We start from the raw sequence: 107791 nt of genomic DNA, 5'->3' as shown, positions 1-107791 counted from the left end.
GCCGAAGTGGATGTTGCTGTCGGTGGCGGGATCAGGAGACAGCACAGGGAAGACGATCTCTTGGTGCTCATCACCAGGAATCGGTCCCACCAGCAGGATGTTGGGCTGGTCGTCGCTGTACTGGGTGAAGTAGACGCCTTCTGTTTCTTCCTTGATCTCGTCGGTCCAGCGGTCCTGAGGAGCCAGGGTGAAGCCATCAGGAAGCATCACAACGGCGCCCACCTGCAGGCCCACATCGCTGCCGTCCGCACCGATTTCCTGCAGGCCCTTTTCGTAAGGAACCTTGACGCTGGCGGTGAAGACGCTGTCGGGGAGGACCGATTGAGGAACTTCAGCCTGGGTCAGCTTTTTGGCCAGGTGGCAGTTGGCGCAAACAATCTTGCCGGTAGCTTCCCTGGGGCTGTCGTAGTTCTGTTGAGCCCAGAAGGGATATGCCCAGCTGGCAGCCGGAGCGATCAGCAGAGCCAGTCCGATGACCAGCGATCCAAGGAAAAGCGAGAGGTGACGACGCATGGGACGGTGAGGGGGATGCAGGCGTAGGGAAGGAAGAAATCAGGCCCACCAGGGCTTATCACCAGTTCGGAAGTCGGTCTCGGTCCACTGGCTCACGAACACGTTGTCGTTCTCCACGCTGACGTTCGCCAGGGCCAGGGAGAGAGGGGCAGGGCCACGGACCACTTTGCCGGTGGCGTCGTACTGACTGCCATGACAGGGGCACATGAACTTGTTGGCGCCGCTGTTCCAGGGAACAACGCAACCGAGGTGGGTGCAGATGGCGTTGATGCCGTAGCTGCCGATGGCGTCTTCGCCTTCAACGATCAAATAGGTGGGATCGCCTTTGAGGCCCTGCACCAGGCTGCGATCGCCCTCGGGGTGGCTGGAGAGCCAGCCGCTGGCTGTGATCGGGTTGCCCAGCTCATCCTTGGCGCTGGTGCCACCGCCACTGCCAGCGGCCTTGGGGGGGATGAAGTAATTCGCCACCGGGTAGAGGGCTCCCAGGGCCACACCGGTGACAGAGCCGAACGTCAGCAGATTCATGAACTGCCGACGACCCATTCCGGGCACATCGCTCGAGGAGAGTTGGGTCATGGCGGACGTTCATCCAGCTCGGATTGGCGACCATTATGGATGCTTAAGTGCCTGTCAAGCTTTGCAACGACAGGCGTCTACCTGCCCCTGCCGCCCCTGCTTCTGTGCTTGATATCGCCAACGCCGTGCCCGAGCCGCCGCTCAGTGTTGACGAGGTGATGGCCTGTCTACGCCAGCGCTGGCGGGCGACTTACGACCTTCAGCTGGTGGTTCGACGCCGTCGTTTGTACCTCCAGGTGATGTGGGCCTATCTCGAGCAACAGTCGTTCCCGATGGACCTTGAGGCCTATCGGCAGCATCTCGGTGAGGTGCTGGATGTTGTGAATCGTCTTGGTTTGGCGGGTGAGGTGCGCCAATGGCTCGGTTCCACCCGTGACAAACCCCGTCTTGGTAAGGCGTTGAGTCTTCCGCTGGAGGCGACAGGGCCGGAGGCGGAAACGCTGATCAAGGAGTTTCTGGTCTGAGGGATTCGGTCAGGGCCACCAGGCCGACGCCGATCAGGAACAGTGCCGTGATCGCTCCAGCCAGCAGCAGCATCGTGATCGGATCGGTGGATGGCGTAAGCACAGCTCCAGCCAGGGCTGAACCCAGCACAACCCAGCGCCAGGCCCCAAGCATCGGCCGCCAGCGCACCAGCCCCAGGGCCCCGAGGAGCAGTTGCAGAACAGGGAGCTGAAACGCCAGCCCGGTGGCCAGCATCAGCAGCAGAACAAAATCCAGATAACGCTCGATCGACCAGAGCGGCTCCACCACATCGGCGCCGTAGCTCACCAGAAAACGAAGGGCGGCTGGCACCAGGGCCCACCAGGCAAAGGCCAGGCCCGCCATGAACAGAACCGCGGAGCCGGCGACGGCAGGGGCGATCAGGCGTCGTTCGCGGATCGTCAGGCCCGGCAGCACAAAGGCCAGGATCTGAAACAGCACATAGGGCAGGGCCAGGGTGAGGCCGGCGTAGCCGGCCACCTTCAGCGAGACGAATAAAAACTCTCCCGGTGCCAGTTGAAGGAAATGAATTCCGCTTGCTGGCGCTTCCAGCAGTCGCACCAGAGGTTTAACCCCCAGCAGGCAGGTCAGCGCTGCAACAACAACGGCCAGCAAGCTGCGCAGAACCCGTTGACGCAGTTCCTCCAGGTGATCCACCAGAGGCATCTCCACCTCATTCGGCAGATCTGCATCGCCAGGTGCCCTCCCAATGCGAATGGGCGGTGGTGGCTGCAGAGCTGGGGGACCTTCGGGGCGCTCAGACACGGACGCAGGGCGGGCGGCGCAACAGGTCAGCCCGAATGTGGGCTCAGGCTAGGGGCAAGCAGCCGCTCTTCCGCGCCCTGGGGATCCCCCCAGCGGATTTCAGCTTGTCCATGGCGCACGGTGCCCGGGCCGGCACCGGGAATGCGCTGCAGCTGATCGGTGGGCACCATCACCACCGCCACCCGCGTGTTGCCCCGCGCGCGGCTGAAATAGGCCGCCAGATCCGTTGCCATCGCCAGGTCGGATTCCTCGGCCAGCCCGTTGGAGCTCTTCAACACCACGTGACTGCCTGGGCATTCCTGGGCGTGAAACCAGAGGTCACCACTGCGGGCCTGGCGCAGCGAGATCCAGTCGTTCTGGCGGTGATTCCGCCCCACCTGCACCTTGAGACCTCCGGGAGTGTTCAGTTCCAGCGGCTTGGGCTGGTCCCGTTGACGCTGCTGTCGCGTGCTGCGACGGCGTTCCTTGGGCTGTAACAGCTCATCAAGTTCCTCCCGCAGATCATTCAGGGCGGCGAGGCGCGCCGGGCCGTCCTGCCAGGTGGCGCCCAGTTGATCTTCGATGAAGGTTTCGCTCGCGTTGATCAGCTCAAGCCGTTGCTGATGGTGCTCCAGCCGCTGCTCAAGGATCGGGCGCGATCTCCGCAGTTTTTTGGCCCTGCGATAGAGCGACTGGGCTTCATCGACCTGGTCGCGGCTTGGGTTTCCGAGGCAGAGGAGAGCATCCGCCTGGCGTTGAAGAGCCTCGTGCCCTTCGGTGGCCTTCAGGCGCTGGTGTTGGTCCTGCTGGGCTGCCTGTTCTTTGCTGCGCCAACGCTCCAGGCGTTGACGCAGATCTTGGCTGACCCGTGCCAGGGCCCGTTGCTCTTGGGATTGCTGGTGCAGGGATCCCAGGGTGAGCGCCAGAGCGGGCTGTGGATGCACTTCACCCTGGGGAGACCCCCAGACCCGGTAACGACCGTCGTTCTCCACCACCAGGGCGAACTGCTCACGCTCGAGCTGGTCCAACCAGAGGGACCAGCGTTCAAACAGGTGGCACCAGTGGCGTGCATCCAGGCTGTCCACCGGGGTGTTCAGATGGTCGCCGGCGAGCTGTAGAGCAAGGGCTGGGCTGATCCCCTGATAGGTCTGCTGCAGGGCCTTGCGCAGGGCGATCGGAACGAGAGAGAGCCGCTCCTTCCAGCGTTCAAAGCCCTCCGTTGGATCCGGTGCCAACCCCTGCAGCATCGGGGGTGGGCTATAGGAATCACCTGTGGAGAGAGGGCGCACGCGGGACTGATGGTCCCGGACCTGTCGCCCCAGGGCAATGATCCGGCGCTGCTCATCCAGCAGCAGCAGGTTGCTGTGCCGTCCCATCAGCTCCAGCACGAGCACCCGCTGGATCGGTTCCCCAGGGCGTTGGGCAAACCGGAATTCCACCACCCGTTCAAAACCGCTCTGGTGGAGCTCCACCAGAGCCAGCTGGCGGAGGCTGTGTTGCAACTGTTGGGCGAAGGTGCTGCCGCTGCCGCTGCGCGGGGGAGGGTTGACCTCCACCAGCCGAGGGGCCTCGGCTTGCCAGCTCAGTTCCAGCCACACCATCCCCTTGAGGCTGCGGCATCCCAGTTGAATCGTTGCCGGGTCCGGTTGTTGGGCCTTCTCGAAGCGGCTGGGCACCAGCTTTGGGCGCAGATCCCAGAGCACCGCGCGCAGCGTGGTGAGATCCATTGGCTGCAGGCTGGTGGAGGCGATCACCTGGAGCACCGGGTGGGGCGTTGGGGCTTCCTACTCTGCTGACCCACGCAGACGCCGCGATGTCCACCAGTGGAAAGCTCACCTTGATCACCGGCCCCAGTGGAGTCGGCAAGGGAACGCTGGTGAACCAGCTGCTGGAACGGCACCCCCAGATCTGGCTGTCGGTGTCGGCCACCACCCGTTCTCCGCGCCAGGGTGAGCAGGACGGCATCAACTACTTCTTCCACAGCCGTGCGGGGTTTGAGGCCTTGGTGGAGCAGGGAGGTTTTCTCGAGTGGGCGGAATTCGCGGGGAATTGCTATGGCACCCCCCGAGGTCCTGTGGAAGAACAGATGGCGGCGGGGCGCCCCGTGCTTCTGGAGATTGAGTTGGAAGGTGCCCGCCAGGTGCGTCGCAGTTTTCCGGACGGTTTTCAGATTTTTCTGGCTCCCCCCAGCTTTGAAGAATTGGAGCGCCGGATCCGTGGGCGCGGAACCGATGCGGAGGATGCCATTCAGCGCCGCTTGACTCGCGCTCGAGAGGAGCTCGAAGCCCAACAGGAATTTGATGCTGTTGTGATCAATGACGATCTCGAAGCAGCGTTGAACCAGGTGGAGACGCTGATGGGGCTGGGATAACGCGGAGCTGCTTTTTCAACGCTGATCGTCGCAACCCTGACTTTCGCAATGGGGGCAGGCACAAAAAAAGGGAACCCGAAGGTTCCCTTGCCTCTAGAAAATCAACCCAGATTCACATCGGGTGGAAGAGAAGATCGGGGAAGAAGCGGTTCCACTCGATCAGGATTCCTGCGGTGGCGGTGAACCAAATGGCTGCAACCACTGGAGCTGCGGTCAGAAACTTGTTCATTGTTGAGGGAGCAATGGTTGAAGTCGTTTGAATCAGCGTGGTGAAACAGTCACCTTGCTGTCGTCTTCGAGCAGCTTGCCGCTGGTGAATTCACCGAAGGCAGCCAGAGGCCAGGTGGCAGCAGCCAGAAGGCTCTTGATGGCGATGCTGCGATCGATGAAGATTTCGTACTGGGCAGCATTCTTGCCACGAGTTGCTTTCAGGTACTCACGACCGGCCCAGCCAATGCAGCCGGCGACGTACAGGAACATGATTCCGGGATACACAAAATCACCGGCGTGGCTCCAGCGGCCATCGACGATCAGGTGAGGAAGGCCATCCTCACCACAGGAGGCCTGGCTGTACATCTCGAAGCGAGCTTTGGCCTGAGGCGTGGTGGCAGCGGCAGCACGCTGCTGGAAGCGGGCGCTTTCTGAGCAGGGGGTGAGGCCAGCCACATCCGCCTTGGCGACGGGGGCGAAGCCGAACACCAGGAGTGCTGAAAGCACGACGGCGAAGAGACGACGCATCGGAACAATTCCTCTGAACGGTGCCCCGAAAGGGCAAGATGTCACAAGTCGGACAGTAGGGGAGGCGCATCGCTTCGATGCATGTAGTGCTTGCCCTCGAAACAAGTTGTGACGAGTCCGCTGCAGCGGTCCTGCGCCGTCACGCGGATGGGCGAATTGACGTTCTGGCGTCGCGGATTGCATCTCAGGTTGAAGAGCATGCCCGTTGGGGTGGTGTTGTGCCTGAAATCGCTTCGCGCCGCCACGTTGAGGCCCTGCCGGGGTTGGTGGAGGCCGTTGTTGACGAGGCGGGTGTCGCTCTGGGGCAGCTGGATGCCATCGCGGCCACGATCACTCCAGGTCTGGCCGGGGCTCTGATGGTGGCCTCGGTGACGGGCCGCACCCTTGCTGCTCTGCATCAGCGCCCCTTTCTCGGTGTTCATCACCTGGAGGGCCATCTGGCTTCGGTGATGCTTGGAGATGCCCCACCGAAGGCTCCTTATCTGGTGTTGCTTGTGAGCGGGGGCCACACGGAGCTGATCCTGGTGGCTGACGACGGCGGGATGACGCGGCTCGGCCGAAGCCATGACGATGCCGCTGGAGAAGCTTTCGACAAGGTGGCCCGCCTGCTTGGTCTGGGATACCCCGGAGGCCCTGCCATCCAGGCTGTAGCCGAAACGGGTGATGCAACGCGCTTTCGCCTGCCCAAGGGGCGGATTTCATTGCCGGGCGGCGGTTTTCACCCCTACGACTTTTCCTTCAGTGGTCTGAAGACCGCCATGCTCCGCACTGTGGAAACTTTGCGGCAAAACCCTGATCCGCTGCCTCTTGCCGACCTGGCGGCCAGTTTTGAACAGGTGGTGGCCGATGTTTTGGTGCAGCGCAGTCTTCGCTGTGCTGAAGACCATGGTGTTCAGCAACTGGTGATGGTTGGGGGCGTCGCAGCGAACCGTCGCTTGCGCCAGAGCATGCTCCAACAGGGGAAGCAGCGGGGCATAGCGGTCTCCATCGCTCCCCTGGCCTTCTGCACCGACAACGCCGCCATGATCGGAGCTGCGGCCCTGCTGCGTCTGGGCCAGAACACGGAATGCACGTCTCTTGAATCCGGGGTTGCAGCTCGCTGGCCCTTGGATCAGGCCAATGCGCTTTACACACCAGACCCACCTTTTTAGGAAGCCTTTAGGCTTGAAGGGCGCTGCTCGGTCTCTGCGTGGTGGACCAACCGGAAACCAGGTCAGATGCTCCGGAACCCGTGGAGGCTGATGAGCTGAACGCCTGGAAGCGTGGCTTCACTCCACAGGCCGAAATCTGGAACGGCCGTTTGGCGATGATCGGCCTCTCCGCAGGGATCGCTGTTGTTCTTTTGGTGCGTGTGTTCAGCGGTGGCTGATCAGCTTCGGCCCCGCAGGGCCTGAGCCAGTTCGTTGGGTTTGAGGCTGACGGCAACCGCTTGATCACCGTCAATGCGACCCGACTCCACCAGGGCCAGCAGCGATTGATTGGTGGTCACCATCCCATCGAATCCGCTGCGCTCCATGATCTCCTCCACCTCATCGAGAGCCCCCCGCTGGATGTAGTCCTTGCAGGCGTCGGTGTTGATCAGGATGTCGTGAAACGCAGCCCGTTTTGCATCTGTTGTCTTGATCAATCCCTGGGCGATCACCCCCAGCAGCGATTCGGACAACGAACGGCGAACACTCTCCTGCTCTTCAGGCGGATACATGCCGAGAACCCGTTCCACGGTCTTCACCGCTGAATTGGTGTGCAGCGTTCCGAACACCAGGTGGCCGGTCTGGGCCGCTTCCAGGGCCGTGGAAAGGGTTTCCTGATCCCGGATTTCGCCCACCAGAATCACATCTGGGTCTTCCCGCAGAGCAGCCCTCAGGGCGTTGTGGAATCTGAGGGTGTGCAACCCCACTTCCCGGTGCCGAATGAGGGACTTGCGGCTCTCGTGCACGAACTCGACGGGATCCTCGATCGTGAGGATGTGGCGTGCCTCGTTGCGGTTGATCCAATCGATCATGGCCGCCAGGGTTGTGCTTTTGCCGGAGCCTGTCGGACCGGTCACCAGGATCAGTCCCTTCGGACGGGCCGCGAGGCTCTCCAGCACGCTGGGGAGATTCAGCTGCTCCATGGTGAGGATCGTCTGCGGAATCAGGCGCAGCACCATCGCCGGGCCCCGCAGGGAATCCATCAGGTTGATGCGCACGCGCACGAAGGGGAAGGCATGGGAGCCGTCAAATTCCTTGTCGCGGTTGAAGCCATCGATCTGCTGTGGCGTCAGGATTTCCTGGAGCCATCCCTGAAAGACCTCGGCGCGGGTGACCGGCCAATCCGTGCCCTGCATGTCTCCCCGGGCCCGGTAGCGCGGCACTTCCCCAACCCCCAGGTGGACATCGGAATGGCCGGCATCATGGGCGATGCGCACGATCTCTTCGAGGCTTGGAGAGCCATCTGCAGCGGATCGGGGTGCCGGGTTGTGACCCTCCCGAAGTCCTTCTGGGCTACGGGATGCGGTTGGGCGCGGCGGGAAGCTGGGGGGGAAAACCGGCTGAGCCACATTGATGGCAAGGGATCTGTTTTCAGGATCGTCTCGATGCTGGAACTGGCAAGGATTTCTCACTGTTCTCTCCGGGTTAACGCCCGTAAACTCCAGCGGTCCGTCTGGATGGAATGGCTGAACAGCCCCGCGTCACGATCGTTCTGGGAACGCGTCCGGAGGCGATCAAGCTGGCTCCGGTCATCCGGACGTTCCAAGCCTGTGATGCATTGCAGACCCGTGTCGTCCTGACCGGTCAGCACCGCGAAATGGTGGGCCAGGTGATGGATCTGTTCCATCTCCAGGCGGATCAGGATCTCAATCTGATGGCACCCCGTCAGACCCTGACCCATGTCACCTGTGCTGCGCTGCAGGGGCTGCGGGAAGACTTTCAGGCTTACCCCACGCAGTTGGTTCTGGTGCAGGGCGACACCACCACGGCGTTTGCAGCTGGTTTGGCTGCGTTTTACGAGCAGATCCCGGTTGGTCATGTGGAGGCCGGCCTGCGCACTGACAATCTTCTGGATCCCTTCCCCGAAGAAGCCAACCGTCGGCTCCTTTCCCAGATCGCAACCCTTCATTTCGCGCCGACGCTCAAGGCCGAATCCAACCTGAAAGCATCCGGGGTGGTCGGGGAGATCGCCGTGACCGGCAACACCGTGATCGATGCCTTGTTGTTGATGGCGGAATCGGCCCCGGATGTTCAGTTTGATGGCCTCAACTGGGATCAACAGAGGGTGATCCTCGCCACGGTGCATCGCCGTGAAAACTGGGGTGAGCGGCTGCACGACATCGCTGCAGGAATGCTGCAGGTGCTTGAGCGCTACCCCGACACGGCGCTTCTGCTGCCGATGCACCGCAACCCGACGGTGCGTGAACCGCTGCAGTCCCTGCTTGGGAGCCATCCCCGTGTCGTTCTGACCGAACCTCTGGACTACGACCGTCTCGTTGCAGCGATGAAAGGTTGCTGCCTGTTGCTCACCGATTCCGGTGGTCTCCAGGAGGAGGCCCCTGCGCTCGGCAAACCCGTGCTGGTTCTGCGGCGAACCACAGAGCGGCCGGAGGCCGTTGATGCGGGCACCGCCCGGCTGGTGGGCACCGATCCCGATGTGATCCTGGAGGAGACCTCGCGGCTGCTTGGGGATGCCACGGCCTATCAAGAGATGTCCCGCGCCGTTAACCCCTTCGGCGATGGTCACGCCAGCGAACGCATCCTTGAACGCTGTCGGCGACAGCTCGGGGTCTGAAGCGTCCCTCAGCAGCGATGGCTGTTACCGCTGGTGGCTGCGGCGCTGCCTGGGTGCCGGCGAAGGGTGCCTCCTTTTCGTGGGTCTGAATCCCTCGAGAGCTGATGGCCAGCGTGATGATCCGACCCTGCGCCGTTTGATCGGCTTCGCCTGGCAATGGGGATATCGGGAGTTGCTGGTGCTGAATCTGTTCGCCCGGATGTCGCCGTCTCCGGCGGCGCTGCTGCGGGTGAAGGACCCCATCGGTGAGCAGAACGACGCGATCTTGAACCGCTGGTTCAACTACTGGTCCCGAACATCTGGGGTTGATCTCTGGTGTGGATGGGGGGCGAATGGGGCGCGATGGGACCGGGCTCAGCTGGTTCTTGGGACCATTCAGCGTTTGCTGCCGCACCGCCGACGCTCCGTTCCCGACTCGCCGCATCCTCTGATGCTGGGGCAGACGGCCTCGGGGCAACCGCGCCATCCGCTTTATGCCCCGCGTAACGCCTGTCTTCGCCCTCTTCTCTGGGCAGACCCGGAACCGATCCGTCATCCTGTGGGGACCGTGATGGATGTCTTTCCGCGCTGATGTCCCGTACGCCCCGCCGCTACGCCGTCCATCTCCACCTTGTGGGAGGGCAAACCGAACGGGTGTTTTTTCCGAAACTCGAGACCTTCCAGGAGTGGTACCAAGGGTTGGTCAATGCCGAGAACCAGGGCGGTTTCGTCAACGTTCCCCTCAGTGATCTGGAGGGCGAGTATCTGGTCGTACGCCCCCAAGCGGTGATCGGCGTGCGCGTGGAACCTCAGTTTTCCTCTGTCGATGACGCCTGAGCGTCTGGGCCTCCTCTGGGGCGTCACGGTTTCCTCGGGTGCTGCAGCCCGTTTTCTGGCGGCCAAGTCGGAATTTCCTGGGGTGGTGTTGCTGCTCCTGTCGGGGTTGCTGATCGGTCGCTCTGGTCTGGGTTGGGTGGAACCTCTTGATCTCGGCTCCGGGCTGGGAACCGTGGTGGGTCTTCTTGTCAGCCTGGTGCTGTTCGATGGCGGACTGAATCTGCGTCTGCCTGGAGACACGATCAAGGCCACGGTGCAGCGCATCGCAGCCCTGCGTCTGTTGATCTCCCTGGGAGGCGGTCTGTTGGCGGCCCACTGGCTTGCGGGCCTCAGCTGGTCGCTTGCGGCTGTGTTCAGTGCCATCGTGCTGGCCACGGGGCCAACGGTGGTCACACCCCTGGTGCGTCAAATACGGCTCGCACCTCCTCTGGGCGAAGTCCTGGAGGCTGAGGGACTGGTGCTTGAGCCCATCGGCGCCGTTTTAGCCCTGCTGCTGTTGGAGCTTGTCCTTGGCAACCTGCATGGCTGGCGGGAGGTGATGCTCGGCCTGTTGTATCGATTGGGCGGTGGTGTGCTGATTGGCGCGAGCGTCGGCTGGCTGCTGTCAGAGCTGTTGCGACGGCTCAAACCCGATCAGTTGAAGGGGCTCCCGCTTCAGCTCAGTCTGGGTTTGCTGTTCCTGATGTATGGCGTCAGTGAATGGCTGCTGCCGGAATCCGCCCTGCCTGCTTCGGTGGCGGCGGGAATCGTTGTCGGTCGACGTCCAGGCCCCCACACCGCTGAATTGGATGGTTTGATTCAGGAACTGGCGCAGTTGGCGATCACGATGCTGTTTCCATTGCTGGCTGCTGACGTCTCCTGGGCTGAACTCAGTCCGCTGGGTTGGGGCGGCATCCTCTGCGTGCTGTCGTTGATGCTCGTGGTGCGTCCGATCGGCGTGGGTCTAGCCACCATTGGGTTGCCCTACAAGCTTGAACAACGACTGTTTCTGGGATGGCTCGCTCCGCGAGGCATCGTCACCGCAGCGGTGGCCTCTCTCTTCGCGATTCGCTTGGAGCAGGCCGGCATCCTGGGGGCAGGACGCCTTCAGGGGTTGGTGTTCCTCACCATCCTGATGACCGTTGGTCTTCAGGGCCTCACGGCCCAGCCCTTGGCTCAGGCTCTTGGCTTGGTCAAAGCCGAGGATGACGAGCCTGACTCAGCCGAGGCAGCGGCGCAGACGCGGCAGGTCCTCACCGATTCTGGCCAGCAATGACCAGGTGGTGATCAGATCGGGGCCTTGAAGACGCCCCAGCAGAGCGGCGCGCAGTGACTTCATCACAACCCCTTTCTTCACACCGGCTGCTTTGGCGGAATCCCCCAGCCAAGCCTTGGCTTGATCAACGTCGCTGCCGTCCCAAGGGTTGTTCTCGAGCCGCTGAAGCAGGTCCGCAATGGCCGTTTTGGCTCCGTCGATCGCGAGTTGCTCGAGGGCATCATCCTGGAGCTCCGGACGATCAAAGAACGGTTCCGCCTGATCGACGCCATCTTTGAGCAGGGTGAGGGATGGTCCCAGCAAGGAGCAGAGGTCCAGGCACCAGCTCTTGTCGCTGGGGGGGGTCCAACCGCGTTCGGTCCACAGCGGCGTCAGTTCCTCCAGAAGATGGTCTGCCGTCCAGCCGTGCAGAACCTGGGCATTCAGCCAGTTGAGCTTGTCCCAGTCGAAACGCGCCCCGGCTTTGTTGACGCGGTCGAAACCAAAAACGGCTGCGGCCTCACGCAAGCTGAACCGTTCCTCCATGCCCTCCGGTACGGACCACCCCAACAAGGTCATGTAGTTGGCGATGGCGTCAGGGGTGTAGCCCATGGCGCGGAAGTCGTTGATGGAGGTCACCCCATCCCGTTTTGAGAGCTTGCGCCCCTCGGCATTGAGGATGAGAGGCGCGTGGGCAAAGGTCGGCAAGGGCAGGCCCAGCGCTTCGTAGAGGAGCAGTTGCTTGGCGGTGTTGGCAATGTGATCTTCACCGCGGATCACATGGGTGATGTCCATCGCGGCGTCATCCACCACCACAACAAGGTTGTAGAGGGGGTCGCCGATTTGATCCGCCGGGGCGCGACGGGCAATCACCATGTCTCCGCCAAGGTCTGAGCCTCGCCAGCTCATGGCGCCACGCACCAGATCATTCCAGCGAATTTCGGCAGCGTCATCGATGCGAAAGCGAATCACCGCTTCACGGCCTTCTGCCTGAAACGCGTGCTCTTGCTCGGGGGTCAGAGACCTGTGGCGGTTGTCGTAGCGCGGGGCTTGATTGGCCGCTTTCTGCGCATCGCGCATGGCCGTGAGTTCCGTTTCGCTGGCGTAGCAGCGGTAGGCCAGTCCCCGATCGAGCAGGGTCTGTATGGCATCACGGTGCTGACCCACCCGTTCGCTCTGGATGACGGGTTCCTCGTCCCAATCGATCCCGAGCCACTGCAGGCCTTCGAGAATGTTCTGGGTGTACTCGGGCTTGGACCGCTCCTTGTCGGTGTCTTCAATGCGCAGCACGAACGCGCCTTGCTCGCGTTTGGCGTAGAGCCAATTGAAAACAGCGGTTCGCGCCGTTCCAATATGGAGCGTGCCCGTCGGGCTGGGGGCCAATCGAACGCGCACCATCGTGGCTTTTGGTGGTGAGAACGGGACCGACGGGATTCGAACCCGCAACTTCCGCCGTGACAGGGCGGTGCTCTAACCGGTTGAACTACGGTCCCAGATCTGATTCAGAACTCGCGAGACGCGCTCCGAAGAATCTGATCTGTGTCGCTTGTGCGACCAGATCAGTATCAACTGTCGCCCTGCCCTCCGTCAACAACTGAGCCATGGATCAGCCTGGTTTTGTCATCCAGGCGCCGCCATAAAAAAATCCCGACGACAGAGTCGCCGGGACACGAGGGAAAACATCGGCTCAACGCCGAATGACCATCAATTCAGGGACGGAATCCTGCAGGTTCGATGAGCCGAACCTGATTGCCGCGGGCTGTGAATTCACGCCCTTGATCACTCTGAACGACCACACGGCCGCCGGACTTGACGCGTATCACTCGGGCACGGACCCAGCCGAGGGCGGCTGACTCCAACACCTTCACAACATCACCAGGTTGAAGATCCAACTCCATGCTCAGAACCGGGAAACTGCACGAGGGGGACATCGGACGCGCCGTGGAGGACTCGAACCCCCGACATCAGGTTTTGGAGACCTGCGTTCTACCAACTGAACTAACGGCGCAAGGCGATGTACCCCTCAGCCAACGTTGAAGTTGGCAACTAATTGAACGAGGTCGAAACCTCAGCGATCGAAGCGCTGCTTCACGCGGGTGGCCTTGCCCACCCGTTCCCGCAGATAGAAAAGCTTCGCCCTGCGCACTTTACCGCGCCGTTCCACCTTGATGGAAGCCACCTGGGGGCTGTGCAGCATGAACACCCGCTCAACGCCGATGCCCTGGAAAATCCGGCGCACGGTGATGGTCTGGTTAAGGCCACCATGGCGCTTGGAAATCACCACGCCTTCGTAGGGCTGAACACGCTCCTTGTTGCCCTCGCTGATGCGAACACCAACGCGCACGGTGTCGCCCACATAGATCTCAGGGAGATCATCCTTCTGCTGAGACGACTCAAAGGAGCGAATCAGAGCTTCAGGGCTCAGTTTCTTGGCAGGGGCACCGGAAGCATTGCTGGCTTTCGCCGCTGCTTCAGGTGCTGTTTCCACAGCCGTTTCGGTGTTGTCGTCGGTCACCGCTGTGTCCTTCGAATCGGCTGCCATCCCAGCTCCGCGTTGAATCGCCAAACTATGAGTGTACCTTTCGACGCCATCGCTCCATCAGTAGCCCTATGCCTGTGATCAGCATCCACAGCAGGCCGATGGCGTTGAGAAGAACGACGACCGGTTCCAGGGTGGAACCAAGCCATTCCCCCTCGTGCACGACCATTAACCAGTGAACCTGGTCTCGGCTGGCTCCGAACCAGTCCCGGGCCAGGCGGTAACTGACACCGGAGAACACCGTCACCAACAAAGGCGCCAGAACGAAGGGTGCAACGCTTCGATGCAGTTCCCGCAAGCGCGCAAGCAGCGACATGACCGGCATCAATTCGGTTGCTGTTGATAGCGTGACGGATATTGGGCTGAGCCATGAATCTCTTTGCTGATCTTCTGGCATCCACCCAGGCAGCGCAGGGGCAAGTGACGGCGACGGGCCCGCGCATTCAGAAGCGTCGCGGCGTTGAGATCAAATCAGCCCGTGAAGTGAAGATCATGCGCCAGGCCAGCCACATTGTCGCCACCGTGCTGCGGGAGGTGATGGGAATGGTGGAGCCCGGCCAGACGACGGGAGATATTGATGCCTATGCGGAAAAACGCATTCGAGAGATGGGGGCGACCCCAAGTTTCAAGGGCTATCACGGTTTTCCGGCGAGCATCTGCGCCAGCATCAACAACGAAGTGGTGCATGGCATCCCCAGTCCGAAGCGTGTGATCCGCCAGGGCGATCTGCTGAAGGTGGATACCGGCGCCTATTTCGAGGGCTACCACGGCGACAGCTGCATCACGATCTGCGTGGGAGATGCACCGCAGGAAGCACAGACTTTGAGCCGTGTTGCCAAGGAAGCCTTGATGGCTGGTCTGAGCCAGGTCAAAGCGGGCAACACCCTGTTGGATATCGCTGGAGCCGTTGAAGACCACGTCAAGACCAACGGGTTCAGTGTTGTGGAGGATTACACCGGCCACGGTGTCGGCCGGAACCTGCACGAAGAACCTTCCGTGTTCAATTTCCGCACCGACGAGCTCCCCAACGTCACCCTGCGTCCTGGCATGACCCTGGCGATTGAGCCCATCCTCAATGCCGGCAGCAAGGCCTGCCGCACCTTGCGGGATCAGTGGACTGTCGTGACTCGCGACGGCTCTCTCTCGGCACAGTGGGAGCACACCGTTCTGGTGACCAGTGATGGATGCGAGATCCTTACCGATCGGGGCGACTGAGGATCCGGCTGTAGATCCGCCGTCCAAGCTCGGTCAGAGGCATCAAGACATATGTCAGTGGGTTTGGTGTCACGATCACCAGGCGAAATCCCCAGCTCGCCTGGCGAAGCACTTGGCTTGCGACGAAATCGGCGCCCATCACCCCAATCGGATTGAGCGATGAGCGAAAGGGGCCGAGCACCAGCTTGCGCAGGATCAGGGCTTCTCGTCCGGTGGCATCAAGCACCGCACCGCGGATGCTCACCAGTTGCCCCAGCATTCGCTTGGTCAGTTCATACACGGGGCTGACGGCAGGCTGAATTTCAGCCTCTGAGGTGTTGATCCACACCTCCCTCGGATCAGCCTGCGGCGATGCTCTGCTGATGGCCTCAAATCGCTGCATCAGCCTCCAGCTGCTCAAGGTGTTGATCTCCAGCGCCTGATTGATCACTTCAGGGCTTTGGACGCCTTGAGGATTGATCCCGTGGTTCAGCACCAGAACATCGAGCTCCTCCAGATCGGCGTCCAAGCTGGCTTCGTCTCCGCAGCTCCAGCTCACCCAACGGTGTGGGCCGTCCGCTTGCTCTGGAGGTATGGATCCGTGGGTGAAACCGACGACGTGGGCGCCTGCGGAACGGAAGCAACGGGCCAGGGCTGCGCCGAGGGCTCCACGAGCGCCTGTGATGCCGATCCGTTTGCCGAGAAAGGGGGACTGGGCCATGGGGCCAGCTTGGGGCATCCTTGAAACGAGCGGAGCACGAATCAAGCACCAGCTGTGTCAGATGCCGCCCAACTGGTTCTGTTCGCTCCCTACTGCGGTGGCGTCAGTCGCGAGCAGGATCTATCCGCAGCCCTGCAAATCCTGGGGCGGGGTGCACTGCAGGGGCGGCGTCCGGTGGCCGGAAGCGATGGACACCCCTACGAACTCCGCTGGAATGGGGTCGCTGCACCGATGGAGAGGCTGGACTGTCAGCTTCGTTTTCCCGGTCATCCCGAGGGAGATTTTGATTTCGCCGTCACCACCCATCAGCTGGTGGTCTGGTTGATGGATTGTTCCCATCTGCAGCCATCGGAGCCCGATTTGCCCAATGGGTTCTGGCAGTGGTTGTTGATCGAGCGCGGAGATGCTTCTGAACAGGCCTAGATTCAGTGGTGTCAGGCATCACCTCCATGGGAACGACACTGTTGATCGGATCGTGTGAGCCGTTCAGTGGGAAGTCGGCCCTTGTTCTTGGAATTGCCCAGCAGCTCGCCCGTGCCGGACAGCAGATCAGGTTCGGAAAGCCCCTGGCCACAAGCCTGGACTGGGATCCGAACCAGGGTCCGTTGCCTCAACCACTTATCGACGACGACGTTCGCTTTGTTGGTGAAACGCTGAATCTGCCGCCTGAGCGTTTGATTCCCTCGATGCATCTGCTGTCGCCGACAACAGCTGCCCAGCGTCTTGGCCAGGGCGAGTTGGACGCTGGCCAAGGTTTCGCGGAGCTGCGCCAGCGCATTCAGGCTGATGAAGGACTCACACTCTTGGAATGTGCGGGAAGCCTCCAGGAGGGATTGCTGTACGGCCTCAGCCTTCCGCAACTGGCCACAGGTCTTGATGCCAAGGTCGTTCTGGTGCACCTCTGGCAGGACAGCCGCAGTGTGGATGCGCTGCTGGCGGCTAAGCAGACCCTGGGTGACCGTCTGGTTGGAGTGGTGCTGAACGCCGTCACTCCAGAAGAGGTCGACAGCTTGGAGCGACAGGTGGTTCCTGCCTTGCAGGGCCTGGGCTTGCAGGTGTTTGGCGTTATGCCCCGCTCTCCTTTGCTGCGCAGCGTCACCGTCGGAGAGTTGGTGCGGCGCCTCAATGCCCGGGTGATCTGTTGCCAGGAACGGCAGGAACTGCTGGTGGAAACCCTGAGCATCGGCGCGATGAATGTGAATTCCGCCATGGAGTTCTTCCGCAAACGACGCAACATGGCTGTTGTGACGGGAGCTGATCGCACCGACATCCAGTTGGCCGCCCTTGAGGCTTCAACCCAATGTTTGATTCTCACTGGGGCTGGGGAACCTCTACCTCAATTGATCAATCGCGCCGAAGAATTGGATGTGCCCTTGCTCAAGGTGGAGCACGACACCCTGGCCACGGTGGGGGTGATTGAGCAGGCCTTCGGCCATGTGCGCCTGCATGAAGCCGTGAAGGCCACCTACGCCTTCCGTCTTGTGGAGGAGCATTGCAAGCTTGATCAGCTCTTCAATGCATTGAATCTGACGGTTCAGCACGCTTGATGGTTGCTAACTTCCGATGAAATCAGGCGGCAAGTTTTCCTTGGGTCAGTCACTGGATCTGCCGGCTCTTGATCGGGTTGACACGCTTGCACAGGAACTCGCTCTGCTGCAGGACAAAAGCCAACGAAGGATCGCCATTCTCGGTAGCCGCCATGTGCCCGTTGTGGCGGTTCACCTGATCGAATTGGTGGCTCGCTCATTGGTGCAGGAAGGCCATTCTCTGATCACATCCGGATCTCAGGGGGTGAATGCAGCAGTGATTCGCGGGTGTCTTGAGGTGGATCCCTCCAAGCTCACTGTGCTTTTGCCCCAGAGCCTCGATCGGCAGGTTCCTGAAATCCGAGATCTCCTGGATCGGGTGTTGCACCTTGTAGACAAGCCTGAGCAGGACGATCTGCCCTTGCCGATGGCCAGCAGTTTGTGCAATCAAGAGATCATCAACCGCTGTGATCAGTTGATCTGTCTCGCATTTCACGACAGTGAAACCCTGCTGGCGAGTGCACGAACCGCTGAGGACATGGGGAAGGTGGTGAGCCTTCTGTATTTCGACTGATCAGCCGGCGGCGCTGATCACGGCCCGCAGTCCCTCCACGTAGCAGATGCCAACGGCCGTCACCCCCGTAGCCCAGCAGAGTCCCCTCAGGGGTGGGACGTTGCCGACATAGGCGAACAGATAAACAAATCGGATGCCTGGCCAGATCCACGCTGCTGCGATGGCCGTGGGGCTGCTGACTCCGCTAATCAGACACAACAGCATGGCTGGTGCCCCCAGGGTTAGTGCTTCCCAGCTGTTCTCCTGTGCCCACACGGCGCGCTGCCCGAAGGCGGGCAGCCGTTCAAACATCGCCCGAGGCGCCTGAAGATCCGCCATGGTGAAGTCGGCTTTGGCTCGTCCGGCCCCGGTGAGCACGATGCTCACCATGACGACGGCTCCCATCAGGCAAAGGGCCCAGGCAAACGCAGGGGTCATGACATCCAATCAATCCCCGGGACCCTAACGGGCTTGGGTGGACAGCACCCTGCTGGAGATCGACGGGTTTCTAAACTGGAGGATCGACAGGTTTGCGACATGGCCAGCACTTATTCCTTCGATGTGGTCTCTGACTTTGATCGTCAGGAGCTGGTGAACACCCTTGATCAGGTTCGTCGTGATGTTGGCAACCGTTATGACCTCAAGGATTCCGGCACCGAGATCGATCTTGAGGAAACGGAGCTGGTGATCACCACGGCCAGTGATATGACGCTTCAGGCGGTGGAGGATGTGCTGCGAACCAAAGCGACCAAACGCAATCTCTCCCTCAAGATTTTCGATTTTCAAACACCTGAAACCGTCGGAGGCAACCGGGTGAAGCAGGTGGTGAAGCTGCGTAAGGGCCTCAGTCAGGAGATTTCGAAGAAGTTGAGCAAGATGGTGCGCGATGAGCTCAAAAAGGTGACGGTGGCAATCCAGGGTGAAAGTGTGCGGATCACCGGCAAGAGCAAAGATGATCTACAAGCCGCGATTCAGCTCGTTAAGAGTAAGGAGGATGATCTTGATGTTCCTCTGCAGTTTGAGAACTATCGCTGATTAAAAGAAAGACTGGTCGGTGATCAACAACGAGTTTTGAAATTCTCCGGCAGGATTTTCAGTCTCGTCGCTCATGGTTGGCACGTTTTTTCGCTGAGGGGCGACGTTTAAGTGCTGTGGTCCCGGGCCCGTCGAGCATCGATGATCTTCGCCAGTTCCAGCACATAGCCGGCGGTGCACCAGCGCCCATGGCTGCGGGATCGGTTTTCAGCGTCCGAACGGATTTCAGCGGTCTCGGCCATCACGAGATCCAGCTCGTCCTGTGGCAGGTCATAGAGCTCCTGTAATTCCAGTTCCCGGTTGAGCAAATGGCTGCGAAACCATTTGCGGTTTTGTTCATGGGGCGGGATGTCTCGGCTCAAGGGGCATCACAGCGTGGATGTGTCATTCTCCGGCTATGCAGGTACTGAGCTGGGTCCAATTCGATCAGGCGGTGCAGCAGTTGGCTTCACGCTTTGCCGGTTCTGCGGTGACCGGCGTTTATGGGGTCCCCCGTGGGGGCCTGTGCCTTGCTGTAGCACTCAGCCATGCCATCGATCGCCCCTTGCTCTCAGCACCTGAGCCATCAGCCCTGATTGTGGATGATGTCTATGAAACCGGACGCACCTTGCAGGCGTTGAAGGCTGAGGTGCCGCAGGCGTCCTTTGCGGTTTGGGTCAGCAAGGTGCGTCCTGATTGGTGGGTGACAGCCGAGGTTGCCGCGTCGTCGGAATGGCTGGTGTTTCCTTGGGAGAACCTTGAACAGGCCCGTGCCGATGAGCAGGCGTACCGCGCCTCCCGGGGCCTGTGATGAACAACAGCACGCGCACGATTTATCTGGCCTCCCCTTATGGCTTCTCGGAGCAATGGAAGCGGCTGTTGTTGCCGGAGTTCATCGGGGCATTGGAAGCCCTGGGATTGGAGGTCTGGGAGCCCTTTGCTCGCAATGGTCAGGTGAATCTGGCGGAACCGGGATGGGCCTATCGCGTCGCGCAGCGGGATCTGCAGGATGTGCGTGATGCCGATGCGCTGTTCGCCATCGTGAATGGAACGCCTCCCGATGAGGGGGTCATGGTGGAACTTGGTGCCGCCATTGCCCTGGGTAAACCCACCTTCCTGTTTCGGGATGATTTCCGCAGGTGCACCGATTCCGAGCAGTATCCGCTCAACCTGATGGTGTTTGCCGGTCTCCCTGAGCGGGAGTGGCAGAAGTACGTCTACAGGGATGTGTCTCACATCACTGATCCCGACAAAGCCTTGGCCTGTTGGGCGCGATCCTGATGTTCGGTTGAAACGTGGTTTGTTGATGCTGCTCGCTCTTGGATGAGCGCTTCAGGGCTGTGATGGTGTTGATCAGTTGATGTTTGGTTGCCTCAGTTCAAAGGGAGCAGGAAGAAGTTGCTCGAGTTGCCTTGTGCCCACACCATCGATGCTCACCTTGGCCTTGCTTGGCAGCAGTTCTTGCATCACCTGACGGCAGGCGCCGCATGGCATCCGGGATCCAGTGGCTGCATCGCTCGTGGCATCGATGCAGCTCACGGCCAGTTCAATCGGTTGTTTGCCCTGGCTGATCGCCGTGAAAAGGGCGACCCGCTCTGCGCAGATGCTCAGGCCCTAACTGGCATTTTCCACATTGCAACCGTCGATCAAAGTGCCGTCATCACACCGCACTGCGGCCCCCACGCGGAAGTTCGAGTAGGGGCAATGGGCACGTTCGGCAGCCCGGCGCGCTTGCACCAGTAAAGACTCAGCGTTGTTCTTGGCAGGAGCCATGGGCCGTTTCCAAAAGGCTGCTCAGGGTTTTTGTCCCAGCCGATTGGGTCAGCCGGGATTGCTGGCTGAGTTCGAATCCCTTTTGAACATCAATGACTAGATCTCCGCTCACAGCGACACGACTCTCCTTGGCAGGACCGCTGGAGGCGTCGGAGTTATTGAATGTGAGCGCTCCTAAAGGGGCTTCGTAGGACCAGTGATAGGTCATGCGAGAGCCCGCGATCTGTTCAACACCGGAACTGCTGAAGCGCTCCACCAGGGGGGTGAGTCTGCTGTCGATCACCGTGCGAGGTTCAATCGCAGGGTTCTCACCCCGCTCAACTCGAAACTGTTGCTGCTTGAGTTGTCGAATGCCTGCAATTGGATGGCCAGACCACCTGGCCTCCACGGTCTGAATGGTGCAGACCAGTGGAGGTGGAGGTGGTGCTGAGGCCAGCACGGACTGATCAGGCCACAGCCGCGAAGCTTTCGCGGAAGGCGTTAATCGTCGCTTCGATGTCGGCGTCGGAGTGAGCCAGGGACGTGAAACCGGCTTCGAACGCTGATGGTGCGAGGTAGATGCCCCGCTCGAGCATGGCCCGGTGGAGTTTGCCGAAGCGTTCCGAATCCGTGCTCTTGGCTTCTTCGAAGTTGCGCACGGGGCCTTCGCAGAGGAAGAAGCCGAACATGGCGCTGACGCTGGCCGCTGTGATCGGCATGCCAGCGGATTGGGCGGCGTCCTTGATGCCCGCCACAAGCTTCTGGGTTGTGGCCGTCAGCTTCTCGTAGGTGCCGGGCTGCTTGAGCAGTTCCAGGGTCTTGATGCCGGCGGTCATCGCCAGGGGGTTTCCACTGAGGGTTCCGGCCTGATACATGGGGCCAGCCGGGGCCACCATTCCCATGATGTCGGCGCGGCCGCCGTAGGCGCCCACGGGAAGTCCGCCACCGATCACCTTGCCCATGGTCGTGAGGTCTGGGGTGACGCCGAAATGCGCTTGGGCACCGCCGTAGCTGATCCGGAAGCCGGTCATCACCTCGTCAAACACCAGCAGAGCGCCGTGCTCTTTGGTGAGTTCCCGCAAACCTTCAAGGAAGCCGGGTTCCGGTTGAATGAAGCCGGCGTTGCCGACGATCGGCTCGAGGATCACGCCCGCGATGGCGTCGGGGTTCTCGGCGAACAGGGCCTTAACGGCTTCGAGGTCGTTGTAAGGCGCCGTGAGGGTGTTGGCCGTGGTGCTGCGCGGGACACCGGGGGAGTCGGGCAGGCCGAGGGTGGCCACACCGGAACCGGCTTTCACCAGGAACATGTCCGCATGGCCGTGGTAGCAGCCCTCGAACTTGATCACCTTGTCGCGGCCGGTGTAGGCACGGATCAGGCGCAACACAGCCATGCAGGCCTCGGTGCCGCTGTTGACGAAGCGCACCATCTCAACGCTGGGTACAGCGTCGATCACCATTTCGGCCAAGGTGTTTTCCAGGGCACAAGGTGCTCCGAAGCTGGTGCCCTTCTCGATCGCTTCCTGCAGTGCTGCGATCACCTCGGGGTGGGCGTGGCCGCAGATGGCCGGTCCCCAGCTGCCGATGTAGTCGATGTACTTATTGCCATCCACGTCCCAGGCATAGGGACCCTTCACCCGATCGAACACGATCGGCTGACCGCCAACCGACTTGAACGCCCGCACAGGGGAGCTGACGCCTCCGGGCATCAGGGCCTGTGCTGCGCCGAAGATGGCCTGGGAGTGGCTGGTGTTCAACGCGGGAGCTGTCACTGGAACCGACGCCAAAGGGCTGATGCAAACCGTGCAACATCCTGACTCAGGAACGACCGGTTCCGTTTGCTGTGTTTCTTAATTGCCCACTTCCCACGCATTTTGATGCGTAGTCTTTGATCAGATCGAGATCGATGTGGCCCACGACTGGTCAGTGCTGGAGAGGGATCTGCGCCGATGTCTGCCCCCTCGGGCCATCGTGGCGAAGCGTCAGGAACTGCTTAGTTACGACTGTGACGGACTGACGCTTGAGCGCCACTGTCCGCCTCTGGCGGTGCTGCCGGAGACCACCGAACAGGTCGCTGCGGTGTTGCAGTGCTGCCATCAACATGGTGTGCCGTTTGTGGCTCGCGGAAGCGGCACCGGCCTCTCGGGGGGAGCGTTGGTGGATCAGCAGGCGCTTCTGGTGGTGACCAGTCGCATGCGTCGGGTGCTCGACCTTGATCTGGCCAATCAGCGCGTCACGGTGCAGCCCGGGGTCATCAACAGCTGGGTGACGCGCGCCGTTGCAGGAGACGGGTTCTATTACGCCCCGGATCCCTCCAGCCAGGTGGTTTGCAGCATCGGCGGCAATGTGGCGGAAAATTCGGGCGGGGTGCACTGCCTCAAATACGGCGTGACCAGCAATCACGTTCTGGGGCTTGAGGTGGTCCTGCCCGACGGAACCATCACGCAGTTGGGCAACGGGCTGGCCGAATCCTCCGAACTGGACCTACGTGGTGCGTTCATCGGCAGCGAAGGAACGCTGGGCGTCGCGACGGCCATCACCCTTCGCCTGCTTCGGGCTCCGGAGTGCGTGAACGTGCTGTTGGCGGATTTCGCCACGATGGAAGCGGCAGGGGAAGCGGTGCGATCGGTCACCGCGAGCGGCCTCCTGCCGGCGGGGATGGAAATCATGGACAACGTCACCATCAACGCCGTCAATGATTTCTTCGGCTACGACGAGTACCCCCGTGATGCAGCGGCCGTTCTGCTGATTGAGCTTGATGGGCAGGAGGCTGAGGTTCAGGCCTCTTCTGAGCGGGCCGAGGCGCTTTGTCGCGCGGCAGGAGCCCGTGGGCTGCGGCGGGCCCAAGACCCCACGGAATGCGCGGTGCTCTGGAAAGGCCGCAAATCTGCGTTTTCAGCGGTGGGAAAAATCACGCCGACTTATTACGTGCAAGACGGTGTCGTTCCCCGCAGCAGCCTTCCGTCGGTGCTTGCGGCGATTGAACGGCTCAGCCAGGAGCACGGCCTGCCGGTGGCCAATGTTTTCCATGCCGGCGATGGCAACCTTCATCCACTGATCCTGTATTCACTGGACCAGCCCAATGTGGAGCGAAGCGTAAAGGAGCTCGGTGCCGCCATCCTGCGGGTGTGTCTTGATGCCGGTGGCAGCATCAGCGGAGAGCACGGCGTCGGCGCCGACAAGCGCTGCTACCTCGACTGGATGTTCAGCCCCGACGACCTGGAAACGATGGGGCTGTTGCGGTCTGCCTTTGATCCAGACAACCGTGCCAATCCCGGCAAGGTGTTGCCCACGCCGCGCACCTGCGGTGAATCGGCCAAACGGATGGTGACGCTCCCCGCCGGCGTCGAGGTCTACTGAACAGGATCAGAAGAACGGTTCATCCCCGTCGTCGTCGGTTGGAGGCCAGTCCAGGTCGACGCTGACAGGGGCGTGGTCGCTGGGTTGTTGGTTGCCGCGCATGCCTTTGTGGATGACGCAGCTGCGGGCGAGTCCCAGCAGCTCGTCGCACAAATAGATGTGGTCGATGCGCCAACCGCGGTCCCGATCCCAGGCACCGCTCCGGTAATCCCACCAGCTCCAGTGACCGGAATCCGGTTCGAACACGCGGAACACGTCCTGAAGCCGTTCACCGAGGGCGTCACGAAGGGCCTGGCGTTCGGCATCGCTCGCCATGATTCCGCCGGTCAGGCGGTCGGGGTCAGGAAGATCGCGTGCTTCGAGGCCGATGTTGAAGTCGCCGACCATGCAGAGCGGCTCGCCGCGTTGCTCCTGAGCATCGAGATAACGCCTCAGGCAGCCGAGCCAGGCCAATTTGTAGGGGTATTTCTCCGACTTCAGGCTTGATCCATTCGGGACATAAAGGTTGAGCACGCGAACGCCATTCAGCAGTGCGCTGATCACGCGCTTCTGCGTGCCGAGCTCGTTCGCTTCCGCATCATCCGGGAGCTCCCCAACAAAGCCGCAGCGCACATCCTCCAAGGGCTCGCGGCTGATCAGGGCGACGCCGTTGTAGGCCTTTTGGCCATGGATGTGCACGTGCCAACCAGCAGATTTGAAGGCGTCCAGCGGGAACAGGGGGTCGTCCACCTTGGTTTCCTGGAGACAGAGCAGATCCGGTTGCTCGCTCTCCAGCCAGCTGAGCACCTGATCCAATCGTGTGCGGACCGAGTTCACGTTCCAGGTGGCGATCTGCACGGCTGATCCAGTGGCGTCAAAGACCCTTAGCATCAGCCAACTCCGGATTCCGTTGATGTCTCGCCGTCTTGCGGCTGTCGCTCAGGCTTTGCTGTCTTCCCTGGTGGTGACCACGATTCCGATGGGTGCAGGGGCCCAGGTTGAAGCTCCCTTTCAGAACCGCGAGGAACGCGAGATCTATGGCGACACCAATGGCAGCGGCTCAATTCTTGATGCCGCCAACCCCATGGATTTGTTGAACCAGATCCGACGGGCGACGGCCATGGACGACGCCACGCCTCCCTCCGATGCCATTGATGCTGCCCTCAAGGCCTATCAGAACCCTCCAGCGACGCCGTAGCGCTGGAGGGTTCTGATCCGGTGCTGCGGGCTGCGCTCAATCCCAGCTGTGCTGCCACAACATCGATCAAGGGATGGAGCCTCCCATTGGCATCCCGCCGTTCTCGGGCCTGCTTGAGCAGGGTTTGAACCGCCTCTGAATTGCCTTGCTCTTGCCGCAATAGGGCCAAGGCCAGCAGGGGCCTTGCATCTGTCTTGTTCTCCGTGGCCAGCTGGCCGTACAACCTCATCGCGGTCTGATCGGATCCGCTTTGTCGCAGCAGATCAGCCAAAAGCAAACCGATCTCCAAACGCTGGCCAGGCTCCAGGCCCTTGAACCGGGCCGTGAGCTCTGCTGTCACCTGATGCTGACGTCCCTGCTCTTGGTCCAGGAGCACCAGCAGTTGCAGAACCTGCAGATCATTCGGATGCAGCCGCAGCAGATGTTGGAGGCTGCGCCGGGCGGCCTCGGGCTGGCCATTGCGACGTTGCAGATCGGCTTTGAAAAAAGCGAGTTCGCGCGGCGTGGAGCGGCCAGACAGCCACGGTTGCAGCACCACCTCGGCCTCTTGCAGGCGCTCCAGTGTCACCAAGCGTTCCAGCAGCAGGCCCCGTTCTGCTTCGCTGAGTTCCTCCTGGTTCTGGAGCTGTTGCATCAGCAACTCAACCTGCAGATCTTCGGCCTGGCGAGTGCTGCGCGCTCGCGTTTCCGGGGCCATCGATGCCGCGGCGACCCAACCGACCAGTGCAGCCCCCACCATGGACGCCAGCAGCAACAGAATTCGGCGCGGGCTGGGCATCCGATCTCGAATCAGCCACTTCAGTCTGAGGAGATTGCAGTGGGCTGGCTACAGTCCTTACAAGGGCTTTTGACTCCGCCCGGTTCAGCATCAATGCGCGCCCATCCGATTCCCCCGGTCACAGAGCCGTTGCAGTACCGGGCCATCGGTCTTGTGCGCGGCACTTACGCCCCAACCGACCCCGAGCAACTCACCCGTGGCACCTTGATCGATGCCCAGGGGGTCCCCCTGGAAACCGTCGTGCTCGGTCGGGTGCTCACCCTGATGAGGCGGCATCTGCCCCTGGATCAACCTCACCTCTGGGTCGTTTATCCCAGAAGCCGTGAAAGTGATCATCTGCATCTGCAGATCGCTGGGGTCTGGGAACCCAGCACGCTTGCACCGGATCAAGCCGATGCCGCCGACACCCTGCCGGAAGGGGACGACTTCTTCTCCGTTCGAGGCGAGTTGATCTTCACAAAGCCTGAAACCGGCGAAATGGTGGTGAAGGTGCGGCAGCAGGCCCGTGCCGACGGCCACCGTCCGCTTCCCTTCAAGCTCCAGATCAAGGGAGAGCTTCCCCTCGAAAACCTGCGTCACTTCGTCAGCCTTGACCTGCGCCGCCAGGGCCAGGAACTGCACCTCGAAAATCACGACGTGATTGCTCCGATGCCGACCCGTGGCGGCAAATCCAAGGGAGGTCGTGGCCGTGCTACCTCCCGCGCTCGCAGCTGATGGCCGAGGGGGGGCAGGGCTCGACGGGGGCACTTCGGGCCGGCATTGCCGTTGCCGGCATCACTGCCCTCGGCGCTTTTGGTCCTGTCCTGGGTCTGTCTGCTGCCTGGATCGTTGTGGCGGTGGGGGGTGCACTGGTCACCCTCAGCGTTGATGCCGCCACCTGGGAAGGCATGGGCGGACACATCCTTGCCGAAGCTTTGCCGGGTGGGGAGGAGCGTCTGCATCGGATTGCGGTGCATGAGGCGGGTCATGTTCTGATCGCGGAAGCGGAGCAACTTCCGGTTCAGCAGGTGCTGGTGGGAACCCTTGCCTGTGTGCGTGCAGGACTGCGCAGCAGCGGCGCCACGGAGTTCGCCGTGCCGGATAGCGTCCGCATGCCGCTTGAGGATCTACGCCGTTGGAGCCGGGTTCTTCAGGCCGGCATCGCCGCTGAGACCGTGGTTTTCGGCAAGGCCCGTGGTGGGGCCGATGACCGCGCTTTGCTGGGACGGCTTTGGGGACTGTCGGGCCATGACGTGGCCACCGCCCAGCGGGAGCAGCGCCGCGCCCGGCGGGAGATTGAGCAGCAGTTGCGTCAGCAGCGGGAGGTGCTTGACCAGCAGGCCGTTGTTCTGTTGGAGGCGGCTCCGCGTCTGGGGCGATGAGCGCGCTTTGGATTGATGCGCCAACAGGGTTGGCAGGGGACATGCTCCTGGCCGCACTGTTCGATTTGGGTGTGGACCAGGCCGTGGTGGAGTCGCCTCTGGCGGCCCTCGGTTTGGCGGGGAGCTATCGCCTTACCCGGCAGGAGGCGCGCAGTGCTGGTCTCCGAGGGGTCCGCGTTGATGTGGAGGGTCTTGAGGATCAGCCGCCCCACCGCCATTGGTCGGGGATCCGTGATCAGATCAATGCAGCTGCTTTGGCGCCTTCGCTGAAGCAACGGGTGCTGGCCGTGTTCACCCGTCTGGCGGAAGCCGAAGCCACCGTGCATGGAACTCCGGTGGAGGCCGTTCACTTCCATGAGGTTGGAGCCATCGATGCCCTTGTGGATGTGGTGGGTGTCTGTGCGGCGATTGACGCCCTCAATCCAGCCAGGATCGTCTGTTCTCCGTTGCCTGCGGGGAGCGGAACGGTGGCAACCGCCCATGGCCTGTTGCCCGTGCCCGTTCCCGCCGTGCTTGAACTGGCACGACGTCACCGCATTCCTCTGCTTCAGGGCGGAGATCTGCCCACAGGAGAGTTGGTGACGCCCACGGGCCTCGCCCTGGTCTCGGTTCTGGCGGATCAGTTTGTCGCTCCTGAACGTTTGGTGGCTGACAAGGTTGGTGTTGGCCTCGGCCAACGCCAACTGGATCGCCCCAACCTGGTGCGCCTTGTGCTGCACACCCCAGCCGTTACTGCGGAGGCAGGTCCCCGTTGGGAGTCGTTGGTGGTGCAGGAAGCCTGGATCGATGACGCCACTCCAGAGGAGATTGCGGTGTTAGTGAATCGCTTGCGTGATGCGGGAGCGATTGATGTGGCGGTGCAGCCGTTGCTGATGAAAAAGGGCCGCAGTGGTCAGTTGCTGACGGCGCTGGTGCGGGATGGGGATGCCGACCAGCTCCGCAGCCTCTGGCTCAGTGCTGGCAGCAGCATCGGCCTGCGGGAGCGGCGCCAGGGACGCTGGGTGTTGCCGAGGCGGCAGGGTGTGCTCGAAACGCCCTGGGGCCCCGTCGCTGCCAAACAGGTGCGTCGCCCCGATGGCCGTTGCACCGTCAAAGCCGAGGCGGATGCCCTTGAGGCTCTTCAGGCCAGCACTGGGTGTTCCTTTGATGAGCTGCGGGCTGCTGTTGCAGTAGCGCCGTTCGTCAGCACGGACGATTGGGCCTAATGGGCAAGGTTCTCCGGCAACCCAAGCTCTGGATCACGCTGGCCAGCCTGATCTTCATCGCTGTGGCTCTGGCCCAGCAGGCGGGCCAACTTCGCCAGCTGAGCTTGGTGGCCAACGGTTGGTGGTGGCTGGTGCTGGGGCTGGGCCTCACCTGGCTCAGCATCCTGATCAATGGTTTGGCCTGGCGCGACCTTCTGATCTGGTTGAGACATCCTCCCCAGGGGGTTGCGGTGGTGCCGCTGTTTGTGCGGAGCAACCTGCTCAAGTACCTGCCGGGAGGGATCTGGCATCTGGTGGAGCGGGTCCGGGTGCTGCGTCCGGCGATTGGCGGCGGCCCTGCCCTGGCTGGGGTGATCCTTGATCCACTGCTGATCGTGGCGGCGTCCGTTCTTGTTGTGGTTGCTGGTGGATGGCAGCAGGGCCTTGCCCTGCTGGCTCCATGGCCCGCGCTGTTGATGATGTCCCGCTGGCGCGAGCCCCTTCTGCGTCGACTGGAGCGTTCCAAGGCAGCGCAATTGCAGTCGCTTGGCAGTGGGGCACTGGAAAGTGAGGGAAGCGGCCGCGGCGGCTATCCCTGGCGGCCCCTCAGCCTTCAGCTGCTGTTTGTGTTCTGCCGCTTTGCCGGGTTCTGGTGCAGCGTGCAGGCCTTCGGCATTCAAAGTCCGGCACCGTTCACCTGGCTTGCGGCCTTTGGTCTGGCCTACGCCGTTGGGCTGGTGGTGCCTGGTGCCCCCGGGGGGCTCGGGGTGTTTGAGGCCACCCTGCTGCTGCGTTTGGGTGCTGCCGTACCAGAGGCGCAGTTGCTCGCGGTGGTTCTCAGCTACCGACTCCTCTCCACCCTGGCTGATGTTGTTGCCAGCGGGGCCCTGGTGGCCGATCGGATGCTGGGCCAACGTTTGAAAAGCCACCGCTGACCCCTTGCTGTTGTGTTGCTGAGTCGTCGCCGGATGCTGCAGTTGGTGCTTGGCACCGGTCTTACGGCAGCGGCCCTGCCCTTGAGCGCCGCAAGGGGAGCTGTTCAACGGGTTGGGCTGATCAGCGATCTCAACAGCAGCTATGGCTCCACCCGCTACATCCCTGCAGTGGATCAAGGGCTTGATCAGCTCATTGGCCTGCAGCCGGATCTGGTGGTGTGTGCTGGCGACATGGTCGCGGGTCAGATGCGAGGCCTCACTGGTCAGCAGCTGGATGCCATGTGGCGGGGCTTTGAGACGTCGGTTCTGCAGCGGCTTCAGGCGGCGGACATTCCCCTGCTGCCAGCGATCGGGAACCATGACGGTTCACCGGGTTTCCCCGTGGATCGAGCTGCTGTGGGTCGGTTCTGGACCCCGATCCGTGAACGGATGGGATTGGCGTTTGTGGATGCCTCGCAGTTCCCGTTTCGCTACTCGGTGCTGCAGGACGGGATCTTCTGGCTGGTCTGGGATGCCAGCTCAGCCCGTGTTCCTGAGGATCAGCTGATCTGGGCACAACAGCAGTTGGCCAGCACCGAGGCACAAAAAGCTCGTGCTCGGTTTGTGGTGGGTCATCTCCCCCTGGCTGGGGTTGGTCTGGGCAAGGATCGCCCCGGTGAGGTGTTGGAGCGGGGAGGTGTACTTCAGGCCTTGATGGATGCCGCCGGCGTGCAGGCCTACATCAGTGGTCATCACCACACCTGGTTCTCCAGCCGTCGTGGCCAGCTCGATCTGATCCAGCTCGGCGCCTTGGGCAGCGGCCCCCGGCGCCTGTTGCATGGTGAAGCGCCAGCACAGCAGACCTTCACCCTGTTGGAGATCGATGGGGGCAGGGGCACCCTCCGAGAGACCACCTACGCCGTGTCCACGGGACGGCCGCTCTCTTGGTCCACACTCCCGCTCCGTCTCAATACCCGTGCTGGCTTGCTTCAGCGCAATGCTTCAGAGCGGTTGCTGCGGGGATGACGAGCCCTCACGTCTGGAGGCGTGATCCAGGGTTGGCACCAAGGCCATGGCGGCGACCAGCCCCAGAACAAGGATCATCAGGGCCGGCAACATCGCTTCGGCCAGCCGTTCATCGCCGGCGTACTGGAACACGCGCACCGAGAGCGTGTCGAAGTCAAAAGGCCGCAGGGCAAAGGTGAGGGGAAGCTCTTTCACCGTGTCCACGAACACCAGCAGCAGTCCGACGGTGATCGGTCCGCGCAAGAGAGGCAGATGCACCCGTTGGAGCACGCGCTGCCAAGGTGATCCCATCCCCGTCGCCGCCTCATCGAGGCTCGGGCTGATCCGTTCCAGGGCTGCATCCAGGCCTCCTTTCGCCACCGCCAGAAATCGATCGCTGTAGCCCCACAGCAGCAGAAGCAAGGGGGCGACCTGCCAGGGGGCGCCCGTGAGCAAAAGGGCCAGAGCCAGGACGGTGCCGGGGATGGCGTAGCCCGTTCCGGCCAGGAAGGTGAGGCTTTTCAGCCATGGGGCGCTGGACCAGCGTTTGGCGATGGCCAGCACCAGCGCTGCCGTTACCGCCAAAACAGCAGCGACCAGAGCCAGCAAAAGACTGCGGCCGCTCAGGCTGATCAGATCGTCGTTCCAGCTGGTTTGGAGCTGGTCCAAGTTGCTGGCGGCCCACAGCAGTGGGGTGCCCAGGCTCACGATCGGAGGGATCACGGCGAGCAGTTGCGCCACCCCAGCGCGGAATCCATGCAGGTGCCAAGCGGTTGCATCCCCGCCGGCGACGCCATCGCTCCAGCGCCGACTGCGCCTGCGCAGGCTGCGTTCACACACCACCAACGTCAACACGATCACTAGCGTGATCAAGGCCAAGCTGATGGCGCCTGCGGGATCGCCGTTGGACTGCCAGGTTTCCAGGATGCCCGCGGAGAGACTCGGGATGCCGAGAAGCTGCACGGCACCCAGCTCATTGACCACTTCCATGCCCATGAGAGCGACGCCGGCTCCGATCGCGGGCAGTGCAATGGGCAAGGCCACACGCCGGAAGGCTGACCAGGGACCAACCCCCAGGCTCCGGCATGCCTCCAGCTGACGCTGACCGCTGACGGAGAAACTTTCCGTGCTCAAGAGGAACACATAGGGGTAGGTCGTCAGGGCCATCACAGCAATGCCCCACCCCATGCCGTGAATGGTCCAGCTGTGGCGACTGCCCAGATCAACGAGGATCGCCGAGAGGAGATAGGCCGGCGTTGCCAGGGGAATCAGCTGGGCGATGCGCAGCCATGCCCGACCGGGAAAACGGCAGTTGCACAGCAGCCAACCGTTCGCAGTGCCAAGCAAGGTGCCCAGCGTTGCTGTTCCGAGCAGCAGCTGGATGGTGCCAACGATCTGGCGCATGCCATCGGGGCCAAGATCGCTGAAGCCGCTGTGCAAAGACGTCAGGGCCTCCCTCACCAGCGTCAACACCGGCCAGATCGCAACCAGGCCAGTGATGGAGGCGATCAGGATCAGGGCCAGCCGGGTTGGGCTTGGAACAACACTCCGGTTGGGCAGCAACTTCACTTCAGCGATGGGCCGGACACCGTTGTCGCGACGTGGTGTTGCGACATTGCCATGGAACGAGTCTGGCGATGAACGATGGGGATCTGATCGAGGGCGTGCAAACCGCACACCGGCTTCGATCATTTGTCACACTCATAAGCTCGGTCGGTTCCCAAGCTTCATCTGATCTGTGGAACAGCTGCTCCCGATGGAGCCAACGGTTGCTTTAAACGGGGTCTGGCACAGCTACGGCGACACCTCTGACGGCTGGACCCTGAAGGGGGTGGATCTTCAGGTGGCGCCAGGGGAGCTGCTGGGCCTGCTGGGCCCCTCCGGCTGTGGCAAGACCACCCTGCTCCGCTTGATTGCCGGCTTCGAACGCCCCCGGCGCGGCACGGTGCAGCTGGATCAGCGCATGGTGGCTGGAGATGGGATCTGGATGGAACCGGAACGTCGGGGCGTTGGCATGGTGTTCCAGGATTACGCCCTCTTCCCTCACCTGAACGCTTGGCAGAACGCCAGTTTCGGTTTGCCCCGGCGGAATCCCAACCGTGAGCGCGTGGCCTGGTTGTTTGCACTGCTGGGGCTGAAGGGGCTCGAGCAGCGCTACCCGCACCAGCTCTCCGGTGGCCAGCGGCAGCGGCTGGCGTTGGCACGCGCTCTGGCCCCAGCGCCCAGGGTGGTTCTGCTTGATGAGCCTTTTTCAAGCCTGGATGTGGAGGTGAGGCTCCGCCTGCGCAGTGAGCTCTCCTCCGTACTGGACGCCTGCGGTGCGAGCGGCGTGATCGTCACCCATGACCCCGGAGAAGCTCTGGCGATTTGCGATCGCGTTGCCGTCATGCGGGATGGTGTGCTGCATCAATGTGCATCGCCCCCCGAGATCGTGAGGTCACCGGCGACGCCTTTTGTTGGATCCTTTGTGCTTCAGCGCAATTTGATTCCAGTGCAGGCCCATGGCCAAGGCCAGTTGTCTTGTCTCCTGGGAGATCTGGATGCATTGGCCCCATGGGTCCAGGCGGACCGCGAAGCCTCCGGTGACTGTTGTGTGCTCGTGGATCCGCACGACATCACTGTCGTCGCCGATGCCGAAGGAGAGGCCAGCGTCCTGGGCCGTGAATTTCTGGGGGATGCATGGGAGTACCGAATCCGTGTCGCGGATGTGCTGGTGCGGGCCCACTGTCCGATCGAACAGGAGCATCCTCCCCACACCCGTTGTCGCCTCAGCTTCAGGGATGGGGCCAGAGTCACGCTGCTTCCGCTTGGCCAGGCGCTGGCATAAAAAATCCCCCGCCGCAGCGGAGGATTGGGGAAAAAGAATTGATGGTTTCAGCGTTGGTGATGACGCACCGGGATGGGCACAAGCACCGGCTGGCGTAAGCCGCCACCGCCGTTGTCATCATCGGAATCAGCCAGAAGCCACAGCAGCAGGCTGGCAAGAACAAAAACCGTTCCAAGCAGCAGTGGTTCGACCATTGAGGTTTTTCACATGTCACGCACAATAAGCACCATTCCTGGGTTCTGCTGAATCAGCTGAAACCTTTTCCTGCATCCGGTGCCACACAGGCTTGTAGTTGTTCCCGCAGTTTGTCGTGGTCGATGTCGCGGCCGATCAGCACCAATTGATTTTTGCGCTCACCGGTCCAGTCGGTGTCGTCGATGGAAAAGCGTTTGCCTGCCAGATGGAACACATGGCGGCGTTCGCTTTCGTTGAACCACAAGACTCCCTTGGCCCGAAACACCTCCTGGGGCATCTGGTTGTCGAGGAAGTTCTGGAACTTGCGCAATGCGAAGGGCCCATCACTCTTGAATGACAGGGAGGTGAATCCCTCGATGTCCTGGTGGTCACCGTGCTCATGGCTGTGGTGATGGTGTCCGTGGTCATGACCGTCCCTATGGCTGTGGTCGTGACCGTGGTCATGCCCATGGCTGTGGTCATGCTCATGGTCATGGCTGCAGTGGCCATGGTCGTGGTCGCAGTCGCTGTGATCCAGGCTCGGATCGTCGGCGGGAGAACTCACCTTGTCGGATTCGAAGAGTCCAACGCTGAGCAACAAGGCAAGAGGCACCTCCCCTTTCACCGACCGCAGGATCCGCGCATCGTTCTTGACGGCTCTGAGTTGCTGTTCGACGCTCTCAAGCCGCTCCTCTGAGACGAGGTCGCACTTGTTCAGCAGCAGGATGTCGCCATAAATCACCTGGGCCCGGCCAACTTCCGTGTCCAGAACGACGTCGTCGAAGTTTTCTGCATCGATCAAGGTGATGATCGAATCCAGGCGGGTTTGGTCCCGCAGCTCACTGCCAAGGAAGGTCATGGCCACCGGCAGGGGATCGGCCAGACCGGTGGTTTCGACGACGATGTAATCGAGCGGTTCTGGGCGTTCAATCACCCGTTCCACCGCCTCCATCAGCTCGCCGTTGATCGAGCAGCAGATGCAACCGTTGCTCAGCTCCACCATGTCTTCATCGGTGGTGACGACCAGATCGTTGTCGATCCCGATTTCACCGAACTCGTTCACCAGCACCGCGGTCTTCACCCCCTGCTGATTGCTCAGGATGTGATTCAGCAGCGTCGTTTTCCCCGCTCCGAGGAAGCCGCTGAGAATGGTGACCGGGACGCCGGGACTGGCTGGTGCGGTGGTCATGCGCAAGGGCCCACTCGACTCATGCTGGCAGCAGAGCGTCAATGGCGCTGGCCAGTTCCACATCCAGGCTGCTGAGGCCGCCGAGATCATGGGTGGTCAGGTCGATTGAAACGCGGTTGTAGACGTTGCTCCAGTTCGGATGGTGATTTTTGGATTCGGCCAGCAAGGCCACCTGTGCCATGAATCCAAAGGCCTCCACGAAGCTTTTGAACTGCAGATCGCGGTGCAGCTTGTCTCCGTTCACAACCCAATTGGGCAGGGTTGTGCTGAGTGCCGACTTCTGGGCGGCATCGAGAGGTTCAACTGGCATGGAAGCCCTGAATTACCTCTCCATCGTGGCTGGAGCCGGTTATCAGTCGCTCAGGTCATGCAATCGATCAATCATCAGATCGGTGTCGGTATCGACGCCGTCGTCGGTTTCCCAGGCGTTGGGGTTGTGGCGGGCCTGAATGGCTTGATTGATCCGTTCGCCATTGCGCAGGCTCAGCAGGGTTTGCGGCGTGGCTGAAGTGGTCTGCGTGGTGCTTTCAGGGGTGGGGCGGCTGGAGGATTCACCGAACAGGTGGCAGGCGATCGTTCTGGTGTGAGCAGCGCTGCGGTGCTCCCAGAGGTAAACGGCTTGCCAGGTGCCCAGCAGCAGTTGCCCCCTGCTGATGCTCAGGTTCAGGGTTTGGCTGGTGAGCGCGGTTCTGATGTGGGCCGGCATGTCATCAGCTCCTTCGTCGTCATGGAGATAACGGCGGTGTTCTGGAACGGCATCGGCCATCCATGCATCCAGGTCCTGCAGCACCCGTGGATCGGCGTTCTCGTTGATGGTGAGGCTGGCGCTGGTGTGCAGGCAGGTGAGATGCAGAACGCCCTGGTCCAGACCCGTGCTGCGGATCCAGGTGTTCAGCCGCCCGTCCAGTCGGGTGAATCCTCTTCCCGGGGTTGCCACTGTCATCTGATGCAGGATCTGCTGCACGCCCACCGCTCTCCAGCGTTCTTTCCTTACTTTGCGTGCTGCAGCACCGTCTGAGTCCATGGCCAGCCCATCTGCCCCCGATCTGACCCTGCTGTTTGACGGAGGTTGTCCGTTGTGTGTGCGCGAAGTTCGCTTTCTGCAGCAGCGTGACCGTCAGGCCCGGCTGGCTTTTGTCGACATTGATGCCTCTGATTACGACGCAGCGGCCCATGCCGGCATCAGTTACCGGGTGGCCATGGGCCGCATTCATGCCATCACAGTCTCCGGGGAGGTGCTGCGGGATGTGGCCGTCTTCCGTGAGGCGTATCGCCTGATTGGTCTGGGGTGGCTTTACGCACCGACCCGCTGGCCTTTGATCGGCAGCGTGGTCGATTGGGTCTATGGGATTTGGGCCGCCCGGCGGCTTCAGATCACCGGGCGCGCCGACCTTGAGACCCTCTGCCAAGGCCGCTGTGAGCTGAACTGACCCGTTCCTATCGAACGGTCTGCGGTTGTCGGTAGATCAGCTTGAGCGGCCAGAGAGCCATGGGCAGGGCGATCCCCAGGGCCAGCTGCAGCATCAATCGGCGCATCGGTCCAGAACGTCTGAACCGCTTCACCATGGCCTGCATCGCTGCTTCGATGCCACTCCAGGTGTCGTTAGGGTGATGGAAAAGGGGGCGAGATGGCTTCTGCCGCAACGGCTTGGGGGCAGCTGGGCGCCCATCTGAGAGAGACGCAGCTGCTCGGCTCGATTCAGAGCACCCTGTATTGGGACCAGAACACCCGCATGCCTTCTGCCGGGGCGTCCTGGCGAGGTGAGCAGCTCACGCTGCTGGCGACCCAGCTTCATGCTCGTCAGAGCTCTGCGGCCTATGCGGAACTGCTGGCCGCAGCGCGTCAGCATTGGAATTCCGCTGAGCGATGCCCTGAGCAGGGCCGCAATCTGGATCTGCTGGAACAGGACCTGCAGCGGCAGCAGTCCCTCGATCCAGCCCTCGTCGCCGCCTTGGCCAAGGCCAAGGCCGAGGGTTACAACCGGTGGCAGCAGGCTCGATCGGCCTCTGATTTCAGCCTCTTCGCACCGGCGCTTCAGACCCTGATTGATTTGCGTCAGGAGCAGGCCAAACAGTTGGATGAGCCGCGCTCCTGTTGGGAGACCCTGGCGCAACCCTTCGAACCGGATCTGCGTCTGGAGCGTCTCGAGGCCTTGTTTGCTCCGTTACGACAACGGTTGCCGCAATTGGTTGCTCAGGCATCCACCCGGCCACGCCCACGATCAGCGGACTGGGATCTCGAGGAGTCCAGCCAGCAAGATCTCTGTGATGAGCTGCTCGGTGCCTGGGGCCGCAATCCCGCCATCACCTGCATGGCACGTTCGCCTCACCCCTTCTCGATCACGTTGGGACCGGCCGATTACCGCATCACCACGCGTGTGGTGCCTGGCCAGCCCTTGTCGTGCTTCCTGGCTACGGCCCATGAATGGGGCCACTCCCTCTATGAACAGGGGTTGCCGGACCAGAGCCACCAATGGTTCGCCTGGCCTCTGGGACAGGCCACCTCGATGGCGGTGCATGAAAGTCAGTCGCTGTTCTGGGAGAACCGTGTTGCCCGGAGCCGTCCGTTCGCAGAGCAGTGGTGGAAGCGTTTTGCGCAGGTGGGGGCTCCCTTCAGCGGAACCCAGGACATGTGGCAGGCGATGAATCCGATGGCGCCTGGTTTGAACCGGGTGGAGGCTGATGAACTCAGCTATGGCTTGCACATCCTGATCCGCACGGATCTCGAGATTGCTCTGCTGGAGCAGGGTTTGGCGGTGAACGATCTCCCAGACGAATGGAACCGGCGCTATCAGGAACTCCTGGGGGTGCGGCCGATGAACGATGCCGAGGGATGCCTTCAAGATGTGCACTGGAGTGAAGGCCTGTTTGGCTATTTCCCCTCGTATCTGTTGGGGCACTTGATCAGTGCACAGTTGAGCGAAGCGATGGCGGAGGCCATCGGGTCTCCGGAGGAGCATGTGGAGCGCGGCGATGTCACGCCCTTGCTGGCTTGGCTGCGTGAGCACGTTCACCCGCTCGGACGCAGTGTGAATGCCGATCAACTGGTGGAAAGGGTCACCGGTCGGCCCCTGAGCACCGATGCCTTCCTCGACTATCTGGAGAACAAGCTTGATCGGCTGCAACCGGCCCCCTAGCCGCGTGCAAGTCGACGGGCTGAGGCGGCCCGTAGGATGCGCCGCGCTGTCCATCGCCGTTTATGGCCAACCTCGATCAGGCACCCAGCCGCAGCATGCCCAACCTGCTGCACGTGCTGCCGGCCTTCGCTGATGAAGCCGAACTTCGTCTCAACACGATCGTGGAGCTCAACTCCAACACGATCAACAAGTACGAGCTGATCACCGAAACCGGCCATCTCAAACTGGACCGCGTTGGGTACTCCTCGCTGGCTTACCCCTTCGCCTACGGATGCATTCCCCGCACCTGGGATGAAGATGGCGATCCCCTCGACATCGAAATCGTTGGTGTCACCGAGCCCCTGATTCCCGGTTCGATTGTGGAAGCCCGCATCATCGGCGTGATGACCTTCGACGACGGTGGTGAAGTCGACGACAAGGTGATCGCTGTGCTTGCCGACGACAAGCGCATGGATCACATCAAGAGCTGGGAAGATCTCGGTGAGCACTGGAAGAAAGAGACCACCTACTACTGGGAGCACTACAAGGATCTGAAGAAGCCTGGCACCTGCTCGGTGAACGGTTTCTTCGGCACTGAAAAGGCCGTTGAGATCATCAAGAGCTGCGAGGCTCGCTACATAGCTGAGATTGATCCCAAGTTGGTCGACTGAACGCGTTTGCGATCGATTGCTGATCATGCGGGGGATACTCCCCCGCCTTTTTCATGGCTCAGCGTCCGGCTCAGCAGCATCGAAGATCCTTCGATTGGGATGGAGCCCTCTCGTGAGACAACAGAGCTGAAGGAGGACGAAGTCGGGTCTTTGGTCTCGACCATGAGACCAAAGAGATTCTGAAGAGTTCAGCTCCAAGCCGCTACTGCTGTTTTTTCTCGCAGCAATGAATACGTTGAGACCAGTGGGTCTCGTGCGTCTCATGAAGTGGTCGTTGATGCCGGCGCTGTTGGCTGGCCTGTTAGCGGGGTCTGTTGCTCCATGTCTTGCTGCTGAACCTGTTGAGCTGGCCTTGCGGCAACCCGCTCATGCGTCGCGCATTGTGCTTGACCTCAGCAAGCGACAGATCTCCCTCATGCGGGGCGAGCAGCAGCTTGGGGCCTGGCCTGTGGCGATCGGAGATCCCAAAACCCCCACCCCAAAAGGGGAATTCGCCATCCTCAACAAGAAGGTCAATCCGATCTATGCGACCCATAAGTCGGGTCAGCGGCGGGAGCTGCGCGGACCCAGCAGCCCGATTGGTGATCGCTACATGGCTTTTCACCTCAATGGCCGCGGCGAGTTTGGGATCCATGGAACGGCGTGGCCGCACTGGGTTCAGATTCGCGCTGCCGTCAGCCTGGGCTGCGTTCGCATGCTCAACAGCCACATCCGGCAGCTGTTTGATGCTGTGGACGTGGGAACGCGTCTGGAAATTCGCAGTTGATCAGGCTTCCGGGCGGACGGTGTCGAAGATCTCTTTGAGGATCTCGCCAGCACCCTGACCTTTGAGGGTGTTGGCGAGAGCGATGCCGATGGCTTCGGCGTCGCTTGCCGCGCCACTGGCCTGGTCGCGGATCAGACGTTTGCCATCAAGGCTGGCCACCATCCCGGTGAGGATGAGTTGATCACCTTCGAAGCGGGTGTTCACGCCAATGGGAACCTGGCAGCCACCTTCCAGTTCCCGCAGGAAAGCGCGTTCGGCCAGGCAGCGCTGGGAGGTGGGGGTGTGCTCCAGCACTTTGATCGCCTCAAGCACTTCGGGCTTGCCCTCCACGCATTCAATCCCCAGGGCGCCCTGACCAACGGCGTGCAGAGAGATGTCGCCGGGGATCAGCTGGTGGATCCGATCGCCGAAGCCAAGCCGGCCCAGGCCTGCCGCAGCCAGGATCAGGCAGTCGTAATCGCCGCTATCCAATTTCTCCAGCCGGGTGATCACGTTCCCGCGAACGTCCTTGAAGATCAGGTGGGGGTAGTGGTGACGCAGCTGAGCCAGACGGCGCAGGGAACTCGTTCCCACCACAGAGCCTTCGGGAAGGGTGTCGAGTTTGTAGGCCTGGTTCTTGGTGTTCACCACCAGGGCATCGGCCGGGTCTTCCCGTTCGGTGATGCAGCCGAGCATCAGCCCCTCGGGAAGGTTGGTGGGCAGGTCTTTGAGGGAGTGGACGGCGATGTCCGCACGATCCACCAGCATCTGTGCTTCCAGTTCCTTGGTGAACAGGCCTTTGTCGCCGATCTTCGCCAAGGCGACGTCCAGGATCTTGTCGCCCTGGGTGGCCATGGCTTCCACCGTGATCTTCAGGCCGGGATGGGCCTTCTCCAGTTCCGCTTTCACCCAGTTGGTTTGCACCATGGCCAGCTGGCTGCGTCGTGAGGCGATGCGCAGTTCGGTGAGGGCCATGGAAAGGGCGAATCAGCCGCCCAGCCTACGCTTTTGGCCTTGGATTCTTTGGTTCGCATTCACGAGGTTGTGAAGCTTCGAAAGGGAAGATCTCTTTATGAAGAACACTTAACATTTGCAGGCATTGCAGCGCAGTCATGCCCGGACCCGTCGTCAATGGCGTTCGTCAGGCCGGAGCAATTGGCTCTGTTGCCCCCGACTCGCAAGAGCAGGAGCCCATGCTCCCCCTGGTGGCTGAAGGTTCCATTCGTCTGATCCTGTTGTGCAGTGGCGATGTGCTGATGGCGCGGCTGCGCCACACCACCGATCGCGATGGAGATCACGCGTATCAACTGCTGCGGCCCCGTCTGGTGCGTTCAGCCGCAGATGCCTCACACGATGCTCAGCCCAGTTGGCTGCTTCAGCCTTACCTGGAGGGGCTGACGTCGCAGCACAATCTGGTGCTGTTCAAGGGGGCGGTTGCTTCCGTGCTTGAACCGGATGCTCGCCTGCTCCAGGCCTATGCACTTGAAACTCGCCAGGAGTGTCCTTTGGAGGAAACTCCGGTGGAGCGTCTGAAGCGTGCTTTTCAGGAATTCACGGAGACTTTCGAGGCACACTCGTGAACCTGTCGCACGGTCTCTTTCTATTTATTAAAGGAAAACCCCAGTCGTGGACTGGGGTTTGATCTCTTCCGTGTGAGGAGGGCGTCTCAATTCCCTCAAGCACTCTTATAGGAGCCCTCTGCTCCATTCAGCTAGGGGGGAATGTACTTATGTATTACTCCCGTGACCGTTTGATCACGGGAGTAATGCGGGCTTACTTGATGTATTCCTTGAGCACCCCATTGCGGTTGGGGTGGCGCAATTTGCGCAGGGCCTTGGCTTCGATCTGACGGATCCGTTCACGGGTCACGTCAAAAATCTGACCAATTTCCTCGAGGGTCTTCATCCGCCCGTCGTCTAGGCCATAGCGCAGGCGCAGCACATCGCGCTCGCGGGGGCTGAGGGTGGCCAACACACCTTCCAGGTCTTCACGAAGAAGGTTCTTGGCAACGTCCTGCTCTGGATTTTCGATGTCGGCTTCGATGAAATCACCCAGGCGGGAATCCTCTTCCTTGCCGATGGGGGTCTCCAGAGAAATCGGCAGCTGGGCGCTCTTGGCGATGAAGCGAAGTTTTTCGATGGTCATCTCCATCGATTCCGCGATTTCCTCTTCCGTTGGCTTGCGGCCGAATTCCTGGGAGAGAACCTTGGTGGTCTTCTTGATCCTGGAGATCGTTTCGTAGAGGTGCACCGGCAGGCGGATGGTGCGGCTCTGGTCGGCGATGGCGCGTGTGATGGCCTGGCGAATCCACCAGGTGGCGTAGGTGGAGAACTTGTAGCCCTTTTCGTGGTCGAACTTCTCGGCTGCACGAATCAGGCCAAGGCTTCCTTCCTGAATCAGGTCTTGGAAGCTCAGGCCCCGATTCATGTACTTCTTGGCAATCGAGACCACCAGGCGCAAGTTGGATTGCACCATCTTTTCCTTGGCCCGTCGGCCCAGCATCAAGCGCCGGCGGAAGCGGATGAGCGGCATTTCCACCAAGGCCGCCCACTCTTTGTTGTCGGGTTCCCGGCCGTTGTCGCTTTCAAATTGAGCGGCCAGTTCCTCGAGATAGAGAAGATCGGCGATTTTGCGGGCCAGTTCGATCTCTTCGTCGGGACGAAGCAGGCGGATCCGACCGATTTCCTGCAGATAAACCCGGATGGAGTCTTCGGTGTAAACGCCTTTGGGGCCGATCTTGATGCTGGCCAGGGCTTTGGCCTTGGCTTCCTTCTCAGCAGCTGCGGTTTTGGCTTTCTCCTCGGCGGTTGGCTTCGCTGCCGCTGCTTTGGCTGTTGATGCCTTGGCTGTTGAAGATTTAGTCGTGGTCTTCTTGGCGGTGGCTGCTTTCTTTGTTGTGGTGGCCTTTTTCGTTGTGGTTTTGGCCTTGGTGGTTTTCGCTGCAGCCTTTTTGGTGGTTTCCGAAGCCTTGGCTTGATCTGCGGCGGCGAGCAGTTCGTCGGCCGCGGCGCTCAGGTCCTTGGCGCTCGCCTTGCTGGTTCGTCGGCGTGCGGGGGCTTTCTTGGCCTCTTTGTCGGAACTCTTGGCGACTTCCTTCACCTTGCCGTCAGCATTGGCCAGAAGAACGATGTCCGGCTTGGCAGCTTTGGTGGCAGCAGGGGTCATGGTGTAAGTCGAAGTCGGTTAGATGAGAGATGCAAGAGCGGCAGCAACGCACCAGCAGCAATGGCCGGAACCCAGAACTTCCGTTCAAACGAAAGAGAACGACGCAGCTGACGCTGAGGCGGAGTTCATGGGCTGATGGTGGTGTCCGCGAGTCGACGAAACGCTTGGACTGATTGTGTCTGTGCTGTCCGGGGTGGTCTCAGACCGGTCAAAGTGGCAAGGAACAAGGCCTTGGCTTCAGACTCTGTGTCTTCCCTCTGGATCGAGCGCAGGGTTGGCAGAAACTATCCAACCTGTCCACGTTAATGAAGTCTTCGGAAGTTTGCAAGGTCCCGTCGCATTCGCGGCGATGTGTTGAGGTCTGGCTGGAGGCTGGGCGGGAAGGACGCTCCTTCAGTTATGCCGCAGATCCCAGCATGGGATTGATGCCGGGGGATCTTGTGCGGGTGCGCCTCCGGGGTCGAGCCATGCATGGACTGGTGGTGGCGGAGCGGGAGTGGGCTGAGCAGGATCCTCAGGAGCTGCAGCCGGTGGAATCGCTCCTGCAGCGAGCTGCTGTCGATTCGGATTGGTACAGCTGGCTGGAGCGGGTGGCGGACCGTTGCCATCTCAGTGTCTTCCGCACCTTGAAGGCGGCTTTGCCATCGGGCTGGATTGGTCAGGCCGGCCAGCGTTCCCTGGCGGGCGGACGTCAAATGTGGTGGATCCAGGCCCGGGTCCCCCCTGATGCAGCGAACCCACCCACTCCTCGCCAGCGGGAGCTTCTGGGCTGGTTGGAGGGCCAGGGCGAAGGTGCTTGGCAACGGGACCTGGTGGCCAGTGGGTTTGGGGCGCAATTGCTGCCGCCGCTGATCCAGCAGGGCTACCTGGTGCGTGAGCAGCGTCGTTGTGAGGAGAAGGGTGGCTCAGCTGGTTCTGGCCCCCAGGAGCTTCCCCAGGCCTTGACCGCTGAGCAGCAGGACGTGGTGAAGGCTTACCAACAGCTTTCTCCGGGGAGAGGACTGCTGCTCTGGGGAATCACCGGCTCCGGCAAGACCGAGGTGTACCTCCAACTGGCTGCCCAGGAGCTGGAGCGGGGCCGGCACGTGCTGCTGCTCACCCCCGAGATCGGATTGATTCCCCAACTCGTTGACCGTTGCCGCAAACGCTTCGGCTCGCGCGTTGTGGAGTACCACAGTGGTTGTGGTGACGCCGAACGGGTTCGAACCTGGCGCCGCTGTCTTGCTGCCGAACAGCCGTTGGTGGTGGTGGGAACCCGCTCCGCGGTGTTCGTGCCGTTGAAGCCGCTGGGGCTGGTCGTTCTGGATGAGGAGCACGACAGCTCTTACAAGCAAGACGCCCCCATGCCCTGCTATCACGCCCGGGACCTGGCTTTGGACCGGGTTGTGATGCAACAGGCACGGCTTGTGCTGGGCAGCGCCACGCCGTCGCTCGAGAGCTGGATTCAATCGGGCTCGGATGGTGCCTTGACCTTGGTGCGCCTGACCCAGCGGATTTCCCGGCAGTCCCTACCGCCTGTGTATGTGATCGACATGCGCCATGAGCTGGCCGAAGGACACAAGCGTTTGGTCAGTCGCGCCTTGATGGATCGTCTTGCGGCGCTGCCGGAGCAGGGCGAACAGGCCGTGGTTTTGGTGCCTCGTCGGGGATACAGCCCCTTTTTGAGCTGCCGTAGTTGCGGCGAGGTGGTGATGTGCCCCCACTGCGATGTGGCGCTCACCGTTCACCGCAGCAAGGTCGGACGTCAGTGGCTGCGTTGCCACTGGTGTGACCATCGTGAAGACCTGGAGAACCATTGCAGTCACTGTGGTTCCACGGCCTTCAAGCCGTTTGGGGCCGGCACGCAGAAGGTGTTGGAACTGCTCTCTCAGGAGCTCGAAGGCCTTCGTTTGCTCCGCTTTGACCGCGATTCCACCGGCGGACGTGATGGCCATCGACGCCTGTTGGACCGTTTCGCTGCCGGAGAAGCCGACGTCTTGATCGGCACGCAGATGCTGGCCAAGGGCATGGACCTGCCGCGGGTCACCCTGGCGGCAGTGCTCGCGGCGGATGGGCTTCTGCACCGCCCCGATCTCCGCGCAGGGGAGCAGGCCCTGCAGTTGCTGTTGCAGTTGGCGGGCCGTGCCGGGCGAGGTGAGCGACCCGGGCAGGTGTTGGTGCAGACCTACACCCCAGAGCACCCGGTGATTCAACACCTGGTGGATGGTCGGTATGAAGCGTTCCTCTCCCAGGAGGTGGCGCTCCGTAAGGAAGCGGGTCTGGTGCCCTTCAGTCGCGCCTGTCTGCTGCGCCTGTCTGGAGATTCCCCCAGCAAAACAGCAACGGCGGCAGCGGTGCTGGCGGAGCGGATCCGGCCGATTTGTCAGCTCCAGAGCTGGTGGTTGTTGGGTCCCGCTCCGGCACCTGTGGCCCGGGTTGCTGGCCGAAGCCGATGGCAGCTGTTGCTGCACGGTCCGGCGGGCTCCCCGCTCCCGCTGCCTCAGGGGCAGGCCCTCTGGGATGGCTTGCCCAAGGGTGTGGCGCTCACTGTGGATCCCGATCCGCAGCAGCTTTGATCAGGAGGGCAGTTCCGGGAAGCCAAAGCCCAGCTTCCGACGCACCACCTGCAACACCATGCTGCTGATCAGCAGCATCAGGATCACCACGCACCCCAGTCCAAGCGGATTCCAGCGCCAGCCCTGCCAGCTGACTTCGGTGGTGGTGCCGGAAAGAGCCGTGCGCTCCACCTGCCCGTGGTTCAGGCTCAGATGAACGTCGAGCCCAGGGATCTCGGGCAGATCGCTGAGGTCCACCATCAGCTGCACGTGCTGCTGCACCCCCAGCAGCCAGTTGCGTTCTTCGAGCTTGAGCGTCGGTGGCGGGAGTGAGACTCCAGCCGCGCGACCAGCCACGGCAACCACGGCCGCCATTTGTTGCGCCAGCTCGTGCGATGACGCAACACGGCTGCTGATCTGTTGGCGTCCTGGGCCTGTTTGTTCGATCTTCAGCCCGGGCACTTCCCGTTGCAGGTCTCGCTCGAATTGCTCCTGCCAGGGCAGCGGGCGTTCCTGGGTGCTCCGCACGTCCCAGACGAGGGCCAGTCGATCCGGGCCGCGAAGGTCGAGATCAGCCTCGATGCGGACGCAACCACTCAGCAACAGCGTGATCCCCAGCAGAACCGCCATCACCAGCACGGCGAAACCCGCCGCCGGTGAACGCGTCGGCCCCGTGGGTGGTGGTGGCGGGGGTTCGGGACGCCGCGACCGCCGCCGCCGCATGGTGGAGGTCTGCCCGCTGCCAGAGCCATTCAGCTCCAGTTGCGGCATGCGCATCGACCAGCGTTCCGGACGATCCAGGCTTGGGGCTTCAAGAACCCCGAGCAGTTGTTTGGCCTGCTGGCGCAACTTTGGATCGCGGCAGCGACCCAGCAGCCTGCAGGTGGCGATGGCTTGCTCGTCCTGCCCCTGGCCCATCCAGGCGGTGATCATCAGGAGCCGAAGGCCCGGCCCCTCCGGGCTGTTGAGCGGATGTTGCTCCGCCAGGGGGAGAAGCAGCTCCAGGCCCTGGCCGTAGTCCCCGCGCTCCAGGGCTGCCTCCGCTTCAGAGAGGTCCAGTGCTGCGTCCTGCTCGCTCACCCCTAGCCGCGTCCCACTACCATGGTGCCGATGCCGGCGTCGGTGAAGACTTCGAGCAGGAGGGCATGGGGAACCCGGCCATCAATGATGTGGGCGGCTGACACGCCCTGGGCCAGGGCGCGGATGCAACATTCCGTTTTGGGCGTCATGCCCCCTGCGACCACGCCGTCCTCGATCAGCTGTCGCGCCTCTGAGAGACGCAGTTTGCGGATCAGCGAGTCGGGGTCATCCCGATCTTCAAGGATGCCGGGGGTGTCGGTCAGCAGGATCAGTTTTTCGGCTTCCAGGGCCGCCGCCAGCTCTCCCGCCACCGTGTCGGCATTGATGTTGTGGGCTCGCCCGTCATCGGGGGTTGCGGCAACGCTGGAAATGACGGGCACATAACCCTTCTCCAGCAGCGGTTCGAGCACATCGGGATTGACGCGGGCAACATCCCCCACCAGCCCATGGCTGCCATTCCCCCAGGGGCGTGCCTCCACAAGACTTCCGTCACTTCCGCTCAGACCAACCGCACGGGTGCCGAGCTGATTGAGGCCATTCACGATCTGCTTGTTGACGCGGCCCACCAGCACCATCTCCACCACGTCCATGGTGTCGGCGTCAGTGACGCGCAGTCCGTCGCGGAATTCGGCGGGGATTTCCAGTCGCTGAAGCCACTGGTTGATTTCGGGCCCGCCGCCATGCACCACCACAGGTTGGACGCCGACGCAGGCCAGTAGAGCCAGGTCGCGGAAGACGGCAGCCCGCAGCTCGGCATGGGCCATGGCGGCCCCGCCGTACTTGATCACGATGCGCCGACCGGCGAAGCGCTGGATGTAGGGGAGGGCTTCGCTGAGCACCGACACCCTGAGAGCGTCATCGTTGTTCTGGGTGGATTGGGCCATGGCTTAGGCCTCACCCGCTGGCAGCAGAACAACGTCCAGCCGTTGTTCATCCAGTTCCTTGAGTTCCGCTCGCATCCCCTTGGCGAAGAAACGCCCCAGCCGCTCCTGTCGCTCCTGCCAGCGTTCGAGGGGAACGGCTCCCAGCAGGAAACGCATCCGTAGGCCATAGCCGCTGTCGGAATGCAGCTCTTCGATCTCTTCCAACTGCGGTGGGGTGTCTTCATCCCAGAGTTTGAGCGCTTCCAGCGACGACTCCAGGTGGGCCTTCTGGCCGTAGCGCCAGCGCGTCACATCGCCGAGCAATTTGCCCAGTTCTGGGGCTGCAGCTTCGCGTTCCTTTTGAAACGTCTTCACCGGTGTCACCCGGATGGCGGGTGGCAGCTCCGACGATTTCAGGGCCAGCCCTCCCAACAAGATAGGGATTCCGTAGAAAATCGTGGGCAGGCTGAGGTTGGCGCTTCCGGTGGCGTAAGCGGTGGCACCGACCACGGTCAGCACGCCTCCGGCGATGGTGACGAGGCTGCCGGGGGAGAAGAAATCCTTCATGAAGGCCTTGGCTTGATCGTCATTTTGACCTCTAGGCCATCAGGATGGAGATCCACTAACCCGAGCCAGATGCCAGATCCATCGTCGACCGGCATCGATCATCTGCTCCAGCAGCTCGACCGTGATCGCAGCTGGTTGCTGCAACAGATCGATGGGGGCCGCTGGCCCGAGCTGCGGCTGGATCTTGCCGCCCTTGAACGGGAGCTCGGGCAACTGATCACCCGAGCTTCAGAGTTGCAGGACGAAGCGGGCCGTTAAGCGGCGACGACCCGCGATTGTCCTCTGATTCAGAAGGGGATGTCATCGGTGTCGGGCACGAGGGGCGCTGCATTCCAGCTGGCCGGTTCGGGCTCTTTTGCCATCTTGGTCGGTGCAGCAGCGGGGGCCTGGCGGCTGGGGGCCGGGGCTGAGGGGTTGCCGGAAGGAGCTGCACCCGTGGCTGCCGCGCCGATCGGATGAAGCCGAGCCAGGGTGAATTCAGCCCGTTTTTCCTTCATGCCATCGCCCCGGGGCATGGTGTTCATCCGCAGCCGGCCTTCGATCAGCAGCCGCTGCCCGGTCTGCACACGATTCTGCAGCTCCTGGGCCAGGTTGCCCCAGCCCACCACTTTCAATTCACCTGGTGGATCACCCTCGCGAAGGGGGTCAAAGCGCACGGCCATCTCCGCAATGGGAGTCTGGTTGTCCTGGGTGTATCGAACCGTCGGTGCGTCGATCACCTCCACTTCGAGCACGCAATGGTTCATGGCTTGAGCTGGTGTCGGCGCACATCCTGATGCAAGGCCCCGCGAATGACCAGCGTCGTGTCCTGCTGCTGGCTGGAACCGGTGATGGGCCGCGCTTGGTGAAGGAGCTCTCCCGCCGCCATTGGCGTGTGAGCGTGAGTGTGGTGACGGCGACTGCAGCGAAGGCCTACGCGGGATTGCCGGTGGAGCGCATCTCGATTGGTGCCCTGCAGGGCATTGGCGGAATCAAGGCAGCCCTGCATCAGGCCGGCCCATTCCGTTGGGTGGTGGATGCCACGCATCCCTTTGCGGCTCGAATCAGCCATGACCTGGTCACGGCCTGTGCCGATCTCGGCCAACCGCTGCTGCGTTATGAGCGTCGCCTTGAACCGCTGGGAGCGGCCTCTCTCCTGGCTGATGCCGATGCATTGGCGGCCCAACCGCTCCAGGGCCAACGCCTGCTGCTGGCCATTGGAGGCCGTCATCTTCCGGCCTTGACTGCTGCTGTGCGCCGCGCCGGAGCCATCCCCTATGGCCGTGCGCTTCCGTCCCCCGATGGATTGCGCGCCGCCTTGCGGGCAGGTCTGCCCCCGGATCACCTGGCCGTGGTGCGCCCTCTGCAAGGGGAGGTGCCGGGGGCGATCGAGCGCTCTCTGTGCCGTCGCTGGGGCATTGGCGTGGTGCTCTGCCGCCAGTCCGGTGGTGTGACGGAACAGCTCTGGCATCAACTCACCACAGATCTGGGGCTGAGATTGCTGCTGTTGCGGCGTCCCTTCCCCCCCGACGGGATGGAATGCGTCGAGGATGTCAGCAGCCTGATGGATCGGCTTGAGCGTGATTGAAGCGAGTGGGCTCGTGCTGGCCCTCACCACGGAAGAGAACGCTGAGCGCGCCCAACAGCTGGCAGAGGCCTTGCTGGAGCGCCATCTCGTGGCCTGTGTGTCCATCCACCCCGTTCAGTCGTTCTATCGCTGGGAGGGGTCGCTGCAGGCGTCCCATGAGGTCCAGCTGCTGATGAAGACCTCAGCTCAGCATGTGGACACGCTGCGCTTGGCCGTCTCCGAGCTGCACAGCTACGACACCCCCGAGTGGTTGTGCTGGCCAGTGACGGCATCACCGGCCTATGGGGCCTGGGCCATCGCTGAGCTCAGTTCAGATGCGTCTCCGCCAGCTGCTTGAGGGAGACCTGGGAGCGAGCCCCCAGTTGGGTCACAATCTGGCCGGCGCAGAGGGCTCCGAGCTCACCACAGCGCTCCAGTGACTCGCCCTGGGTGAAGCCATGCAGAAATCCCCCGGCATAGAGGTCGCCTGCTCCAGTGGTGTCCACCAGGTCTCCCAGGCCGAAGATGCCGACATCCCAGCGCTGGTCTCCACTCAGCACGACGGATCCCTGGGCACCACGGGTGATCGCAATCACTGAGCAGCAGCCGCGTACCCGCTCGAGGGCTTGGTCGAAATCGTCGGTCTCGTAGAGCGACTGAATTTCAACGTCATTGGCGAACAGCACATCGACGTGACCATTCACCAGCTCGAGAAAACTCGCTCTGTGCCGATCCACACAGAAGCCATCGGAGAGAGAAAGAGCCACTTTTCCGCCTGCTTCACGGCAGGCTTCGGCGGCGGCGATGAAGGCCCGTTTGGCGGCTGGACTGTCCCAGAGGTAGCCCTCCAGGTAAAGCACCTTGGCCTGTTTGACCATGGAGAGGTCGAGATCCTCGGGCTCCAGTTGGGTGGACGCCCCCAGGAAGGTGCACATGGTGCGCTCGGCATCAGGCGTGACGTAAATCAGGCAGCGCGCTGTTGTGGCTCCACTGGTGACTGCTGGGGTCTCAAAGCGTGCCCCAACGGCCCTGATGTCATGGCTGAAAATGCTGCCGAGCTGGTCATCCCGGACGCGGCCGATGAAACCAGCGCGTCCGCCGAGCTGCGCGATGCCCACCATCGTGTTGGCGACAGATCCACCGGAGGTCTCGAGGCCCGTTCCACTGGCCTTGTAGAGGGCTTCGGCCTGTTGTTCATCGATCAGCGCCATGCCCCCTTTCTGGAGGCCGTGTTCAGCGATGAAACCGTCGTCCGTCTGCACCAGAACATCAACGATGGCGTTGCCGATGCCAACGACATCGAGACTGCAGTCGCTGGGGAAACGGGTCTCTGATGACATCGGGGCGTGGAAAGCAGCCCCGAAGTATGAACGTCAGCGGCTCAGGCGCTCAACAGGGCTCGCTTGGGACCATGGATCGGATCTTCGACAACGATGGTCTGATCGCGGCTGGCCCCCAGGGAGACGATGGCGATCGGCACTTCCATCAGATCGGCGAGGAAGCGCAGGTAATCCATGGCTGGCTTGGGGAGATCCTCAAGGCTGCGGCATTCCTCGGTGGAGCACTGCCAGCCAGGAAGTGTTTCGAAGATGGGTTTGCACTGGGCGAAGTCATCGGCGCTGCTTGGGAAGTGCTCGATTCGCTCGCCGTTGAGTTCATAGGCCACGCAGACCTGAATTTCGTCCAGTTCGTCCAGCACATCCAGCTTGGTCACGGCCAGACAGTCCAAGCCGTTCACCTGCACGGCGTAGCGACCGATCACGCCGTCAAACCAGCCACAGCGCCTCTGGCGGCCAGTGGTGGTGCCGAATTCGCCACCCCGTTCCGTGAGCTGGTCATTCAGGCTTCCGCTCAGCTCCGTGGGGAAGGGGCCTTCACCCACGCGGGTGGTGTAGGCCTTGGCAACGCCGATGACGCGGTCAATCAGGGTTGGGCCGACGCCTGCACCGATGCAGGCCCCGCCGGAAACGGGGTTGGAGGAGGTGACGTAGGGGTAGGTGCCGTGGTCCAGATCCAGCAGCGTGCCCTGGGCACCTTCGAACAGGATGTTCTTGCGATCTCGCGCTGCCTGATGAATCGTCTGGGTGCACTCCACCACGTGGGGGGCGAGGCGCTTGCCGTATCCCAGATATTCCTGGATGACGTCTTCGGCGTTCAGGGGCTCAACGCCGTAAATGGTTTGAAGAAGTTCGTTCTTCTCCTGCAGTGGGCCTTCAAGGCGATCCCTCAGCCGCTGTTCGTCCAGCAGGTCGATCACACGGATGCCGCTGCGCTGCGATTTGTCGGCGTAGGTGGGGCCGATTCCACGGCCTGTGGTTCCGATCCGTCGTGCTCCCCGCTGCTTCTCCATGGCCTGGTCGAGCAGGCGGTGGTAGGGCATCGTCACGTGGGCCGTGGATGCCAGGCGAAGCCCTGAAATATCAATGTCGTTGGCGATGAGCATGTCCAGCTCACCGAGCATCACCTTGGGATCAACCACCGTGCCGGATCCGATCAGACAGATCGTGTCGGGATAGAGGATTCCAGAGGGAATCAGGTGCAGCTTGAGCACACGATCGTCAACAACGATCGTGTGGCCTGCATTCACACCACCCTGATAGCGGACCACCACATCGGCGGAGCGGCTCAGGAGATCGGTGATCTTTCCTTTTCCCTCGTCACCCCACTGCGCTCCGATGACGACAACGTTGGCCAAGAACACGGCGGCCCGAAGCCGCAGATCTGCACAATCTGCGAGTATCTCAGATCTCGGGTGGCCTCGTCAAAACCGAGTTGGTTTCGGGGGCTCAGCTGCCCCGGACCACTGATTTCTCAGCTTTGTTGAGTTCCTTGGCGATCCGGTCATGCAGCGCTTCCGGCAGGGGGCGATTGGCGTAGGAGGCGTAATGACCAGCCAGCGAATTCAGCGCGGTCTGCATCGTGGTGAAGGAGCTGAGTCCGTTCACACGGGGCTGGGGCCGATAACGGGACATGTAGTCGTTGATCAGGGCCCGGGCGTCGGCCTCAGCTTCGGCGTGGGTGGGATCGTCCTGAGGCAGGTCGATCACCGTCAGCAGAGTGCGGGAGACCGCCACGGTGTCTTCCACGTAGTCGCCGCTCAGACGAGCTTCAGCGTCCCCACTGCAGGCCGTCAGAAGGAGGCATAACCCGAGGCCGAGGGCTACGGCGGCCCGGCTGAGGTGGCGAAGCAGGCGTGTCAGTGCGGAGAGCATGAAACCCTTCAGTGTCATTCGACTCTAGGGGTGGAGCGCGTTGATCAGGCAGGTCACAGCCTCAGCGTGGGGAAGCTTTTGCACCTCGCGGCTGCTGCGGCACACCAGTTCAACGGTGCCCTCGCTGGCGTCGCGTCCCACCACGATCCGCCAAGGGATGCCGATCAGATCCGCGTCTTTGAACTTGACGCCGGCGCGTTCTTTGCGGTCGTCGAGGAGCACATCGACGCCAGCAGCCTGAAGCTCCACATAGAGCGCTTCCCCCAGCTGGGACTGGGTCTCGTCCTGGATGTTGGCTACAACCACGATGGCTTCAAACGGGGCGATGGCGGTTGGCCAGCAGATGCCGCTGTCGTCGTGATGCTGTTCGACAGCCGCCTGCGCCAGCCTGGAAACGCCGATGCCGTAGCAACCCATCCAGAACGGTTCGGTCTTGCCGTTCTCGTTGGTGAAGCGGCTCTCCATGGCCTCGGAATATTTTCGGCCCAACTGAAAAATGTGGCCGACTTCGATGCCTCTTTTTTCCGTCAGGCGTGATTCCGGGTTGTGTTGGCAGACGTCGCCGGCCCGTGCATTACGCAGATCCAGGCTGGTTGGCTTCTGCCCGATGGCGGTCCAGCTGGTGTTGAAACGGTGCAGATCGGGCGTGTTGGCACCACAGATGAAGCTGCCGAGTTCGCTGGCGGTTTCATCCGCCAGACGCAGGAATGTTGGCTCCCAAGTCTTGGCTCCCTTCAGAACGTCATCGGAGAGGTCCGGCCCGATCGATCCGAAGGGGAGCGGATCAATCTGCTGACGGTTGTTGTCCTCTGGTGTGATCGGGCGGCAATCGAGAACACCCTTGTTGAGGGTTCGGCTGACCGCGTTCACGACCTTGGTGGGATTGAGCTCTTGGTCACCACGGAGGCTCACCAACAGCGGTTGGAGGGTCTCATCGTCCAGGGTCGCCACGAACAGCAGAACCTTCACCACCTGGCTCGGATCCCAGCCTTTGGCGTCGCAGAGGCTTTCGATGCTGCCCAAGCCCGGGGTTGGAATCGATTCCTCCGGGCCGTCGGGAAGAGGAGATGCGGCGGATGGGATCGAAACAGCCTTCTCTTGGTTGGCGGCGTATTGGCCGTCATCGCTGATCAGGATCAGGTCTTCCCCGGCATCCGCCGTCACCATGAATTCCTGGGAGGCGGCGCCGCCTATTGCGCCGCTATCGGCATCGACAGGGACGGCATCCAGACCACAACGTTCAAAGATGCGGCGGTAGGCCTGATCCATCACGCCATAGGTCTCGCGAAGATCCGCTTCGCTGGGATGGAAGGAGTACGCGTCCTTCATGATGAATTCGCGGCCTCGCATCAGGCCAAAGCGGGGACGGATCTCGTCGCGAAATTTGGTTTGGATCTGATACAGGTTCACCGGGAGCTGCCGGTAAGACCTGAGAAGCTCGCCCGCCAGGCTGGTGATCACCTCTTCATGGGTCGGACCAAGCCCCAGTTCTCTGCCCTGGCGGTCTTCGAGGTGAAACATGATCCCCTCGCCAGCGGTGTAGCCCTGCCAACGCCCGCTTTTCTGCCAGAGCTCAGCGGGGTGCAGCTGCGGCAGCAGGGTTTCCTGGGCGCCGGCGCGGTTCATCTCCTCGCGCACCACGGCGGTGATCTTCTGGAGCACCCTCCACATCAAGGGGAGGTACGCGTAGATCCCTGATCCCACGCGACGGATATACCCGGCCCTGAGGAGCAACTGATGCGAGGTGATCTCCGCTTCGGCGGGAACATCCCGAAGCGTCACCAGCAGCAGGCGGGAGACGCGCATCAATCGCAACAAAATGGGATTTGGAAGTTATCACCGCTTTGGAGGCATGCCGATCGCGGAAGTGTCTGTTTTGCTGGAATTCCTCTGGGCGACCTGAGTCTCGGCTGCTACCGTCCAGCTCAATCCAGCCTGTCCTAGGCCCGTCTCATGTTTCCTCGGTCCGTTGAATCTGTGGCGACAAGCGTTCAACAAGCGACCGAACTTTCCATGGATCCGGCCCATGCGTCAGCTCAGGCCGAGGCCCTGGTGGGAATCGACGACGTTCAGAAATCCCTGAACCGCTCCCGCGCTTCGGTGTATCGCTACACCAACACAGACCCTCGTAACCTCAATCCTCCGTTCAACCCCCGCAAGCTGAATCCGGAGTACCGCAGCGATCAGAAAGATCCGCTGATGTTCCACCCCAATGAGGTGGCGCGCTTCGCCAAAGATGTTCTCCGCATCAAAGAAGTCACTGTTGAGGTGCTGAACTCTCCATCAACGGCGACGCAGCAAATCCTGGGATCGATCCTTGAGGAGCTTCGACTGATCCGAACCCATCTCGAGGCGAGTGGGGAATCATCCTCTGATCTGAGTGCGCGTCTCGATCAGCAGGACCGGCCTGCCGCTTAATGATCGGTGCATCCTGCTTTTTGCAGTGACAGAATTGAGTTCAACAACCTTGTGATCGAAAGAGGGAGCTTTCTTAGCCCCCCGTTTTATGGCCTCAGATGTTCCCCACCCGTCTCACGATGACGCCATTGCGTCTTCGGAGGCGGATGAGCCGTTCAGTCGTCGCGCCTCGTTGACGGCCATCAAAGGATTGCTGATTGCTGTTGTCAGTTTCAGTGCTCCCCTTGTGGCTGTGATCACAGATCGAACCTTCCCTTCTGCGCGACTGATCCCCACCGCCACGGATCGGCATGGATCTCCATCAGCTCCCCCCGTCACCTTCGCCAGGCTTGGTGAATCTCATCGTTGAGATTCCGGCAGGAAGCAGAAACAAATACGAGTACTCCGCCGAAGCCGGCGTGATGGTTCTGGATCGGGTGATGCACTCCTCAGTGCGTTACCCCTTCGACTACGGCTTCATCCCCAACACGCTGGCGGACGATGGATCTCCCCTCGATGCCATGGTGATCATGGCTGAACCCACGTTTGCTGGTTGCCTGATCAAGGCTCGCCCCATCGGCGTGTTGGATCTCCACGACCGGGATGTTTACGACGGGAAAATTCTCTGTGTTCCAGACGCAGACCCCCGTCAGGACGAGATCCGCAGCATTCGTCAGATCGCTGCGTCCCAGCTGGAGGATGTCGCGGAATTTTTCAGGACCTACCGCTCGTTGCAGGGCAGCGTCGTATCGATTGATGGATGGCGCGACCTCGATGCGGTTCAGCCGTTGCTTGATTCCTGCATCAATGCAGCCGATTGATCTCAGGGAAGAGCCCCTTGATCAGGCCGGATGCTTGTAAGTTGGTGCGCACTGAGATTTGCGGAACCCGTGCCCACCATCCGATTCGAGCAGGAAGGCCAGCAGGTTGGCTGCATCGAGGGCGCAAATCTGCGTAAGGCTGCACTTGATGCGGGCGTCAATCCCTACAAGAGTCTCAACAACCTCAACAACTGCAGTGGTGTTGGTCAGTGCGGCACCTGCGTGATGGAGGTGCTGGAAGGGCAGGCCAACCTTTCCCCCCGCAGCGATGTTGAAGAGGTCTATCTGGCCGACCGTCCTGCCAACTTCCGCCTGAGCTGCCGCACCACCGTCAATGGTGATGTCACCGTTCGCACCCGTCCTGCTGAAGGCGTGGGCCGCGGCTCCAACAGCCTCGTTGGTGCGATCAAATCCCTGTTCGGCCGCTGAGTCTTGGCCGGAACTCTCCAGGTCTACAGCTATAACCGCTGCAGCACCTGTCGAAAGGCATTGGCCTGGCTCACAGAGCGAGGTATTGCCCATGAGGTGCACGACATCACCCTGACGCCACCGTCCAAGCAGATGTTGGTGGCCGCTCACCAATCCCTTGGTGACAGGAAGCTGCTGTTCAACACCAGCGGCCAGAGCTACCGCGCCATGGGCGCGGCGGCAGTGAAGGCTCTGTCGGATGACGAGGCTCTCGAGGCCTTGGCTGCCGATGGAAAGTTGATCAAACGTCCGTTCGTTGAGGTGAATTCCTCCACGTACCTCACCGGCTTCAAGCCTGATCTTTGGGAGTCGGCCTTCCAGGGTTGAAGTTCAAGCCATCCAATTCGCTGATCAGGGCGTCCACATCGCCTTGGTCGCGGATCTGACGGAAGCTTGAGCGTTTGATCTCTTCCAGGAGGGCGACCAGCAGATCCTGGCTGCGGCTCAGGACAGGCCCCTGTTCCAGGGTGTGGGCCAGCTCCTCCCAGAGCCGATCCAAGGCCTCGGATCCAAGCGATTCCAGAACAGGGTCCCGCTGACCGATGCGGTTTCCGGCTCCCTTGGACAGGTCGAGCACGGAGGTCACCATGCTTTCTGCCAGCTGGCGGCTGAATTCCGATTCGGCGTTTTGCAGTCCAGGAAGTCGCCGCAGGGCATCCGGCACCACGTTCCGGTCCAAGCTCTCCTGCACCAGATGGCTGATCACGGCTTGCAGCTGCGGTCGCATGGCCGGGCCAATACGGGTGAGCAGAAGGGGAAGCCACAACCGCAGCAGCTCGATCAACTCCCGCTCATCGTTCAGATCACTGCTCTGGTAGCTGCAGAGTCCGCGAACCCTCTCCGGCAGCTGTGGTGATCGGATCAGTTGCTGCAGAGCATCGACCACCCTGACGGCGATCACTTCAAACAGCTCCACAGCCAACAGGGCCACCACGCCGCGGCTGATCACGGCACGAAGCGGTTCGAGTTGCAGTAGACCCGCTCCGCAAAGCCGTTCTGTGACGGGAACCACCCTGAGCCAGCGCGCAAACGGCAGCAGCAGGGGCAGGTCGATCCAGCGGCGTAACAGGGCATCGCGCCAGCGGATCGTCGGATAGCGCTGTTTCAGGCGCCAGGCACGCAGAAGAATGTCGAGCAGAAACAGCAGTTGAAATGGCGTGTCGATGCGCCAGCTCAAATCGCTGGGGCGCCCGTTTTCATCGATGCTTCGCCAGTAGTTGCTTTCCACCAGCGGCAGGATCTGCTGGCTCCAGAACTGACGCTCCTGGCTCCAGGGGGAGCGTTCCAGATGCTCGGGGCTCAAGAGGAGGTTGGCAGAGTCACGGGCTGATTCCAGGCCGGTGCGGGCGCGCAGTCGGTTCTTGAATTTTTCAAGGGCGCCGGCTTGGCCTGAACTGATGAACGGATTGCTGTCCATCAGCGCTGTGGTGCGCGCCACCTGCTGCTGCAGCAGATCGGTGCTTTCCGCCGTGCGCGGGCCGTTTTGCTGCAGGGCACGATCCAGGGCGGTGTAGGCCTTGAGGTAAGCCTCGGTGTCGCGATGGGGTTCGATGCCCTTGAGGGGATCCAGCCACGGGGTGATGTCCGGCAGCCAGGGCAGGGGAACCACCAGGGGAAGCGATGGCACCGGATAAAGATTGCGTTGCAGCCAGAAGTTGCGCAGGGGGATGTAGGTGAGGTCGATGGCGACCCAGGTGAGATTGACTGCGGCAATGACAGCAATGGCCTGGTCCCACCGGCGCCAGCTGAACAGGCCGTGTTGGGGCTTGAGGGCTTGCCAGCGTGGACGGATCATGGGGCCTGCAGGCTCCCCCTATCGTGGGTCGAAAGATTGAGCCTGCCCACATTGAACGCGGAGAGAGAACCTTCCGATGTGAAGGGCAGAGTGAGCGCGATCTGGGAGTTCTGGGCCCCTTTTCTGTTCACGGTTTCGCTGTATCTCCTGCTTCGGCAGTTCGCCTTCGAAGCCCGCTACATCCCTTCGGGATCGATGCTGCCGGGGCTTCAGGTGGGCGACAAGTTGATCGTCGAGAAGCTGTCCTACCGCTCCCGGCCTCCTCAGCGGGGGGAGATCGTTGTGTTCAATTCCCCCAGTGCCTTTGATCCCGTCTGGAAATTGGAGGGGGGGCAACCCAATCCACTGAAGTGCGGCTTCGTCACCTTCCCGGGCATCAGCTGGGTTGTGGATCGTGTGTTGTTGCAGCGTTATCCCGAATGTGAGGCCTGGATCAAACGGGTGGTGGGTGTTCCTGGTGATGTCGTGGAGGTGAACAGCCGTGGTGCCGTGAGCATCAACGGCACGGCCTTCAACGAGCCTTACGTCACCAATTTCTGCTCCGATCGCGACGGAATGATTGGCTGCAAGGGCCTCTATGCCGTGGTCCCCGAAGGCAACGTTGTTGTTCTGGGCGACAACCGCCGCAACAGCCAGGACGCCCGTCGTTGGCCAGGCGGCCCGTTTTTGCCAGACGATCAGATCATTGGCCGTGCCGTCTTCCGCTTCTGGCCCCCTTCGCGCATCGGTTCGCTCAGCAATTGAGGCCACAGGCCACAACGCGTCCCTGAAGCTCGCGGCCCAGCCAGGGAATGTTGGCGGCACGCGGTGCGCCGGGGGTGTTGCTGCTGATGGTCCAGCGTTGATTTGGATCGAACAGCAGCCAGCGCCGGCTGCCCTGCTCAAGCTGTTCAGGGGGCTGGTCGATCAGGGCCGAAGGCCCAAAGCTGAGGGCCTGCCAGAGATCTTCCGTGCTCCAGCGGCCCGGCCGCACCAGGGCATTCCACAGCGCAGCAAGCACCACATGGTGGCCGCTGAGGCCTGCGGGGCGCTGGTCGCCCGGCAACAGCATGTCCTCCGCATCCAGAGGAACAGCATGCACAGCCACGGCGGTGATCGTTCGCTGCTGAACGGCCTGGATCAACTGCTCGCGATCGTCCGGGCCACCGAGGGAGGGGCAGACGCGCCAGCCCGGATCGCTGCTGGCCAGCATGCTGCGGTCGGTGAGGAGATGCCACCAGCTCACGCTGCTCAGGGGCGGGAACTCGCAGCCTGAAAGCTGCTGCACCGCTGCTGCAGTGGAGAGGTTCATCAGCCGCAGCTGTCGTTCCGGATGGCGTTGATGCAGCAGCAGCAACTGGCTGAGGGGAATGGTCTCGCTGGTGATTGGATCCGCTGGCCACCCGGCCCGCAGCGTCTCCACGCCTTCCCGCACCAGCCCCTCTCCCTGTAGCGCGGGATCCCGGGGTGCTACGAGCACTGGGCATCCCCCCATCTCTCCGAGCAGCAGTCCCCGTTCCAGCAACGGGGTTGGAACCATGGCGTCATCATCCGCCAGTCCGATGGCACCGTGTTCGAGAAGATCGCCGTGGGGGGCGAGTTCATCCGCCTTGCCGCCGCGGCTGAAGCCTCCCCAAAGGTGCAGACGAACCGCTGCTGTTTGATCCTGCTCGAGGCTGAATCCCTGGAGCCGCTCCGGACAATCGCGCCAGCTGCTGCTGCGGGGAAGCAGACCAATCTGGCCATAGCCCCCTGCGGCGGCACAGTGGCGAAGGCTTACGGCTCTTTCTTGATCCCCACTGAAGGGGGTCTCAAGGATGGAATGGGGATCCACCAGGCAGGGGGCGACCAGTTGATCCGGTGCTGGGCTGGCCTTGATGCCCAGGCCCAGGGCCTGCTGCCGGGCCTCGTCGTCAAAGCCGACGAGAACCCCCTGGTGGATCAGGACTGCACCGAGCTGCACTGAATGTCCGGGGCCACGCAGGACGCGCACCGGATCCAGCAGCAAGGTGTCGTTCATGACGTCAGAGAGCGCCTGCTGCCGTGCGGTCAATCACGCTTCCGAAGTGGGAGGTGAGGTTAAGGCAGGTCACCACTGCAGGCTGGCCTGGATCGGCGGCGATGTCGACCACCGTGACACCACCGTTGCCTTGTTTGACGGCCCAGATGTCGGCCGGGGTCAGCCCCAACAGGTCGCAGAGGATCGTTTTGTTGACGGCGTCGTGGGCCACCACCAGCACAGTTTCCTCAGGCTTCAGCTCGCCAGCGATCTCTCCCCAGCTCCGGACGGAACGGGCCCACACGTCCTGAATGGTTTCCCCTTCAGGCATCTGCACGGTTTCCGGAGTCCGTTTCCAGGTGTCCAGCAACTCCGACCAGTCCTCTCTGATTTCGGATTCGAGCTTGCCTTCCCAGACTCCGTGTCCGATCTCCACCAGTCCGTCGATCTGGGTCAGGGGCACATCGGGATGCGCCTCGAGAATGATCTCGGCCGTTTCGGTTGGGCGCGACAGCGTGCTGCTCCAGGCCCGATCGATGGGGATGTCTTTGAGGAAATCGCGGGCGGCCGCGGCTTGACGGCGACCGTTCTCATTCAGCGGGATATCGATCTGCCCTTGGAAGCGCCCGGCTTTGTTCCAGTCGGTTTCGCCGTGTCGCACCAAAATCAGCCTGGCGTTTTTGCCCTTCTCAGGCAGCGGTTGCAGGTGTGTGGTGCTGTTCAGGCATTCGATCTGCACCTGGGGTCCGTTGTCTCCTGGCCGGATGTTGAAGACCGAAAGGGAGGTGTTGTCGACGCGTAGACGCCGGAAGCCGTGGTCGGGTTCCCCCAGCAGCACCAGCATCAGGCAGCGCAGGATGGCGTTGTGGGCCACCACCAGCACCGTGTCGTTGCCGGTGGCGGGATGGCGCTCCAACAGCGTGCTGATGAAGCCACGCGCCTGCTCCATCAGCTCAGGTAGTGGCTTGTAGCTCGAACCATCACGACGCTGGAGCTCCAGCTCCATGGGCCGCTGCTTCCAGATCTTGTAGGCCTCCGTTGAGCCTTGCATCAGCTCGTCGATGGTCTGGCCGGACCAGGGCTCAAGATCCACTTCCAGCAGTCCGTCATCAAAGACGGGATCTGGGGTCTGGCCGCCTTGGGTCTCCAGCAGGCTCGCCGTCGTCGCGGCCGCCCGCTGCAAAGGAGAGCTGTAGATGGCCTGAATGCTCACATCTTGGAGGGAGCGGCCCAGGGCCCGGGCCTGCTCATGCCCCTCCTCGCTGAGGTTCGAGAGATCATCGCGGCCCTGGATCCGCCGTTCCTTGTTGAAACTGCTGAGACCGTGGCGGACCAGAAGAAGACGAAGGGGCACGGTTCAGCGTCAGGGCGCGGCCATCGTATGGAAGCGGCCTTTCGGGGGGACAATCGTGGGCAGTTGACGCCCGCTGGTGCCCAGTTCCCCACAACCGGTTTCCCCGCGCTGGAAGGGACTTCTGGCGGCCTTGTCCCTCGTATTGGCTGGTTTCATCTGGTTGTCGGGTTTGCTGGACAGCCTCTCGCGACCTTCGGTGGCACCGGCCCTGAGCCTTCAACAGCAGGAGCTGACGCTTCTTGCTGAACCAGCGGTGCCGCACCCGTTGCGGGAGGCTCTTCTGGGGGAGTCGCCGCGGGATGCGCTGCTCAAGGCCCTGGAGGGCATCAGCCCAGAGGAGCGCAATGAGCGGCAGCAACAGATGCTCCTGTTGTTGCAGGGCCAAGGTTCCGCATCAGCGGAGCTCGATCGCCAAGGCGACGACCCATTGCTCCAGCAGCTGCATTGCGAAGCGGGCGCCTCTGACCCGACGCTCTGTATCGATGCTGCAGCCGCGGGGCAAGCGGCGTTCCGTTTGGCCGTCAGCACGGTGCTGCCCCTGGTGACAGCCCTGCTGGGTGGACTGTTGCTGCTTGGTCAGGCCTGGCGTCTGCTGCGAGGTCGGCTGATGGCCTGGCCCGATGTTCAGGGGCCGGAGCTGACCCTGGTTGATATGGCCCTGCTGGTGGCCGGTGGCTTTGTGGTGATCAGTGCCGTTGGTGTTCCGCTGCTGGCGTTTCCCTTGGTGGGTGCACTGACGGCGGGGCTGGGCAGCCCTCGTCGTGAAGCCGTGAGTGTGGTGATCAATTACGGCGTGATGGCCCTGCCGAGCCTGCTGATCCTCTGGCGACAACTGCGTTCTTTGCCCGGGGAGAGGGCACCGCTGGGGGGGTGGATGCAGTGGCGCGTGCGTCCGCTGCTTTCAGCTCTGCGGGACGCCCTGGCGGGATGGTTGATGGTGACGCCGGTGGTGATGCTCACGGGCTGGTTGCTCGTGCGCCTGGTCGGTGATCCCGGGGGCAGCAATCCGCTGTTGGAGTTGGTGCTCGGCAGCCGTGATCCGCTTGCCCTGGCCTTGCTTGCTCTCACTGCGGTTGTGCTGGCCCCGCTGTTTGAGGAAACGATTTTCCGCGGTGCCTTGCTGCCGGTGTTGGCGACCCGACTCGGTCCCCTCCCGGGGGTTCTGCTCAGTGGCCTGTTGTTTGCCATGGCCCACATCAGTGTTGGCGAGTTGGCGCCGCTCACGGTTTTGGGGGTTGGGCTTGGTTTGGTGCGGCTGCGCAGCGGACGCCTGTGGCCCTCGGTGCTGATGCATGGGCTCTGGAACGCCGTGACGTTCCTCAACCTGCTGCTGCTCTGAACCTTGCCCCGCCTTTCTGCAGGTGGTTCACTGGCCTATTCGCCTGTGATCCCGGTGGTTGCCGCTCCGGAACAGCGTGCATCGACCACAGCTTTCGAGCTGATTCAAGGGTCACTGTCCTCCGGACGCATTGCACGACGCTCGCCTCTTCTCGGGGGGCTCCATCGCCTGATGGACGGCACGCTGCTGGGGTTGATTGCGGCGGTTGCCGTTCTGGCTGGTCTCACGCTGCACTGGCAGCATCGCTGGACTGTGGCCTTCCGCCTGCTGGAGGCAACCCGAACCCAGGCGCACCGGTTGACGGAATCAACCGCTGTGCTGGAACAGCATCTGTTGCTGCGGTCTCAGCAGCCCAACCGTCTGGTGCCAACGCAGGTGGCCAATCTGGTGCATCTTGATCGCCCTGATCTGGGCGCGTTGCAAGCCTCCGCCTCCTCGCCCATGGCATCGCTCCAGGTTCTGGGGAATCAGCCCATCCGGGCGGGGTACTGATGACGCGGGTGTCAGGGCGTCGACCCATGCGTTCGCGCCGCTCCCGCGCGCGGGTCGTTCCCCTGACCCAGGTTCCCCCCAAGCGGCTCTGGATCATTTTCTGGATCCTGGCGGCAGGCTTGCTGGGGCTGGTGGGTCGCATGGCCTGGCTGCAGTTGGTGCAGGCCCCCGACCTGGAGCAGCGTGCCCGTCAGCTGCAAACCCAGCGCACCCAACCCTTGGGGCAACGCCGTCCGATCGTCGATCGCACCGGCCGTTTGGTCGCGATGGATGAAAAGCGGTTCCGGCTCTGGGCCCATCCCCGCTACTTCAACATGCCGGGAGATGCCCCCAACCTTGTCCGCCCTGCCGAAGATGTGGCGGCGGTGTTGGCCGATCCCTTGGCTCGTCCTGCGCCTGCGCTGCTGAAGGCCATGGGAACCCAGGCCTCGGGGATTAAATTGGCTGGGGAGCTGGATCCGGAAACGGCCGATCGCATCCAGGCCCTTGGAATCAGCGGCCTGGATCTGGAGGCCTATCCCCAGCGGGTGTACCCCCAGGCGTCGTTGTTCGCCAACGTGGTGGGTTTTCTCAATGCGGAGCGGCAACCTCAAGCGGGTCTTGAGCAGAGCCGTGATGGGGATCTGGCTCGCCATGAGCAAACCCGATACATCCGCCGGGGCGCTGATGGCACGCCATTGCCGGCCAACCTCGCCCCGGGAGCCTTCTATGGCGATGATTTGCGCCTGCAGCTGACGCTGGATTCCAGGCTTCAGCAGGTGGCCCTCAAAGCTCTTGCTGAGCAGGTTGCCAAGTGGAAAGCCCAGAAGGGCGCCGCAATCGTGATGGATGCCACCAATGGTGAGTTGTTGGTGCTTGCATCGACACCCACCTATGACCCCAACCGCTACTGGGATTTCCCCACGGGGCGGTTTCGTGAATGGTCCGTTCAGGATCTCTATGAACCGGGCTCAACGTTCAAGCCGATCAACCTGGCCTTGGCCCTCCAGGACGGCGCCATTCAGGCCACGGATCGGGTGAATGATGTGGGCAAGTTGATGGTGGGTGGTTGGCCGATCAACAACCACGACAAAAAAGCCCATGGTTTGGTGGATTTCGCCACCGTGCTGCAGGTGTCAAGCAACGTCGGCATGGTCCAGGCCATGCGCCGTCTCGACGACGACGCCTACTGGAACTGGATGGAGCGTCTTGGCATCAATCAGCGTCCTGACACCGACCTCCCCGGAGCGGTGGCTGGTCAGCTCAAGAGCAAGAAGCAGTTCACCAATCAGCCGATCGAGCCGGCGACGACGGCCTTTGGTCAGGGGTTTTCGCTCACACCGCTCAAGCTGGTGCAGCTCCACGGAATGCTGGCCAATGGTGGCAAGTTGATCAGTCCCCACATCACCCGTGGCTTCCGCTCGGGTGATGCCCTGGCTCCGGCGGCTGCACCCAGTGGTCAGCAGTTGCTGAACCCGGAGGTCACCCGCACGGTGCTCCAGTGGATGGAATCTGTGGTGGATCAGGGCAGTGGCAAGGGTGTGAAAACACCCGGCTACCGAATTGGTGGCAAAACAGGAACGGCGCAGAAGGCCCTCAATGGAATCTATCTCCCAGGAGCCAAGATCTGCAGCTTTGTGGCGACCTTGCCGATTGAGGATCCCCGTTATGTGGTGTTTGTGGTGGTGGATGAGCCCCAAGGCGAACACGCCTATGGCTCCACCGTGGCCGTTCCTGTCGCTAAACAGATCATTGATGCCTTGCTGGTTGTGGAGCGCATCGCCCCCTCAAAACCTGCTGAATTGAACAAGCTTTTGAACAGCTGACGCATCAAAAAGCGCGGCTACGTTACGGGTATTGAGCCGTCTTACATCATGGCCAGCCTGCTCGATCAGCTTTCACAAATGACCGTGGTCGTTGCCGACACGGGTGATCTGGAGGCGATCCGCAAGTTCACCCCTCGGGATGCCACCACCAACCCGTCGTTGATCCTGGCTGCTGCACAGATTCCGGCCTATCAGAGCCTGATTGATGAGGCTTTGCGGTCATCGCGCAAGTTGATGGGTAGTGATGCAGCGGTGGAAGACGTGGTGCGGGAAGCGCTCGATGAGATCAGTGTGATCTTCGGCAAGGAGATCCTGAAGATTGTTCCCCGTCGTGTGTCAACGGAGGTGGATGCTCGCCTGAGTTTTGACACCGACGCCACGATTGAAAAAGGGCGCAAGCTGATTCGTCTGTACAACGATGCCGGCATCAGCAACGATCGGGTTCTGATAAAAATTGCCTCCACCTGGGAAGGCATCAAAGCTGCCGAGGTGCTTGAGAAAGAGGGGATTCACTGCAACCTCACCCTCCTGTTTGGTTTCGGTCAGGCCATTGCCTGTGCCGAAGCCGGTGTCACTCTGATCTCCCCCTTCGTGGGGCGCATCCTGGATTGGTACAAGGCTGAAACCGGACGTGATTCCTTCCCCGGACCTGAGGACCCGGGTGTGATTTCGGTGACCAAGATCTTCAACTACTACAAGACCCACGGCTACGGCACGGAGGTGATGGGGGCGAGCTTCCGCAACATCGATGAGATCACGGAGTTGGCCGGTTGTGATCTGCTCACGATTTCACCGAAGTTGTTGGATCAGCTCCGTGAGACTGATGCTGTGCTGACCCAGAAATTGGATGCCACCCATCCCACCGATGGCGAAGCCAAGATCCACGTCGATCGCGCCACCTTTGATGCACTGATGCAGGACGATCGGATGGCCAGCGACAAACTCACCGAGGGCATTAAAGGCTTCAGCAAAGCCATTGAAACCCTGGAGCATCAACTGGCCCATCGTCTGGCTGAACTGGAGGGTGGATCCGCCTTCCGCCACGCCGTTTCCGAGATCTTCATGCTCAACGACATGAACGGCGATGGCTCGATCACCCGCGACGAATGGCTCGGAAGTGATGCCATTTTTGATGCGCTCGATCAGGACCACGACGGCCTGATCTCCCAGGAGGACGTGCGCCAAGGCTTTGGCGCAGCACTGACTCTGACCTCTGTCTGAGTCGCGCTGGTTCCATGCATGCCCTCGACACCATGCGTGCTTTGGCCAGCAAGGCCGAAGTGATTCATCTCAATCAGGGTGACGTGCTGTTTCGTACCGGCGAAACCGGCACCTGCATGTACGGCCTGCTGGAGGGATCGGTGCGGCTCACCTGGATCGATTCAGCAGGCCATGAGGGACATGAAGACATCCCTGTGGGTCATGTGTTCGGCGCAGGGGCCTTGGTGATGGAGGACCATCAGCGTCTGAGCACCGCCACGGCCACCAGTGATTGCCGTTTGATTGCCATGAACCGCGACAAGTTCCTGTTTGCGGTTCAGGAGACACCGATGTTCGCAGTGCAACTCCTCGCATCGATTGATGCCCGTTTGCGGGACATCAAGTTGGCCGACGGATGATCGATGGGCGGGGCGATTTTTAAAGCGAAAACGGCATAATCCCGCAAGTTTTGAGACCAGATCGGTGCAAAGCCGTCCCCTGCGTCTGGCATGCAGTTGGGGTTGTTCCATCTCAGCCTGGGGATCCTCGGCGTCCTGATCCTGGGACTGCTGAATCGTCTGTTGATTCAAGACATCCAGGTCCCAGCGGTGCTGGCGGCTGTTGCCGTTGGTGGTCAGCAGTTGATGGGCTTCACCCGTGCCTGGTTCGGCCATCGTTCCGATCGCATCCCCATCAGCCGGCTGCGGCGCACGCCCTTCATCGTCATCAGCACTGTGGCGATTGCCCTGTTGTTCGGTGTTACCTGCCAACTGGTGCAGCACTTGGCCATCAGCATGGAGGCCTCCAGAGGTGAGCTGAATGTGCTGCTGATGGGTCTGTTGATCCTGGCTTTTGTTGGGATCGGCACCGCGATTGCCGCTGGTGGCACGGCGTTTTCAGCCTTGATTGCGGATCGCACCACGGAAGCCGAACGGCCGCGGGTGTTGTCGGTGGTGTGGGGGATGCGTCTCCTGGGGGTGTTGCTGGGAAGTGTTCTGGTGAATCAGGTGTTCGGCAGCACCGCGGTGTTGGCTGGTTTGGAGCGTCTCTCGCTGGTGACGCCGCTGCTGCTGCTGCTGCTGCTGCTGCTGCTGCTGCTTGGGGTGGTGTCGGTTTTTGGCGTGGAGTGCCGCACCACGGGCTTGATGGTGCTGGCCAGGCCAGTCCCCCCTGATGTCCCCCAGCGGTTGGCTTTGCCCCAGTTGTTGTTGCAATTGCGCACCATCCCCCAGGCCGGTTGCTTCCTCGGGGTGCTGTGCCTGTTCACCTTCAGCATGTTCCTCAACGATGCGGTGCTTGAGCCCTACGGCGCCGCCGTCTTTGGCGTGAGTTTCTGTGCCACCACATCGCTGAATGTGTTGATTGCCCTGGGCTTCTTTGCTGGCCTGGGTCTGAGTGGGTTCTTGTTGATTGAGCGTGCCGGCAACATCAGAACGGCCCGGGTGGGTGCGGTGCTGGCTGCACTGGCCTTGATGCTGATGATGTGGGCTGGGGCGGAGCAGTCGATCCCCCTGTTGCGGTCTGCCGTTGGTTTGTTTGGCCTGTCGCTTGGGGTGTGCATGAATGCCTGCCTCACCTTGATGTTCAGCTTTGTGCAGCCAGGCCGCACCGGCTTTCTGCTTGGTGTTTGGGGCGCGGGCTATGCCTATTCCTGCGGTCTGGCCACCATCAGTGGAGGCGGTCTGCTCACCTTGCTCAAAGCCTGGAACGGTGGTGATTTGTTCGCTGCCCATGGCGGCGTGTTAGGCCTGCAGATGGTTTGTTTCCTCGGTGCCGCATTGATGACGCGGCGTCTGGATGTGGTGGGTTTTCGTGAAACGGTGAAAACCCGCTTTTCCGATGTCATGGAAATGGCAGTGGATTGAAGCTTGGCTGGAGCTCCGGATCCACTAGAACCAGGTTCCCTCCATTGCAGTGAATGGCAGCGCTGCAGATCGTCTGGTTCAAGCGTGATCTGCGGATCGTTGATCACCAGCCCTTGGCGGCTGCTTTGGAGAGGGGTTTGGTGCTGCCGCTGTATGTGGTGGAGCCGGAGTTGTGGCGGCAGCCCGATGCCTCCGAGCGGCAGTGGATGTTTTGCCGGGAGTCGCTGCTGGAGTTGCGCCAGGCCTTAGCGGATCGGGGCCAACCCTTGGTGGTGCGCGCTGGGGATGTTGTGCAGGTGCTGGAACGGGCCCGTCGTCAGTTCGGCATCGATGGGCTGTGGAGCCATGAGGAAACCGGCAACGGCTGGACCTATCAACGCGACAAACGCGTGGGGGCCTGGGCCCGTCGGCACGGCATCGCCTGGACGGAACTCCCGCAGTTCGGGGTGACGCGCCGGATGCGCAGCCGCAATGGCTGGGCCAAACGCTGGGAGGTTCAGATGACAGAGCCCATCACACCCGAGCCGGCCGCATTGCAATCGCTGGAGGGCATTGATCCCGGAGTGATCCCGGAGCGCCCCAGTTCAGAGCTGTTTTCGGATACGTGTCCGCAGCGTCAGATGGGAGGGCGTTCGATCGGCCTGGAGGAGTTGAACGACTTTTTGCAGCACCGCGCCCCGCGCTATCAACGGTCGATGTCGAGCCCCAACACCGCGTTCACCGGTTGTTCGCGCCTGTCGGCTTATCTCACCTGGGGTTGTCTCTCGATGCGGGAAGTGCTGCAGACCAGCCGCACCCACAGCGGCCGCGGCGTCAGCAGCTTTGAATCACGGCTGCACTGGCACTGCCATTTCATTCAGAAGCTGGAGGATCAGCCGGCGATTGAATTCAGCGATTTCCATCCGTTTATGCGGGGCATTCGCGCAGCGGACGCCGAGCGCTTGACGGCCTGGAGCGAAGGTCGCACCGGCGTTCCTTTTGTGGATGCTTGCATGCGCGCCTTGCGGGCCCATGGCTGGATCAACTTCCGCATGCGGGCGATGTTGATGTCTTTTGCTAGCTACAACCTCTGGCTGCCCTGGAGAGACAGTGGCCTGCATCTGGCCCGTCAGTTTGTGGATTACGAACCGGGGATTCACTGGAGCCAGTGCCAGATGCAATCGGGCAGCACCTCGATCAACACGATTCGGATTTACAACCCGATCAAGCAGGGCATGGACCACGACCCCCAAGGGCTGTTCATTCGTCAGTGGTGTCCTGAACTCAAGGATGTGCCCACGATTCACATCCATAAGCCCTGGATGCTGGGTGGTGGCATGCCAGCACCGATCGTTGATGTCACCGCATCAATGCAGGATGCCAAAGATCGCATCTGGGAGATTCGCCGATCGGCTGGTTTTGATCGCCATGCCGATGCGATTCAGCGCAAGCATGGCTCCCGCAAGGCGGGGTTGAAGCCAACAACGGCTCGCCGCCGCCGGCGCAAACCACAGCAGCCCGACAACGGCAGCCAGCAGCTCAGCCTCGGTCTTTAGTTGCGCTGCAGCAGCAGCCGCTTGATCACCCGTTGGGCGATGTCGCCATAGCCCATCTCCCCGGAGAGAATCTGAGCAATTCGCCGTGGTGCGGTGGGCCGCTTGATCCCCAGCTGATACCCCACACCGGGGAAGCGGTAAAAGACCTGGGCAATGCGCCGGCCCCAGGCCATCGACTCACCCCAGCGCTCCCGCATGCTGCGGCTGTAGCCCCGCAGATCCTTGCTGTCACCCTTGAGCCATTGGTTCAGATGTCGAGCCGCCTCGCAGCCACTCATCAGGGCAGGGCGTAGCCCTTCTGCCAGAAATGGGTCGCAAAGCGATGCCGCATCCCCCACCACCACAATGCCGTTGCCATCAAGACGGTGATGGCCGTTCCACACCCGCAGTTGGCCGCGCTGACGGATGCCTGCATCGGCGGCGAAACCCAGATCCGGCAAGAGCTGAGCCAGGACCTGCTCCGGGTCGGCGTCTTGCTTGCCGATGAAACTGCCCACACCGATGTTCACACCACCTGAGAGGGGAAAGGCCCAGGCGAAGCCCTGTTTCACCAGGCCGAATTCAAAGCGGGTGGTGCCATCTCTGAGTTTGCCTTGACCCTCGAGCCGCACCGACATGGTGGTGGCCATCTGGGGCTGTTTGGCTCCCAGGCCGAGCCGTTGGGGCCAAGGGGACCCCGAACCGTCGGCGATCACCACGGCACGCCCCTGCCAATGGCGTCCGTCGGTTGCCGTGACTTGCCAGACGTCTCCATGGCGCCGGATGTCATTGACTTCAACGCCCTCAAGGCGTTCAGCTCCCGCCTGAATGGCCTGGTCTGAAAGCAGTTGATCCAGCGTTTCGCGGCGCACGATCCAGAACGGTGCATCCCCTGGCAACTCGGCCACCACTGGATCCTCCAGGCACCAGCTGAAATCCACTTGCCGGATCACCTGCTCTACCGCTGGCTCCAGGGAAAACGGAAACCACTGCTGCACGGAGGCCGCCATGCCACCACCACAGGGTTTGATCCTTGGCTCGGCGTCGCGCTCCAGCGTCAGAACGTCATGGCCCGCTAATGCAAGATGAACCGCCGAAGCACCGCCAGCGGCCCCGGACCCGACGATCAGGACGTCATGGGTCCGATCTGATTCGTTGCTCACACCTTGAGGATGTCGGCTTCCTTGGTGGCCAGGTGTTGTTCCAGCTCAGCGATGAATTTGTCGAGCGTTTTCTGAATGCTGTCTTGTTCGTCGCGGCTCTGGTCTTCGGAGAACTCGCCTTCCTTTTCCTGCTTCTTGATCTTGTCGATCGCGTCGCGGCGCAGGTTGCGCAGGGCCACCTTGCCTTCTTCGGCGTACTTCGAGGCCAGCTTGCAGAATTCCTTGCGGCGTTCCTCGGTGAGGGGCGGCACGTTGATGCGGATGATCTTGCCGTCGTTGTTGGGGGTGAAGCCCAGCTCACTCATCGCGATGGCCTTCTCGATCGAGGCCAGGGCGCTGATGTCGAACGGTTGGATCTGGATGGTCTGGGAGTCTGGGGTCGACAGGGTCGCCAGCGACTTCAGCGGCGTGTCAGCGCCGTAGTACTCCACGCTGATGCGATCCAGCAGGGAGGAATTGGCCCGGCCGGTGCGGATCGTGTTGAAGTTGCGCTGGGTGGCCTCCACCGACTTGCGCATGCTGGCTTCGAGGTCCTGGGTCGACATGGTTGCTGAGGGAGGAGGCGTGCGAACTGGGTTGGCGTTGTTTAGGAGGGGTCGCCGATGCGGGACCCGATCGGTTCCCCGGCCACGGCTCTGCCGATGTTGCCAGGTTCAAACAGGTTGAAGACAACAATCGGGATGTTGTTGTCTTTGCAAAGGGCGATGGCGGTGCTGTCCATGACACCTAACTCGCCGCTGAGCACGTCCTGATAGCTCAGCTGCGCGTGCTTCACCGCGTCGGCGTGCTTGGCCGGGTCTTTGTCGTAGACCCCATCCACCTTGGTGGCTTTGAACACCACATCGGCATTGATTTCGGCAGCCCGTAGGGCAGCGGTGGTGTCGGTGGTGAAGAACGGGTTGCCGCAACCGGCGCCAAACACCACCACCCGATTTTTCTCTAGATGCCGGATCGCTTTGCGACGGATGTACGGCTCCGCCACTTCCTGCATGGCGATGGCGGTCTGTACTCGGGTGGGAACACCAGCCCTCTCGAGCCCGTCCTGGAGGGTGATGGCGTTCATCACCGTGGCCAACATGCCGACGTAGTCAGCTGTGGCTCTCTCCATGCCCGCTGCAGACCCCTTCAGCCCGCGGAAGATGTTGCCGCCGCCCACGACGATCGCCAGCTGGGTGTCATTGGCCACCACCTTGGCCACATCGGAAGCAATCGACTGAACAATGGCGGGATCGATGCCATAGCCCTGAGATCCCATCAGAGCTTCGCCGCTGAGTTTCAGCAGGACGCGTGTGTAGGTCATCTACGGTCCAGATCCTTTCGACAGTAGCAAGCACTGGCACAAGCCTCTGATCGCCGCTTGGATGGGGAAACCGCGGCTGTTTGATGCCAGAGACCGATGCCACCCAAAGCGGTGTGATGGCCCGTCTCACGCTTTCAGCCCTGGAACGGGCCAGTCAGGATCCCGACTGTTGGCGTGAACCGGTGGTGCATCGCGCATTGTTGGTGAGTGGGCTGTCGGTGCTCACCGCGGCCACCCGTCATCTTCAGGATGATCTCGAGGCGGCTGAAGCGGCCTGAGGCCGACTGGTTCAACCCTTAAAACTCGATGCCTGCCTGGGCCTTCACCCCCTGTTCGCGGAAGGGGTGGTGCACCAGGGTCATCTCCGTCACCAGATCGGCCCGCTCTACAAGCTCGGCTGGTGCACCCCTGCCGGTCAACGCAACGTGGGTGAGCTCCGGTCGTTCATTCAATCCGGCGATCACCGTATGGGCCTCGATGTAGCCCAGTTTCAAGGCCACGTTCAGTTCGTCCAGCAGCACCAATTTCACGCTGGCATCGCGCAAGTAGCCCAGGGCCGTCTGCCAGGCCGCCTCCACCAGTTGCTGATCCCGCTCTCGGTTCTGGGTTTCCCAGGTGAAGCCTTCCCCCAGGGCATGCCAGCTCACCTGATCACCGAAGGCCTGCAGTGCTCGTGCTTCGCCGGGCTCCCAGCCCCCCTTGATGAACTGAACAATCGCCACCCGCTCGCCATGGCCAAGGGTGCGCAGCACCAGCCCAAGCCCGGCGGTGGTTTTTCCCTTGCCCTGGCCGGTGAACACCAGCACCAGGCCCTTCTCCTTGTTGCGTTCCTCCACCCGTTGCTTCTGCACCTGCTGGCGCCGCTCCATCCGTTTGCGGTAACCGGCATCGTCGGTTTCTGGGGCGAGCTTGCCCCCCATGCCCAGTTCCGCGGCGGATTGATCGAGGTCGTTCGTGCTCATGGGGAGAGGGGCTGTTGGCTCTGGAGGGGTTTTTGGTTCTATCGAGGCCGAGTGGCGGTGATGCGTTGCAGAGCCCGACCCGCCAGCAGTTCCTGGCTCACGCTGCTGAACCCGAGTCGCTCCAGCTCGGTGGGGAGGTCGTCCTCCAGCATGGCGGTGGCGGTGTCGGTTTCAAACAGGGCACAAAACAGTTGCTGGGGAAGCTTCAGCCAAGGTCCGGCCGGATGGAGATCCACAAGCACCAACCAGCCGCCCGGTTCCAGCAGCCGTAGGGCACTGCGGAGCACCCGTTCCCGATCGCTGCGGGGAAATTCGTGCAGGGCCACGCTCAGCTGGATGGCGCTGAAGCTGGCATCGGCCAGGGGTGGATCTTCGGCCAGCCCTTCCACCCGCTTCAGGTTGGGGTGGCGTTGGGCGGCGAGATCCAGGGCGCGGGGGGAGACATCGAGCCCCGTCACGGCGTATCCCGCCGCCAACCAGGGGGCTGCTGCTTCGCCACTGCCGCAGCAGAGATCCAGCACCGACGCGCCGGGCTTGAGATGGGGCTGCACCGCCTCGAGCCCGAGGCCTCGCAGGCGCTCCACCCCGCCAACACTCAGCGACGACACCGCCGTGACCGTGTCGTAAATCCAGCGGTAGCGGTAGGCCAGCGGCCTCAGAAATGAGGTCATCGTTGAAGTGAAAAAAGCAGACAGGGTGTTGTCAGGCCGGTTGCCGGGCCAGGGCTGCATCCACCGCCTGCTGCTGATCACGCCGGGTGATCCAGTGGTGATAGGTGCGGGTGTGGATCGTCACCGAGTGGCCCATCATCCTGGCGGCGACGGTGTCCGGCAGGCCGACATGAATGGTGCGCACCGCCCAGGCGTGGCGCAGGTCGTAGGGGGTAATCGGCAGGTTGTAGCGGCGGAACTGCTCACTCACCCGCCGTCCCACCTGCTGCAGGGTGGTGCGCCGCAGATCGGTCTGGATGGCTGGCAGAGCGGCCGGATTCTCCGCCAGCTCCTGCAACCCGAAGTGCTCGACCCAGTCGGGGTGGAACGGCCAGCTCTGGTGTTCACCGGTTTTGGTTGTGGGCAGCACCCGCAGCACCTGATCCCCGCCCGCTGCCAGGGAGGAGCAATCGCAGAAGAACACCTCGTGGTTGCGCAGGCCGTAGGTGGCCATCAGGGCAAAGGCCAGGCGCCACTGTGGATTGGGGATGCGGCCTGCGGCCTCGAGGATCTGCGGATCGGTGGGCAGCTGGCGGAACCGGGCCCGGTGCAGGCCATAGCCGCCGGCCTCCTGGCGCCAGTCCTCCGGCAAGGGCAGCTCCAGGTGCCGGGCCAGGGCGGCCAGGGCTGTGGCGCATTGCTGCCGGCTGCGGCTGCCGTCGTCATAACTGGTCAGCGTCTGCATCAGCAGCGCTGGCTCCAGCGGCTGATCACCGCACTGACGCGCCAGTCGCCGGAGGTAGGGCAGATAGGCACTGGTCCAGGTGGTGCGACTGCTCGCCGGGGAGCGGCGTCGGCGCGGGTCGGCAAAAAAGGCTGCTTCGAAGCCTTCGATGGCGGCCTGGATTCCGATCGAACGCCCTCTGGCCGTGGCAGCAGAGGAGGAGGCCGACCAGAGCGTCCAATCAAAACTGCGCTGCTCAAGTTGCAGTTGCACCAGGGCAGCGGTGCTGAGGGCCTGATTCAGTCCGGCTGCATCGGCCATCAGCCCCAGGCTGATCCGTTGCAGGCCGTTGCGGCTCGGATCCCCGCGCAAGGGCAGAGACCCGCGCAGGTTCAGCCGCCGACCCCGCTGTTCGATGCGCAGGCCTGACCCCTGTGCCGCCAGCTGCGCATTGGCGGTCTCCAGCGCACTTTTGAGCTCCATAAATGTGTCGTTGGAACCAAGGATCGCGTCCGTGGCGGCTACGCTCAACCCCCGAAAACCGTTCTGGTTGGTATGTCTCGCGTCGGTGTCGTCCTGCTGAACCTGGGTGGCCCGGAGCGGATCCAGGACGTTGGCCCGTTTCTCTACAACCTGTTCGCCGATCCGGAGATCATTCGGCTTCCCAGTCCGGCGCTGCAGAAGCCGCTGGCTTGGTTGATCAGCACCCTGCGCAGTGGCAAGTCGCAGGAGGCCTATCGCTCCATCGGTGGCGGATCACCGCTGCGGCGTATCACCGAGCAGCAGGCCCGTGAACTCCAGAGCTTGCTGCGTCAGCGCGGCATCAATGCCACCAGTTATGTGGCCATGCGCTACTGGCATCCGTTCACCGAATCCGCTGTGGCGGACATCAAGGCCGATGGCATGGATGAGGTGGTGGTGCTCCCCCTCTACCCCCATTTCTCGATCAGCACCAGTGGATCCAGTTTCCGTGAGCTGCAGCGCCTGCGTCAGGCGGATCCGGCCTTTGAGAAGTTGCCGATTCGCTGCATCCGCAGCTGGTTTGACCACCCGGGCTATGTGAAGGCCATGGCCGAGCTGATCGCGGCAGAGGTCCGCAACAGCGACGACCCCACGAAGGCCCACGTCTTCTTCAGTGCTCACGGTGTGCCGAAGAGCTACGTCGAAGAGGCGGGCGACCCCTATCAAAAGGAGATCGAAACCTGCACAGGTTTGATCATGAAGGAGTTGGCCGTTCAGATGGGCCACGAGAACCCCTTCACCCTGGCCTACCAAAGCCGTGTGGGTCCGGTGGAGTGGCTCAAGCCCTACACCGAGGAGGCCCTTGAGGAATTGGGGCAAGCCAAGACCAACGATCTGGTGGTGGTGCCGATCAGCTTCGTCAGCGAACACATCGAGACGCTTGAGGAAATCGACATCGAATACCGGGAGTTGGCCACCGAAGCCGGTGTGGTGAATTTCCGTCGGGTGCGTGCTCTCGACACCTATGCCCCCTTCATCGAGGGATTGGCGGATCTCGTGGCCACCAGCCTGCAGGGCCCTGAGGTGAGTCTCGATGCGGCGGCGGAGCTGCCCAACAAGGTGAAGCTCTATCCCCAGGAGAAGTGGGAATGGGGGTGGAACAACAGTTCCGAGGTCTGGAACGGCCGTCTGGCCATGGTTGGTTTTTCAGCCTTTTTGCTCGAGCTGATCAGTGGTCAAGGGCCGCTGCACGCCCTCGGCCTGCTCTGACCAAGCCAGAGGAGCTGCGGGCCCTTAACCTTGGGGGTCATTGACCCGTCGCCTCTGTGACTCTCACCTCAGCGTCTTCGGCCGTCACTGGGCAGCAGGCCGGTCACGGTGGCCAGAGAATGTCTGGGGCGACAGCCCTGATGGATGCGTTGCGGCGCCATGGCGTTGACACGATTTTCGGCTACCCCGGCGGCGCGATTCTCCCGATCTACGACGCACTCCACATCGCCGAGAGCGATGGTTGGGTGAAGCACATCCTGGTGCGGCATGAGCAGGCCGGCACCCACGCGGCCGATGCCTATGCGCGTGCCACCGGCAAGGTGGGCGTTTGCTTCGGCACGTCTGGGCCGGGTGCCACCAACCTGGTGACCGGCATCGCCACCGCCCAGATGGACTCGGTGCCCATGGTGGTGATCACCGGTCAGGTGCCGCGTCCGGCGATTGGCACCGATGCATTCCAAGAGACCGACATCTTCGGCATCACCCTGCCGATCGTGAAACATTCCTGGGTGGTGCGCGATCCGGCTGATCTCGCTTCCATCGTTGCCCAGGCCTTCCTGATTGCAGCCAGTGGTCGTCCGGGCCCCGTGCTGATCGACATCCCGAAGGATGTTGGCCAGGAGATGTTCGATTACGTGCCGGTTGAGCCCGGATCAATTGTTCCCAAAGGCTTCCGCAAGCCTCAGCCCCCCCGGGATGAACCGATCCTGTCGGCGCTTGAGCTGATCGCCGAGGCGGAGCGTCCGCTGCTCTACGTGGGCGGTGGTGCGATCTCAGCTGGTGCTCACGACAGCCTGCGGGTGATCGCTGAGCGCTATCAGATCCCTGTTACCACCACCTTGATGGGGAAGGGTGCCTTCGATGAAAACGACCCTCTCTCGGTGGGCATGCTCGGCATGCACGGCACGGCCTATGCCAACTTCGCCGTCACCGAATGCGATCTGCTGATTGCTGTTGGCGCCCGTTTTGACGATCGGGTGACCGGAAAGCTCGACACCTTCGCCCCCCGGGCCCGGGTGATCCACTTTGAGATTGACCCGGCCGAAATCGGCAAGACCCGCCGCCCCGATGTGGCGGTGCTGGGTGATCTGGGCCTGAGCGTGGCGCGCCTGGTGGAGCTGAGCCTGCAGCAGCAGGTGAAACCCTGCACGACCCCTTGGTTGGCGCGCATCGCCGAGTGGAAACAGACCTATCCCCTCACCGTGCCTCCCACCGAAGGCCCCCTCTTCCCCCAGGAGGTGCTGCTGGCCGTTCGCGAGCTGGCACCGAATGCCATCGTCACCACGGACGTGGGCCAGCACCAGATGTGGGCGGCCCAGTACCTGCGCAATGGGCCCCGGGGCTGGATCAGCAGTGCCGGTCTTGGCACCATGGGCTTTGGCATGCCGGCCGCCATGGGCGCCCAGGTGGCGTGCCCCGATCGTCAGGTGGTGTGCATCGCGGGTGACGCCAGCATCCTGATGAACATTCAGGAGTTGGGAACCCTGGCGGCCTATGGCCTTCCGGTGAAGGTGGTGATCGTCAACAACCACTGGCAGGGCATGGTGCGTCAGTGGCAGGAGAGCTTCTACGAGGAGCGTTATTCCGCCTCCGACATGCTTAATGGCATGCCGGACTTCGTGGCTCTCGCCCGCTCCTTCGGTGTGGACGGCGTGCACATCCGCGAGCGGGACTCGTTGAAGCGTGATCTCGAGGCGGCGCTCAAGGCCCCCGGCCCGATGTTGATCGACATCCACGTGCGTCGTGGTGAGAACTGCTATCCGATGGTTCCCCCGGGCAAAAGCAATGCTGAAATGGTGGGCCTTCCGGCTCCCATGCCGGTTCTCAACGCCCCGACCTCTTGATTCGTCTTGTCTTAATCGGCGTTCTGCTGCTGCTTTGGGCCGTGCCGGTGCAGGCCGCAGAGGTGCTTCAGGTGCGCAGCAGTTCCCTGCTGCAGGTGGGAGATCACAACCGCACCTACACCGTTGCCCTGGCCTGTTCCGCCGTTGATGCAAGCCAGGAGGCCGAGGCCACCGCATGGCTGCGTCAGGAACTGCCGCGCCGTCGCAAGGTCAATCTGCGGCCGGTCGGCTCCAGCGAGGGGCAGCTGATGGCCCGGGTGACCCCGATCGGTGCTGAGCGTGACCTCAGCACCGGCCTGATTGCCGCGGGTTTGGCCAGTAACAGCTGTGGGGGCGATGGCTGATAACCGCATTGCCCGGGGCATTGTCTTGGTGCCCTGTCTGCTGCTGGGGGGTGCCTTTCTGGCCACAGCGGCCTGGGGGCAGGGGGCCGCAGCTGAAAACCGCACCCTGGCCATCGGCATCGGTGCTGGTTTGCTGTTGGCGGGTTGGCTGTCCCAGTTGGGTGGCGGCTCTGAGGGTGGGCCTGAATCCTCTGTGACAAAACCGGACGAGTCCGACCCCTATCCCTAATTTGCGGGGATCGGGTTGCTTCCCTCCGATCCCATGTCGAAGCCTGAGTGGCGACGTTGGCCTTGGCTGTCGTGGTGTGTTGTTGCAGCCACGCTCATCGGCTGCCAGTCGATCGTGGCCAGTGGCGTCAGCCGCCCAAGGCTGGCGGTGCTGCTGCCGATGGGGCACCGCGATGCTGAATTGCGGCACAACTTCCTCCAGGGCTTTCGTTTGGGCCAGGCTTCGGTGGAGGCCTGCGGAGAGCCCTTCCCGCAGGTTGCCTGGCATGGGACCAACTCCGGCGATGCGCCCGATCCGCAGCTGATGCCTTCGACGGAGCTCAAGCTGCTGGTGGCTCCCCCGTCTGCGGATCTGCGGGCCTTTGCCGCCTTCGCTGACGAGCGGGATCTCACCGTTCTGCTTCCCTATCAGCGTGGACAGTCGTTGGACACCCTGCGCGGGCTGGAAGGCCGTGAACGGCTCTGGCCGCTGGTTCCTTCCCGCCAGGAGGATCTCAAGGCGATGGTGGCGGCTGCGATGGAGGCCGGCTGGGGACGGGCGATGGTGGTCGAAGACCCTTCTGCCCTTGAGTCCACCAGCTCCAAGGCCTTTGTGGAGCTGTTCAAGGCCGCTGGCGGCATTGTTGAGAGCTACGAAGCACAGCCCGTCCAGCGGGTGGATCCCAGCAACAACGGGCGTCTCCAACGGTTCAAGGACGATATGGCCTGGTCTTGGGTGCCCACCGTTGTGGTGGCTGATGCTCCGAACGGTCCCCTCTCCCGAGAGCTGCGGGCCGAGCAGCAGCAGGGGCGCTTTGGCGGTGGTGCACCGCAGGCGCCGAACTGGATTTGGCTCACCGAGGCGGAAGGCCTGCAGGACGCGCCCGCGGTGCCCTGGCAACAGCTTGGGTTGCAGCACCCAGCCCGTGGGGTGGCCTGGGCTGAGTTTCAAAAGGACTTCCAGCAGTCCACCGGCAAGGCTCCATCGTTGCTCGCGGGGGCGGGCTTTGATGCAGCTCGGCTGTTGGCCTTGGCCGATGCAGCACCCTTGCCGTTGTCCGCTGACGGGGGCATCGATGCGATGGGTTGGTTGGACCCTTATCAGAAGGAGGTCGTTCCGATTTGCCAGGCCTTTGATCAGCGTCGCCGCGGGGAGCGTCTGCGTCTGAAGGCGGTGGCCAGTGATTCCCGCTTTCGTGCTGGCTTGGCACCATCGGGCCAGGCCATGGCCGGTCTGATCGAATGAGGTCTGGGGATACGACCTCGAGATGCTGCGCCTGAGTGAATTGAAGCTGCCCCTCGACCATGGGGAGGAAGCGCTGCAGGAGGCGGTGCTCAAGCGTTTGAGGATTCCGCCGGATCGTCTTCTGGGTCAGACCCTGGTGAAGCGCAGTGTTGATGCGCGACGTCGCGACCGGATTCAGCTGATTTACAGCGTGGATGTGCAGGTGAAGGGTGAAGCCGCCCTGTTACGGCGCATCGGCAACAAAGGCCGGGTGCGTCTGGCTCCAGACACCCGCTACCGGTCTGTGGGTCATGCCCCCGATGGCTTCCCCTTGGATGCGGCCGATCGGCCTGTGGTGGTGGGGGCAGGTCCCTGCGGTTATTTCGCTGCTCTGCTGTTGGCACAGATGGGGTTCCGACCGCTGTTGCTGGAACGGGGTCAGACCGTGAAGCAACGCACCGCTGACACCTTTGGCTTCTGGCGGGGCACCAGCCCCTTCAACCCGGAATCCAATGCCCAATTCGGTGAGGGCGGAGCCGGCACCTTCTCCGACGGCAAGCTCTACAGCCAGGTGAGCGATCCCGAGCACTACGGCCGCAAGGTGCTGGAGGAGCTGGTGGCCTGTGGTGCCAGCGAGGAGATCCTCACGTTGCACCGCCCCCACATCGGCACCTTCAAGCTCGCCACCGTGGTGCGTGGCCTGCGGGCACGGATTGAAGCCCTCGGCGGTGAGGTGCGTTTCAACAGTCGCGTGACACGCCTTCAGCTCAGCGACAGCAGCGCTGGGAAGCCGCATCAACTCGATGGCTTGGTGCTGGCCGATGGAACGGAGATTCCCTGCCGCCATCTGGTGCTGGCTCCCGGTCATTCCGCGCGCGACTGCTTCGAAATGCTGGAGCAGATCGGTGTGCAGCTGCAGCGCAAACCGTTTTCCGTGGGCGTGCGGATAGAGCATCCGCAGCATCTGATTGACGCAGCCCGCTGGGGAGAGGCGGCGGGCCATCCTCGTCTCGGGGCGGCCGAGTACAAGCTGGTTCACCATGCCGAGAACGGCCGCTGCGTCTACAGCTTTTGCATGTGTCCCGGAGGATTTGTGGTGGGCGCCACCTCGGAGGAAGGCCGGGTGGTGACCAATGGCATGAGCCAGCACTCCCGCAACGAGCGCAACGCCAACAGCGGTTTGGTTGTGGCTCTGGACGCCGATGATCTGGCACCGTTTGAACGCTTTCCAGGGGATCCGTTGGCGGGGATTGCTCTGCAGCGGGAGCTGGAGGAGCGCGCCTTCAGGCTGGGGGGAAACAGCTATGCCGCACCGGCGCAGCGGTTGGAGGATTTCCTGGCTGCTCGTCCCTCCACCCGTCTGGGTGGCATCGCCGCGTCGTATCAGCCGGGTGTGCATCCCGCCGATCTGGATGACCTGCTCCCTGCTGCCATCGTTGAGGCCTTGCGGGAGGCGTTGCCGGCCTTTGCCCGCAAGCTGAAGGGGTATGACCACCCCGATGCGGTGCTCACCGGTGTGGAAACCCGCACGTCATCGCCCGTGCGGATTCCCAGGGATGAAGCGTTGGAATCGCTCAATGTGAAGGGGCTGGTGCCCGCGGGTGAAGGGGCGGGCTATGCCGGCGGCATCCTCTCGGCCGGAATCGATGGCATTCGAGCTGCTGAAGCCTTGGCCATTCAGATCCTGAGGCCCAAGCCTGTTTAAGTTTCAGCTGCAGACAGGGCTTGCGCCACGATTCCGCTCCACTGAACGGCTTTCACCTGATCCCGTCGCCAGGAATGGAACAGCTCGGGCTCACTGACGGTGCACAGCGGGCAGTGGGCGATCCGTTCGCTGGGGATTCCAGCGCCCTGGAGCTGCACTCTGGCGGCGGTTCGGATGTCCAGGCGATGCCGCCCCGGTTGCTCATCCGGCAGCAGGGCCCCTGCATCGGATAGGGAAGCCTTGTTAGGGACCGCGGCGCTGACGGCCTTCACCACCTCATCGCCCACCTGGTAGCAGGGGCCGCTGACGGCCGGGCCCAGGGCAACCACCAGATCCTCCCGCCGGGCCCCCCGCTCCACCAACCGGTCCAGGGCCGTGATAAGGATTCCAGCCGCCACCCCACGCCAACCGGCATGACAGGCTGCGGCATGCCCGGTGCCGGGATCCGCCAGCAGAACTGGGGTGCAGTCGGCACCGCACACCCAGAGGCTCTGCCCCCCGCGATCACTCACCAGGCCATCGGCCTCAGGCCAGGGATCCTGACGGGCGTCGCTGGCATTCAGCACGATCCCACTATGGATCTGCTGGGGCCGGTGGACGCTGATGCCGGCGCTGACGTACCCCGCCAGTTCATCAGGACCACGGCCGTGCCAGAGCCGGGTGAAGAAGCCGTGTTCGAACCCCTGCCCATGCAGAAGATCGCTCTGGAGGTAATAGCCCCCGTAACAACCGATCCAGGTCCAGCCCTTCAACGTGTTGAAGCGGCTGTCTGGTCGATCAAACGGCCCGTCTTTCATCAGCCCTGCAATCAGGCCATGGGGATGTCCCGCAGCATCCAGAAGCCGCCGAAGGTCTGTTCTTCGGGGCTGGACTGGATGGCGATGAACTGAAGGCCGCGCACCTGCTGCTGCGAAGTGGCTAGGGCCTCGGAGATTTCAGCGGCGACGCCCGGCTCCAAGTCGCTCACCAGCCAGCGGTCATCCTGACCAGCCTCCAGCACCAGCTGGCGGTCTTCAACGATCATCCGCACGGGTTCCAGACCCCCCAACCAGCCCGCCATGGCGAGGGAGCGGCTCTGACTGAACAGGCGCAGACCCGGCACAGAGGCCTCGGGGTCGATGCCATAGGGCACCGGCAGCAGCCCGCTGAAACTCATTGGCCATTCCGATGCCTCCAGCAGGAGGCTCGCCGGCAGGGCGGCCCAGCTCCAGGCGTCTCCTTGAACTTCCTCCGGCAGGGGCACTGGAGGGGTGGGAACCGGCGCCGGCGGTGGTGCCAGTGGGCCCGCCATGAAGCCCTCCTCCTCGGGATACACCTCCCTTTCGCGCTGCTGAAGCCAGTCGAGCAGGGCGAAGGTGCGGCGGCTGGGAATCACCTCGAGGTCTTGTTCGGCTGCGGCGCGCTGCACCATGGTGCGCATCGAACTGCGCCAGCAGCGCAGGCGCACGGGCGAACCCCAGCCCCCGCTTGCGGATGCCTGCTTGGCTTCAGCCAGGGCTTGGCTCAACCAAAGCGAGTTCACCTCACCAGAGGGGCACACCTTGGCGAAGCGAAATGGCTCTGCATCGCCGGTTGCGGCGGGGGTGGAGGTGATCAGCAGTTCCCAACGTTTGCGGCCATCGGCCTCAAGGATGGGTCGGGAGTAGAAGTCGAGTTCCCAGTCTTCGGCGGCTGTCAGGGCAGCAGTGCTCATCCGGCCGATTGCTCCTGCTGTTTCAGGGTGTTCTGGGCGCGGCTGGCGCGATCGGCGGCTTCAGCCATCACTTTGTCTTTTTCGATCAGCAGCTCTCCAGGAGGCCCCTCCAGCAGGGCTGTGTTGAGGCCGATCCGTCCGCGGCCAGGGTCCAGTTCCGTGATCAGGGCCGAAACGCGGTCGCCCTGGTCGAACACCTCACGGATCGAGCGCAGGCTGCCATTGGTGATGGCTGATTGGTGCAGCAGTCCGCTGATGCCACCAAGGTCGATGAACAGGCCGTAGGGCTTCACCGCAGCAACCTGACCTTCCACCAATTGGCCCACTTCCAGATCTTGGAAGCGTTCGGCCACGGCGGCTCGTTTTTCGGACAGCACCAGCTTGCGCGTCTCCGAATTCACCTCGATGAAGGCCACCCCCAGGGTCTTGCCCACGAGCTCCTGGTGGTTTTCACCGTTTTGGAGTTGAGAGCGGGGAATGAAGCCGCGCAGCCCTTCGAGATCGCAGGTGACACCGCCGCGGTTGAAGCCATTGACGATGACTTGAACCACTTTCCCCTGTTTCTCCAGTTCCTTCACCCGGTCCCAGCTCTTGCGCAGTTCAAGGGCGCGACAGCTGATCGTGACCATCCCGTCAGCGTTCTGCTCACGGGTCACCAGAACTTCAACCTCCAGGCCCTTGGGGAAGCGCTCCCGGAAGTTGGTCACCACGCCAAGGCCCGCCTCGCTCTTGGGCATGTAGCCGGGGGCTTTGCCGCCGATATCCACGTACACGCCATCGCTTTCGATGCCGATCACCGTGCCCTTGATTACCTCACCGGTGGTGCCCACCGGAGCGTTCTCGTCCAGGGCGGCGAGGAAGGCTTCTTCATCGAAATCGAAGTCGTCCACGCTGCGCGGCTGATTGCGCTGCTCCTTCTTGGGTTGTTGATCCGGCGCGCCCATCAGGTCGGCCATGGTCATGCCTTCCATGCCGCCCATGTCGAACAGAGCGTCGTCATCCGTGCCTGGAGACGCGGTGGAGTCTTGCTGGACAGGTCGCGGCGGGGTGGCGAGACCCGCCCGTTCCTCAAGGATGCGTGCCTTTTCCGCCGCAGCCTCTGCTGCTGCCCGTGCTTCAGCCGCTTCACGAGCCAGCTTTTCCTGCTCTTCGCGGCGGTTGATCTGCATCACCTGCAGCGGTTTCGTCGCTGCCGGCTTGGGTGCCTTGGGGCGGTTGGGCTGCGGACTGCCGGCTGCGGGCATGGACCATTGGGCTTGTCGATCGCTCATTTTGACAGGCTGGGTTGGGATCAGCACCCCCGTGCCTGTGCAACGCCATGGACCAGCTCCGCAAGCGATTTGATCAGCTGACCTGGCCCGAGGCCAGCTGTGCTGCCAGCAAGCCGGGTGCCACGGTGATCTGGCCGTTCGGAGCCTGTGAGCAACACGGCCCCCAACTGCCGCTTTCGACGGACGCTGTTTTTGCTGAGGGCATCCTCGATTCCGTGTTGCGCGGGCTTGAGCCAGCTCTGCCGATTTGGCGACTGCCGTGTCAGGCCATCGGATTTTCGCCTGAGCACCAGAACTTTCCCGGCACCCTCAGCCTTTCAGCTCCTCTGCTCCTGGATCTGGTCGACCAGGTGGGCACGCAGCTGGCGGCGATGGGGGTGCAGCGCCTGGTTCTGTTCAACGCCCATGGCGGCCAGATCGGTTTGCTGCAGGTGGCAGCCCGACAGCTGCGCGCTCGCTGCCCGTCGTTGGCTGTTCTGCCCTGCTTCCTCTGGAGTGGCGTGGAGGGGCTGGCGGATCTGTTGCCTGAGCAGGAGTTGGCCCATGGACTTCATGCTGGCCAAGCCGAAACCAGCTTGATGCTGCAGATGGCCCCAGAGCTGGTTGGATCCGCCCGCCCGGTGGATGGACGTCCAGCGCCGGGATCCGCGCAGGATCCTCCAGCGGGCTGGAGTCTTGAAGGGGCGGCGCCCTGCGCTTGGCTCACCGACGACCTCAGCGCGACGGGAGTGATCGGTGATGCGCGCCAGGCCTCCGCTGATCTGGGACGTTGCCTGCAAGATCGCTTGATCAACCACTGGCAGGAGCGTTTTCAAGCCCTTCTGGCCAGTGACTGGCCACCCACTCAAAGTCTTCTCTCCCAACCGTCCAACATCACGCCCAAGTCCTGAACCTTGGACGCCTGTGTCACCAACTCTTGGGGCACTGGTTATTGTCAGTCCAACTGAAAGTGGTGGACAGCGTCCTATGACGACCCTCAATGCACCTGAAGCACCCGTGCTGGAGGGCCAGGACGCACTTCCCGATTTCACAACCGAGGCCTACAAAGACGCCTACAGCCGGATCAACGCCATCGTGATCGAGGGCGAACAGGAAGCCCACGACAACTACATTTCCCTGGGCACGCTGATCCCCGAACAGGCCGAGGAGCTCAAACGTCTGGCGCGGATGGAAATGAAGCACATGAAGGGCTTCACCTCCTGCGGACGCAACCTCGGGGTTGAAGCCGATCTTCCCTTCGCCAAGAAGTTTTTCGAACCCCTTCACGGCAATTTTCAGGCCGCTCTCAAGGAGGGCAAGGTGGTCACCTGCCTGCTGATTCAGGCTCTGCTGATCGAAGCATTCGCTATTTCGGCCTATCACATCTATATCCCTGTGGCCGATCCCTTCGCCCGCAAAATCACTGAGGGTGTGGTGAAGGACGAATACACCCACCTCAATTACGGCCAGGAATGGCTGAAGGCCAACTTCGAGGCCAGCAAGGACGAACTGTTCGAGGCGAACAAAGCCAACCTGCCCCTCATCCGCTCGATGCTGGAAGACGTGGCTGCTGATGCGGCCGTCCTTCACATGGAGAAGGAAGACCTGATCGAGGACTTCCTGATCGCTTACCAGGAAGCTTTGGGTGAAATCGGCTTCACCTCCCGAGACATCGCCCGCATGGCCGCAGCAGCGCTTGCTGTTTGACCCGTTTCAGGTCTTGATCCAACGCCGGTTTATCGACAGGCACGTTGCCGTCGATACCGGTTGCCATGGGACCATGGTTGTTCGAGGTGTTCTTTGAGACGTCAGAAGTAAGACATGTTTGGTCTGATCGGACATTCAACGAGTTTTGAGGCTGCTCGCCGCAAGGCCATGGAACTCGGGTTCGATCACATCGCCGACGGTGATCTGGATGTTTGGTGCAGTGCACCTCCGCAGCTCGTTGAGCACGTGGAAGTCACCAGTCCCGTGGGCACGACCATCGAGGGTGCCTACATCGACTCCTGCTTCGTTCCCGAGATGCTGAGCCGCTTCAAGACGGCCCGGCGCAAGGTGCTCAACGCCATGGAACTCGCCCAGAAGAAGGGCATCAACATCACTGCCCTGGGTGGCTTCACCTCGATCATTTTCGAGAATTTCAACCTGCTCCAGCACCAGACAGTGCGGAGCACCACCCTGGATTGGCAGCGGTTCACCACCGGAAACACCCACACGGCCTGGGTGATCTGCCGTCAGGTGGAGAACAACGCTCCAAGTCTCGGGATCGATCTCAGCAAAGCCAAGGTGGCCGTCGTTGGTGCCACTGGTGATATCGGCTCCGCCGTCTGCCGTTGGCTGCAGGCACGCACCGGAGTTGGTGAGCTCCTGCTGGTGGCGCGTCAGCAGCAACCGCTGCTAGATCTTCAGCAGGAACTGGGCGGTGGCCGGATTTTGTCGCTCGATGAGGCCCTGCCTGAGGCCGATGTGGTCGTCTGGGTGGCAAGCATGCCCCGCACCCTTGAGATCGATCAAGACAGCCTCAAGAAGCCCTGTCTGATGATTGATGGGGGCTACCCCAAGAACCTAGATACGAAGGTTGCCGGTGGTGGCATCCACGTTCTCAAGGGTGGAATCGTTGAGTTCTGCCGTGACATCGGCTGGTCGATGATGGCTATCGCCGAGATGGAGCGGCCGCAGCGCCAGATGTTTGCCTGCTTTGCCGAAGCCATGCTGCTCGAGTTTGAGCGCTGCCACACCAACTTCAGTTGGGGGCGCAACAACATCACCCTCGAGAAGATGGATTTCATCGGTGCGGCATCGGTGCGCCATGGGTTCAGCACCTTGAACCTTCAACCCAACCTGCAGGCCACTGCTGCCTGACCTTCGAAGAGCCAGAGCCATGCCCCGTCGCCCCCTGCTTGAGTTCGAAAAACCGCTCGTCGAGCTGGAGCAGCAGATTGAGCAGATCCGTCAGCTGGCCAGAGATTCGGAAGTCGACGTTTCGCAGCAACTGCAGCAACTGGAAAGCCTCGCGGCCCGTCGGCGTCAGGAGATCTTTCAGGGGCTGACTCCCGCTCAGAAAATTCAGGTCGCCCGTCATCCGCAGCGTCCAAGCACGCTGGATTTCATCCAGATGTTCTGCGACGACTGGGTTGAACTGCACGGCGATCGTCGCGGTAATGACGATCAGGCCTTGATCGGCGGTGTCGGCCGGGTGGGCGATCGACCCGTGATGTTGATCGGCCATCAGAAAGGCCGCGACACCAAAGAGAACGTCGCGCGCAATTTCGGGATGGCCGCTCCGGGTGGATACCGCAAAGCCATGCGGTTGATGGATCATGCCGATCGCTTCCGCTTGCCGATTCTCACGTTCATCGATACCCCCGGGGCCTATGCCGGCCTTGAGGCTGAAGAGCAGGGCCAGGGTGAAGCGATCGCCGTCAACCTGCGGGAGATGTTCCGCTTGCGTGTTCCGGTGATCGCCACCGTGATCGGTGAAGGTGGATCCGGCGGTGCCTTGGGCATCGGGGTGGCCGATCGCTTGCTGATGTTCGAGCACAGCGTCTACACGGTGGCCAGCCCTGAGGCCTGCGCCTCCATCCTCTGGCGTGATGCGGCCAAAGCGCCTGATGCGGCGGCAGCCTTGAGGATCACCGGCCGCGACTTGCTGGAGCTTGGGGTGGTGGATGAGGTGCTTGAGGAGCCCTCCGGCGGCAACAACTGGGCACCATTGGAGGCCGGAGAAAACCTGCGGGCGGCAATCGAGCGTCACCTCGACCAACTGCTGAGCCTTTCGGAACAGCAACTGCGCGAGGCCCGCTACTCCAAATTCAGAGCCATGGGACGGTTCCTCGAAAAAACGTCACAGGATGTCGACAAAGCCGCTTAAAGTGTCGCGGTTTGCTAACGGTTTTTGCCAACGGCTCTAATCACAGGTGCGAGCCGAGGCATAGGTCGCCGAACTGCTGAGCTTCTGGCTCATCAAGGATGGGATTTGCTGCTCACCGCCCGCAGCGCTGATCAACTGGAGCAGCTAAGTGCTCAGCTCAGCACCAAAGGTGTTTCTGTGGCCTCTGCCGCCATCGACCTGACGCAACCCGATGGCATCGCAGCTGCGATGGCTGGCTTGTTGCAGCAGGGTGAGACCCCTTCCGTGTTGATCAACAACGCGGGTGCGGCCTACACCGGCGATCTATTGGCCATGCCGATTGAGCGTTGGCAATGGCTGCTACAGCTGAACGTCACCAGCGTGATGCAGGTTTGTTCTGCTGTTGTTCCCGCTATGCGTGAGAACGGCGGACTGGTGATCAACATCAGCAGCCACGCCGCCCGTAATGCCTTCCCTCAATGGGGAGCGTATTGCGTCAGTAAAGCTGCCTTGGCCAGCTTCACCCGCTGCCTGGCGGAAGAGGAACGGAGCAATGGCATTCGTGCCTGCACCCTCACTCTTGGGGCCGTGGCCACACCACTGTGGGACGCGGAAACCGTACAAAGCGATTTCGATCGTCGTGCCATGCTCTCTGTCGATCAGGCGGCAGAAACACTGGCGAATCTGGCGTTGCAACCCAGCAACCAGTTGATCGAAGACCTCACCCTTATGCCGGCCGCCGGCGCCTTCTGAACGAACACCATGACCTCCACAGTCCCTTTCGTTTCCAACGGCGTCGCCAACGGCAACGGCAATGGCAGCTTGAATCCCCAGATTTCTGCGCGCATCCGTGAGCGCCTGAGGGAAGCGGGTGCTTCCTTCCTGGCGAACGACAACATCGCTGATCACCTCCAGCCGGGTGAGCTGGATCAGCTTCAGGTTGAAGTTGCAGACAAGGTTCGCGACCTGCTGCGCAGCCTGGTGATCGATATCGATAACGACCACAACACCCATGAGACGGCGGAGCGCGTCGCCAAGATGTACCTCCAGGAGGTTTTCAAGGGGCGCTACCACCAGCAGCCCAAGGTGGCCAGCTTCCCCAATGTGAAACAGCTGGATGAGATCTACACCGTTGGCCCGATCACGGTTCGTTCCGCCTGTTCACACCACCTGGTGCCGATCATGGGCAACTGCTGGATCGGGATCAAACCTGGTGCCCGGGTGATCGGTCTCTCCAAATTCACCCGCGTGGCTGACTGGGTCTTCTCCCGCCCTCACATCCAGGAAGAGGCTGTGATGATCCTTGCCGATGAAATCGAGAAGCTCTGTGAGCCTCAGGGTCTCGGCATCATCATCAAGGCGCAGCACTACTGCATGAAGTGGCGTGGGGTGAAAGAGCCCCAAACCAGCATGGTGAACTCCGTTGTGCGCGGCGATTTCCGCCACGACCCCAGCCTCAAGCAGGAGTTCTTTGAGCTGGTGCGTCAGCAGGAAGCGCTGCTCAGCACCTGATCAGCCGCGATTTAACGCTCTTTCAACTCCTCGACTTCACGGTCTCGACCTCACAGCCTCGACAAGGGCTTGCACCTTGTCGAGGTTTTTCCATCCCGGTCGTTCCTCCAGCCGACTGGAGGCATCGAGCCCCTGGGGAGTGACGCGACTGAGCAGTTCTGGAACCCACTCCGCACTCACTCCCCCTGCCAGCCACCACGGCACCGAAAGCTCGGTTTCGGCCAGCCAATCAAGGGGGATCCGGTGCCCGGTGCCGCCCAGTTGATCGGCGCTCCAGGCATCGAGCAGCAGAGCGTCCACATGGGGCGCGTACTGCTCGAGCTGCTTGAGATCGTCGGGTTCACGCACCCGCAACGCTTTCCACCACTGCTGCCTGGGGTAGCGCTGTTTCAGGTGTTGGCAGCGTTCGTCTGACTCGCTGCCGTGCAGCTGCACCACGGAGGGCTGCCCAGCACCGTTGAGCGCTTCCTCGAGAGCGGCATCGTCGGGATCGGCCACCACCCAAACGCGATGCAGCTGGGGGTGCTGATGTTCCAGCAGCTGGAACAAGGCCCTGCGCTGGGCTGGTTCCACAAAGCGTGGAGTGGCGGGAACGCCGATCACGCCAATCGCCTGCACCCCCATCTGTGCGATGGCTTGAGCCTGTTCGGGGTCGGTGATCCCACAGATCTTGAGGTTTGGAGTGGGGCGGGGATCACGCAAGGGCTGCATGGGTTGCTCTCCCTAGGATCGTGGATGACAGTCCGCAGCAGCGGCACACGACGGGATTGGCGGTGGGAGAGGGCTGGCAGGTGTTCAAGATTGGCGGAATTCCCCTGCGGCTTCAGCCCAGCTGGTTGTTTGCCGTGGCGATCTTCACCACGTTGTTTCAGTCCCGCTACGCGTCCACGGCCTCGGTAACGGCGAGTTGGGGGCTGGGATTGCTGACGACCTTGTTGCTGTTCAGCTCCGTGCTGCTGCATGAATTGGGCCATGCCCTGATGGCCCTGCGGGAAGGGGTGAAGGTGTTGAGTATCACCCTGTTTCATCTGGGCGGCATCGCGCGGGTGGAGAAGGAATGCCCCACTGCCATGGGCAATCTGCGCATTGCGGCGGCTGGCCCGATCGTAAGTTTGGTGTTGGCCTTCGGGATGCTGGCGGGGGCTGCAGCGCTGTCGGACAACCAGCCCTTGGCCACACAGTTGTTGAGCCAGGTGGGTTTGCTCAACTTGATGCTCGGCTTGTTCAATCTCTTGCCCGGGCTGCCCCTCGATGGCGGGCTGATCCTCAAGGCCTTGGTTTGGAAGCTGAGCGGTAGTCAGCAGAAAGGCGTTCAGGTGGCATCGGCGTCCGGACGGGCTTTGTCGATGCTGATGATTCTGTTGGGTGGTGTTCTGCTCTGGCAGGGCTGGGGGCTCAACGGCGTCCTGCTGATGTTGATCGGTTGGTTCGGCATGAGTGCCAACCGCAGTCAGACCCAGATGCTGCAGTTGCAGACGGTGCTGCGGGAGTTGAAGGTGGAGGCTGCGGCCGGCAAACGTTTCCGCGTGCTGGAGGCGGATCAGACCTTGCGGCGCCTCAGTCAGCTGCGGCTGACCGCCAGCGAGGCGGAGGGACCTGCCGATTGGGTGCTGGTCTGCAAGAGCGGCCGTTGGGTGGGTTGGATTAACGATCAACCCTTGAAACTGCTGCCGGTGCAGCAATGGGACCAACAGCGCCTCGAAGATCATCTGCGCCCCCTCACTGAACTGCCATCCATCGCCAGTTCGGCTCCCCTGGTGGAGGCGGTGCCGGCCCTGGAGGCGGCCTCCCAGGGACGCCTGTTGGTGATGAGTGCTGCGGGCCTTCCCTCCGGCACCCTCAACCGCATGGATGTGGGCGATGCGGTGCTGAAGCGGCTCGGGGTGACCCTTCCCCCCGCGATCCTCGATGAGGCGCGCAAGCGCAATGGATACCCCCTGGGTTTGGCGATGCTTCCCCAGATGGTGCAGTCGATGCAGGCTCAGAGCGTAGAGCCTGACGCCAGCTCGACCTCGAACTCCTGAACTTCCTCAGCCTTCAGAGGCTGCATCTGCCACGGGCAATGGCTCCAGGATTGAACCAGGCTCTGGCGCAGTCGCTGATCCAGCTCCAGCCGGTTGATCAGGGCTGGAGCCGCCGCTGGAGCCGCTTCCTCAAACACCTCCTCCCAGAGCTCAGCAGGGGGATCCAGCAGGATTTCACCGTGTTGAAGCAGGCGACCGTTCTGCCAGCGCTGGGCGCTACCGACCCGTTTGACGCCGCATGGATCCACCAGGTCGGCCACCGTTGCCGAGGCGAAACAGTTGTTGGCCTCGCCACCAGCAGGGTCCGAGCCGAAGTGCAGCGCTAGCCCGAGATCCTGAAAGCCATCGATCAACCACTGGCAGGCCTGGCGGTAAGCCTCCTGGCGTCGCCGGGGTGCATCTGGCCAGATCAAGGCATAGGTGAGACCGCCGGCATGAAGCACGGCCCGACCTCCGCTCGGGCGTCGCACCAGGCTGATGCGGCCGCGGCGGGCCAGCTCATTCCAGTGCTCAGGCCAGTGGCGTTGATGGCGTCCCAGCGAGAGCCAGGGCCCATCCCAGCGGTAAAAACGCAGAACCGGACCGTTGCTGCGCTTCAGAAGCCAGGCATCCAAAGCCATCTGGGTGTGTCCATCCGCTTGCTGGGTGGGGAGCAAACGCCCGGTTGCGGGCATGCTGGAGGGAAGCATCGATCGCGCGCCATGGTGCCCTGGTGGGATGTGCCGATCCTGATCGCCCTGGGCCTGCTGGCTGGGGGCTTGGCCGGCTTGTTGGGGATCGGCGGTGGCTTGATCTTTGCCCCGCTCCTGCTCTGGCTTGATCTCCCGCCCCATCAGGCCCTGGCCACCAGCAGTTTCGCCATTGTGCCCACGGCTTTGGCGGGCACCATCACCCATCTGCGCCAGGGCCGGCTGCCGACCCGGCCTGGACTCGCCATCGGCTTGGCGGCCTTTGGCTCGGCACTGCTGTTCGGTGGTTTGGCCGGTTTCGCAGCGGGCTGGATTCTGCTGGCGATGCAGACGCTGATGTACATCGTGCTGGCGTTCTGCGTTCGCGAACGGCCCGAGGCGGATACCAATGATGACGTTGATGACGGCAGCGCTCCGCAGTTGGCGGGTGTGGGCTGCATCGCCGGCTGGACCGCTGGGATGTTGGGCCTGGGCGGGGGGCTTGTGATGGTGCCCCTGATGAGCGGTCCGATGTCTGTGCCGATTCATCAGGCCGTGCGGCTGAGCACGGTGGCGGTGCTCTGCTCGGCCAGCGCAGCATCCCTCCAGTTCCTGCATGAAGGACGCGGAGTTCCTCTGATGGGCCTGCTGCTGGGGGCGGTGGCGGCGATCGCTGCGCAGTGGACGGCCAGCCGGCTCGATCAGTTTGATGCGGCCCTGCTGGTGCGCTGTCTGCGGGGACTCGCCATCATCCTGGCGATCGACAGCTCCAGGCGGGCCCTGCAGCTTTGGCTGAGCTGACTGGTCAGCCCAACAGGTTCCAAAATCCTGCATCCAGTTCGTAGCCCAGGGCTGCGGCCATCTGGGAGAGGTTGCCCCGCATCGGGCGTCCGAGCTCTCGCTGGCAGAGGTCGTCCAACAGCATCAATCGATGCGTCACCCAGAGCTCCAAGGCTTCCGGGTCAAAACGTAGGCCTTCGCTGCGGCTGAAACTGTGGGGCACCACCAGGGCCACATGGCGAATCAGGCTGCCCTGGTCGCGTTCAAGCAACAGCGGCAGCCAGGGGTAGCGCGCATCAGCCCGCAGGGCCCAGAGCCGAGGCTCGGGGCATTCCGGCAGTTCGCGTGGGTCATCCTGCGCCCGGGGCCAATCGAAACGAAGCTCGAGCACTGGCCCCTGGCTCAGCAGTGCATCCAGCGGCTGAGTGCTCCAGATCTCCAGCGGCCGTAGATCCAAGGCGCGGATAGCAGGGGCATCGATCAGAACCGGATCCATGGGCTGGTGTGACAGGCCTTTGCGAATGATGGCCTGCAGCCCTTCCCTCAGAGAAGAATGGGATCGTTTGATGCATGGCTCCCATGGAAACCGTTCTGTCTGCACCTGAGGTGTTCATTGCCCTCGTGGTGGCTGCCCATGCCGCTGTTCTGGCCCTGCGTCTCTCCATCAGCCTTTACGAGGCCTGATTTCAAAGGCAGCCCAGATCAACGGGCGTAGAGCTGGTCTTGGCACTGCGAACGGATTGCGTTACAAGCGGATGTTCGTGCTGATGCGGTGACCGCCAGTCAGGTTCAAAGATCAGCTCCCCGCATGGATGCAGCCAGCATGGCTGCGGCGATTCAGCGGCAGACCGACCAACAGGAACTGCAGTGCAGCCTTCTCGCCTTGGCGGCCAAGGCGGGGCTCGTTCTGTTGGGCGCTGTGAGCTTGATCCGTCTGTCCGTGGCCTATCAGGAACGCATGGATCGCCACAGTGAAATCGCGGCGGTCGTGTCGATTGAGTCGGCGAAATTGGAAACGCTGCAACAACGCTTCGATCGTCTGTTCAGCATCGGTGGAGAGAAGCGTCTGATCAGCGAGCAGGATCAGTGGATCGCCCCCAACCGTCTGCGCGTGATCTGGCGCTGAGATTCGTGACCAGCGGCGTTGGGATTGAGTGCTGACCGGCAGACTGGCAGCCTTCCTGGCCCTGTCTTGATGTCCACGCCCGGCACCGTTCTGATCACCGGCACCACCTCCGGTGTGGGCCTGAATGCCACCTGCGCCTTGGTGAAGCGGGGTTGGACGGTGATCACGGCGAACCGCAGCCCACAGCGTGCCGCGGCAGCTGCTGACGATATGGACCTCCCCAAGGAGCGTCTCAATCACGTGTTGATGAATCTGGGTGATCTCGACAGTGTGCGTCGGGCGGTGGATGCCTTGCCCGAGCGCGTGGATGCCGTGGTCTGCAATGCAGCCGTGTACAAGCCGAAACTGAAGCAGCCGGAGCGTTCGCCCCAGGGCTATGAAATCTCGATGGCCACCAACCATTTCGGCCATTTCCTGCTGGTGCAGCTGCTCTTGGGTCGGCTCAAGACCTCCACGCACCCCTCCAAGCGGGTGGTGATCCTGGGCACTGTGACGGCGAACTCCAAGGAGCTGGGGGGCAAGATTCCGATCCCTGCGCCGGCAGATCTGGGGGACCTCTCCGGCTTTGAGGCCGGGTTCAAAGACCCCGTCGCCATGGCCAGTGGTAAGGCTTTCAAGCCCGGCAAGGCTTACAAAGACAGCAAGCTCTGCAACATGATCACCACCCAGGAGCTGCATCGCCGTCTGCACGGGGACACGGGGATCACCTTCACGTCGCTCTACCCAGGCTGTGTGGCGGACACACCGTTGTTCCGCAACACCCCCAAGGCCTTCCAGACGATCTTCCCCTGGTTTCAGAAAAACATCACCGGCGGCTATGTCTCCCAGGCCCTGGCGGGGGAACGGGTGGCTGATGTGGTGGCCAATCCCGACTTCGCCGAATCCGGGGTGCACTGGAGCTGGGGCAACCGTCAGAAAAAGGATGGACAGCAGTTCAGCCAGGAACTGTCCGACAAGGCCACGGATCCAGAAACAGCCCGCCGGGTCTGGGAGCTGTCGATGAAACTCGTTGGCCTTTGAGCCGAGCTCATCACAACAAGGCCCCGGTTGCAGCGTCCGGGGCTTTGTTGATGGCTTTGTCGATCAAGTTGAGGGTCAATCGAATCCCAGCAGGTCGAAGATTTCGCGGTCTTTGAGGGATGTGGCCTCGAGCGGCTCCACCTTGTCGAGCATGTTCTGGGCCAGCCGCAGATATTCGTTCTGCACTGCTTGCACGGCCTCATCGGCATCATCCATTTCAAAGATGGTGCATTTCTTGAGTCGGGATCGCCGGATGGCATCCACATCCCTGAAGTGGGCCATGGTGCGCAGGCCGGTGCGATCGTTGAACTTGTCGATCTGATCGGTGTCTGCCGAGCGGTTCGCAACAACGCCGCCAAGCCGCACCTTGTAGTTCTTGGCTTTGGCTTGAATCGCCTGAACGATGCGATTCATCGCGAAGATCGAATCGAAATCGTTGGCGGTCACAATCAGGCAATAGTTGGCGTGCTGCAGCGGGGCGGCGAAACCACCACACACCACATCGCCGAGCACATCGAAGATCACCACATCGGTGTCTTCCAGCAGATGGTGCTCCTTGAGCAGCTTCACGGTCTGCCCGGTCACGTATCCGCCGCAGCCCGTGCCCGCCGGTGGGCCGCCGCTCTCGACGCACTGCACCCCGTTGAAGCCGGTGAAGACGAAATCCTCAGGCCTCAGCTCTTCACTGTGGAAGTCCACCTCTTCAAGGATGTCGATCACCGTCGGCACCATCTTGTGGGTGAGGGTGAAGGTGCTGTCGTGCTTGGGATCGCAGCCGATCTGAAGCACCCGCTTGCCCAGCTTCGAGAAGGCGGCTGACAGGTTCGAGGAGGTGGTGGATTTGCCGATCCCGCCTTTGCCATAGACCGCGATCACCAGGGTTTCTTCCTGGATGTTCAGTGCCGGGTCCTGGTGGACCTGCACGCTGCCTTCACCGTCCGCCGGTCGCGTCAGGGTTGTGGTCATGCAGCGACCTGTGCAAGAGAAGTCGATTTCATTCAACAGCAGCAGATGTGCAGTGGTTGGTTTTCACCAAGAAATGAAAGGTCTGGTTCTTGGTTGAGTTGCAAGAGCAGAATTTCTTTCAATTAAATAAAAAGAAATGAGTTAAAATGCTCATGCCTTGAAGTGGGCTTTTGCGTCATACAGCGTTTCGCTGCTGATCTCTCTGCAGCCCACATCGCGGGCATAGGCCTCCGTGTTGCGTCGCACCTTTCCCCTTACGAAGAAGGGGATCTTCTTCAGCTCGGCTTCCCCATCGGCCGTCCACTGCAGAGCGTCATCACCCTCCTCGGGGATGTCACTCAAGCCGGAACTGTCGGCGGCGCCGGCACCACCGGCATGGCCCAGGTGGCTCTGGTGGCCATCCACGAATTCGAAGTCGTGGCGGAACATCCCGATCAGGTGTTCCTCCAGGCCCATCATCAGCGGGTGCACCCAGTCGTCGAAGATCACGTTGGCTCCTTCCCAGCCCATCTGGGGGCTCATTCGGGCGGGAACGTCCTGCACATGCATGGGTGTGCTGATCACCGCGCAGGGAATCCCCAGCCGCTTGGCGCTGTGGCGCTCCATCTGGGTTCCCAGCACCAGTTCCGGTGCCGCTTCGGCCATGGCCGCTTCCACCGCCAGGTAGTCGTCACTGATTAGGGCCTCCAGGCCCAGAGCTTTGGCGGCGGCCCGCACGGGCCGGGCCATCTCCCGGCTGTAAGTGCCCAGCCCCACCACCGTGAAACCCAGTTCCTCGCTGCAGATCCGCGCCGCGGCGAGGGCGTGACTGCCGTCGCCAAAGATGAACACCCGCTTGCCCGTGAGGTACGTGGAGTCCACGGATTCCGAATACCAGGGCAGGCGTGAGCGCCGGTAGCCCTCATCGGGGGCGGGGGGCTCCATCCCCAGCATTTCGTGCACTTCGACGAGGAAATCGTGGGTGGCACCTACGCCAATTGGCACCGTTCGGCTGAAGGGCATGCCGAAATTGCGCTCCAGCCAGCTGCAGCTGGATTCCGCCACCTCTGGATAAAGGCAGATGTTGAGATCGGCATCGGGGATCCGCTGCAGATCCTCTACGCCTGCCCCGAGGGGCGCCACCACACCCACATCGATGCCGTGCAGGGTGAGCAGTTTCTGCACCTCCAGTACGTCGTCCCGGCAGCGAAAGCCCAGCAGGGAGGGGCCCAACAGGTTCACCCGGGGCCGGCGGCCCTGGTGTTGCCACGCCCTGGGGTCGTGTTGGCTGTTGGCGGGTGCCTGCTCCTTCAGCAGGTTGCGCACCAGTTGGTAGAAGGTTTCCGCGGCCCCCCAGTTCTCCTTTTTGCTGTAGGCCGGCAGCTCCAGACTCACCACCGGCATGGTGAGCTCCATGCCCTGAGCCAGGGCACCGGGCTGATCCTGAATCAACTCCGCGGTGCAGCTTTCCCCCACCAGCAGGGCATCGGGTCGGAAGCGATCCACCGCTTCACGCACATGCCGTTTCACCAGTTCGGCGGTGTCCCCCCCGAGATCCCGGGCCTGAAAGGTGGTGTAGGTGACGGGCGGACGCTGTCCGCGCCGCTCAATCATCGTGAACAGCAGATCGGCATAGGTGTCCCCCTGGGGGGCATGGAGCACGTAATGAACGCCGCGCATGGAGGCGGCAATGCGCATGGCCCCCACATGGGGTGGTCCTTCGTAGGTCCAGAGCGTGAGTTGCATGGGATCAGGCGTGCACGGTTGGGTCGGGGCTGCTGGGGTGGAGGCCCGGGCGAATCAGTTGCCGGCGACGCAACGGCCGCGAAAACAGTTCCGCCAGGTCGCCGGCCTGGTCGATGCCGTGGATCGGGCTGAACACCAGTTCGATCGACCATTTGGTGGCGATGCCTTCGGCCTCAAGCGGATTGGCCAGGCCCATCCCGCACACCACCAGGTCGGGCTGGCTGGCGCGAACCCGGTCCAGTTGCTGCTCCACGTGTTGCCCCTCCATCACCGGGACGTCATCGGGGAGCAAGGCCAGCTCGGCAGCCATCTGTTCGCGGTTCAGATAAGGCGTGCCCACCTCCACCAGTTCCATGCCGCATTCCCGTTGCAGAAACCGGGCCAGGGGCAGTTCCAGCTGGGATTCGGGAAGCAGGAAGATCCGCTTGCCCTCCAGCACGGCGCGATGGCGGACCAAGGCGCTCTGGGCGCGCTCCATCAACGGGTCCAGCACAGCAGCAACCCGTTCATCAGGCAGATGAAAGGCAGTAGCAGCAGCCTCCATCCAGCGGCGACTCCCCTCGGCCCCCAACGGGAAGGGGGCCGTGAGCACCGTGGCGCCGCGGTCGCTCAGCAGGCGCGCAGTTTCCGTGAGAAAGGGTTGGGTCAGCAGCACCGTGGTTCCCGCTCCCACGGCGGGCAGGTCAGTCGATTGCCGGGGCGGCAGGCTGCGAATCGTCTCGATGCCTATCCGCTGGAACAGGTGCATCTGCCGGTCTTCCACGGCATCAGCGAGGGTTCCCACCAGCAGCAACTGCCGTTCATCGCTGGCGGGGAGCAGGGGAACGAGGGCCGCCAGTGCCCCGTCTTCTCCCTGGGTGAACGTGGTTTCAATGCCGCTGCCGGAGTAGTTCACCACCCGCACCCGGCCTGTCAGTTCTTCGTTGAGCCGTTCGGCGGCCCGGGCCAAATCCAGCTTGATCACTTCGCTGGGGCAGGACCCCACCAGAAACAGCGTGCGGATTTCGGGGCGGCGTTGCAGCAGTTCCCTGCAGACCCGGTCGAGTTCGTCGTGGGCATCGGCGAGGCCAGCCAGATCCCGCTCGCTGAGAATGGCTGTGCCGAAACGGGGTTCGGCAAAAATCATCACCCCTGCGGCGCTCTGGATTAGATGGGCGCAGGTGCGTGATCCCACCACAAGAAAAAAGGCATCGGGCATGCGCCGATGCAGCCACACAATCGAGGTGAGGCCGCAGAACACTTCGCGCGGCCCCGACTCCTTCAGCAGCGTTGGCCCGGCCATTGGCCGCTCCCTTGATGATCAACCTCTCCAAGCTGCGAATAAATCCGCTGAGGAGTGGAAAGGTCGCCCAAACTCTTTGGGATCGCCCAAACCAGGCAGAGCCGGCTTGAGCTCAAAGGCGGCGACGGAATCCGTCGTAACGATCGGAGCGATCGCTCTCCTCTGCTTTGCTCAAGCGCCAGACGTTGCGGCTGACCCGGCGGGCAACGAGGCCACCGCGTTCCACCCGTTCCGTTCCGGGGCGGGCCCCCAGCAGCATGCTCACCTCCGCGGTGGTGAGTGGAGCACCGGTTTCGATGGCCAACGACGTCAGTTCCAGCCGTTGACGCAGCTGGCGCAGACGCTCACTGTCTGCATTTCCTGATGCCTCCAGCCAGGGCAGATCCACCTGGCCGTCCTGCGCAAGCCGTTGCATCAGGCCGAAGCTCACCATCCCAAGGGCTTGATCAGCGTTGAGATCCACTGGCTTCAAAGAAGACTGCTCAGTCATTGCAAGATCTCTAGAGGGGTTCTCCGGACGGTATCGGCTGTTTTTCAAGGCGCAAGACCGCAGGCTCTAACTCTTTATTGGCCCGTTTCAGCCGAATTCGTCCGGTACACTCCCCGCCATGACCCGTTTTGCCAGCTTCGATGCTCGGGAGCGGCGACGCGGCGGTAGTGCTCTCGTCACCGGCACTGAGGTGACCCCCCAGCAGGGGGGGGCGAGCTGTGTTGTGACAACGGATTCGGAGTCGCCTCGGCTGTTGCGGCAGAACAGCCATGTGCAGTCGATCGAACTGCGCACCCACGTCTTCATCGACTCGCTGCAGCCGCAACTGGCGGCCTACATGGGTTCGGTGAGCCAGGGATTTCTGCCCATCCCCGGAGATGCCTGCCTCTGGATGGAGGTGTCACCGGGCATGGCGGTGCACCGGGTGACGGACATCGCCCTGAAGGCCAGCAACGTCCGTCTCGGCCAGATGGTGGTGGAGCGGGCGTTCGGTTCGATGGCCCTCTATCACCGCGACCAGAGCACGGTGCTCCATTCCGGAGATGTGGTGCTGGAAGCGATCGGGAGCACCATCGATCAGCGTTCTCCAGCCGATGTGAGCTGGACTGAAGTGATCCGGGCGATCACCCCCGACCATGCCGTGCTGATCAACCGGCAGAACCGACGTGGCTCAATGATCGAAGCCGGGATGAGCATGTTCATCCTGGAGACGGAGCCGGCCGGATACGTGTTGATCGCTGCCAACGAAGCTGAAAAAGCCTCCAACATCACCTTGGTGGACGTGAAAGCGGTGGGTGCCTTCGGACGTCTCACCCTCGCGGGACGGGAGGGTGATGTGGAGGAGGCGGCCGCGGCGGCGATGCGCGCCATCGACCACATCAACAGCAACGCAAGGCTGCGCTGAGCACTCAGACCAGCTCGGATCAGCTCAGGTGCAGCAGCTCACGCAGCTGTGGTGCAAGAGCTCGTGCCGCTTTCCCGCGGCTGCCCAGGCGGCTGAGCTGAGCCGCATTCAGTTCGCCATAGCTGCAACGGGCTTCCCGCACCCAAAGCAAGGATTCGAATCCGCCGCCGGCGTAGGCCGGGGCACTCAGGAGTTCGCCCCAGCAGATTCCCTCCGCCGCGGCACGACAGTTGCCGGAGGGATCACACAACACCATCGTGCTGCGGAAACAGGCACTCCGATAAGGCGATCCCACCAGTTCCTCCAGGATCCGCTGCACCTTGGCGTCGTTTCCCTCGGCGTAGCGGGCCGAATACAGACCAGGTGCCCCTTGGAGCGCATCCACCTCAAGCCCTGAATCGTCAGCCAAGGCCCAGTTTCCTGTGCGCAGGGCGGCAGCGCTGGCTTTCAGCTCAGCGTTCTCGCGGTAGGTGCTCCCCGTCTCTTCAACGTCCAGATCGGCAGGTTGACGATGCACGTCCAGAGCAAGGGGTCCCAGCATGGCCTCGATTTCAGCAACCTTGATCGGATTGCCCGTGGCAATGGTGAGCTGAAGCGCCAAGGAGGGCCGTCAAAAGAGGGCCTCCATTGTGCGGGCTGGTTGGGGCTAGGAGCTAACAATCTCTGGATTCGACCCAGCGACACCTGTTTGGGTTGAACATTCCACCCCGCAGCAAGGCTTTGGGAAGGTGACGCAACGTGAACCTATGGAGCTTCACCAGCGCCGACAACGACTTGTGGGGATGTGATCACACGAACTACCACAGCAGACCGGAACAGTGAGGCACAGGGTGATAAGCCCGGCTTATTTGGTTCACTATGGACAGTGATCGAGAAAGTCGTCCAAATCGCTTGACGGGAAGGGTTCTGGCGGAGCAATGTCCCCAGCGAACATTCCACCCCTTCTCCCGGTAGGCAATGGCTAACGAAACCATGGGCATCGCCCTCGGCATGATCGAGACCCGCGGTCTGGTCCCCGCCATCGAGGCAGCTGATGCCATGACCAAGGCTGCCGAAGTGCGCCTGATCGGTCGTGAGTTCGTCGGCGGCGGCTACGTCACCGTTCTGGTTCGCGGCGAAACTGGCGCTGTCAACGCTGCTGTGCGCGCTGGCGCTGACGCTTGCGAGCGCGTCGGTGACGGCCTGGTCGCCGCTCACATCATTGCCCGCCCCCACCGCGAAGTGGAGCCTGCTCTGGGCAACGGCAACTTCCTGGGTCAGAAGGACTGAGATCTTCCGCTGAGCCTCTGACGAGGCACGCGAACGTCTCAACCTCTTCACCGACCTAACGGAGTTTTCCAATGAGCAAGAAGTACGACGCTGGGGTCAAGGAGTACAGGGATACCTACTGGACTCCTGATTACGTCCCCCTCGACACCGACCTGCTGGCCTGCTTCAAGTGCACCGGCCAAGAAGGTGTGCCCAAGGAAGAAGTTGCCGCTGCTGTGGCTGCTGAATCCTCCACCGGCACCTGGTCCACTGTGTGGTCCGAGCTCCTCACCGATCTCGACTTCTACAAGGGGCGTTGCTACCGCATCGAAGACGTCCCTGGTGACAAGGAGTCTTTCTATGCCTTCATCGCCTACCCCCTCGACCTGTTCGAAGAGGGTTCCATCACCAACGTTCTGACCTCCCTGGTCGGCAACGTGTTCGGTTTTAAGGCTCTGCGCCACCTCCGTCTGGAAGACATCCGCTTCCCGATGGCGTTCATCAAGAGCTGCTACGGCCCGCCGAACGGCATCCAGGTCGAGCGCGACCGGATGAACAAGTACGGCCGTCCTCTGCTGGGTTGCACCATCAAGCCGAAGCTCGGCCTGAGCGGTAAGAACTACGGCCGTGTTGTCTATGAGTGCCTGCGCGGCGGTCTGGACTTCACCAAGGACGACGAGAACATCAACTCCCAGCCCTTCCAGCGTTGGCAGAACCGCTTCGAATTCGTTGCGGAAGCCATCAAGCTGTCCGAGCAGGAGACCGGCGAGCGCAAGGGTCACTACCTCAACGTGACCGCCAACACTCCCGAGGAGATGTACGAGCGCGCTGAGTTCGCCAAGGAACTCGGCATGCCGATCATCATGCACGACTTCATCACCGGTGGCTTCACGGCCAACACCGGTCTGTCGAAGTGGTGCCGCAAGAACGGCATGTTGCTGCACATCCACCGCGCCATGCACGCGGTAATCGACCGTCACCCCAAGCACGGCATCCACTTCCGCGTTCTCGCCAAGTGTCTGCGTCTGTCCGGTGGTGACCAGCTCCACACCGGCACCGTGGTCGGCAAGCTGGAAGGTGATCGTCAGACCACCCTCGGCTACATCGACCAGCTGCGCGAATCCTTCGTGCCCGAAGACCGCAGCCGCGGCAACTTCTTCGATCAGGACTGGGGTTCCATGCCTGGCGTGTTCGCCGTTGCTTCCGGCGGTATCCACGTGTGGCACATGCCCGCCCTGGTCACCATCTTCGGCGACGACTCCGTTCTTCAGTTCGGTGGTGGTACCCACGGTCACCCCTGGGGCTCCGCTGCAGGTGCTGCTGCCAACCGTGTGGCCCTCGAGGCCTGCGTCAAGGCACGCAATGCCGGCCGTCATCTCGAGAAAGAGAGCCGCGACATCCTCACGGAAGCCGCGAAGCACAGCCCCGAGCTGGCCATCGCCCTCGAGACCTGGAAGGAGATCAAGTTCGAGTTCGACACCGTCGACAAGCTCGACGTCCAGAACTGATCGTCTCAACGGCCGGTTGATGCAACCGGCCACCCCTTTTTCTTACACCCAGGATCCCCATGCCTTTCCAGAGCACCGTGGGTGACTATCAAACAGTCGCCACCCTGGAGACCTTCGGCTTCCTCCCGCCGATGACCCAGGACGAGATCTACGACCAGATCGCCTACATCATTGCCCAGGGTTGGAGCCCGCTCGTCGAGCACGTCCACCCCAGCAACTCCATGGCCACCTACTGGTCGTATTGGAAGCTCCCCTTCTTCGGTGAGAAGGATCTGAACGTCGTTGTCAGTGAGCTCGAGGCTTGCCACCGCGCATACCCCGACCACCACGTGCGCATCGTCGGTTACGACGCCTACACCCAGAGCCAGGGTGCCTGCTTCGTGGTCTTCGAAGGACGCTGATCCTTCGAACCCTTGGTTCCGAGCCCTGACCTGATCAGGGCTCCAGCTTTTTCCGGAGGGGCAAGTGCCCTTCCACTTCACGACGACATCCTCGGGCGGACATGGCAAGACTCTCCAGTCGCGAACTCGCACTTGAACGCCGCAAGGCGCTGACCACTTCCGGTAAGAAGTCCTCGGTAGCGGCTGGTGATGGCGCCAACCGTGTTCGCACCGTTGCTGATGCCCGTCCCACCCGCACCAACGCGGCCGCAGCTGCTGAGCCTGCCTCTGCACCTGACACCCCCGCTGCTGTAGCTCCGCAGCGGACCACCTCCTTCACAGCTGCTCCCGCAAACCGCAGCTCCCAGGTCAAGCCCCATCGCGATCCCAGCCGCGAGCTGGTGCTCGCCCGTCGTGATGCCCTGTCCCGCCGCGGTAAGACCGCCGACACCAGCCGCGATCGCAACCGCGCTGATGTTGCCCGTCAAACCAAGGCAGCCGCTCCTGCTGCTGCACCCGCTGAAACCGCCAAGAGCTGTGGTTGCGGTGGCAAGCGTGCCGCTGAAAAGGCTTCCCTCAGTGCACCGGCTCCCAAGTTGGCTGCCCGCACAGAGCGCCGTTCGGCCACTCCCAAGCGTCGTGCCATCGAGAACCCCAGCCGCGCGCTGGTGCTGGCCCGTCGTGAAGCCATGTCGAAGCACGGCAAAACCGCTGGCAAGCAACCCACCAGTGCAGCAGCCGTTGCCCGTCAGGCCAATCCTGACCTCACCAGCCGTGAGCTCGCACAACAGGTGCGTGAGCTGCGCACCAAGGCCGGTGCCCGCAACAAGCAAAGCGCTGGTGTGACCCGCCCCACCGGTCCCAACCGCCACGGCGCCAAGCAAGCCGCTGCCGCTGATGCCCACTGGAAGGTGGGTGAAAGCACCACGACCGGTGGCCAGACCGTGACCGGCACCCAGGCCAACCGCTCGGTGAAAACCACCGGTAACGAGGCCAGCACCTGCCGTTCGATCACCGGTACCGAGTACCTGGGTGCCGAAGTCTTCCAGACCTTCTGTCAGACCGCTCCCGCTGCCACCACCCCGGCCAAGGTGCGTGTCACGGCCACCAGCCACGGCAACCGCGTCACCGGCAATGAAGTCGGCCGTTCCGAAAAGGTCACCGGCGATGAGCCCGGCACCTGCAAGAGCGTGACCGGCACCGAGTACATCTCCGCTAACCAGTCCGCTGCCTACTGCGGTGGTGGCGTGACCTCCCCACGCAAGGTGGGCCACAGCCTCACCGAACAGGGGCGCCCCGTGAGTGGCGTGATGGTGGGTCGCTCCGCCAGCGTTACCGGTGATGAAGCAGGTGCCAACCGCAGCCTCACCGGCGATCAGTACCTCGGTTCAGATCCTCTGCCCGAAGGTCGCCCTGCCGCCAAGGTTGGTCTCTCCGGAACCCTCTCCGGCACTGGCGTGACCGGCACCATGGTCGGCCGTTCCGCTCAGGTGACCGGCGATGAGTTCGGCTCCTGCCACCGCGTGACGGGTGATCAGTACGTGAGTGCTGAGCAGGTGAATGCGTTCTGTGGCGGCAAGCCCGAGCCCGAGGCCGCCAAGGTTGGCTTCAGCATCACCAACCGCAACCAGGTGGTGAGCGGCACCCGTACGGGCCGTTCGGAGAACGTGACTGGCGACGAGCCCGGCAGCTGCCAGGCCGTCACCGGCACCCCCTATGCAGGTCTTGAGCAGGCCGGCCAGCACTGCGGCACCCCTGCAGTTCAGGCCATCCGTGAGCGCACGCCTGTGCGTGTTGGCACCCCCTCCGCTGCCATGACCGGCATCCAACCCGGTGTGGGTGGTGTGATGACCGGCGACAAGCGTGGTGCATGCGAAGCAGTCACCGGAACCCCTTACGTGGGTGCTGATCAGCTTGCCGCTGCCTGCGGCGCTGACGCTCCCGCTGGAACCGACACCCACGGCCAAGCTCCTGAGGGTGCTGCTTGGACCCGCTTCAGCGTGGTGTCTCCCGCTCGTGCTGCCCAACAGCAACGTGAGGCTGGCTCTGGTGTGACGGGTACCTCCTATGAGCAGGGGAATCGCATCACCGGCCCTTTTGACATGGCTGGCGGCAAGGTGACCGGTACCGAGCAGTTCCGCTTCGACAACCGCGAGTTCCAGAACCGTCAGCAGCGCCAGTTCCAGCCCACTGTGGCTGTGGTCAGCGAGCCTTCCGAGAAGCCTGCATCCCGGGTGACCGGCGAGGGTTCCTCCACCAAGATCACTGGTGATGACTGGGATCGTGGTGAGCACGTGACCGGTACTGAGGGTGCCTCGGCCCGCCGTCGTAACCCCAGCCGTCCCGGCCCGATGAGTGCCATGTCCCCCTACGAGCGCAAGCGCAACGAGGAGAACGAATGGCCTGTGAGCCGCGTGACCGGTTCCAGCGGCAACACCGAAAAGGGTTCCCTGATCACCGTCTCCGGCGGCGCACGGGGCTGATTCATTGATGGTTCGCTCCAAGCCTCTCCGTGGCGGGCGACCTCAGGCCCCCTCGGCACCCACCCGACGTCAGCTTCAACAGCTGGCCACAACCTCTGATTCCGTTCAGACCTCGTCTGACGTGGAGTCCTCCACCCGCAAGGCCGCTCTGGATCGGCGCCGGGCCCTCACCACCGCGGGCAAGGCTGCTCAACTGGGCGCCCCGGTCGGTGGTGGTCGGATTCGCTCCAGCAAGGACGTTCAACGTCCCGCACCCGCTCAGCCAGGCTGGGTCCGCCGTGAGAAGGCTGCCACCCGGGCGGTTCCTTTCAATCTGAGCCGCAGCTCTCTGCCGATCACCCATCGGCGCCATCCGTTGACGGATGCAGCGGCAAATGCCCGTCTTCAGGCCTATGAGCAGGAGATCAAGGGCCGCTTTGATCGGATCGTTCCCCTGCTTCAGCAGGTTTCAGCGCATCAGCACGAAACTGATTTCATTCCCCAGGCCCAGCGGTTGTGCCGGGCCGAACTCGGCTTTGATCTGCCGGATCACATCCTGCAGCGGGCCTGGGTTCGCCCACTCGATATGCGCGCCCTGTTCGCATGGTGTGTTTTCGAAAGCCACCGGCTGTTCAGTGACCGCTTTTTCCAGGACGATCCCCTGGATGCCGGTACGGGCAGTGCTGCCTCCCGGGAGTTCGAACAGTTCCTGCTCGACTGTGGGATCCATCTGCTCGACCTGACGCCCTGTGCCGATGGTCGGTTGGCTCACACCGTGGCCTATGCCCTGCGCATTCCCTTCAGCGCTGTGCGTCGCCGTTCCCACGCTGGCGCCATGTTCGACGTGGAGAACACGGTGAACCGCTGGGTCAAAACCGAGCACCGTCGCTACCGCGAAGGTTCACCCAATCCCTCCACGGAACCGACCCGTTACCTGAAGTTGGTGACCTACCACTTCAGTTCCCTCGATCCCTCCCATCAGGGCTGCGCTGCCCATGGCAGCAATGACGAACTGGCGGCAGCGGCGGGTCATCAACGCCTGCTCGATTTCCGTGAGTCGGTTGAAAACAGCTTCTGTTGCGGTGCCTCCGTTGATCTTCTGCTGATCGGCCTCGACACCGACACCGATGCCATCCGGGTGCATCCCCCAAGCCGTGACAGCGAGATGGTGCTCGACCGTTGGCTCTGCGCCAGGGAACTGCATGCCGCCACGGCATCGATGAGTGCCGATCAAGCGATGGCACAGATTGCTGAAGCCGTTGAGAGCTCTGCTCCTGGCCCCATGGATGCAGGGATGGTGTCGTTCCTGACCCGTTTGCTCGCCAACAACTTCTCCCAGATCGACTACGTGCAGGATCTTCACGGGGGCACCTACCCGGATGCCGGGCACGCCGAGCGTTTCATTGGCGTTGGCATCGGTTTTAAAGAGGTGCATCTGCGCAACCTCACCTATTTCGCCCACCTCGACACCGTCGAGGTGGGCGCCCCCGATCTCGATGTGGGCGTGAAAATTTTCAAGGGTCTGAATGTGTCCCGGGATCTGCCGATTCCGGTTGTGGTGCGTTTCGACTATTCCGGCCGCGTGCCCGGTGCTCGGGAACGGGCCATCGCTGATTGCCAACGGGTGAACCAGGCCATCGCTGATCGCTACGCAGCTCTCGTTGATGAGGGTCTGCTCCACACTTGTCTCACCATTCGCGACCGCAACCAGACGGCTCCGGCCGAGGTCGTCGGTTCCACGCTCGACCCGCAACTTCCGGAGGCTCACTGATCATGCTCATCGTCAAGGTCGTCAAGCCGCTCGTTTCCACCAACCGGATTCCCGATTTCGAGCACAAACACCTCCAGGTGGTTCTCGATGGCAGCACCAAAAAGGTGGCCGTCGATGCGGTGGGTGCGAAACCTGGAGACTGGGTGATCTGCGTCAGCAGCTCGGCCGCCCGTGAAGCCGCCGGCAGCAAGTCGTATCCCAGTGACCTCACGATCGTGGGGATCATTGACCACTGGGAACCCGAC

126 protein-coding genes and 2 tRNA genes (1 of these 128 cut by a window edge) are annotated in these 107791 nt (G+C 62.2%); 70 read left to right on the top strand and 58 right to left on the bottom strand.

The features are described 5' to 3' along the window. Both petA and petC read right to left on the bottom strand, forming a co-directional pair. Nucleotides 1-513, bottom strand: the 5' portion of a protein-coding gene (petA, locus tag NCN05_RS05585; RefSeq protein ID WP_250397326.1) for a cytochrome f. The gene continues 423 nt to the left of window position 1, outside the view; 513 of the gene's 936 nt are visible here — the first part of the coding sequence; it begins with the start codon at nt 511-513; the stop codon falls past the left edge of the window. 39 nt (nt 514-552) lie between these two features. Beyond that, nucleotides 553-1089 (bottom strand): cytochrome b6-f complex iron-sulfur subunit, encoded by a 537-nt coding sequence (petC, locus tag NCN05_RS05580; protein WP_006850760.1) that lies wholly within the window; start codon nt 1087-1089, stop codon nt 553-555. A gap of 47 nt (nt 1090-1136) precedes the next feature. Between petC and NCN05_RS05575 the strand changes: the two genes are divergently transcribed. After that, nucleotides 1137-1553, top strand: coding sequence for a DUF3067 family protein (locus NCN05_RS05575; RefSeq protein WP_115081687.1), 417 nt, complete (start codon nt 1137-1139; stop codon nt 1551-1553). Here the strand turns inward: NCN05_RS05575 and tatC are convergent. Further along, a complete protein-coding gene (gene tatC, locus NCN05_RS05570) occupies nt 1534-2238 on the bottom strand; it encodes a twin-arginine translocase subunit TatC (RefSeq protein WP_250397379.1) in 705 nt (234 codons plus the stop codon). The two genes, NCN05_RS05575 and tatC, sit on opposite strands and share 20 nt — an antisense overlap. A 125-nt stretch (nt 2239-2363) precedes the next feature. Continuing rightward, entirely contained in the window at nt 2364-4043 is a 1680-nt protein-coding gene (locus NCN05_RS05565; protein ID WP_250397378.1) for an Rqc2 family fibronectin-binding protein, read from the bottom strand. An 86-nt stretch (nt 4044-4129) separates the two neighbouring features. On the opposite strand from NCN05_RS05565, the gene gmk reads away from it, so the two are divergent. Further along, nucleotides 4130-4687: a guanylate kinase gene (gene gmk / locus NCN05_RS05560; protein ID WP_250397377.1), complete on the top strand. Its 558-nt coding sequence runs from the start codon at nt 4130-4132 to the stop codon at nt 4685-4687. Between the two features lie 112 nt (nt 4688-4799). Here gmk and psaJ read toward each other — a convergent pair whose 3' ends face one another. Continuing rightward, a complete protein-coding gene (gene psaJ, locus NCN05_RS05555) occupies nt 4800-4916 on the bottom strand; it encodes a photosystem I reaction center subunit IX (protein ID WP_006850741.1) in 117 nt (38 codons plus the stop codon). A gap of 32 nt (nt 4917-4948) precedes the next feature. Next, nucleotides 4949-5425 (bottom strand): Photosystem I reaction center subunit III, encoded by a 477-nt coding sequence (locus tag NCN05_RS05550; protein ID WP_114988265.1) that lies wholly within the window; start codon nt 5423-5425, stop codon nt 4949-4951. 77 nt (nt 5426-5502) lie between these two features. Here NCN05_RS05550 and tsaD point away from each other — a divergent pair, with 77 nt between their 5' ends. Next, nucleotides 5503-6576, top strand: a complete 1074-nt coding sequence (gene tsaD / locus NCN05_RS05545; protein WP_250397325.1) for a tRNA (adenosine(37)-N6)-threonylcarbamoyltransferase complex transferase subunit TsaD — start codon at nt 5503-5505, stop codon at nt 6574-6576. A 41-nt stretch (nt 6577-6617) separates the two neighbouring features. Next, entirely contained in the window at nt 6618-6794 is a 177-nt protein-coding gene (locus NCN05_RS05540) for a chlorophyll a/b-binding protein (RefSeq protein ID WP_115010387.1), read from the top strand. Here the strand turns inward: NCN05_RS05540 and NCN05_RS05535 are convergent, their stop codons facing one another. After that, complete coding sequence (locus NCN05_RS05535; RefSeq protein WP_250397324.1) at nt 6795-7964, bottom strand: type IV pilus twitching motility protein PilT; 1170 nt, start codon at nt 7962-7964, stop codon at nt 6795-6797. A gap of 113 nt (nt 7965-8077) precedes the next feature. On the opposite strand from NCN05_RS05535, the gene wecB reads away from it, so the two are divergent. Genes wecB through NCN05_RS05515 form a run of 4 tightly spaced genes read left to right on the top strand, consistent with a single transcriptional unit; the run spans nt 8078 to nt 11261 of the window. Continuing rightward, nucleotides 8078-9190 (top strand): non-hydrolyzing UDP-N-acetylglucosamine 2-epimerase, encoded by a 1113-nt coding sequence (gene wecB, locus NCN05_RS05530; RefSeq protein WP_250397323.1) that lies wholly within the window; start codon nt 8078-8080, stop codon nt 9188-9190. Next, a complete protein-coding gene (locus NCN05_RS05525; RefSeq protein ID WP_250397322.1) occupies nt 9159-9761 on the top strand; it encodes a DUF1643 domain-containing protein in 603 nt (200 codons plus the stop codon). The genes wecB and NCN05_RS05525 overlap by 32 nt, the downstream gene beginning before the upstream one ends. After that, nucleotides 9761-10006, top strand: coding sequence for a hypothetical protein (locus NCN05_RS05520; RefSeq protein WP_250397321.1), 246 nt, complete (start codon nt 9761-9763; stop codon nt 10004-10006). The genes NCN05_RS05525 and NCN05_RS05520 overlap by 1 nt, the downstream gene beginning before the upstream one ends. Then, nucleotides 9996-11261 (top strand): cation:proton antiporter, encoded by a 1266-nt coding sequence (locus NCN05_RS05515; RefSeq protein WP_250397320.1) that lies wholly within the window; start codon nt 9996-9998, stop codon nt 11259-11261. Before NCN05_RS05520 ends, NCN05_RS05515 begins: the two co-directional genes overlap by 11 nt. Here NCN05_RS05515 and gltX read toward each other — a convergent pair. The 6 genes from gltX to NCN05_RS05485 form a co-directional block, all read right to left on the bottom strand. Beyond that, a complete protein-coding gene (gene gltX, locus NCN05_RS05510; protein ID WP_250397319.1) occupies nt 11205-12638 on the bottom strand; it encodes a glutamate--tRNA ligase in 1434 nt (477 codons plus the stop codon). The two genes, NCN05_RS05515 and gltX, sit on opposite strands and share 57 nt — an antisense overlap. A 21-nt stretch (nt 12639-12659) precedes the next feature. After that, a tRNA-Asp gene (locus NCN05_RS05505) sits at nt 12660-12733 on the bottom strand. A gap of 216 nt (nt 12734-12949) precedes the next feature. Further along, a complete protein-coding gene (locus NCN05_RS05500) occupies nt 12950-13138 on the bottom strand; it encodes an SH3 domain-containing protein (RefSeq protein ID WP_006043540.1) in 189 nt (62 codons plus the stop codon). A gap of 37 nt (nt 13139-13175) precedes the next feature. Beyond that, nucleotides 13176-13248, bottom strand: a tRNA-Trp gene (locus NCN05_RS05495). 60 nt (nt 13249-13308) lie between these two features. After that, the gene (gene rplS, locus NCN05_RS05490) at nt 13309-13782 is read right to left on the bottom strand and encodes a 50S ribosomal protein L19 (protein WP_114988301.1); all 474 of its coding nucleotides are present in this window, start codon (nt 13780-13782) and stop codon (nt 13309-13311) included. Nucleotides 13783-13807: 25 nt separating this feature from the next. Continuing rightward, entirely contained in the window at nt 13808-14095 is a 288-nt protein-coding gene (locus NCN05_RS05485) for a PepSY domain-containing protein (RefSeq protein WP_115010424.1), read from the bottom strand. Nucleotides 14096-14148: 53 nt separating this feature from the next. On the opposite strand from NCN05_RS05485, the gene map reads away from it, so the two are divergent. Further along, entirely contained in the window at nt 14149-14994 is an 846-nt protein-coding gene (gene map, locus NCN05_RS05480; protein WP_250397318.1) for a type I methionyl aminopeptidase, read from the top strand. Here the strand turns inward: map and NCN05_RS05475 are convergent. After that, nucleotides 14975-15712, bottom strand: a complete 738-nt coding sequence (locus NCN05_RS05475; RefSeq protein ID WP_502988801.1) for an SDR family oxidoreductase — start codon at nt 15710-15712, stop codon at nt 14975-14977. The genes map and NCN05_RS05475 overlap by 20 nt on opposite strands. A 36-nt stretch (nt 15713-15748) precedes the next feature. On the opposite strand from NCN05_RS05475, the gene ebsA reads away from it, so the two are divergent. The 3 genes from ebsA to NCN05_RS05460 are packed head-to-tail and all read left to right on the top strand — an operon-like array spanning nt 15749 to nt 17794. Beyond that, complete coding sequence (ebsA, locus tag NCN05_RS05470; protein ID WP_250397316.1) at nt 15749-16117, top strand: type IV pilus biogenesis protein EbsA; 369 nt, start codon at nt 15749-15751, stop codon at nt 16115-16117. Between the two features lie 26 nt (nt 16118-16143). After that, complete coding sequence (locus NCN05_RS05465) at nt 16144-17241, top strand: phosphotransacetylase family protein (RefSeq protein ID WP_250397315.1); 1098 nt, start codon at nt 16144-16146, stop codon at nt 17239-17241. A 16-nt stretch (nt 17242-17257) separates the two neighbouring features. Further along, complete coding sequence (locus NCN05_RS05460; RefSeq protein ID WP_006851763.1) at nt 17258-17794, top strand: LOG family protein; 537 nt, start codon at nt 17258-17260, stop codon at nt 17792-17794. Here NCN05_RS05460 and NCN05_RS05455 read toward each other — a convergent pair whose 3' ends face one another. Then, a complete protein-coding gene (locus tag NCN05_RS05455) occupies nt 17795-18211 on the bottom strand; it encodes an MAPEG family protein (protein ID WP_115161484.1) in 417 nt (138 codons plus the stop codon). A gap of 99 nt (nt 18212-18310) precedes the next feature. Between NCN05_RS05455 and NCN05_RS05450 the strand changes: the two genes are divergently transcribed. After that, nucleotides 18311-18808: a YajQ family cyclic di-GMP-binding protein gene (locus NCN05_RS05450; protein ID WP_250397314.1), complete on the top strand. Its 498-nt coding sequence runs from the start codon at nt 18311-18313 to the stop codon at nt 18806-18808. A gap of 107 nt (nt 18809-18915) precedes the next feature. Here NCN05_RS05450 and NCN05_RS05445 read toward each other — a convergent pair whose 3' ends face one another. Next, nucleotides 18916-19170: a hypothetical protein gene (locus tag NCN05_RS05445; protein ID WP_250397313.1), complete on the bottom strand. Its 255-nt coding sequence runs from the start codon at nt 19168-19170 to the stop codon at nt 18916-18918. Between the two features lie 35 nt (nt 19171-19205). Between NCN05_RS05445 and NCN05_RS05440 the strand changes: the two genes are divergently transcribed. Both NCN05_RS05440 and NCN05_RS05435 read left to right on the top strand, forming a co-directional pair. Beyond that, nucleotides 19206-19598, top strand: coding sequence for a phosphoribosyltransferase (locus tag NCN05_RS05440; protein WP_250397312.1), 393 nt, complete (start codon nt 19206-19208; stop codon nt 19596-19598). Beyond that, nucleotides 19598-20068: a nucleoside 2-deoxyribosyltransferase gene (locus tag NCN05_RS05435; protein ID WP_250397311.1), complete on the top strand. Its 471-nt coding sequence runs from the start codon at nt 19598-19600 to the stop codon at nt 20066-20068. Before NCN05_RS05440 ends, NCN05_RS05435 begins: the two co-directional genes overlap by 1 nt. Nucleotides 20069-20140: 72 nt before the next feature. Here the strand turns inward: NCN05_RS05435 and NCN05_RS05430 are convergent, their stop codons facing one another. The 4 genes from NCN05_RS05430 to hemL all read right to left on the bottom strand — a co-directional run bounded on the left by NCN05_RS05430 (nt 20141) and on the right by hemL (nt 22308). Then, a complete protein-coding gene (locus tag NCN05_RS05430; protein ID WP_250397310.1) occupies nt 20141-20326 on the bottom strand; it encodes a hypothetical protein in 186 nt (61 codons plus the stop codon). Between the two features lie 75 nt (nt 20327-20401). Then, nucleotides 20402-20560: a cytidine/deoxycytidylate deaminase family protein gene (locus NCN05_RS05425; RefSeq protein ID WP_250397309.1), complete on the bottom strand. Its 159-nt coding sequence runs from the start codon at nt 20558-20560 to the stop codon at nt 20402-20404. Further along, nucleotides 20535-20948 (bottom strand): hypothetical protein, encoded by a 414-nt coding sequence (locus tag NCN05_RS05420; RefSeq protein WP_250397308.1) that lies wholly within the window; start codon nt 20946-20948, stop codon nt 20535-20537. The genes NCN05_RS05425 and NCN05_RS05420 overlap by 26 nt, the downstream gene beginning before the upstream one ends. A gap of 58 nt (nt 20949-21006) precedes the next feature. Next, entirely contained in the window at nt 21007-22308 is a 1302-nt protein-coding gene (gene hemL / locus NCN05_RS05415; RefSeq protein ID WP_071823045.1) for a glutamate-1-semialdehyde 2,1-aminomutase, read from the bottom strand. A gap of 136 nt (nt 22309-22444) precedes the next feature. Here hemL and NCN05_RS05410 point away from each other — a divergent pair, with 136 nt between their 5' ends. Continuing rightward, nucleotides 22445-23896 carry an FAD-linked oxidase C-terminal domain-containing protein gene (locus NCN05_RS05410; protein WP_250397307.1) on the top strand — a complete coding sequence of 484 codons (1452 nt, stop codon included), beginning with the start codon at nt 22445-22447 and terminating at the stop codon, nt 23894-23896. Between the two features lie 6 nt (nt 23897-23902). Here the strand turns inward: NCN05_RS05410 and xth are convergent, their stop codons facing one another. Continuing rightward, nucleotides 23903-24766 carry an exodeoxyribonuclease III gene (gene xth, locus NCN05_RS05405; RefSeq protein WP_250397306.1) on the bottom strand — a complete coding sequence of 288 codons (864 nt, stop codon included), beginning with the start codon at nt 24764-24766 and terminating at the stop codon, nt 23903-23905. A gap of 22 nt (nt 24767-24788) precedes the next feature. Between xth and NCN05_RS05400 the strand changes: the two genes are divergently transcribed. Further along, nucleotides 24789-25073 carry a hypothetical protein gene (locus tag NCN05_RS05400; RefSeq protein WP_250397305.1) on the top strand — a complete coding sequence of 95 codons (285 nt, stop codon included), beginning with the start codon at nt 24789-24791 and terminating at the stop codon, nt 25071-25073. Here NCN05_RS05400 and NCN05_RS05395 read toward each other — a convergent pair. Then, on the bottom strand, nt 25039-25851 hold the full coding sequence (locus tag NCN05_RS05395; RefSeq protein ID WP_250397304.1) for a tetratricopeptide repeat protein: 813 nt from the start codon (nt 25849-25851) through the stop codon (nt 25039-25041). The two genes, NCN05_RS05400 and NCN05_RS05395, sit on opposite strands and share 35 nt — an antisense overlap. Nucleotides 25852-25944: 93 nt before the next feature. Between NCN05_RS05395 and patR the strand changes: the two genes are divergently transcribed. From patR to NCN05_RS05370, 5 genes are read left to right on the top strand one after another with little or no spacing between them, the layout of a single operon-like run. Beyond that, entirely contained in the window at nt 25945-26565 is a 621-nt protein-coding gene (gene patR, locus NCN05_RS05390; RefSeq protein WP_250397303.1) for a heterocyst master regulator PatR, read from the top strand. Then, nucleotides 26565-27212: a hypothetical protein gene (locus tag NCN05_RS05385; RefSeq protein WP_250397302.1), complete on the top strand. Its 648-nt coding sequence runs from the start codon at nt 26565-26567 to the stop codon at nt 27210-27212. Before patR ends, NCN05_RS05385 begins: the two co-directional genes overlap by 1 nt. Beyond that, the gene (larC, locus tag NCN05_RS05380) at nt 27209-28417 is read left to right on the top strand and encodes a nickel pincer cofactor biosynthesis protein LarC (protein ID WP_250397301.1); all 1209 of its coding nucleotides are present in this window, start codon (nt 27209-27211) and stop codon (nt 28415-28417) included. The genes NCN05_RS05385 and larC overlap by 4 nt, the downstream gene beginning before the upstream one ends. Continuing rightward, the gene (locus NCN05_RS05375; RefSeq protein WP_250397300.1) at nt 28417-29331 is read left to right on the top strand and encodes a lysylphosphatidylglycerol synthase domain-containing protein; all 915 of its coding nucleotides are present in this window, start codon (nt 28417-28419) and stop codon (nt 29329-29331) included. Before larC ends, NCN05_RS05375 begins: the two co-directional genes overlap by 1 nt. Nucleotides 29332-29364: 33 nt before the next feature. Next, nucleotides 29365-30336 carry a metallophosphoesterase family protein gene (locus NCN05_RS05370; protein WP_502988802.1) on the top strand — a complete coding sequence of 324 codons (972 nt, stop codon included), beginning with the start codon at nt 29365-29367 and terminating at the stop codon, nt 30334-30336. Here the strand turns inward: NCN05_RS05370 and NCN05_RS05365 are convergent. Next, nucleotides 30313-32007 (bottom strand): ABC transporter permease, encoded by a 1695-nt coding sequence (locus tag NCN05_RS05365; protein ID WP_250397298.1) that lies wholly within the window; start codon nt 32005-32007, stop codon nt 30313-30315. The genes NCN05_RS05370 and NCN05_RS05365 overlap by 24 nt on opposite strands. A gap of 64 nt (nt 32008-32071) precedes the next feature. Here NCN05_RS05365 and NCN05_RS05360 point away from each other — a divergent pair, with 64 nt between their 5' ends. Then, nucleotides 32072-33142 carry an ABC transporter ATP-binding protein gene (locus tag NCN05_RS05360; RefSeq protein ID WP_250397376.1) on the top strand — a complete coding sequence of 357 codons (1071 nt, stop codon included), beginning with the start codon at nt 32072-32074 and terminating at the stop codon, nt 33140-33142. A 47-nt stretch (nt 33143-33189) separates the two neighbouring features. Here NCN05_RS05360 and NCN05_RS05355 read toward each other — a convergent pair whose 3' ends face one another. From NCN05_RS05355 to NCN05_RS05340, 4 genes are read right to left on the bottom strand one after another with little or no spacing between them, the layout of a single operon-like run. Next, nucleotides 33190-33336 carry a hypothetical protein gene (locus NCN05_RS05355; RefSeq protein ID WP_250397297.1) on the bottom strand — a complete coding sequence of 49 codons (147 nt, stop codon included), beginning with the start codon at nt 33334-33336 and terminating at the stop codon, nt 33190-33192. Nucleotides 33337-33389: 53 nt separating this feature from the next. Next, nucleotides 33390-34505: a CobW family GTP-binding protein gene (locus tag NCN05_RS05350; protein ID WP_250397296.1), complete on the bottom strand. Its 1116-nt coding sequence runs from the start codon at nt 34503-34505 to the stop codon at nt 33390-33392. A gap of 19 nt (nt 34506-34524) precedes the next feature. After that, nucleotides 34525-34815: a 4a-hydroxytetrahydrobiopterin dehydratase gene (locus tag NCN05_RS05345; protein WP_250397295.1), complete on the bottom strand. Its 291-nt coding sequence runs from the start codon at nt 34813-34815 to the stop codon at nt 34525-34527. 42 nt (nt 34816-34857) lie between these two features. Next, nucleotides 34858-35475 (bottom strand): secondary thiamine-phosphate synthase enzyme YjbQ, encoded by a 618-nt coding sequence (locus tag NCN05_RS05340; protein ID WP_250397375.1) that lies wholly within the window; start codon nt 35473-35475, stop codon nt 34858-34860. Nucleotides 35476-35527: 52 nt separating this feature from the next. On the opposite strand from NCN05_RS05340, the gene NCN05_RS05335 reads away from it, so the two are divergent. Then, nucleotides 35528-35935, top strand: a complete 408-nt coding sequence (locus NCN05_RS05335) for a thiol-disulfide oxidoreductase DCC family protein (protein WP_250397294.1) — start codon at nt 35528-35530, stop codon at nt 35933-35935. A gap of 7 nt (nt 35936-35942) precedes the next feature. Here the strand turns inward: NCN05_RS05335 and NCN05_RS05330 are convergent, their stop codons facing one another. Beyond that, the gene (locus NCN05_RS05330; RefSeq protein ID WP_250397293.1) at nt 35943-36149 is read right to left on the bottom strand and encodes a hypothetical protein; all 207 of its coding nucleotides are present in this window, start codon (nt 36147-36149) and stop codon (nt 35943-35945) included. On the opposite strand from NCN05_RS05330, the gene NCN05_RS05325 reads away from it, so the two are divergent. The 3 genes from NCN05_RS05325 to NCN05_RS05315 all read left to right on the top strand — a co-directional run bounded on the left by NCN05_RS05325 (nt 36134) and on the right by NCN05_RS05315 (nt 39058). Then, a complete protein-coding gene (locus tag NCN05_RS05325) occupies nt 36134-37642 on the top strand; it encodes a carboxypeptidase M32 (protein ID WP_186541953.1) in 1509 nt (502 codons plus the stop codon). The genes NCN05_RS05330 and NCN05_RS05325 overlap by 16 nt on opposite strands. Nucleotides 37643-37704: 62 nt before the next feature. Beyond that, entirely contained in the window at nt 37705-38292 is a 588-nt protein-coding gene (locus tag NCN05_RS05320; RefSeq protein ID WP_250397292.1) for an inorganic diphosphatase, read from the top strand. Between the two features lie 262 nt (nt 38293-38554). Then, on the top strand, nt 38555-39058 hold the full coding sequence (locus tag NCN05_RS05315) for a L,D-transpeptidase (RefSeq protein WP_250397291.1): 504 nt from the start codon (nt 38555-38557) through the stop codon (nt 39056-39058). Here NCN05_RS05315 and hemC read toward each other — a convergent pair whose 3' ends face one another. After that, entirely contained in the window at nt 39059-40012 is a 954-nt protein-coding gene (gene hemC / locus NCN05_RS05310) for a hydroxymethylbilane synthase (RefSeq protein WP_115009473.1), read from the bottom strand. It abuts the gene before it with no gap. A 137-nt stretch (nt 40013-40149) separates the two neighbouring features. On the opposite strand from hemC, the gene NCN05_RS05305 reads away from it, so the two are divergent. Further along, nucleotides 40150-40617: a hypothetical protein gene (locus tag NCN05_RS05305; RefSeq protein ID WP_250397290.1), complete on the top strand. Its 468-nt coding sequence runs from the start codon at nt 40150-40152 to the stop codon at nt 40615-40617. Nucleotides 40618-40810: 193 nt separating this feature from the next. Here the strand turns inward: NCN05_RS05305 and rpoD are convergent, their stop codons facing one another. Further along, nucleotides 40811-42202, bottom strand: coding sequence for an RNA polymerase sigma factor RpoD (rpoD, locus tag NCN05_RS05300; protein ID WP_250397289.1), 1392 nt, complete (start codon nt 42200-42202; stop codon nt 40811-40813). Nucleotides 42203-42507: 305 nt separating this feature from the next. Here rpoD and priA point away from each other — a divergent pair, with 305 nt between their 5' ends. Continuing rightward, nucleotides 42508-44757 (top strand): replication restart helicase PriA, encoded by a 2250-nt coding sequence (gene priA, locus NCN05_RS05295; protein WP_250397288.1) that lies wholly within the window; start codon nt 42508-42510, stop codon nt 44755-44757. Here priA and NCN05_RS05290 read toward each other — a convergent pair whose 3' ends face one another. The 3 genes from NCN05_RS05290 to NCN05_RS05280 are packed head-to-tail and all read right to left on the bottom strand — an operon-like array spanning nt 44758 to nt 47246. Next, nucleotides 44758-45816, bottom strand: coding sequence for a DUF3153 domain-containing protein (locus tag NCN05_RS05290; RefSeq protein ID WP_250397287.1), 1059 nt, complete (start codon nt 45814-45816; stop codon nt 44758-44760). Nucleotides 45817-45818: 2 nt separating this feature from the next. Further along, the gene (gene argB, locus NCN05_RS05285) at nt 45819-46700 is read right to left on the bottom strand and encodes an acetylglutamate kinase (RefSeq protein ID WP_114987976.1); all 882 of its coding nucleotides are present in this window, start codon (nt 46698-46700) and stop codon (nt 45819-45821) included. A 3-nt stretch (nt 46701-46703) separates the two neighbouring features. Continuing rightward, entirely contained in the window at nt 46704-47246 is a 543-nt protein-coding gene (locus tag NCN05_RS05280; protein ID WP_115132127.1) for a DUF2854 domain-containing protein, read from the bottom strand. Nucleotides 47247-47315: 69 nt separating this feature from the next. On the opposite strand from NCN05_RS05280, the gene NCN05_RS05275 reads away from it, so the two are divergent. Continuing rightward, on the top strand, nt 47316-47504 hold the full coding sequence (locus NCN05_RS05275) for a DUF8666 family protein (protein WP_250397286.1): 189 nt from the start codon (nt 47316-47318) through the stop codon (nt 47502-47504). A gap of 29 nt (nt 47505-47533) precedes the next feature. Here NCN05_RS05275 and NCN05_RS05270 read toward each other — a convergent pair whose 3' ends face one another. Beyond that, complete coding sequence (locus tag NCN05_RS05270; RefSeq protein ID WP_250397285.1) at nt 47534-47992, bottom strand: single-stranded DNA-binding protein; 459 nt, start codon at nt 47990-47992, stop codon at nt 47534-47536. Between the two features lie 29 nt (nt 47993-48021). Here NCN05_RS05270 and NCN05_RS05265 point away from each other — a divergent pair, with 29 nt between their 5' ends. Next, nucleotides 48022-48813 carry a precorrin-6A/cobalt-precorrin-6A reductase gene (locus NCN05_RS05265; protein ID WP_250397374.1) on the top strand — a complete coding sequence of 264 codons (792 nt, stop codon included), beginning with the start codon at nt 48022-48024 and terminating at the stop codon, nt 48811-48813. Next, nucleotides 48806-49150, top strand: coding sequence for a divalent-cation tolerance protein CutA (gene cutA, locus NCN05_RS05260; protein WP_250397373.1), 345 nt, complete (start codon nt 48806-48808; stop codon nt 49148-49150). The genes NCN05_RS05265 and cutA overlap by 8 nt, the downstream gene beginning before the upstream one ends. Here the strand turns inward: cutA and NCN05_RS05255 are convergent. The 4 genes from NCN05_RS05255 to NCN05_RS05240 form a co-directional block, all read right to left on the bottom strand. Then, nucleotides 49119-50132 carry an adenosine kinase gene (locus NCN05_RS05255; RefSeq protein WP_250397284.1) on the bottom strand — a complete coding sequence of 338 codons (1014 nt, stop codon included), beginning with the start codon at nt 50130-50132 and terminating at the stop codon, nt 49119-49121. The genes cutA and NCN05_RS05255 overlap by 32 nt on opposite strands. Nucleotides 50133-50173: 41 nt before the next feature. Beyond that, nucleotides 50174-51493, bottom strand: coding sequence for an adenylosuccinate synthase (locus tag NCN05_RS05250; RefSeq protein ID WP_170950485.1), 1320 nt, complete (start codon nt 51491-51493; stop codon nt 50174-50176). Nucleotides 51494-51578: 85 nt separating this feature from the next. After that, nucleotides 51579-52004 carry a photosystem II protein Psb27 gene (gene psb27 / locus NCN05_RS05245; protein WP_250397283.1) on the bottom strand — a complete coding sequence of 142 codons (426 nt, stop codon included), beginning with the start codon at nt 52002-52004 and terminating at the stop codon, nt 51579-51581. Between the two features lie 24 nt (nt 52005-52028). Beyond that, on the bottom strand, nt 52029-53810 hold the full coding sequence (locus NCN05_RS05240) for a proline--tRNA ligase (protein WP_250397282.1): 1782 nt from the start codon (nt 53808-53810) through the stop codon (nt 52029-52031). A gap of 147 nt (nt 53811-53957) precedes the next feature. Here NCN05_RS05240 and NCN05_RS05235 point away from each other — a divergent pair, with 147 nt between their 5' ends. The 5 genes from NCN05_RS05235 (at nt 53958) to NCN05_RS05215 (ending at nt 56017) form a co-directional block, all read left to right on the top strand. Continuing rightward, on the top strand, nt 53958-54422 hold the full coding sequence (locus NCN05_RS05235; protein ID WP_502988800.1) for a DUF8631 domain-containing protein: 465 nt from the start codon (nt 53958-53960) through the stop codon (nt 54420-54422). An 88-nt stretch (nt 54423-54510) separates the two neighbouring features. Next, entirely contained in the window at nt 54511-54771 is a 261-nt protein-coding gene (locus NCN05_RS05230) for a hypothetical protein (RefSeq protein ID WP_250397387.1), read from the top strand. After that, nucleotides 54713-55222 carry an inorganic diphosphatase gene (locus NCN05_RS05225; protein ID WP_250397280.1) on the top strand — a complete coding sequence of 170 codons (510 nt, stop codon included), beginning with the start codon at nt 54713-54715 and terminating at the stop codon, nt 55220-55222. The genes NCN05_RS05230 and NCN05_RS05225 overlap by 59 nt, the downstream gene beginning before the upstream one ends. 69 nt (nt 55223-55291) lie before the next feature. After that, on the top strand, nt 55292-55651 hold the full coding sequence (locus NCN05_RS05220; RefSeq protein ID WP_025362156.1) for a 2Fe-2S iron-sulfur cluster-binding protein: 360 nt from the start codon (nt 55292-55294) through the stop codon (nt 55649-55651). Nucleotides 55652-55654: 3 nt separating this feature from the next. Beyond that, a complete protein-coding gene (locus NCN05_RS05215; RefSeq protein WP_250397279.1) occupies nt 55655-56017 on the top strand; it encodes an arsenate reductase family protein in 363 nt (120 codons plus the stop codon). Here the strand turns inward: NCN05_RS05215 and NCN05_RS05210 are convergent. After that, nucleotides 55980-57485, bottom strand: a complete 1506-nt coding sequence (locus NCN05_RS05210) for a hypothetical protein (protein ID WP_250397278.1) — start codon at nt 57483-57485, stop codon at nt 55980-55982. The two genes, NCN05_RS05215 and NCN05_RS05210, sit on opposite strands and share 38 nt — an antisense overlap. Before the next feature lie 78 nt (nt 57486-57563). On the opposite strand from NCN05_RS05210, the gene lepB reads away from it, so the two are divergent. Further along, nucleotides 57564-58229, top strand: a complete 666-nt coding sequence (gene lepB, locus NCN05_RS05205) for a signal peptidase I (RefSeq protein WP_115009459.1) — start codon at nt 57564-57566, stop codon at nt 58227-58229. Here the strand turns inward: lepB and NCN05_RS05200 are convergent. Together NCN05_RS05200 and NCN05_RS05195 are read right to left on the bottom strand one after the other, a co-directional pair. Next, nucleotides 58219-59484, bottom strand: coding sequence for an amidohydrolase family protein (locus NCN05_RS05200; RefSeq protein WP_250397277.1), 1266 nt, complete (start codon nt 59482-59484; stop codon nt 58219-58221). The genes lepB and NCN05_RS05200 overlap by 11 nt on opposite strands. Before the next feature lie 4 nt (nt 59485-59488). Next, the gene (locus NCN05_RS05195) at nt 59489-60817 is read right to left on the bottom strand and encodes a histidine phosphatase family protein (protein ID WP_250397276.1); all 1329 of its coding nucleotides are present in this window, start codon (nt 60815-60817) and stop codon (nt 59489-59491) included. A gap of 76 nt (nt 60818-60893) precedes the next feature. Here NCN05_RS05195 and NCN05_RS05190 point away from each other — a divergent pair, with 76 nt between their 5' ends. The 7 genes from NCN05_RS05190 (at nt 60894) to NCN05_RS05160 (ending at nt 69053) form a co-directional block, all read left to right on the top strand. Further along, the gene (locus NCN05_RS05190; RefSeq protein ID WP_250397275.1) at nt 60894-62156 is read left to right on the top strand and encodes a CPBP family intramembrane glutamic endopeptidase; all 1263 of its coding nucleotides are present in this window, start codon (nt 60894-60896) and stop codon (nt 62154-62156) included. A gap of 3 nt (nt 62157-62159) precedes the next feature. After that, complete coding sequence (locus NCN05_RS05185; RefSeq protein ID WP_250397274.1) at nt 62160-62648, top strand: hypothetical protein; 489 nt, start codon at nt 62160-62162, stop codon at nt 62646-62648. Then, nucleotides 62648-64453, top strand: a complete 1806-nt coding sequence (locus NCN05_RS05180; RefSeq protein ID WP_250397273.1) for a peptidoglycan D,D-transpeptidase FtsI family protein — start codon at nt 62648-62650, stop codon at nt 64451-64453. Before NCN05_RS05185 ends, NCN05_RS05180 begins: the two co-directional genes overlap by 1 nt. Before the next feature lie 48 nt (nt 64454-64501). After that, nucleotides 64502-65674, top strand: coding sequence for a transaldolase (locus NCN05_RS05175; protein WP_250397272.1), 1173 nt, complete (start codon nt 64502-64504; stop codon nt 65672-65674). Nucleotides 65675-65688: 14 nt separating this feature from the next. Further along, entirely contained in the window at nt 65689-66072 is a 384-nt protein-coding gene (locus NCN05_RS05170; protein ID WP_115132113.1) for a cyclic nucleotide-binding domain-containing protein, read from the top strand. A 90-nt stretch (nt 66073-66162) separates the two neighbouring features. Then, the gene (locus NCN05_RS05165) at nt 66163-67518 is read left to right on the top strand and encodes an MFS transporter (protein ID WP_250397271.1); all 1356 of its coding nucleotides are present in this window, start codon (nt 66163-66165) and stop codon (nt 67516-67518) included. A 53-nt stretch (nt 67519-67571) separates the two neighbouring features. Further along, the gene (locus NCN05_RS05160) at nt 67572-69053 is read left to right on the top strand and encodes an FAD-binding domain-containing protein (protein ID WP_250397270.1); all 1482 of its coding nucleotides are present in this window, start codon (nt 67572-67574) and stop codon (nt 69051-69053) included. Here NCN05_RS05160 and NCN05_RS05155 read toward each other — a convergent pair. The 3 genes from NCN05_RS05155 to pyrH are packed head-to-tail and all read right to left on the bottom strand — an operon-like array spanning nt 69050 to nt 71495. Continuing rightward, nucleotides 69050-70195 (bottom strand): NAD(P)/FAD-dependent oxidoreductase, encoded by a 1146-nt coding sequence (locus NCN05_RS05155; RefSeq protein WP_250397269.1) that lies wholly within the window; start codon nt 70193-70195, stop codon nt 69050-69052. The two genes, NCN05_RS05160 and NCN05_RS05155, sit on opposite strands and share 4 nt — an antisense overlap. Further along, nucleotides 70192-70740: a ribosome recycling factor gene (gene frr, locus NCN05_RS05150; RefSeq protein WP_115132871.1), complete on the bottom strand. Its 549-nt coding sequence runs from the start codon at nt 70738-70740 to the stop codon at nt 70192-70194. Before frr ends, NCN05_RS05155 begins: the two co-directional genes overlap by 4 nt. 41 nt (nt 70741-70781) lie before the next feature. Continuing rightward, a complete protein-coding gene (gene pyrH / locus NCN05_RS05145; RefSeq protein ID WP_250397268.1) occupies nt 70782-71495 on the bottom strand; it encodes a UMP kinase in 714 nt (237 codons plus the stop codon). An 83-nt stretch (nt 71496-71578) separates the two neighbouring features. On the opposite strand from pyrH, the gene NCN05_RS05140 reads away from it, so the two are divergent. After that, nucleotides 71579-71773 (top strand): hypothetical protein, encoded by a 195-nt coding sequence (locus NCN05_RS05140; RefSeq protein ID WP_114988539.1) that lies wholly within the window; start codon nt 71579-71581, stop codon nt 71771-71773. 18 nt (nt 71774-71791) lie between these two features. On the opposite strand, the gene cobO is transcribed toward NCN05_RS05140, so the two are convergent. From cobO to NCN05_RS05125, 3 genes are read right to left on the bottom strand one after another with little or no spacing between them, the layout of a single operon-like run. Beyond that, complete coding sequence (gene cobO, locus NCN05_RS05135) at nt 71792-72457, bottom strand: cob(I)yrinic acid a,c-diamide adenosyltransferase (protein WP_250397267.1); 666 nt, start codon at nt 72455-72457, stop codon at nt 71792-71794. Between the two features lie 38 nt (nt 72458-72495). Next, a complete protein-coding gene (locus NCN05_RS05130; protein ID WP_250397266.1) occupies nt 72496-73128 on the bottom strand; it encodes a class I SAM-dependent methyltransferase in 633 nt (210 codons plus the stop codon). Nucleotides 73129-73159: 31 nt separating this feature from the next. Continuing rightward, on the bottom strand, nt 73160-74314 hold the full coding sequence (locus NCN05_RS05125; protein ID WP_250397372.1) for a site-specific integrase: 1155 nt from the start codon (nt 74312-74314) through the stop codon (nt 73160-73162). Nucleotides 74315-74386: 72 nt separating this feature from the next. Here NCN05_RS05125 and hemH point away from each other — a divergent pair, with 72 nt between their 5' ends. The 6 genes from hemH to NCN05_RS05095 are packed head-to-tail and all read left to right on the top strand — an operon-like array spanning nt 74387 to nt 80887. Then, entirely contained in the window at nt 74387-75562 is a 1176-nt protein-coding gene (gene hemH, locus NCN05_RS05120) for a ferrochelatase (RefSeq protein WP_115132867.1), read from the top strand. A gap of 56 nt (nt 75563-75618) precedes the next feature. Further along, complete coding sequence (gene ilvB, locus NCN05_RS05115) at nt 75619-77406, top strand: biosynthetic-type acetolactate synthase large subunit (protein ID WP_250397265.1); 1788 nt, start codon at nt 75619-75621, stop codon at nt 77404-77406. Continuing rightward, nucleotides 77403-77750, top strand: a complete 348-nt coding sequence (locus tag NCN05_RS05110; protein WP_115008683.1) for a nuclease — start codon at nt 77403-77405, stop codon at nt 77748-77750. Before ilvB ends, NCN05_RS05110 begins: the two co-directional genes overlap by 4 nt. Continuing rightward, nucleotides 77743-77979, top strand: a complete 237-nt coding sequence (locus NCN05_RS05105; RefSeq protein ID WP_250397264.1) for a GIVxVP protein — start codon at nt 77743-77745, stop codon at nt 77977-77979. Before NCN05_RS05110 ends, NCN05_RS05105 begins: the two co-directional genes overlap by 8 nt. Before the next feature lie 33 nt (nt 77980-78012). Continuing rightward, nucleotides 78013-79203: an amino acid ABC transporter substrate-binding protein gene (locus NCN05_RS05100; RefSeq protein ID WP_250397263.1), complete on the top strand. Its 1191-nt coding sequence runs from the start codon at nt 78013-78015 to the stop codon at nt 79201-79203. A 22-nt stretch (nt 79204-79225) separates the two neighbouring features. After that, nucleotides 79226-80887, top strand: a complete 1662-nt coding sequence (locus tag NCN05_RS05095) for an NAD(P)/FAD-dependent oxidoreductase (RefSeq protein WP_250397262.1) — start codon at nt 79226-79228, stop codon at nt 80885-80887. Here the strand turns inward: NCN05_RS05095 and pgeF are convergent. The 3 genes from pgeF to NCN05_RS05080 are packed head-to-tail and all read right to left on the bottom strand — an operon-like array spanning nt 80884 to nt 83824. Then, the gene (gene pgeF / locus NCN05_RS05090) at nt 80884-81684 is read right to left on the bottom strand and encodes a peptidoglycan editing factor PgeF (protein WP_250397261.1); all 801 of its coding nucleotides are present in this window, start codon (nt 81682-81684) and stop codon (nt 80884-80886) included. The two genes, NCN05_RS05095 and pgeF, sit on opposite strands and share 4 nt — an antisense overlap. A gap of 11 nt (nt 81685-81695) precedes the next feature. Then, nucleotides 81696-82580, bottom strand: a complete 885-nt coding sequence (locus NCN05_RS05085) for a Tab2/Atab2 family RNA-binding protein (RefSeq protein ID WP_250397260.1) — start codon at nt 82578-82580, stop codon at nt 81696-81698. Continuing rightward, a complete protein-coding gene (locus NCN05_RS05080) occupies nt 82577-83824 on the bottom strand; it encodes a S1 RNA-binding domain-containing protein (RefSeq protein WP_250397259.1) in 1248 nt (415 codons plus the stop codon). Before NCN05_RS05080 ends, NCN05_RS05085 begins: the two co-directional genes overlap by 4 nt. Nucleotides 83825-83898: 74 nt before the next feature. Between NCN05_RS05080 and NCN05_RS05075 the strand changes: the two genes are divergently transcribed. The 6 genes from NCN05_RS05075 (at nt 83899) to folE (ending at nt 89192) form a co-directional block, all read left to right on the top strand. After that, complete coding sequence (locus tag NCN05_RS05075; protein ID WP_250397258.1) at nt 83899-84741, top strand: creatininase family protein; 843 nt, start codon at nt 83899-83901, stop codon at nt 84739-84741. Between the two features lie 76 nt (nt 84742-84817). Continuing rightward, the gene (locus NCN05_RS05070; RefSeq protein ID WP_114988527.1) at nt 84818-85537 is read left to right on the top strand and encodes an aldehyde oxygenase (deformylating); all 720 of its coding nucleotides are present in this window, start codon (nt 84818-84820) and stop codon (nt 85535-85537) included. A 114-nt stretch (nt 85538-85651) separates the two neighbouring features. After that, nucleotides 85652-86692: a long-chain acyl-[acyl-carrier-protein] reductase gene (locus NCN05_RS05065; protein WP_006850195.1), complete on the top strand. Its 1041-nt coding sequence runs from the start codon at nt 85652-85654 to the stop codon at nt 86690-86692. 19 nt (nt 86693-86711) lie between these two features. Further along, nucleotides 86712-87701 carry an acetyl-CoA carboxylase carboxyltransferase subunit alpha gene (locus NCN05_RS05060; protein ID WP_114988525.1) on the top strand — a complete coding sequence of 330 codons (990 nt, stop codon included), beginning with the start codon at nt 86712-86714 and terminating at the stop codon, nt 87699-87701. Between the two features lie 24 nt (nt 87702-87725). Beyond that, nucleotides 87726-88433 (top strand): SDR family oxidoreductase, encoded by a 708-nt coding sequence (locus tag NCN05_RS05055; RefSeq protein ID WP_250397257.1) that lies wholly within the window; start codon nt 87726-87728, stop codon nt 88431-88433. A gap of 9 nt (nt 88434-88442) precedes the next feature. Then, nucleotides 88443-89192: a GTP cyclohydrolase I gene (folE, locus tag NCN05_RS05050; RefSeq protein WP_011363732.1), complete on the top strand. Its 750-nt coding sequence runs from the start codon at nt 88443-88445 to the stop codon at nt 89190-89192. A 36-nt stretch (nt 89193-89228) separates the two neighbouring features. Here folE and NCN05_RS05045 read toward each other — a convergent pair whose 3' ends face one another. Continuing rightward, complete coding sequence (locus NCN05_RS05045; RefSeq protein WP_250397256.1) at nt 89229-89903, bottom strand: phosphoribosylanthranilate isomerase; 675 nt, start codon at nt 89901-89903, stop codon at nt 89229-89231. A 62-nt stretch (nt 89904-89965) separates the two neighbouring features. On the opposite strand from NCN05_RS05045, the gene NCN05_RS05040 reads away from it, so the two are divergent. Next, on the top strand, nt 89966-91216 hold the full coding sequence (locus NCN05_RS05040; protein ID WP_250397371.1) for a site-2 protease family protein: 1251 nt from the start codon (nt 89966-89968) through the stop codon (nt 91214-91216). Here NCN05_RS05040 and NCN05_RS05035 read toward each other — a convergent pair. Then, nucleotides 91174-91890: a lipoate--protein ligase family protein gene (locus tag NCN05_RS05035; RefSeq protein ID WP_250397255.1), complete on the bottom strand. Its 717-nt coding sequence runs from the start codon at nt 91888-91890 to the stop codon at nt 91174-91176. The genes NCN05_RS05040 and NCN05_RS05035 overlap by 43 nt on opposite strands. A 27-nt stretch (nt 91891-91917) precedes the next feature. Between NCN05_RS05035 and NCN05_RS05030 the strand changes: the two genes are divergently transcribed. Then, nucleotides 91918-92685, top strand: a complete 768-nt coding sequence (locus NCN05_RS05030) for a sulfite exporter TauE/SafE family protein (protein ID WP_250397254.1) — start codon at nt 91918-91920, stop codon at nt 92683-92685. A gap of 4 nt (nt 92686-92689) precedes the next feature. Here NCN05_RS05030 and NCN05_RS05025 read toward each other — a convergent pair whose 3' ends face one another. Then, nucleotides 92690-93160, bottom strand: coding sequence for a CRR6 family NdhI maturation factor (locus NCN05_RS05025; RefSeq protein WP_186514907.1), 471 nt, complete (start codon nt 93158-93160; stop codon nt 92690-92692). A gap of 83 nt (nt 93161-93243) precedes the next feature. Between NCN05_RS05025 and psaM the strand changes: the two genes are divergently transcribed. The 3 genes from psaM to NCN05_RS05010 all read left to right on the top strand — a co-directional run bounded on the left by psaM (nt 93244) and on the right by NCN05_RS05010 (nt 94810). Then, nucleotides 93244-93348, top strand: a complete 105-nt coding sequence (gene psaM, locus NCN05_RS05020; protein ID WP_025362433.1) for a photosystem I reaction center subunit XII — start codon at nt 93244-93246, stop codon at nt 93346-93348. An 88-nt stretch (nt 93349-93436) separates the two neighbouring features. Beyond that, nucleotides 93437-93790, top strand: a complete 354-nt coding sequence (locus NCN05_RS05015; RefSeq protein ID WP_250397253.1) for a hypothetical protein — start codon at nt 93437-93439, stop codon at nt 93788-93790. 69 nt (nt 93791-93859) lie between these two features. Then, nucleotides 93860-94810: a protochlorophyllide reductase gene (locus NCN05_RS05010; protein ID WP_250397252.1), complete on the top strand. Its 951-nt coding sequence runs from the start codon at nt 93860-93862 to the stop codon at nt 94808-94810. Between the two features lie 75 nt (nt 94811-94885). Here the strand turns inward: NCN05_RS05010 and bchL are convergent, their stop codons facing one another. The 4 genes from bchL to NCN05_RS04990 all read right to left on the bottom strand — a co-directional run bounded on the left by bchL (nt 94886) and on the right by NCN05_RS04990 (nt 99273). Beyond that, nucleotides 94886-95776, bottom strand: coding sequence for a ferredoxin:protochlorophyllide reductase (ATP-dependent) iron-sulfur ATP-binding protein (gene bchL / locus NCN05_RS05005; protein ID WP_114988518.1), 891 nt, complete (start codon nt 95774-95776; stop codon nt 94886-94888). A 150-nt stretch (nt 95777-95926) separates the two neighbouring features. Continuing rightward, a complete protein-coding gene (locus tag NCN05_RS05000; RefSeq protein WP_250397251.1) occupies nt 95927-97501 on the bottom strand; it encodes a ferredoxin:protochlorophyllide reductase (ATP-dependent) subunit B in 1575 nt (524 codons plus the stop codon). Between the two features lie 4 nt (nt 97502-97505). Continuing rightward, entirely contained in the window at nt 97506-98783 is a 1278-nt protein-coding gene (locus tag NCN05_RS04995) for a ferredoxin:protochlorophyllide reductase (ATP-dependent) subunit N (RefSeq protein WP_250397250.1), read from the bottom strand. Between the two features lie 112 nt (nt 98784-98895). Continuing rightward, nucleotides 98896-99273, bottom strand: a complete 378-nt coding sequence (locus NCN05_RS04990) for a DUF8679 domain-containing protein (RefSeq protein WP_038556224.1) — start codon at nt 99271-99273, stop codon at nt 98896-98898. A gap of 118 nt (nt 99274-99391) precedes the next feature. Between NCN05_RS04990 and NCN05_RS04985 the strand changes: the two genes are divergently transcribed. After that, nucleotides 99392-100177 (top strand): BMC domain-containing protein, encoded by a 786-nt coding sequence (locus tag NCN05_RS04985; RefSeq protein ID WP_115008700.1) that lies wholly within the window; start codon nt 99392-99394, stop codon nt 100175-100177. A 19-nt stretch (nt 100178-100196) separates the two neighbouring features. Here the strand turns inward: NCN05_RS04985 and NCN05_RS04980 are convergent, their stop codons facing one another. Then, nucleotides 100197-100778: a non-canonical purine NTP pyrophosphatase gene (locus NCN05_RS04980; protein ID WP_250397249.1), complete on the bottom strand. Its 582-nt coding sequence runs from the start codon at nt 100776-100778 to the stop codon at nt 100197-100199. Nucleotides 100779-101134: 356 nt separating this feature from the next. On the opposite strand from NCN05_RS04980, the gene csoS1 reads away from it, so the two are divergent. The 6 genes from csoS1 to csoS4 form a co-directional block, all read left to right on the top strand. Then, entirely contained in the window at nt 101135-101446 is a 312-nt protein-coding gene (gene csoS1, locus NCN05_RS04975; RefSeq protein WP_006169870.1) for an alpha-carboxysome major shell protein CsoS1, read from the top strand. A gap of 71 nt (nt 101447-101517) precedes the next feature. Next, nucleotides 101518-102933, top strand: a complete 1416-nt coding sequence (locus NCN05_RS04970; RefSeq protein ID WP_011363747.1) for a form I ribulose bisphosphate carboxylase large subunit — start codon at nt 101518-101520, stop codon at nt 102931-102933. A gap of 59 nt (nt 102934-102992) precedes the next feature. Continuing rightward, nucleotides 102993-103334 carry a ribulose bisphosphate carboxylase small subunit gene (locus NCN05_RS04965; RefSeq protein WP_006043651.1) on the top strand — a complete coding sequence of 114 codons (342 nt, stop codon included), beginning with the start codon at nt 102993-102995 and terminating at the stop codon, nt 103332-103334. Nucleotides 103335-103435: 101 nt separating this feature from the next. After that, nucleotides 103436-105796, top strand: a complete 2361-nt coding sequence (gene csoS2, locus NCN05_RS04960) for an alpha-carboxysome scaffolding protein CsoS2 (protein ID WP_250397248.1) — start codon at nt 103436-103438, stop codon at nt 105794-105796. 7 nt (nt 105797-105803) lie between these two features. Further along, complete coding sequence (locus tag NCN05_RS04955; protein ID WP_250397247.1) at nt 105804-107546, top strand: carboxysome shell carbonic anhydrase; 1743 nt, start codon at nt 105804-105806, stop codon at nt 107544-107546. Nucleotides 107547-107548: 2 nt separating this feature from the next. After that, a partial coding sequence (gene csoS4, locus NCN05_RS04950; protein ID WP_250397246.1) for an alpha-carboxysome shell vertex protein CsoS4 occupies nt 107549-107791 on the top strand: 243 nt, incomplete at its 3' end.

The organism is Synechococcus sp. MU1651, from assembly GCF_023630635.1.
Lineage (GTDB): Bacteria > Cyanobacteriota > Cyanobacteriia > PCC-6307 > Cyanobiaceae > Parasynechococcus.
Note: the sequence above shows the minus strand (reverse complement) of the source record. Positions and strands in the feature narration are given on the sequence as shown.

Excerpts from the sequence above, each read along its gene's own strand:
- psaM (WP_025362433.1), top strand. The coding sequence starts at position 93,244 with ATGGAAACCGTTCTGTCTGCACCTGAGGTGTTCATTGCCCTCGTGGTG.
- NCN05_RS05180 (WP_250397273.1), top strand. The coding sequence starts at position 62,648 with ATGACGCGGGTGTCAGGGCGTCGACCCATGCGTTCGCGCCGCTCCCGC.
- NCN05_RS05305 (WP_250397290.1), top strand. The coding sequence starts at position 40,150 with ATGCCCGGACCCGTCGTCAATGGCGTTCGTCAGGCCGGAGCAATTGGC.
- NCN05_RS05455 (WP_115161484.1), bottom strand. The coding sequence starts at position 18,211 with ATGACCCCTGCGTTTGCCTGGGCCCTTTGCCTGATGGGAGCCGTCGTC.
- gmk (WP_250397377.1), top strand. The coding sequence starts at position 4,130 with ATGTCCACCAGTGGAAAGCTCACCTTGATCACCGGCCCCAGTGGAGTC.
- gltX (WP_250397319.1), bottom strand. The coding sequence starts at position 12,638 with ATGGTGCGCGTTCGATTGGCCCCCAGCCCGACGGGCACGCTCCATATT.
- NCN05_RS05100 (WP_250397263.1), top strand. The coding sequence starts at position 78,013 with ATGTCGAAGCCTGAGTGGCGACGTTGGCCTTGGCTGTCGTGGTGTGTT.
- NCN05_RS05085 (WP_250397260.1), bottom strand. The coding sequence starts at position 82,580 with ATGAGCACTGCTGCCCTGACAGCCGCCGAAGACTGGGAACTCGACTTC.
- NCN05_RS05070 (WP_114988527.1), top strand. The coding sequence starts at position 84,818 with ATGACGACCCTCAATGCACCTGAAGCACCCGTGCTGGAGGGCCAGGAC.
- hemC (WP_115009473.1), bottom strand. The coding sequence starts at position 40,012 with ATGGCCCTCACCGAACTGCGCATCGCCTCACGACGCAGCCAGCTGGCC.
- NCN05_RS05355 (WP_250397297.1), bottom strand. The coding sequence starts at position 33,336 with ATGGTCGAACCACTGCTGCTTGGAACGGTTTTTGTTCTTGCCAGCCTG.
- NCN05_RS05025 (WP_186514907.1), bottom strand. The coding sequence starts at position 93,160 with ATGGATCCGGTTCTGATCGATGCCCCTGCTATCCGCGCCTTGGATCTA.
- NCN05_RS05270 (WP_250397285.1), bottom strand. The coding sequence starts at position 47,992 with ATGAACCATTGCGTGCTCGAAGTGGAGGTGATCGACGCACCGACGGTT.
- tatC (WP_250397379.1), bottom strand. The coding sequence starts at position 2,238 with ATGCCTCTGGTGGATCACCTGGAGGAACTGCGTCAACGGGTTCTGCGC.
- psb27 (WP_250397283.1), bottom strand. The coding sequence starts at position 52,004 with ATGCTCTCCGCACTGACACGCCTGCTTCGCCACCTCAGCCGGGCCGCC.
- larC (WP_250397301.1), top strand. The coding sequence starts at position 27,209 with ATGAGCGCGCTTTGGATTGATGCGCCAACAGGGTTGGCAGGGGACATG.
- NCN05_RS05130 (WP_250397266.1), bottom strand. The coding sequence starts at position 73,128 with ATGACCTCATTTCTGAGGCCGCTGGCCTACCGCTACCGCTGGATTTAC.
- hemH (WP_115132867.1), top strand. The coding sequence starts at position 74,387 with ATGTCTCGCGTCGGTGTCGTCCTGCTGAACCTGGGTGGCCCGGAGCGG.
- NCN05_RS05010 (WP_250397252.1), top strand. The coding sequence starts at position 93,860 with ATGTCCACGCCCGGCACCGTTCTGATCACCGGCACCACCTCCGGTGTG.
- NCN05_RS04990 (WP_038556224.1), bottom strand. The coding sequence starts at position 99,273 with ATGACTGAGCAGTCTTCTTTGAAGCCAGTGGATCTCAACGCTGATCAA.
- argB (WP_114987976.1), bottom strand. The coding sequence starts at position 46,700 with ATGGCCCAATCCACCCAGAACAACGATGACGCTCTCAGGGTGTCGGTG.
- cobO (WP_250397267.1), bottom strand. The coding sequence starts at position 72,457 with ATGAGCACGAACGACCTCGATCAATCCGCCGCGGAACTGGGCATGGGG.
- priA (WP_250397288.1), top strand. The coding sequence starts at position 42,508 with ATGAAGTCTTCGGAAGTTTGCAAGGTCCCGTCGCATTCGCGGCGATGT.
- csoS1 (WP_006169870.1), top strand. The coding sequence starts at position 101,135 with ATGGCTAACGAAACCATGGGCATCGCCCTCGGCATGATCGAGACCCGC.
- NCN05_RS05035 (WP_250397255.1), bottom strand. The coding sequence starts at position 91,890 with ATGCCCGCAACCGGGCGTTTGCTCCCCACCCAGCAAGCGGATGGACAC.
- NCN05_RS05335 (WP_250397294.1), top strand. The coding sequence starts at position 35,528 with ATGGCCAGCCCATCTGCCCCCGATCTGACCCTGCTGTTTGACGGAGGT.
- NCN05_RS05325 (WP_186541953.1), top strand. The coding sequence starts at position 36,134 with ATGGCTTCTGCCGCAACGGCTTGGGGGCAGCTGGGCGCCCATCTGAGA.
- NCN05_RS05395 (WP_250397304.1), bottom strand. The coding sequence starts at position 25,851 with ATGCCCAGCCCGCGCCGAATTCTGTTGCTGCTGGCGTCCATGGTGGGG.
- NCN05_RS05365 (WP_250397298.1), bottom strand. The coding sequence starts at position 32,007 with ATGATCGAAGCCGGTGTGCGGTTTGCACGCCCTCGATCAGATCCCCAT.
- pyrH (WP_250397268.1), bottom strand. The coding sequence starts at position 71,495 with ATGACCTACACACGCGTCCTGCTGAAACTCAGCGGCGAAGCTCTGATG.
- NCN05_RS04970 (WP_011363747.1), top strand. The coding sequence starts at position 101,518 with ATGAGCAAGAAGTACGACGCTGGGGTCAAGGAGTACAGGGATACCTAC.
- NCN05_RS05400 (WP_250397305.1), top strand. The coding sequence starts at position 24,789 with ATGTCTCGCCGTCTTGCGGCTGTCGCTCAGGCTTTGCTGTCTTCCCTG.
- NCN05_RS04965 (WP_006043651.1), top strand. The coding sequence starts at position 102,993 with ATGCCTTTCCAGAGCACCGTGGGTGACTATCAAACAGTCGCCACCCTG.
- NCN05_RS05360 (WP_250397376.1), top strand. The coding sequence starts at position 32,072 with ATGGAGCCAACGGTTGCTTTAAACGGGGTCTGGCACAGCTACGGCGAC.
- patR (WP_250397303.1), top strand. The coding sequence starts at position 25,945 with ATGCGCGCCCATCCGATTCCCCCGGTCACAGAGCCGTTGCAGTACCGG.
- NCN05_RS05230 (WP_250397387.1), top strand. The coding sequence starts at position 54,511 with ATGGCCTCAGATGTTCCCCACCCGTCTCACGATGACGCCATTGCGTCT.
- NCN05_RS05440 (WP_250397312.1), top strand. The coding sequence starts at position 19,206 with ATGCAGGTACTGAGCTGGGTCCAATTCGATCAGGCGGTGCAGCAGTTG.
- NCN05_RS05030 (WP_250397254.1), top strand. The coding sequence starts at position 91,918 with ATGGTGCCCTGGTGGGATGTGCCGATCCTGATCGCCCTGGGCCTGCTG.
- NCN05_RS05515 (WP_250397320.1), top strand. The coding sequence starts at position 9,996 with ATGACGCCTGAGCGTCTGGGCCTCCTCTGGGGCGTCACGGTTTCCTCG.
- NCN05_RS05255 (WP_250397284.1), bottom strand. The coding sequence starts at position 50,132 with ATGTCATCAGAGACCCGTTTCCCCAGCGACTGCAGTCTCGATGTCGTT.
- NCN05_RS05170 (WP_115132113.1), top strand. The coding sequence starts at position 65,689 with ATGCATGCCCTCGACACCATGCGTGCTTTGGCCAGCAAGGCCGAAGTG.
- NCN05_RS05425 (WP_250397309.1), bottom strand. The coding sequence starts at position 20,560 with ATGGCTCCTGCCAAGAACAACGCTGAGTCTTTACTGGTGCAAGCGCGC.
- NCN05_RS05140 (WP_114988539.1), top strand. The coding sequence starts at position 71,579 with ATGCCAGAGACCGATGCCACCCAAAGCGGTGTGATGGCCCGTCTCACG.
- NCN05_RS05200 (WP_250397277.1), bottom strand. The coding sequence starts at position 59,484 with ATGAACGACACCTTGCTGCTGGATCCGGTGCGCGTCCTGCGTGGCCCC.
- NCN05_RS05450 (WP_250397314.1), top strand. The coding sequence starts at position 18,311 with ATGGCCAGCACTTATTCCTTCGATGTGGTCTCTGACTTTGATCGTCAG.
- bchL (WP_114988518.1), bottom strand. The coding sequence starts at position 95,776 with ATGACCACAACCCTGACGCGACCGGCGGACGGTGAAGGCAGCGTGCAG.
- pgeF (WP_250397261.1), bottom strand. The coding sequence starts at position 81,684 with ATGAAAGACGGGCCGTTTGATCGACCAGACAGCCGCTTCAACACGTTG.
- NCN05_RS05485 (WP_115010424.1), bottom strand. The coding sequence starts at position 14,095 with ATGTCGCTGCTTGCGCGCTTGCGGGAACTGCATCGAAGCGTTGCACCC.
- csoS2 (WP_250397248.1), top strand. The coding sequence starts at position 103,436 with ATGGCAAGACTCTCCAGTCGCGAACTCGCACTTGAACGCCGCAAGGCG.
- NCN05_RS05160 (WP_250397270.1), top strand. The coding sequence starts at position 67,572 with ATGGCAGCGCTGCAGATCGTCTGGTTCAAGCGTGATCTGCGGATCGTT.
- NCN05_RS04995 (WP_250397250.1), bottom strand. The coding sequence starts at position 98,783 with ATGGCCGGGCCAACGCTGCTGAAGGAGTCGGGGCCGCGCGAAGTGTTC.
- NCN05_RS05000 (WP_250397251.1), bottom strand. The coding sequence starts at position 97,501 with ATGCAACTCACGCTCTGGACCTACGAAGGACCACCCCATGTGGGGGCC.
- tsaD (WP_250397325.1), top strand. The coding sequence starts at position 5,503 with ATGCATGTAGTGCTTGCCCTCGAAACAAGTTGTGACGAGTCCGCTGCA.
- NCN05_RS05275 (WP_250397286.1), top strand. The coding sequence starts at position 47,316 with ATGCCAGATCCATCGTCGACCGGCATCGATCATCTGCTCCAGCAGCTC.
- NCN05_RS05075 (WP_250397258.1), top strand. The coding sequence starts at position 83,899 with ATGGACCAGCTCCGCAAGCGATTTGATCAGCTGACCTGGCCCGAGGCC.
- frr (WP_115132871.1), bottom strand. The coding sequence starts at position 70,740 with ATGTCGACCCAGGACCTCGAAGCCAGCATGCGCAAGTCGGTGGAGGCC.
- map (WP_250397318.1), top strand. The coding sequence starts at position 14,149 with ATGAATCTCTTTGCTGATCTTCTGGCATCCACCCAGGCAGCGCAGGGG.
- xth (WP_250397306.1), bottom strand. The coding sequence starts at position 24,766 with ATGCTAAGGGTCTTTGACGCCACTGGATCAGCCGTGCAGATCGCCACC.
- NCN05_RS05370 (WP_502988802.1), top strand. The coding sequence starts at position 29,365 with ATGCTGCAGTTGGTGCTTGGCACCGGTCTTACGGCAGCGGCCCTGCCC.
- NCN05_RS05265 (WP_250397374.1), top strand. The coding sequence starts at position 48,022 with ATGCAAGGCCCCGCGAATGACCAGCGTCGTGTCCTGCTGCTGGCTGGA.
- NCN05_RS05045 (WP_250397256.1), bottom strand. The coding sequence starts at position 89,903 with ATGCAGCCCTTGCGTGATCCCCGCCCCACTCCAAACCTCAAGATCTGT.
- NCN05_RS05165 (WP_250397271.1), top strand. The coding sequence starts at position 66,163 with ATGCAGTTGGGGTTGTTCCATCTCAGCCTGGGGATCCTCGGCGTCCTG.
- NCN05_RS05375 (WP_250397300.1), top strand. The coding sequence starts at position 28,417 with ATGGGCAAGGTTCTCCGGCAACCCAAGCTCTGGATCACGCTGGCCAGC.
- NCN05_RS05475 (WP_502988801.1), bottom strand. The coding sequence starts at position 15,712 with ATGCCCCAAGCTGGCCCCATGGCCCAGTCCCCCTTTCTCGGCAAACGG.
- NCN05_RS05385 (WP_250397302.1), top strand. The coding sequence starts at position 26,565 with ATGGCCGAGGGGGGGCAGGGCTCGACGGGGGCACTTCGGGCCGGCATT.
- NCN05_RS04985 (WP_115008700.1), top strand. The coding sequence starts at position 99,392 with ATGACCCGTTTTGCCAGCTTCGATGCTCGGGAGCGGCGACGCGGCGGT.
- NCN05_RS05175 (WP_250397272.1), top strand. The coding sequence starts at position 64,502 with ATGGCCAGCCTGCTCGATCAGCTTTCACAAATGACCGTGGTCGTTGCC.
- NCN05_RS05460 (WP_006851763.1), top strand. The coding sequence starts at position 17,258 with ATGAAATCAGGCGGCAAGTTTTCCTTGGGTCAGTCACTGGATCTGCCG.
- NCN05_RS05320 (WP_250397292.1), top strand. The coding sequence starts at position 37,705 with ATGGCCAACCTCGATCAGGCACCCAGCCGCAGCATGCCCAACCTGCTG.
- NCN05_RS05105 (WP_250397264.1), top strand. The coding sequence starts at position 77,743 with ATGGCTGATAACCGCATTGCCCGGGGCATTGTCTTGGTGCCCTGTCTG.
- NCN05_RS05065 (WP_006850195.1), top strand. The coding sequence starts at position 85,652 with ATGTTTGGTCTGATCGGACATTCAACGAGTTTTGAGGCTGCTCGCCGC.
- NCN05_RS05210 (WP_250397278.1), bottom strand. The coding sequence starts at position 57,485 with ATGATCCGTCCACGCTGGCAAGCCCTCAAGCCCCAACACGGCCTGTTC.
- NCN05_RS05465 (WP_250397315.1), top strand. The coding sequence starts at position 16,144 with ATGGGAACGACACTGTTGATCGGATCGTGTGAGCCGTTCAGTGGGAAG.
- folE (WP_011363732.1), top strand. The coding sequence starts at position 88,443 with ATGACCTCCACAGTCCCTTTCGTTTCCAACGGCGTCGCCAACGGCAAC.
- NCN05_RS05435 (WP_250397311.1), top strand. The coding sequence starts at position 19,598 with ATGAACAACAGCACGCGCACGATTTATCTGGCCTCCCCTTATGGCTTC.
- NCN05_RS05565 (WP_250397378.1), bottom strand. The coding sequence starts at position 4,043 with ATGGATCTCACCACGCTGCGCGCGGTGCTCTGGGATCTGCGCCCAAAG.
- NCN05_RS05345 (WP_250397295.1), bottom strand. The coding sequence starts at position 34,815 with ATGCCAGTTGAACCTCTCGATGCCGCCCAGAAGTCGGCACTCAGCACA.
- NCN05_RS05125 (WP_250397372.1), bottom strand. The coding sequence starts at position 74,314 with ATGGAGCTCAAAAGTGCGCTGGAGACCGCCAATGCGCAGCTGGCGGCA.
- NCN05_RS05315 (WP_250397291.1), top strand. The coding sequence starts at position 38,555 with ATGAAGTGGTCGTTGATGCCGGCGCTGTTGGCTGGCCTGTTAGCGGGG.
- NCN05_RS05235 (WP_502988800.1), top strand. The coding sequence starts at position 53,958 with ATGTTTCCTCGGTCCGTTGAATCTGTGGCGACAAGCGTTCAACAAGCG.
- NCN05_RS05520 (WP_250397321.1), top strand. The coding sequence starts at position 9,761 with ATGTCCCGTACGCCCCGCCGCTACGCCGTCCATCTCCACCTTGTGGGA.
- NCN05_RS05060 (WP_114988525.1), top strand. The coding sequence starts at position 86,712 with ATGCCCCGTCGCCCCCTGCTTGAGTTCGAAAAACCGCTCGTCGAGCTG.
- NCN05_RS05350 (WP_250397296.1), bottom strand. The coding sequence starts at position 34,505 with ATGACCACCGCACCAGCCAGTCCCGGCGTCCCGGTCACCATTCTCAGC.
- NCN05_RS05550 (WP_114988265.1), bottom strand. The coding sequence starts at position 5,425 with ATGCGTCGTCTCTTCGCCGTCGTGCTTTCAGCACTCCTGGTGTTCGGC.
- NCN05_RS05095 (WP_250397262.1), top strand. The coding sequence starts at position 79,226 with ATGCTGCGCCTGAGTGAATTGAAGCTGCCCCTCGACCATGGGGAGGAA.
- petC (WP_006850760.1), bottom strand. The coding sequence starts at position 1,089 with ATGACCCAACTCTCCTCGAGCGATGTGCCCGGAATGGGTCGTCGGCAG.
- rpoD (WP_250397289.1), bottom strand. The coding sequence starts at position 42,202 with ATGACCCCTGCTGCCACCAAAGCTGCCAAGCCGGACATCGTTCTTCTG.
- NCN05_RS05225 (WP_250397280.1), top strand. The coding sequence starts at position 54,713 with ATGGATCTCCATCAGCTCCCCCCGTCACCTTCGCCAGGCTTGGTGAAT.
- NCN05_RS05280 (WP_115132127.1), bottom strand. The coding sequence starts at position 47,246 with ATGAAGGATTTCTTCTCCCCCGGCAGCCTCGTCACCATCGCCGGAGGC.
- NCN05_RS04955 (WP_250397247.1), top strand. The coding sequence starts at position 105,804 with ATGGTTCGCTCCAAGCCTCTCCGTGGCGGGCGACCTCAGGCCCCCTCG.
- NCN05_RS05240 (WP_250397282.1), bottom strand. The coding sequence starts at position 53,810 with ATGCGCGTCTCCCGCCTGCTGCTGGTGACGCTTCGGGATGTTCCCGCC.
- NCN05_RS05080 (WP_250397259.1), bottom strand. The coding sequence starts at position 83,824 with ATGCCCGCAGCCGGCAGTCCGCAGCCCAACCGCCCCAAGGCACCCAAG.
- rplS (WP_114988301.1), bottom strand. The coding sequence starts at position 13,782 with ATGGCAGCCGATTCGAAGGACACAGCGGTGACCGACGACAACACCGAA.
- NCN05_RS05500 (WP_006043540.1), bottom strand. The coding sequence starts at position 13,138 with ATGGAGTTGGATCTTCAACCTGGTGATGTTGTGAAGGTGTTGGAGTCA.
- wecB (WP_250397323.1), top strand. The coding sequence starts at position 8,078 with ATGGCTGAACAGCCCCGCGTCACGATCGTTCTGGGAACGCGTCCGGAG.
- psaJ (WP_006850741.1), bottom strand. The coding sequence starts at position 4,916 with ATGAACAAGTTTCTGACCGCAGCTCCAGTGGTTGCAGCCATTTGGTTC.